Origin of the sequence: Pseudomonas sp. TR47 (assembly GCF_044143025.1) — a bacterium.
GTDB lineage: Bacteria > Pseudomonadota > Gammaproteobacteria > Pseudomonadales > Pseudomonadaceae > Aquipseudomonas > Aquipseudomonas putida_E.
Map to the genome: position 1 here is coordinate 1 of NZ_JBHFCS010000019.1, position 112,911 is coordinate 112,911.

The 112,911-nt window shown below is 62.9% G+C and carries 101 protein-coding genes, 2 tRNA genes and 2 pseudogenes (1 of these 105 only partly in view); 41 read left to right on the forward strand and 64 right to left on the reverse strand.

Going from position 1 to position 112,911, the window contains the following annotated elements:
• Positions 1–121, forward strand: a pseudogene (locus tag ACEWE8_RS18765) (type VI secretion system tube protein Hcp); the annotation flags it as partial.
• 74 nt (positions 122–195) lie between these two features.
• On the forward strand, positions 196–561 hold the full coding sequence (locus ACEWE8_RS18770) for a hypothetical protein (protein WP_125924570.1): 366 nt from the start codon (positions 196–198) through the stop codon (positions 559–561).
• A gap of 50 nt (positions 562–611) precedes the next feature.
• On the opposite strand, the gene ACEWE8_RS18775 is transcribed toward ACEWE8_RS18770, so the two are convergent.
• From ACEWE8_RS18775 to ACEWE8_RS18790, 4 genes are all read right to left on the reverse strand, one after another.
• The gene (locus ACEWE8_RS18775) at positions 612–2,177 is read right to left on the reverse strand and encodes an iron ABC transporter permease (RefSeq protein WP_012316469.1); all 1,566 of its coding nucleotides are present in this window, start codon (positions 2,175–2,177) and stop codon (positions 612–614) included.
• The gene (locus tag ACEWE8_RS18780; protein ID WP_012316468.1) at positions 2,177–3,190 is read right to left on the reverse strand and encodes an extracellular solute-binding protein; all 1,014 of its coding nucleotides are present in this window, start codon (positions 3,188–3,190) and stop codon (positions 2,177–2,179) included. The genes ACEWE8_RS18775 and ACEWE8_RS18780 overlap by 1 nt, the downstream gene beginning before the upstream one ends.
• A 184-nt stretch (positions 3,191–3,374) precedes the next feature.
• Positions 3,375–3,461, reverse strand: a tRNA-Leu gene (locus ACEWE8_RS18785).
• An 87-nt stretch (positions 3,462–3,548) separates the two neighbouring features.
• A tRNA-Leu gene (locus tag ACEWE8_RS18790) sits at positions 3,549–3,635 on the reverse strand.
• A 271-nt stretch (positions 3,636–3,906) separates the two neighbouring features.
• Here ACEWE8_RS18790 and rnr point away from each other — a divergent pair.
• From rnr to azu, 9 genes are all read left to right on the forward strand, one after another.
• Positions 3,907–6,486 carry a ribonuclease R gene (gene rnr, locus ACEWE8_RS18795; protein ID WP_046787806.1) on the forward strand — a complete coding sequence of 860 codons (2,580 nt, stop codon included), beginning with the start codon at positions 3,907–3,909 and terminating at the stop codon, positions 6,484–6,486.
• A complete protein-coding gene (rlmB, locus tag ACEWE8_RS18800) occupies positions 6,483–7,229 on the forward strand; it encodes a 23S rRNA (guanosine(2251)-2'-O)-methyltransferase RlmB (protein WP_012316466.1) in 747 nt (248 codons plus the stop codon). The genes rnr and rlmB overlap by 4 nt, the downstream gene beginning before the upstream one ends.
• Before the next feature lie 308 nt (positions 7,230–7,537).
• Positions 7,538–7,963, forward strand: a complete 426-nt coding sequence (gene rpsF / locus ACEWE8_RS18805; protein WP_003249557.1) for a 30S ribosomal protein S6 — start codon at positions 7,538–7,540, stop codon at positions 7,961–7,963.
• 28 nt (positions 7,964–7,991) lie between these two features.
• On the forward strand, positions 7,992–8,222 hold the full coding sequence (gene rpsR / locus ACEWE8_RS18810; RefSeq protein ID WP_003249563.1) for a 30S ribosomal protein S18: 231 nt from the start codon (positions 7,992–7,994) through the stop codon (positions 8,220–8,222).
• 33 nt (positions 8,223–8,255) lie between these two features.
• A complete protein-coding gene (locus ACEWE8_RS18815) occupies positions 8,256–9,119 on the forward strand; it encodes a hypothetical protein (RefSeq protein ID WP_046787807.1) in 864 nt (287 codons plus the stop codon).
• A 20-nt stretch (positions 9,120–9,139) separates the two neighbouring features.
• A complete protein-coding gene (gene rplI, locus ACEWE8_RS18820) occupies positions 9,140–9,586 on the forward strand; it encodes a 50S ribosomal protein L9 (protein WP_012316464.1) in 447 nt (148 codons plus the stop codon).
• Positions 9,587–9,699: 113 nt separating this feature from the next.
• Positions 9,700–11,097 (forward strand): replicative DNA helicase, encoded by a 1,398-nt coding sequence (gene dnaB, locus ACEWE8_RS18825; protein ID WP_046787808.1) that lies wholly within the window; start codon positions 9,700–9,702, stop codon positions 11,095–11,097.
• A 122-nt stretch (positions 11,098–11,219) separates the two neighbouring features.
• Entirely contained in the window at positions 11,220–13,523 is a 2,304-nt protein-coding gene (locus tag ACEWE8_RS18830) for a YgiQ family radical SAM protein (RefSeq protein ID WP_046787809.1), read from the forward strand.
• A gap of 544 nt (positions 13,524–14,067) precedes the next feature.
• Positions 14,068–14,514 (forward strand): azurin, encoded by a 447-nt coding sequence (gene azu / locus ACEWE8_RS18835; RefSeq protein WP_046787810.1) that lies wholly within the window; start codon positions 14,068–14,070, stop codon positions 14,512–14,514.
• Between the two features lie 114 nt (positions 14,515–14,628).
• Here azu and nadE read toward each other — a convergent pair whose 3' ends face one another.
• Both nadE and pncB read right to left on the reverse strand, forming a co-directional pair.
• Complete coding sequence (gene nadE / locus ACEWE8_RS18840) at positions 14,629–15,456, reverse strand: ammonia-dependent NAD(+) synthetase (protein WP_012316460.1); 828 nt, start codon at positions 15,454–15,456, stop codon at positions 14,629–14,631.
• 3 nt (positions 15,457–15,459) lie between these two features.
• Entirely contained in the window at positions 15,460–16,665 is a 1,206-nt protein-coding gene (gene pncB, locus ACEWE8_RS18845) for a nicotinate phosphoribosyltransferase (protein WP_046787811.1), read from the reverse strand.
• Between the two features lie 468 nt (positions 16,666–17,133).
• Between pncB and ACEWE8_RS18850 the strand changes: the two genes are divergently transcribed.
• The 6 genes from ACEWE8_RS18850 (at position 17,134) to ACEWE8_RS18875 (ending at position 23,602) form a co-directional block, all read left to right on the forward strand.
• Entirely contained in the window at positions 17,134–18,270 is a 1,137-nt protein-coding gene (locus ACEWE8_RS18850; RefSeq protein ID WP_012316458.1) for a branched-chain amino acid ABC transporter substrate-binding protein, read from the forward strand.
• Between the two features lie 154 nt (positions 18,271–18,424).
• Positions 18,425–19,339 (forward strand): branched-chain amino acid ABC transporter permease, encoded by a 915-nt coding sequence (locus ACEWE8_RS18855; RefSeq protein ID WP_012316457.1) that lies wholly within the window; start codon positions 18,425–18,427, stop codon positions 19,337–19,339.
• A gap of 2 nt (positions 19,340–19,341) precedes the next feature.
• Complete coding sequence (gene livM / locus ACEWE8_RS18860; protein WP_046787813.1) at positions 19,342–20,643, forward strand: high-affinity branched-chain amino acid ABC transporter permease LivM; 1,302 nt, start codon at positions 19,342–19,344, stop codon at positions 20,641–20,643.
• The gene (locus tag ACEWE8_RS18865; protein WP_012316455.1) at positions 20,640–21,515 is read left to right on the forward strand and encodes an ATP-binding cassette domain-containing protein; all 876 of its coding nucleotides are present in this window, start codon (positions 20,640–20,642) and stop codon (positions 21,513–21,515) included. The genes livM and ACEWE8_RS18865 overlap by 4 nt, the downstream gene beginning before the upstream one ends.
• Entirely contained in the window at positions 21,512–22,228 is a 717-nt protein-coding gene (locus tag ACEWE8_RS18870) for an ABC transporter ATP-binding protein (RefSeq protein ID WP_012316454.1), read from the forward strand. Before ACEWE8_RS18865 ends, ACEWE8_RS18870 begins: the two co-directional genes overlap by 4 nt.
• 606 nt (positions 22,229–22,834) lie before the next feature.
• Entirely contained in the window at positions 22,835–23,602 is a 768-nt protein-coding gene (locus tag ACEWE8_RS18875) for an SDR family oxidoreductase (RefSeq protein ID WP_046787874.1), read from the forward strand.
• A gap of 99 nt (positions 23,603–23,701) precedes the next feature.
• Here ACEWE8_RS18875 and ACEWE8_RS18880 read toward each other — a convergent pair whose 3' ends face one another.
• From ACEWE8_RS18880 to ACEWE8_RS18895, 4 genes are all read right to left on the reverse strand, one after another.
• Entirely contained in the window at positions 23,702–24,799 is a 1,098-nt protein-coding gene (locus tag ACEWE8_RS18880; RefSeq protein ID WP_046787814.1) for an AGE family epimerase/isomerase, read from the reverse strand.
• 49 nt (positions 24,800–24,848) lie between these two features.
• Entirely contained in the window at positions 24,849–25,481 is a 633-nt protein-coding gene (locus ACEWE8_RS18885; protein ID WP_046787815.1) for a TetR family transcriptional regulator, read from the reverse strand.
• 67 nt (positions 25,482–25,548) lie between these two features.
• Entirely contained in the window at positions 25,549–27,243 is a 1,695-nt protein-coding gene (locus ACEWE8_RS18890; protein WP_052750486.1) for a hypothetical protein, read from the reverse strand.
• Between the two features lie 175 nt (positions 27,244–27,418).
• A complete protein-coding gene (locus ACEWE8_RS18895) occupies positions 27,419–27,871 on the reverse strand; it encodes a phage infection protein (protein WP_119687838.1) in 453 nt (150 codons plus the stop codon).
• Between the two features lie 295 nt (positions 27,872–28,166).
• Here ACEWE8_RS18895 and ACEWE8_RS18900 point away from each other — a divergent pair, with 295 nt between their 5' ends.
• Positions 28,167–30,233, forward strand: a complete 2,067-nt coding sequence (locus ACEWE8_RS18900; protein WP_046787817.1) for an AsmA family protein — start codon at positions 28,167–28,169, stop codon at positions 30,231–30,233.
• Positions 30,234–30,265: 32 nt separating this feature from the next.
• On the opposite strand, the gene ACEWE8_RS18905 is transcribed toward ACEWE8_RS18900, so the two are convergent.
• Both ACEWE8_RS18905 and osmE read right to left on the reverse strand, forming a co-directional pair.
• Positions 30,266–30,796: a bacterioferritin gene (locus ACEWE8_RS18905; protein WP_012316447.1), complete on the reverse strand. Its 531-nt coding sequence runs from the start codon at positions 30,794–30,796 to the stop codon at positions 30,266–30,268.
• Positions 30,797–30,844: 48 nt separating this feature from the next.
• Positions 30,845–31,186, reverse strand: a complete 342-nt coding sequence (gene osmE / locus ACEWE8_RS18910; RefSeq protein ID WP_046787818.1) for an osmotically-inducible lipoprotein OsmE — start codon at positions 31,184–31,186, stop codon at positions 30,845–30,847.
• Positions 31,187–31,312: 126 nt separating this feature from the next.
• On the opposite strand from osmE, the gene ACEWE8_RS18915 reads away from it, so the two are divergent.
• A complete protein-coding gene (locus ACEWE8_RS18915) occupies positions 31,313–32,203 on the forward strand; it encodes a triacylglycerol lipase (protein WP_046787819.1) in 891 nt (296 codons plus the stop codon).
• On the opposite strand, the gene ACEWE8_RS18920 is transcribed toward ACEWE8_RS18915, so the two are convergent.
• Positions 32,184–33,077, reverse strand: a complete 894-nt coding sequence (locus ACEWE8_RS18920) for a DMT family transporter (RefSeq protein WP_046787820.1) — start codon at positions 33,075–33,077, stop codon at positions 32,184–32,186. The genes ACEWE8_RS18915 and ACEWE8_RS18920 overlap by 20 nt on opposite strands.
• Before the next feature lie 145 nt (positions 33,078–33,222).
• Here ACEWE8_RS18920 and ACEWE8_RS18925 point away from each other — a divergent pair, with 145 nt between their 5' ends.
• The 3 genes from ACEWE8_RS18925 to ACEWE8_RS18935 all read left to right on the forward strand — a co-directional run bounded on the left by ACEWE8_RS18925 (position 33,223) and on the right by ACEWE8_RS18935 (position 35,439).
• The gene (locus ACEWE8_RS18925; RefSeq protein ID WP_046787821.1) at positions 33,223–34,011 is read left to right on the forward strand and encodes a helix-turn-helix transcriptional regulator; all 789 of its coding nucleotides are present in this window, start codon (positions 33,223–33,225) and stop codon (positions 34,009–34,011) included.
• Between the two features lie 64 nt (positions 34,012–34,075).
• Complete coding sequence (locus ACEWE8_RS18930; RefSeq protein WP_046787822.1) at positions 34,076–34,360, forward strand: PsiF family protein; 285 nt, start codon at positions 34,076–34,078, stop codon at positions 34,358–34,360.
• Between the two features lie 71 nt (positions 34,361–34,431).
• Positions 34,432–35,439: an AI-2E family transporter gene (locus ACEWE8_RS18935; protein ID WP_046787823.1), complete on the forward strand. Its 1,008-nt coding sequence runs from the start codon at positions 34,432–34,434 to the stop codon at positions 35,437–35,439.
• 90 nt (positions 35,440–35,529) lie between these two features.
• On the opposite strand, the gene ACEWE8_RS18940 is transcribed toward ACEWE8_RS18935, so the two are convergent.
• A complete protein-coding gene (locus tag ACEWE8_RS18940; RefSeq protein WP_046787824.1) occupies positions 35,530–36,795 on the reverse strand; it encodes an Hsp70 family protein in 1,266 nt (421 codons plus the stop codon).
• A gap of 164 nt (positions 36,796–36,959) precedes the next feature.
• Between ACEWE8_RS18940 and cbpA the strand changes: the two genes are divergently transcribed.
• Entirely contained in the window at positions 36,960–37,913 is a 954-nt protein-coding gene (gene cbpA, locus ACEWE8_RS18945) for a curved DNA-binding protein (RefSeq protein WP_046787825.1), read from the forward strand.
• A 2-nt stretch (positions 37,914–37,915) separates the two neighbouring features.
• A complete protein-coding gene (locus tag ACEWE8_RS18950) occupies positions 37,916–38,221 on the forward strand; it encodes a chaperone modulator CbpM (protein WP_012316438.1) in 306 nt (101 codons plus the stop codon).
• Positions 38,222–38,285: 64 nt separating this feature from the next.
• On the opposite strand, the gene ACEWE8_RS18955 is transcribed toward ACEWE8_RS18950, so the two are convergent.
• The 19 genes from ACEWE8_RS18955 to ACEWE8_RS19045 all read right to left on the reverse strand — a co-directional run bounded on the left by ACEWE8_RS18955 (position 38,286) and on the right by ACEWE8_RS19045 (position 56,515).
• Positions 38,286–38,801: a GNAT family N-acetyltransferase gene (locus tag ACEWE8_RS18955; protein WP_046787826.1), complete on the reverse strand. Its 516-nt coding sequence runs from the start codon at positions 38,799–38,801 to the stop codon at positions 38,286–38,288.
• A 31-nt stretch (positions 38,802–38,832) separates the two neighbouring features.
• On the reverse strand, positions 38,833–39,531 hold the full coding sequence (urtE, locus tag ACEWE8_RS18960; protein ID WP_046787876.1) for an urea ABC transporter ATP-binding subunit UrtE: 699 nt from the start codon (positions 39,529–39,531) through the stop codon (positions 38,833–38,835).
• A 102-nt stretch (positions 39,532–39,633) separates the two neighbouring features.
• Positions 39,634–40,491, reverse strand: coding sequence for an urea ABC transporter ATP-binding protein UrtD (gene urtD, locus ACEWE8_RS18965; protein ID WP_069974045.1), 858 nt, complete (start codon positions 40,489–40,491; stop codon positions 39,634–39,636).
• Entirely contained in the window at positions 40,488–41,567 is a 1,080-nt protein-coding gene (urtC, locus tag ACEWE8_RS18970) for an urea ABC transporter permease subunit UrtC (RefSeq protein WP_046787827.1), read from the reverse strand. The genes urtD and urtC overlap by 4 nt, the downstream gene beginning before the upstream one ends.
• Positions 41,567–43,087: an urea ABC transporter permease subunit UrtB gene (urtB, locus tag ACEWE8_RS18975; RefSeq protein WP_395589345.1), complete on the reverse strand. Its 1,521-nt coding sequence runs from the start codon at positions 43,085–43,087 to the stop codon at positions 41,567–41,569. The genes urtC and urtB overlap by 1 nt, the downstream gene beginning before the upstream one ends.
• A gap of 95 nt (positions 43,088–43,182) precedes the next feature.
• Complete coding sequence (urtA, locus tag ACEWE8_RS18980) at positions 43,183–44,448, reverse strand: urea ABC transporter substrate-binding protein (RefSeq protein WP_012316432.1); 1,266 nt, start codon at positions 44,446–44,448, stop codon at positions 43,183–43,185.
• Positions 44,449–44,634: 186 nt separating this feature from the next.
• Positions 44,635–46,041, reverse strand: a complete 1,407-nt coding sequence (cycA, locus tag ACEWE8_RS18985; RefSeq protein ID WP_012316431.1) for a D-serine/D-alanine/glycine transporter — start codon at positions 46,039–46,041, stop codon at positions 44,635–44,637.
• Between the two features lie 198 nt (positions 46,042–46,239).
• Positions 46,240–47,604, reverse strand: a complete 1,365-nt coding sequence (locus ACEWE8_RS18990) for a PepSY domain-containing protein (RefSeq protein WP_046787829.1) — start codon at positions 47,602–47,604, stop codon at positions 46,240–46,242.
• 59 nt (positions 47,605–47,663) lie between these two features.
• Entirely contained in the window at positions 47,664–49,730 is a 2,067-nt protein-coding gene (locus tag ACEWE8_RS18995; protein WP_367903864.1) for a TonB-dependent copper receptor, read from the reverse strand.
• A gap of 65 nt (positions 49,731–49,795) precedes the next feature.
• Complete coding sequence (locus ACEWE8_RS19000) at positions 49,796–50,227, reverse strand: DUF2946 domain-containing protein (protein WP_046787831.1); 432 nt, start codon at positions 50,225–50,227, stop codon at positions 49,796–49,798.
• A gap of 26 nt (positions 50,228–50,253) precedes the next feature.
• Positions 50,254–50,733 (reverse strand): copper chaperone PCu(A)C, encoded by a 480-nt coding sequence (locus tag ACEWE8_RS19005; RefSeq protein WP_046787832.1) that lies wholly within the window; start codon positions 50,731–50,733, stop codon positions 50,254–50,256.
• Positions 50,734–50,781: 48 nt separating this feature from the next.
• Complete coding sequence (locus tag ACEWE8_RS19010) at positions 50,782–51,171, reverse strand: DUF2946 domain-containing protein (RefSeq protein WP_046787833.1); 390 nt, start codon at positions 51,169–51,171, stop codon at positions 50,782–50,784.
• Positions 51,172–51,317: 146 nt separating this feature from the next.
• On the reverse strand, positions 51,318–52,172 hold the full coding sequence (locus ACEWE8_RS19015) for an SPFH domain-containing protein (protein WP_012316425.1): 855 nt from the start codon (positions 52,170–52,172) through the stop codon (positions 51,318–51,320).
• Positions 52,173–52,196: 24 nt separating this feature from the next.
• Entirely contained in the window at positions 52,197–52,634 is a 438-nt protein-coding gene (locus tag ACEWE8_RS19020) for an NfeD family protein (protein ID WP_115273790.1), read from the reverse strand.
• 134 nt (positions 52,635–52,768) lie between these two features.
• The gene (gene vapC, locus ACEWE8_RS19025) at positions 52,769–53,179 is read right to left on the reverse strand and encodes a tRNA(fMet)-specific endonuclease VapC (protein ID WP_046787835.1); all 411 of its coding nucleotides are present in this window, start codon (positions 53,177–53,179) and stop codon (positions 52,769–52,771) included.
• Positions 53,179–53,409 (reverse strand): type II toxin-antitoxin system VapB family antitoxin, encoded by a 231-nt coding sequence (gene vapB / locus ACEWE8_RS19030; protein WP_012316422.1) that lies wholly within the window; start codon positions 53,407–53,409, stop codon positions 53,179–53,181. The genes vapC and vapB overlap by 1 nt, the downstream gene beginning before the upstream one ends.
• A gap of 91 nt (positions 53,410–53,500) precedes the next feature.
• A complete protein-coding gene (locus tag ACEWE8_RS19035; protein WP_046787836.1) occupies positions 53,501–54,220 on the reverse strand; it encodes a cobalt-precorrin-6A reductase in 720 nt (239 codons plus the stop codon).
• Entirely contained in the window at positions 54,217–55,311 is a 1,095-nt protein-coding gene (locus ACEWE8_RS19040) for a cobalt-precorrin-5B (C(1))-methyltransferase (protein WP_046787837.1), read from the reverse strand. Before ACEWE8_RS19040 ends, ACEWE8_RS19035 begins: the two co-directional genes overlap by 4 nt.
• Positions 55,304–56,515: a bifunctional cobalt-precorrin-7 (C(5))-methyltransferase/cobalt-precorrin-6B (C(15))-methyltransferase gene (locus ACEWE8_RS19045; RefSeq protein WP_046787879.1), complete on the reverse strand. Its 1,212-nt coding sequence runs from the start codon at positions 56,513–56,515 to the stop codon at positions 55,304–55,306. The genes ACEWE8_RS19040 and ACEWE8_RS19045 overlap by 8 nt, the downstream gene beginning before the upstream one ends.
• A 174-nt stretch (positions 56,516–56,689) precedes the next feature.
• Between ACEWE8_RS19045 and cobG the strand changes: the two genes are divergently transcribed.
• From cobG to cobJ, 4 genes are read left to right on the forward strand one after another with little or no spacing between them, the layout of a single operon-like run.
• A complete protein-coding gene (gene cobG / locus ACEWE8_RS19050) occupies positions 56,690–58,021 on the forward strand; it encodes a precorrin-3B synthase (protein WP_189339978.1) in 1,332 nt (443 codons plus the stop codon).
• Positions 58,014–58,640, forward strand: coding sequence for a precorrin-8X methylmutase (locus tag ACEWE8_RS19055; RefSeq protein ID WP_039602489.1), 627 nt, complete (start codon positions 58,014–58,016; stop codon positions 58,638–58,640). Before cobG ends, ACEWE8_RS19055 begins: the two co-directional genes overlap by 8 nt.
• The gene (locus tag ACEWE8_RS19060) at positions 58,637–59,371 is read left to right on the forward strand and encodes a precorrin-2 C(20)-methyltransferase (protein WP_177010426.1); all 735 of its coding nucleotides are present in this window, start codon (positions 58,637–58,639) and stop codon (positions 59,369–59,371) included. Before ACEWE8_RS19055 ends, ACEWE8_RS19060 begins: the two co-directional genes overlap by 4 nt.
• A gap of 2 nt (positions 59,372–59,373) precedes the next feature.
• On the forward strand, positions 59,374–61,065 hold the full coding sequence (cobJ, locus tag ACEWE8_RS19065) for a precorrin-3B C(17)-methyltransferase (RefSeq protein ID WP_046787839.1): 1,692 nt from the start codon (positions 59,374–59,376) through the stop codon (positions 61,063–61,065).
• Between the two features lie 9 nt (positions 61,066–61,074).
• Here the strand turns inward: cobJ and ACEWE8_RS19070 are convergent, their stop codons facing one another.
• The 14 genes from ACEWE8_RS19070 to ACEWE8_RS19135 all read right to left on the reverse strand — a co-directional run bounded on the left by ACEWE8_RS19070 (position 61,075) and on the right by ACEWE8_RS19135 (position 79,847).
• Positions 61,075–61,671 (reverse strand): MarC family protein, encoded by a 597-nt coding sequence (locus ACEWE8_RS19070; protein WP_012316414.1) that lies wholly within the window; start codon positions 61,669–61,671, stop codon positions 61,075–61,077.
• 141 nt (positions 61,672–61,812) lie between these two features.
• A complete protein-coding gene (locus tag ACEWE8_RS19075) occupies positions 61,813–64,584 on the reverse strand; it encodes a hybrid sensor histidine kinase/response regulator (RefSeq protein ID WP_046787840.1) in 2,772 nt (923 codons plus the stop codon).
• A gap of 136 nt (positions 64,585–64,720) precedes the next feature.
• Positions 64,721–66,016 carry a phosphoribosylamine--glycine ligase gene (gene purD / locus ACEWE8_RS19080; protein WP_046787841.1) on the reverse strand — a complete coding sequence of 432 codons (1,296 nt, stop codon included), beginning with the start codon at positions 66,014–66,016 and terminating at the stop codon, positions 64,721–64,723.
• Positions 66,017–66,183: 167 nt separating this feature from the next.
• The gene (gene purH, locus ACEWE8_RS19085; protein WP_115273798.1) at positions 66,184–67,791 is read right to left on the reverse strand and encodes a bifunctional phosphoribosylaminoimidazolecarboxamide formyltransferase/IMP cyclohydrolase; all 1,608 of its coding nucleotides are present in this window, start codon (positions 67,789–67,791) and stop codon (positions 66,184–66,186) included.
• A gap of 81 nt (positions 67,792–67,872) precedes the next feature.
• The gene (gene fis, locus ACEWE8_RS19090) at positions 67,873–68,193 is read right to left on the reverse strand and encodes a DNA-binding transcriptional regulator Fis (RefSeq protein WP_008093076.1); all 321 of its coding nucleotides are present in this window, start codon (positions 68,191–68,193) and stop codon (positions 67,873–67,875) included.
• The gene (gene dusB / locus ACEWE8_RS19095) at positions 68,190–69,203 is read right to left on the reverse strand and encodes a tRNA dihydrouridine synthase DusB (RefSeq protein WP_046787842.1); all 1,014 of its coding nucleotides are present in this window, start codon (positions 69,201–69,203) and stop codon (positions 68,190–68,192) included. Before dusB ends, fis begins: the two co-directional genes overlap by 4 nt.
• Before the next feature lie 214 nt (positions 69,204–69,417).
• Positions 69,418–70,746: a DUF3426 domain-containing protein gene (locus ACEWE8_RS19100; RefSeq protein WP_395589346.1), complete on the reverse strand. Its 1,329-nt coding sequence runs from the start codon at positions 70,744–70,746 to the stop codon at positions 69,418–69,420.
• A gap of 42 nt (positions 70,747–70,788) precedes the next feature.
• Complete coding sequence (gene prmA, locus ACEWE8_RS19105) at positions 70,789–71,667, reverse strand: 50S ribosomal protein L11 methyltransferase (RefSeq protein ID WP_046787844.1); 879 nt, start codon at positions 71,665–71,667, stop codon at positions 70,789–70,791.
• Positions 71,668–71,961: 294 nt separating this feature from the next.
• A complete protein-coding gene (gene accC / locus ACEWE8_RS19110) occupies positions 71,962–73,317 on the reverse strand; it encodes an acetyl-CoA carboxylase biotin carboxylase subunit (RefSeq protein WP_012316407.1) in 1,356 nt (451 codons plus the stop codon).
• A gap of 17 nt (positions 73,318–73,334) precedes the next feature.
• Positions 73,335–73,793, reverse strand: coding sequence for an acetyl-CoA carboxylase biotin carboxyl carrier protein (accB, locus tag ACEWE8_RS19115; protein WP_046787845.1), 459 nt, complete (start codon positions 73,791–73,793; stop codon positions 73,335–73,337).
• Between the two features lie 102 nt (positions 73,794–73,895).
• Positions 73,896–74,348 carry a type II 3-dehydroquinate dehydratase gene (gene aroQ, locus ACEWE8_RS19120; protein ID WP_395589347.1) on the reverse strand — a complete coding sequence of 151 codons (453 nt, stop codon included), beginning with the start codon at positions 74,346–74,348 and terminating at the stop codon, positions 73,896–73,898.
• 179 nt (positions 74,349–74,527) lie between these two features.
• A complete protein-coding gene (locus tag ACEWE8_RS19125; protein ID WP_046787846.1) occupies positions 74,528–76,309 on the reverse strand; it encodes a protein-disulfide reductase DsbD in 1,782 nt (593 codons plus the stop codon).
• Between the two features lie 83 nt (positions 76,310–76,392).
• Entirely contained in the window at positions 76,393–78,354 is a 1,962-nt protein-coding gene (locus ACEWE8_RS19130) for a methyl-accepting chemotaxis protein (RefSeq protein WP_046787847.1), read from the reverse strand.
• 113 nt (positions 78,355–78,467) lie between these two features.
• Positions 78,468–79,847, reverse strand: a complete 1,380-nt coding sequence (locus ACEWE8_RS19135) for a diguanylate cyclase (protein WP_046787848.1) — start codon at positions 79,845–79,847, stop codon at positions 78,468–78,470.
• A 246-nt stretch (positions 79,848–80,093) separates the two neighbouring features.
• Between ACEWE8_RS19135 and ACEWE8_RS19140 the strand changes: the two genes are divergently transcribed.
• From ACEWE8_RS19140 to ACEWE8_RS19160, 5 genes are all read left to right on the forward strand, one after another.
• Positions 80,094–81,161: a DUF2333 family protein gene (locus ACEWE8_RS19140; RefSeq protein WP_046787849.1), complete on the forward strand. Its 1,068-nt coding sequence runs from the start codon at positions 80,094–80,096 to the stop codon at positions 81,159–81,161.
• A 2-nt stretch (positions 81,162–81,163) separates the two neighbouring features.
• On the forward strand, positions 81,164–81,700 hold the full coding sequence (locus tag ACEWE8_RS19145) for an NUDIX hydrolase (protein WP_046787850.1): 537 nt from the start codon (positions 81,164–81,166) through the stop codon (positions 81,698–81,700).
• A 216-nt stretch (positions 81,701–81,916) separates the two neighbouring features.
• On the forward strand, positions 81,917–82,288 hold the full coding sequence (locus tag ACEWE8_RS19150; RefSeq protein WP_012316399.1) for a translation initiation factor Sui1: 372 nt from the start codon (positions 81,917–81,919) through the stop codon (positions 82,286–82,288).
• 149 nt (positions 82,289–82,437) lie between these two features.
• Entirely contained in the window at positions 82,438–84,351 is a 1,914-nt protein-coding gene (gene speA, locus ACEWE8_RS19155; protein WP_012316398.1) for an arginine decarboxylase, read from the forward strand.
• 152 nt (positions 84,352–84,503) lie between these two features.
• Positions 84,504–84,959, forward strand: coding sequence for a transposase (locus tag ACEWE8_RS19160; protein ID WP_080952190.1), 456 nt, complete (start codon positions 84,504–84,506; stop codon positions 84,957–84,959).
• 108 nt (positions 84,960–85,067) lie between these two features.
• Here the strand turns inward: ACEWE8_RS19160 and ACEWE8_RS19165 are convergent, their stop codons facing one another.
• Positions 85,068–86,405: an MATE family efflux transporter gene (locus tag ACEWE8_RS19165; protein WP_046787851.1), complete on the reverse strand. Its 1,338-nt coding sequence runs from the start codon at positions 86,403–86,405 to the stop codon at positions 85,068–85,070.
• 133 nt (positions 86,406–86,538) lie between these two features.
• Between ACEWE8_RS19165 and ACEWE8_RS19170 the strand changes: the two genes are divergently transcribed.
• A complete protein-coding gene (locus ACEWE8_RS19170) occupies positions 86,539–91,440 on the forward strand; it encodes an alpha-2-macroglobulin (RefSeq protein WP_046787852.1) in 4,902 nt (1,633 codons plus the stop codon).
• Positions 91,441–91,603: 163 nt separating this feature from the next.
• Here the strand turns inward: ACEWE8_RS19170 and ACEWE8_RS19175 are convergent, their stop codons facing one another.
• Positions 91,604–91,897: a hypothetical protein gene (locus ACEWE8_RS19175; protein ID WP_046787853.1), complete on the reverse strand. Its 294-nt coding sequence runs from the start codon at positions 91,895–91,897 to the stop codon at positions 91,604–91,606.
• A 77-nt stretch (positions 91,898–91,974) separates the two neighbouring features.
• On the opposite strand from ACEWE8_RS19175, the gene pbpC reads away from it, so the two are divergent.
• Both pbpC and ACEWE8_RS19185 read left to right on the forward strand, forming a co-directional pair.
• The gene (gene pbpC, locus ACEWE8_RS19180) at positions 91,975–94,329 is read left to right on the forward strand and encodes a peptidoglycan glycosyltransferase PbpC (RefSeq protein ID WP_046787854.1); all 2,355 of its coding nucleotides are present in this window, start codon (positions 91,975–91,977) and stop codon (positions 94,327–94,329) included.
• A gap of 92 nt (positions 94,330–94,421) precedes the next feature.
• The gene (locus ACEWE8_RS19185) at positions 94,422–96,080 is read left to right on the forward strand and encodes a ShlB/FhaC/HecB family hemolysin secretion/activation protein (protein ID WP_046787855.1); all 1,659 of its coding nucleotides are present in this window, start codon (positions 94,422–94,424) and stop codon (positions 96,078–96,080) included.
• A gap of 62 nt (positions 96,081–96,142) precedes the next feature.
• Here ACEWE8_RS19185 and ACEWE8_RS19190 read toward each other — a convergent pair whose 3' ends face one another.
• The 8 genes from ACEWE8_RS19190 to ACEWE8_RS19225 form a co-directional block, all read right to left on the reverse strand.
• On the reverse strand, positions 96,143–96,925 hold the full coding sequence (locus tag ACEWE8_RS19190; protein ID WP_217433399.1) for a response regulator transcription factor: 783 nt from the start codon (positions 96,923–96,925) through the stop codon (positions 96,143–96,145).
• Positions 96,926–97,038: 113 nt separating this feature from the next.
• A complete protein-coding gene (locus ACEWE8_RS19195; protein ID WP_039602427.1) occupies positions 97,039–97,509 on the reverse strand; it encodes an A24 family peptidase in 471 nt (156 codons plus the stop codon).
• A gap of 93 nt (positions 97,510–97,602) precedes the next feature.
• On the reverse strand, positions 97,603–98,172 hold the full coding sequence (locus tag ACEWE8_RS19200) for a DUF4136 domain-containing protein (protein ID WP_395589348.1): 570 nt from the start codon (positions 98,170–98,172) through the stop codon (positions 97,603–97,605).
• A 19-nt stretch (positions 98,173–98,191) separates the two neighbouring features.
• Positions 98,192–98,827: a DUF4136 domain-containing protein gene (locus ACEWE8_RS19205; protein WP_012316387.1), complete on the reverse strand. Its 636-nt coding sequence runs from the start codon at positions 98,825–98,827 to the stop codon at positions 98,192–98,194.
• 21 nt (positions 98,828–98,848) lie between these two features.
• The gene (locus tag ACEWE8_RS19210; protein ID WP_012316386.1) at positions 98,849–99,598 is read right to left on the reverse strand and encodes a methyltransferase domain-containing protein; all 750 of its coding nucleotides are present in this window, start codon (positions 99,596–99,598) and stop codon (positions 98,849–98,851) included.
• Positions 99,595–99,900, reverse strand: coding sequence for a MazG-like family protein (locus tag ACEWE8_RS19215; RefSeq protein WP_012316385.1), 306 nt, complete (start codon positions 99,898–99,900; stop codon positions 99,595–99,597). Before ACEWE8_RS19215 ends, ACEWE8_RS19210 begins: the two co-directional genes overlap by 4 nt.
• Positions 99,901–99,984: 84 nt before the next feature.
• Positions 99,985–100,836, reverse strand: a complete 852-nt coding sequence (locus ACEWE8_RS19220; RefSeq protein WP_046787857.1) for a MaoC/PaaZ C-terminal domain-containing protein — start codon at positions 100,834–100,836, stop codon at positions 99,985–99,987.
• Between the two features lie 2 nt (positions 100,837–100,838).
• On the reverse strand, positions 100,839–102,191 hold the full coding sequence (locus tag ACEWE8_RS19225) for a 3-oxoacyl-ACP reductase (RefSeq protein WP_046787858.1): 1,353 nt from the start codon (positions 102,189–102,191) through the stop codon (positions 100,839–100,841).
• A gap of 118 nt (positions 102,192–102,309) precedes the next feature.
• On the opposite strand from ACEWE8_RS19225, the gene ACEWE8_RS19230 reads away from it, so the two are divergent.
• Together ACEWE8_RS19230 and ACEWE8_RS19235 are read left to right on the forward strand one after the other, a co-directional pair.
• On the forward strand, positions 102,310–103,587 hold the full coding sequence (locus ACEWE8_RS19230) for an acetyl-CoA C-acetyltransferase (protein ID WP_046787859.1): 1,278 nt from the start codon (positions 102,310–102,312) through the stop codon (positions 103,585–103,587).
• 70 nt (positions 103,588–103,657) lie between these two features.
• Positions 103,658–104,437, forward strand: coding sequence for a helix-turn-helix transcriptional regulator (locus ACEWE8_RS19235; protein ID WP_046787860.1), 780 nt, complete (start codon positions 103,658–103,660; stop codon positions 104,435–104,437).
• A 55-nt stretch (positions 104,438–104,492) separates the two neighbouring features.
• On the opposite strand, the gene ACEWE8_RS19240 is transcribed toward ACEWE8_RS19235, so the two are convergent.
• From ACEWE8_RS19240 to ACEWE8_RS19260, 5 genes and pseudogenes are all read right to left on the reverse strand, one after another.
• Positions 104,493–105,260 carry a methyl-accepting chemotaxis protein gene (locus ACEWE8_RS19240; RefSeq protein ID WP_371928103.1) on the reverse strand — a complete coding sequence of 256 codons (768 nt, stop codon included), beginning with the start codon at positions 105,258–105,260 and terminating at the stop codon, positions 104,493–104,495.
• 90 nt (positions 105,261–105,350) lie between these two features.
• Positions 105,351–106,439: pseudogene (locus ACEWE8_RS19245) on the reverse strand (cache domain-containing protein); the annotation flags it as partial.
• Between the two features lie 180 nt (positions 106,440–106,619).
• The gene (cueR, locus tag ACEWE8_RS19250) at positions 106,620–107,024 is read right to left on the reverse strand and encodes a Cu(I)-responsive transcriptional regulator (RefSeq protein WP_046787862.1); all 405 of its coding nucleotides are present in this window, start codon (positions 107,022–107,024) and stop codon (positions 106,620–106,622) included.
• On the reverse strand, positions 107,021–109,420 hold the full coding sequence (locus ACEWE8_RS19255) for a heavy metal translocating P-type ATPase (protein ID WP_046787863.1): 2,400 nt from the start codon (positions 109,418–109,420) through the stop codon (positions 107,021–107,023). The genes cueR and ACEWE8_RS19255 overlap by 4 nt, the downstream gene beginning before the upstream one ends.
• Before the next feature lie 52 nt (positions 109,421–109,472).
• Entirely contained in the window at positions 109,473–109,859 is a 387-nt protein-coding gene (locus tag ACEWE8_RS19260) for a hypothetical protein (protein WP_046787864.1), read from the reverse strand.
• Positions 109,860–110,004: 145 nt separating this feature from the next.
• Here ACEWE8_RS19260 and ACEWE8_RS19265 point away from each other — a divergent pair, with 145 nt between their 5' ends.
• Together ACEWE8_RS19265 and ACEWE8_RS19270 are read left to right on the forward strand one after the other, a co-directional pair.
• Positions 110,005–110,202 (forward strand): heavy-metal-associated domain-containing protein, encoded by a 198-nt coding sequence (locus ACEWE8_RS19265; protein WP_046787865.1) that lies wholly within the window; start codon positions 110,005–110,007, stop codon positions 110,200–110,202.
• Between the two features lie 108 nt (positions 110,203–110,310).
• Positions 110,311–111,492, forward strand: coding sequence for a multidrug effflux MFS transporter (locus tag ACEWE8_RS19270; RefSeq protein WP_046787866.1), 1,182 nt, complete (start codon positions 110,311–110,313; stop codon positions 111,490–111,492).
• Here ACEWE8_RS19270 and ACEWE8_RS19275 read toward each other — a convergent pair.
• On the reverse strand, positions 111,443–111,640 hold the full coding sequence (locus ACEWE8_RS19275) for a hypothetical protein (protein ID WP_080952191.1): 198 nt from the start codon (positions 111,638–111,640) through the stop codon (positions 111,443–111,445). The genes ACEWE8_RS19270 and ACEWE8_RS19275 overlap by 50 nt on opposite strands.
• 494 nt (positions 111,641–112,134) lie before the next feature.
• On the opposite strand from ACEWE8_RS19275, the gene ACEWE8_RS19280 reads away from it, so the two are divergent.
• Positions 112,135–112,842 carry a helix-turn-helix transcriptional regulator gene (locus tag ACEWE8_RS19280; protein WP_046787867.1) on the forward strand — a complete coding sequence of 236 codons (708 nt, stop codon included), beginning with the start codon at positions 112,135–112,137 and terminating at the stop codon, positions 112,840–112,842.
• A gap of 18 nt (positions 112,843–112,860) precedes the next feature.
• On the opposite strand, the gene ACEWE8_RS19285 is transcribed toward ACEWE8_RS19280, so the two are convergent.
• Positions 112,861–112,911: the final stretch of an adenosine deaminase gene (locus ACEWE8_RS19285; protein ID WP_046787868.1), read on the reverse strand. Its footprint extends 897 nt past the window's final position; the window shows 51 of its 948 coding nt (coding positions 898–948); its start codon lies beyond the right edge, outside the window; the stop codon is at positions 112,861–112,863.

Sequence of the window (112,911 nt, forward strand, 5' to 3'; positions counted from 1 at the left end):
CTCTGCCACCGCAAGTTCTGCGGGTGGCGCATCTTCAGGGCGCACCACCCTCACCAATTTCACCTTCACCAAATACCTGGACAGTGCCAGCTGCAAGCTTCTTGCTGGGGGGGTTACAGGCGGTATGTTAGGTGGTGAAGTAGGTGGCAAAACAGGTGAAGTTATTGGGGAGGTGATTTATGAAGGGGCTCTAAGGTGACTTCTATTCATCCTGGGTTGATTGGGCTGTTGATCATGGGGCCTATGATATTTAGCATGCTGGCTATTGTTTATGTGGCGCATTATTACGTCGAATCGTTCGAGGCAATGATGCCAAATAGTCGTATTGTTCGTGATTATAGAAGGGTTTTTTCCAGTGCCGGTTTAGTTGGAAAGCTCATGCGTACAGGTTCGATTTCCATGATACTGATGATGCCAAAGATGTATGCGCGCAGAGGGCTCGTTGACTTGGATGAAGTAAGAGGCTTTCCTCGTCGACTAAAGCGTGTGCTGGTTGGATTGCACTTATTACTATTTGTGCTATTAAGCGCTCTTGTGGGGTTCCGTTTTTTATTACTTTAGATCGATTCGTGTAACGCTAGCCCAGGCCGCATGGCAGCCTGGGCAAATTCTTAGGCCTTGTTCAAATACATCCGCGTAGTCAGCAGATACACCGGCAACCCCGAAACCACAATCAACAACGCCGCATAAGGTGCCGCCGCCGCGAACTCGACGTTGGCGGTATGCGCCCAGACCTCGGTGGCCAAGGTGGTCATGCCCGTCGGGCTGAGCAGCAGGGTGGCAGTCAGCTCCTTCATGGCATCGAGGAACACCAGTGCGAAGGCGGCCGCCAATGCTGGGAAGATGATCGGCAAGGTCACCCGGCAGAACGCCGCGAAACTGCTGGCACCCAGGGTGCGGGCGGCTTCTTCCAGGGTTGGCGATGCCTTGTTCAGCGCGGTGCGCACAGGGGCCTGCGCCAAAGGCAGGAACAACAGCGCATAGGCCAGCAACAGCAACGCAGTGGTCTGGTACAGCGCCGGCACGTAGTGCAGGGAAAACACTACCAGCGTCAGGGCGATCACCAGGCCGGGAAGGGCATGCAGCAGGTAGGGCAGGCGCTCGGCCCAGAGCGCCAGGCGGCCTTTGTAGCGCACCACCAGGAAGCTCACCGGCAACGCCAGCAGCACGCAGAAACCGGCGCCGCCCAGTGACACCGACAGGGAGGTCAGCAGCGCCTTAGAAATCTCCGCCACCGGGAACGCCGCCGAAGACCCCACGCTCAGCCAGTAACCGAGCATGGCCAGTGGAATACCGCTGCCCAGTATCGCCAGGCCCAGGCAGAACAGTTGCGCCAGCGGCGCCCAGCTACCCAGGCGTACCGGCTGCGCGCGGCGTGCCACGCCCTGGCCGATGCGTACGTGGCGGGCCTTGCCGCGCACCTTCAGTTCCAGCCAGAGCATCACCAGGCACAGTGCCAGCAGTACCGCCGAGAGCATGGCGGCGTTGGCGTTGCTGAACTCCAGCTCGAACTGTTGGTAGATCGCCGTGGTGAAGGTCTGCAGGCCCAGGATCGACAACGCGCCAAACTCCACCAGCATGTGCAGGGCGATCAGCAATGCGCCGCCGAGCATCGACGGCCACAGCAGCGGCAGGGTGACCTTGGTGAAAACGCCCCAGCGGCTGCAGCCCAGGGTGCGCGCCGACTCTTCAAGCGAAGTGTCGAGGTTGCGCAGGGTGGCGGCCACCGGCAGGAATATCAGCGGGTACTTGGACAGGGCCATGACCAGGATAGCTCCGCCCAGCCCCTCGAAGTCCGAGCTCAGCGACACCCAGGTAAAGCTGCTGACGAACGAAGGTACGGCGAATGGCAGGCATAGCACTACGCCCCACAGCCGACGGCCCGGCAGGTTGCTGCGTTCGAGCAGCCACGCCAGCGCCAGGCCAACCACCATGCACGCCACCGTCACCCCGACCATCAGCATCAGGGTGTTGCGCATCAGGCCCCAGACGAACGGGCGCCAGAGCAGGTGCAAGGCTTCTCGCCAGCCGGCTTCCCAGGCTTTCATCGCGACGTACAGCAATGGCAGCAAGCTCATCGCCACCAGAAACAGTACAGGCAGCACCACCCAGATGGAGGGGCGCTTGCGGCGCGGTACGAAGCGTACCGGCACCGGCTCGGACAGGGCGGCGGTCATCAGAGCAGGCCGACCTCGCGTTCAAGCTCCAGCGCTTCCTCGGCATTGCCCAGGTCGGCCGGCGAGATTTTCGGCGGGCGCAGGTCTTCGAACGGCTTCAGGCCACGGTCGGAGACCATGCCTTTGTGCAGCGGGTATTCAGCGGTGGTCTGGGTGATCACACGCTGACCTTCTTCGCTGGCCATCCAGTTGAGCAGGGCCTGCGCTTCTTTCGGGTGCTTGCTGGCCTTGACCGCTGCGGCGCCGGAGATGGTCACCAGGCCACCGGCATCGCCGTCGGCCAGGTAATACAGCTTCGAATCGAGCTTGCCGCGCTCGCGCTCCAGGGCGTACCAGTAGTAGTTGTTCACCAGCACGGCGGCGACTTCGCCTTTTTCCACGGCCTTGAGTGCGACCATGTTGTTGGTGTAGGTCTTGCCGAAGGCTTTCAGGCCGGTCAGCCACTCTTCGGCAGCGTCACGCCCGTGCATCTTGAGGATGGCCACGGCCTGTTCCTGGAATGCACCGCTGGTCGGTACGAAACCGACCTTGCCGTCCCACTCGGGGTTGGCGAAATCCATTACCGATTGCGGCAAGTCTTTCTCGTCGATCTTCTTCGGGTTGAACACCACCACGCGGGTGCGGGCGGTCACGCCCATCCAGGAACCGTTGGCGGCAACGTATTCCTTGGGCAGCATGTTCAGCGTGGCGTCATCGATCTTCGCCAACAAGCCCAGTTCGCCCAGGTTGTTCAGTGGTGGCGATTCTTCGGTGTAGATGATGTCGGCCGGCGAGCGGTCGCCTTCCTCGATGATCTGGCTGGCCAGCTGATTGCTGCTGCCTTTGCGGATATTGATATGGATGCCGGTCTTGGCCTCGTAGGCCTTGGCGATGGCTTCGCCGATTTCCTTGTGTTGACCGTTGTACATGGTCAGAGTGACCGGGTCGTCTGCCATGGCGGCCGGAGCGCCCATCACCAGGCTAAGGACAGCGGCGGCCAGGGTGCGCATCAGCGGTTGCGGACGGATCGTCATGCGGGTACTTCCTCGCTTACGGCTACATATTTGGAAACAATGGTAAACGAAATCGTTTCTCAAGTGGCCGTGTGACGAGAAATTCATGGTTAGCCCATCGTCGGATGGCTGGCCCTGCAGGGGAGGGTGACACAAAAATCGCAGGCAAGAAAAAACCCACTAGCAAGCTAGTGGGTTTTTTGAATGGTGCCCAGGAGAAGACTCGAACTTCCACGACCGTTAAGTCACTGATACCTGAAACCAGCGCGTCTACCAATTCCGCCACCTGGGCAAAGCTTTACATCGTCTGATGAAGGCGACTATCGTTCGCTTTCACACAGTAGTAACAGATCCTTGGTCATCTGTTACTTGAAATACTTGGTGCCCAGGAGAAGACTCGAACTTCCACGACCTTGCGGTCACTGATACCTGAAACCAGCGCGTCTACCAATTCCGCCACCTGGGCACACATTCGAGATAAAAAGATGCTTTACAGCGCCGTTCATCTCTACTACAACTTCGGGGTTGTCCGTCGTTGTGGTGCGCACTATACGGACGCTCCCAGGGGCTGTAAAGCCCTTGATCAAAAAAAATTTCAAAAAATTCAACTTGTTGATTCCACACGCCTATTGCCGCACTGCGGACATGCTGCTGGGGCTGTCCAAGCCCGACATTTCCGGTTTCAATAGGCCTATGCCAGAATTCATATCTATATACCCCAAGGTGAACCCCTTCTGATGGCCGATTGGCAATCCCTCGATCCCGAGGCCGCTCGCGAAGCGGAAAAATACGACAACCCTATCCCCAGCCGTGAGCTGATCCTGCAGCGCCTTGCCGACCGTGGCGAACCGGCCGCGCGCGAGGAGCTGGCGGCCGAGTTCGGTCTTTACGAAGAAGATCAGATCGAAGCCTTGCGCCGTCGTCTGCGCGCCATGGAGCGTGACGGCCAGCTTATCTATACCCGGCGCGGCACATATGCCCCGGTAGACAAACTGGACCTGATCTGCGGCCGGGTCTCCGGCCACCGCGACGGTTTCGGCTTCCTTATCCCTGACGATGGCAGCGACGACCTGTTCCTCAGCCCGTCGCAAATGCGCCTGGTATTCGATGGCGACCGTGCCTTGGCGCGTGTCTCGGGGCTCGACCGCCGTGGCCGCCGTGAAGGTGTGCTGGTAGAAGTCATTTCCCGCGGCCACGAAAGTGTGGTCGGCCGCTACTTCGAAGAAGGCGGCATCGGTTACGTGACGCCGGACAACCCGAAGATCCAGCAGGAAGTGCTGGTGACCGCGGGTCGTAACGGTGGCGCCAAGATCGGCCAGTTCGTCGAGATCAAGATCACCCACTGGCCAACCCCGCGGTTCCAGCCACAAGGCGATGTGGTCGAAGTGATCGGCAACTACATGGCGCCGGGCATGGAAATCGATGTTGCCCTGCGCAGCTATGACATCCCGCACGTCTGGCCCCAGGACGTAATCAAGGAAGCGCGCAAGTTCCGCTCCGATGTCGAAGAGAAGGACAAGGAAAAGCGTATCGACCTGCGCCACTTGCCCTTCGTCACCATCGACGGCGAAGATGCCCGCGACTTCGACGACGCTGTTTATTGTGAGCCGCTTGGCAAGCTGCGGCTGTTCTCTGGTGGCTGGCGCCTCTATGTGGCCATCGCCGACGTGTCCAGCTACGTGCGTCTGGGCTCTGCCCTGGATGTCGAGGCGCAGCAGCGTGGCAACTCGGTGTACTTCCCCGAGCGTGTTGTCCCGATGCTCCCTGAGGAGCTGTCCAACGGCCTGTGCTCGCTGAACCCGCACGTCGATCGCCTGGCCATGGTCTGCGAAATGACCATGAACAAGGCCGGCCAGATGGTCGACTACCAGTTCTACGAAGGGGTGATCCACTCCCATGCCCGCCTGACCTACAACAAGGTCAGCAGCATGCTCGAGCATGCCCGTACCCGCGAGGGCAAGGCGCTGCGCGAGGAGTACCAGGAGGTCCTGCCGGACCTGAAGAACCTGTACAACCTGTACAAGGTGCTGCTCGATGCCCGTCACGCCCGCGGCGCCATCGACTTCGAAACCCAGGAAACCCGCATCATCTTCGGTGAAGAGCGCAAGATCGCGGAAATCCGCCCGACCGTGCGCAACGATGCCCACAAGCTGATCGAGGAATGCATGCTGGCGGCCAACGTCGCCACGGCCGAGTTCCTCAACAAGCATGGCGTGCCGGCGCTGTACCGCGTGCACGATGGCCCGCCACCGGAGCGCCTTGAAAAGCTGCGTGCCTTCCTCGGCGAGCTGGGCCTTAGCCTGCACAAAGGCAAGGACCCTTCGCCCAAGGACTACCAGGCACTGCTTGCAAGCATTGCCGGGCGCCCGGACTTCCACCTGATCCAGACGGTGATGCTGCGTTCGCTGAGCCAGGCGGTGTACAGCACCGACAACAACGGCCACTTCGGTTTGAACTACGAGGCGTACACGCACTTTACCTCGCCGATCCGTCGTTACCCGGACCTGCTGGTGCACCGCGCCATCCGCAGCATCATCCGTTCCAAGGTCGATACTCCGCACGTCAAGCGTGCCGGCGCCATGAGCATTCCCAAGGCGCGTATCTATCCGTACGACGTGAACACCCTCGACCAGCTCGGCGAGCAGTGCTCCATGACCGAGCGCCGCGCCGACGAAGCCACCCGTGACGTTGTCAACTGGCTCAAGTGCGAGTTCATGAAGGACCGTGTGGGCGAGACCTTCCCGGGTGTGATCACTGCGGTCACCGGTTTTGGGCTGTTTGTCGAGCTGACCGATATCTACGTCGAAGGCCTGGTGCACGTCAGTGCGCTGCCGGGTGACTACTACCACTTCGACCCCGTGCATCACCGCTTGTCGGGTGAGCGCACCGGGCGTAGCTTCCGTCTGGGCGACACCATCGAGGTCAAGGTCATGCGCGTTGACCTAGACGAGCGCAAGATCGACTTCGAAGTGTCCGATCAGCAGCTCGCTGCGCCGATAGGGCGCAAGGGCCGTGGCGCCGCACCGGCTGCAGAAAAGGCCGAGCAGCAGCCAGTGGTGGAGGCCAAGGCCACACCGAAACCGCGCAGCCGCAAGAGCGAGACCGCCGAGGCTTACTTCCCGAAAGATGCCGTGCAGCGTAATGCTGAAGTGCGCAAAAGTCGCGAAATGAAGAAGGCGCTGATGACCGACGCGCGCACTGGCGGCAACGCCGGCAGCAAGTCGGACAAAGGCGGCAAGCCCTCCGGCAAGCCCACCAAGCACCGTAAAGGCCCGCCGAAATCCGGCGCGCCACGCAAGAGCAAGAACAAGTCATGAGTCAGCTGGAAAAAATCTACGGTGTGCATGCCGTGCAGGCGCTGCTGCAGCACCATCCGAAGCGGGTCAAGCAGATCTGGCTGTCGGAAGGGCGCAGCGAGCCACGCATCCAGGCGTTGCTGGCGCTGGCCGCAGAAAACCGTGTGCAGGTTGGCCAGGCCGAGCGCCGTGAGCTCGATGCCTGGGTCGAGGGCGTGCACCAGGGCGTTGTTGCCGAGGTCAGCCCAAGCCAGGTGTGGGGCGAATTGATGCTCGAGGAGTTGCTCGAGCGCACCGAAACGCCACCGCTGATCCTGGTGCTGGACGGCGTCACCGACCCGCACAACCTCGGCGCCTGCCTGCGCACCGCCGATGCTGCCGGGGCTACGGCAGTGGTGGTGCCCAAGGATAAATCGGCGACGCTGACACCGGTGGTGCGCAAGGTGGCCTGCGGCGCAGCGGAAGTGATTCCGCTGGTGGCGGTGACCAACCTGGCGCGTACCCTGGAGAAGCTTCAGCAGCGTGGCCTGTGGGTGGTGGGTACGGCCGGTGAGGCCGAGCAGGAGATCTATCAGCAGGACCTGACCGGCCCGTTGGTGATGATCATGGGCGCGGAAGGCAAGGGCATGCGCCGGCTGACCCGTGAACACTGCGATTTCCTGGTCAAGTTGCCAATGTCGGGCAGCGTCAGCAGTCTGAACGTTTCAGTGGCTACGGGCGTCTGCCTGTTCGAGGCAGTGCGCCAGCGCCAGGCCAAGCGCTGATCTGTCGACACTGTAGCGGCCCTATCGCCGGTAAGCCGGCTCCCCAAAGCACCACGCCAGGTTCAATGGCTGTGGTGCTTCGCTGCAAGCCGGCGAGCTGGCGGTAGGGCTCGCCCAAGGTAAAGTGTTTCCGGCTGTTCAAATAATCGCCAATCACCTTGCTTGTGTGCACCGCCTTCTCTACAATTGCGCCCCTTGCCGAGCTGGCAGGCGCACATGTGCCTCCCCTCCATGGCAAGACATACAGTGTCATTCACTCCTTGTCTGACCAGATACGCTGGCAGACTACTAACCCGTAAGGAGCATTCATGCGTCATTACGAAATCATCTTCCTGGTTCACCCGGACCAGAGCGAGCAAGTCGGCGGCATGGTTGAGCGTTACACCAAGCTGATCGAAGAAGATGGTGGCAAGATCCACCGCCTGGAAGACTGGGGCCGTCGTCAACTGGCCTACGCAATCAACAATGTTCACAAGGCTCACTACGTGATGCTGAACGTTGAGTGCACCGGCAAGGCCCTGGCCGAGCTGGAAGACAACTTCCGCTACAACGATGCCGTGATCCGTAACCTCGTCATCCGTCGCGACGAAGCCGTAACCGGTCAGTCCGAGATGCTGAAGGCCGAAGAGAACCGCAGCGAGCGCCGTGAGCGTCGTGAGCGTCCTGAGCATGCTGACTCCGCCGAAGGCGACGACAGCAATGACAGCGACTCCAGCGATAACGCTGACGAGTAATCCACGGACCTTTTGAGGAGCCTATTACATGGCACGTTTCTTCCGTCGTCGTAAATTCTGCCGCTTCACTGCTGAAGACGTGAAAGAGATCGACTTCAAAGATCTCAACACCCTGAAAGCTTACGTATCCGAAACCGGCAAAATCGTTCCAAGCCGTATCACCGGTACCAAAGCTCGTTATCAGCGTCAGCTGGCTACCGCTATCAAGCGCGCCCGCTTCCTGGCCCTGCTGCCCTACACCGACAGCCACGGCCGCTGAGACCGGGTCGTCGACAAGTAGTAAGGGATAAGCATGCGAGCGTTGGCTGATTTCATCATGCGCGGTCGTGTGCAGGCCACCTTGGTGGTGGTCGTGAGTGCGGTATTACCGCTGCTGTTCTGGTTGAGTGCCGCTGCCGGGAGCCTTGTGCTGCTGCGGCGCGGGTTCAAGGACGCTTCAACGGTCATCGCTTTCGGCCTTTTGCCGGCGGTGGCCATTTGGGCCTTCGGTGATCCAAGCACCTTGCTGGTGCTGTTGGGAACACTGGGGCTGGCCGCCTTGTTGCGTGCCGGGCATTCCTGGAGCCGGGTGTTGTTGTCCAGTGTTGTGTTGGGGTTGGTCTACAGCCTCATCCTGGACGCGGTACTGCGCGAAACCTTCGAAGTGTTGGCCAAGGCGCTTTCCGAAGCGTTGCCGCAAATCGAAGGCAAGCCAGTCATTCCCGGTGAGCTGATCGGCCCTGTGCTGGTCGCTTCCACAGCGGTGATGCTGCAGTTGTTCAGCGTGCTGGCTTTGATGCTGGCGCGTTATTGGCAAGCAGCGTTGTACAACCCTGGAGGCTTCGGTCGCGAGTTTCGCGCCCTGAAGTTGCCGCGGGCAGTCATGCTGGCTCTGGTTGCCGCGATGGTGTTGGGTCCGTTCATCGGCCCGCAGTTCATCGTCCTGGCTTCCGCGTCCAGCCTGGTGCTCGTCCTGGCCGGCATCGCCTTGATGCATGGGCTGGTGGCACAGGGCCGGCTGGCCGGTTTCTGGCTGGTCGGCATGTACGTGACACTGCCGCTGATACTGCAGCTGATTTATCCGTTGCTCGTGGTTCTGGCCATTGTCGACAGCCTGATTGATTTTCGCGGTCGCAAGTCCCCTGAGGGGAATGACTCCGCGAACGGTGAAGGTTAAAAGTTAAGAGGTTTTACCAAATGGAACTGATCCTGCTGGAAAAAGTCGCTAACCTGGGCAACCTGGGCGACAAAGTTAAGGTTAAGGCTGGTTACGGCCGTAACTTCCTGCTGCCATTCGGCAAGGCCACCGTTGCCAACGCCGCCAACCTGGCTGCGTTCGAAGAGCGTCGCGCCGAGCTGGAAAAAGCAGCTGCTGACCGTAAATCGTCGGCTGAAAGCCGCGCTGCCCAACTGGCCGAGCTGGAAGTGACCATCACTGCCACCGCTGGCGACGAAGGCAAGCTGTTCGGTTCGATCGGCACCCACGACATCGCTGACGCCCTGACCGCCTCCGGCGTTGAAGTGGCCAAGGCTGAAGTTCGTCTGCCGAACGGCACCATCCGTCAGGTTGGCGAATACGACGTAGCCGTGCACCTGCACAGCGACGTTGAAGCCACCGTACGTGTGGTCGTCGTAGCTGCCTAAGCTGCGCTGACTGGGTAGCTCCTCGCGGGCTGCCCGGTTAACATCGGGCACGTCCTGTCTCTGAACAGGCCGTGCCCTTTGTCTTTTTCATCCTCCAGAATTCTTTCGTGGCCATGAACGAGATCACCAATCCCGAACAGCTAGACCTGCAAACCGCTGCCCTCAAGGTGCCGCCGCATTCCATCGAGGCCGAACAGGCCGTGCTCGGTGGCCTGATGCTGGACAACAACGCCTGGGAGCGGGTGCTGGATCAGGTTTCGGATGGCGATTTCTATCGGCATGACCACCGCCTGATCTTCCGTGCCGTGCATAAGCTGGCCGACGCCAACCAGCCGTTCGACGTCGTCACCCTGCACGAGCAACTGGACAAGGAAGGCTTGTCGACCCAGGTTGGCGGCCTGGCGTACCTGGCAGAGCTTGCCAAGAACACCCCGTCGGTTGCCAACATCAAGGCCTACGCCGCGATCATTCGCGAGCGGGCAACGTTGCGCCAGCTGATCAGCATCAGTACCGACATCGCCGACAACGCCTTCAACCCGCAAGGGCGCAATGCCGCCGAAATCCTCGATGATGCCGAACGGCAGATCTTCCAGATCGCCGAGGCGCGGCCCAAGACCGGCGGCCCGGTGGGCGTCAACGAACTGTTGACCCTGGCTATCGACCGGATCGACACGCTGTTCAACTCCGACAGCGACATCACCGGTGTTTCCACCGGGTTCACCGACCTGGACGCGAAAACCAGCGGCCTGCAGGCTGCCGACTTGGTCATCGTGGCCGGCCGTCCGTCGATGGGTAAGACCACCTTCGCCATGAACCTTGTGGAAAATGCCGTGTTGCGTACCGACAAGGCGGTGTTGGTGTTCTCCCTCGAGATGCCAGGTGAGTCGCTGATCATGCGTATGCTCTCGTCCCTTGGCCGCATCGACCAGACCAAGGTGCGTTCCGGTCAGTTGGACGATGACGACTGGCCGCGCCTGACGTCGGCGGTCAACTTACTCAACGACCGCAAGCTGTTCATCGACGATACCGCCGGCATCAGCCCCTCGGAGATGCGGGCGCGTACCCGCCGCCTGGCGCGTGAGCACGGCGAGATCGCCATGATCATGGTCGACTACCTGCAGCTGATGCAGATCCCGGGCTCGGCCGGTGACAACCGGACCAACGAAATTTCCGAGATTTCCCGCTCGCTAAAGGCCCTGGCCAAGGAATTCAACTGCCCGGTCATCGCCCTTTCGCAGCTCAACCGCTCCCTGGAACAGCGCCCGAACAAACGCCCGGTGAACTCCGACTTGCGTGAATCGGGTGCAATCGAGCAGGACGCCGACGTGATCATGTTCGTGTACCGGGATGAGGTGTACCACCCGGAGACCGAGCACAAAGGCGTTGCCGAAATCATCATCGGCAAGCAGCGTAACGGCCCCATTGGCTTCGTCCGCCTGGCGTTCATCGGTAAGTACACCCGCTTCGAGAACCTCGCACCGGGCATGTACAACTTCGACGACGACGAATAAAAGGCTACGCGGGTATCACAGCCCACTAGCGTATGAATCCGACGGCTATCGTCGGATTTGGTCAAATTTTGTGCTATATTCCGCGCCCGCGATTTCCCTGCACAACAGAACCGGTCACTGACATGCAAGCAGCCAAACCACTCTACGACTATCCCAAGTACTGGGCCGAATGCTTCGGGCCAGCACCTTTCCTGCCGATGAGCAGGGAGGAGATGGATCTGCTCGGCTGGGATTCCTGCGACATCATCATCGTGACCGGTGATGCCTACGTCGATCATCCGTCATTCGGCATGGCCATCATCGGCCGCCTGCTGGAAGCCCAGGGCTTTCGCGTGGGCATCATTGCCCAGCCGAACTGGCAGTCCAAAGACGATTTCATGAAGCTTGGTGAGCCGAACCTGTTCTTCGGCGTCGCGGCGGGCAACATGGACTCGATGATCAACCGCTACACCGCAGACAAGAAAATCCGCTCTGACGATGCCTATACCCCGGGCGGCATGGCCGGCAAGCGCCCTGACCGCGCCAGCCTGGTGTACAGCCAGCGCTGCAAGGAAGCCTACAAGCACGTGCCGATCGTGCTCGGTGGCATCGAGGCATCGCTGCGCCGCATCGCCCACTATGACTACTGGCAGGACAAGGTTCGCCATTCGATCCTGATCGACGCCAGCGCCGATATCCTGCTGTACGGCAACGCCGAGCGGGCGATCGTCGAGGTCGCCCAGCGCCTGTCCAGTGGCCAGAGCATCGAAAGCATCACCGATGTGCGCGGTACCGCATTCGTGCGTCGTGACACGCCCGAGGGCTGGTACGAGATCGACTCGACCCGCATCGACCGCCCTGGCCGCGTCGACAAGATCATCAACCCGTACGTCAATACCCAGGACACCCAGGCCTGCGCCATCGAGCAGGCCAAGGGCGACCAGGAAGACCCGAACGAAGCCAAGGTCGTGCAGATCCTCGACAGCCCGCGCATGACCCGCGACAAGTCGGTGATCCGCCTGCCATCGTTCGAGAAGGTGCGTAACGACCCGGTGCTCTACGCCCACGCCAACCGTGTGTTGCACCTGGAGACCAACCCGGGCAACGCTCGTGCGCTGGTGCAGAAGCACGGCGAAGTGGATGTGTGGTTCAACCCGCCACCCATTCCAATGACCACCGAGGAAATGGACTACGTGTTCGGCATGCCCTATGCCCGTATTCCGCACCCGGCCTACGGCAAGGAGCGCATCCCGGCCTACGAGATGATCCGCTTCTCGGTGAACATCATGCGTGGCTGCTTCGGCGGCTGTACCTTCTGCTCGATCACCGAGCACGAAGGCCGGATCATCCAGAACCGCTCCCATGAGTCGATCCTGCACGAAATCGAGGAGATGCGTGACAAGGTGCCTGGCTTCACCGGCGTGGTCTCCGACCTTGGCGGGCCGACGGCCAACATGTACCGCATCGCCTGCAAGAGCCCGGAGATCGAGAAGCACTGCCGCAAGCCGTCGTGCGTGTTCCCGGGCATCTGCGAAAACCTCAACACCGACCACAGCTCGCTGATCGAGCTGTATCGCAAGGCACGCGCCCTGCCGGGTGTGAAGAAGATCCTGATCGCGTCGGGCCTGCGCTATGACCTGGCAGTGGAATCGCCGGAGTACGTCAAGGAGCTGGTCACCCACCACGTGGGCGGTTACCTGAAGATTGCCCCGGAGCACACCGAGCGTGGCCCGCTGGACAAGATGATGAAGCCGGGCATCGGCTCCTACGACCGCTTCAAGCGCATGTTCGAGAAGTACTCGAAAGAGGCGGGCAAAGAGCAGTACCTGATCCCGTACTTCATCGCTGCGCACCCAGGCACCACCGACGAAGACATGATGAACCTCGCCCTGTGGCTCAAGGGCAACGGCTTCCGCGCCGACCAGGTGCAGGCGTTCTACCCGTCGCCCATGGCCTCGGCTACAGCCATGTACCACTCGGGCAAGAACCCGCTGCGCAAGGTCACTTACAAGAGTGAAGGCGTGGAGATCGTCAAGAGCGACGAGCAGCGCCGCTTGCACAAGGCGTTCCTGCGCTATCACGACCCGAAGGGCTGGCCGATGCTGCGCGAGGCACTGGAGCGTATGGGCCGTGCCGACCTCATCGGCCCGGGCAAGCATCAGTTGATACCGCTGCACCAGCCACAGACCGACACCTACCAGAGTGCACGGCGCAAGAACTCGACGCCGGCCGGCAGCCACAAGGTGGGCAAGGATCAGAAGATCCTCACCCAGCACACCGGTTTGCCGCCGCGTGGCAGTGATGGGAGCAAGCCGTGGGACAAGCGTGAGAAGGCCAAGGCTGAAGCGTTCGCCCGCAACCAGCAGGCGGCCAAGGAACGCAAGGAAGCGGCAAAAGGTGGTGGCAAAGGCAGCAAGAAGCCGCGCCAGCCTGTCATTCCGCGCTGATTGATTCTTGGGGCTGCTTTGCAGCCCATCACGACACAAGGCCGCTCCTGCAATGTCCGCGCAAGCACAATTCATTTGGCAGCGCGGTCGATGTTGGAGTGGCCTTGTGTCGCGAAAGGACCGCAAAGCGGTCCCAAAAGCCTCTGGGTCAATCAGGCTTCTTGTCGACCCACTTCGCCGCCAAGGCCGAGAAAACCACGCGACTTCTCGTTGAGTCCATCCGCATCAAACAAGCCTGGCCTTAATGTTCGAAGGCAGTTGTCACTCCGGGCGGGAGAATTCACAGATCGCACCGCTGGCCCCGTGGGCGTAGGCGGCGAGCAGGCTGTTCATGAAACTTGAGAGGGCCATTGCAGTTGCTCCTGAATGAGAGGTTGTCCCATCGTCCATTAAAAGGGCATGATGTGCCCTTAGATTGGTTGTATACAATCCATTGAACAATTCAACTGGCTGGCCACTTGACACCCTTTGATGCATGTCAGCAAGGGGCTGAACGGTTTCAGGCAGTCTCGCAATTGATAAAACCCTGCCAAGGAGATTCATGATGTTTGCGAAAGCTGTAGCGGTATCCCTGCTGACCCTCGCCAGCGCCTCCGTCTTCGCCGCCGAGTGCTCGGTAACTGTCGACTCGACTGACCAGATGTCCTTCAATACCAAGGAAATCGTCATCGACAAGAGCTGCAAGCAATTCACCGTGAACCTGGAACATTCGGGCAAATTGCCAAAGAATGTCATGGGTCACAACATTGTCATCAGTAAGGCAGCTGACATGCAGCCGATCGCGACCGATGGTCTGAGCGCCGGTATCGAGAAGTCCTATCTGAAAGAAGGTGATGAGCGTGTCATCGCTCACACCAAGATCATTGGGGCGGGCGAAAAAGACGCGGTGACCTTTGATGTGTCCAAGCTGGTTGCTGGTACAGACTACGGCTTCTTCTGCTCATTCCCAGGCCATATCTCGATGATGAAAGGCACGGTAGTCGTCAAGTAATGACACTTTGAAGCAGGGGAGGGCTTTGCCCTCCTTCGCGACACGAGGCCGCGCCTACAGTCCTGTAGGCGCGGCCTTGTGTCGCGAAAGGGCCGCAAAGCGGCCCCAGAGGTCTCACGGTGCGAACGGCAGTTCGCGCTTGTGTTGGGTCTTGCGGTAGGTGGCGACGATGATGTCGAACGCTTCCTGCTCAACCGGCAGCCCATGCAGGAAGGCATCGATCTGTTGGTAGGTCACGCCATGCGACGCCTCGTCAGGCTTGCCTGGCTCCAGGTCTTCCAGGTCCGCAGTAGGCACCTTCTCCACCAGCGACTCCGGCGCCCCGAAGCTGCGCGCAATGGCCCGCACCTGGTTCTTTACCAGGCCGCTCAACGGGGCCAGGTCGCAGGCACCGTCACCAAACTTGGTAAAGAAGCCCATCACTGCCTCGGCGGCGTGGTCGGTGCCGATCACCAGGCCAGCGCGGGCGCCAGCGATGGTGTACTGCGCGACCATGCGCGTACGCGCCTTGACGTTGCCCACGACGAAGTCCACCAGTGACGGCGAGCCGTCTTTCAATGCTTGCACCTCTGCGGCCAGTGCACGCACGGCAGGTGCAATATCAACGGTGTGCACTTCATCGGCGTTGATCACTTCCAGGCACGCCTGGGCGTCGTGCTCGTCATGCTGTACCTGGTACGGCAGGCGCACGGCAATGAAGCGGTAGGCCGGGTCGCTGCTTTCGGCGCGCAACTCGTTGATGGCGCGTTGGGCGAGCAGGGCGGCAGTCAGCGAATCGACGCCCCCGCTGATGCCCAGTACCAGGGTCTTGAGGCGGGCGTTGGCCAGGCAATCCTTGATGAACGCCACGCGCCGGGCGACTTCGGCCTCGAGCGCAGCGGCGTCTGCGAACGGCGGCTGCACGTTGAGCGCCTGGGCAATCTCTTGCTGAACGGCTTGCATGGGTTACTCCTTGCTGGGGATTTTGAACACGTGACGCATGTAGGCGACGAAGTTCTCGTCGCGGCACTGGGTCTTGGCGGCCTCGTCAGAGATCTTCGCCACCGGCGAGCCGTTGCAGTCGGTCATTTTAAGCACGATATTCATCGGCGCCACGCCGGGGATGTCGCAGGTCAGGTTGGTGCCGATGCCGAAACTGACGTTGATGCGCCCGCGCAGGGCACGGAAGATCTGCAGCGCGCGGGTCAGGTTGAGGCCGTCGGAGAACACCAGGGTCTTGGTCATCGGGTCGATCCCCAACCTCTGGTAATGGGCGATGGCCTTTTCCGCCCAGGCCACCGGCTCACCCGAGTCGTGGCGCAGGCCGTCGAACAGCTTGGCGAAGTACAGGTCGAAATCGCTGAGGAAGGCATCCATGGTGATGCAGTCGGTCAGGGCGATGCCGAGCAGGCCGCGGTACTCCCGGACCCAGCAGTCCAGGGCGGCGATCTGGCTGTCGATCAGCCGCGGGCCGAGCTGCTGGTGGGCCATGATCCATTCGTGGGCCATGGTGCCCAGCGGCTTGATATCCAGTTTCCATGCCAAATCGACGTTGCTGGTACCGACGAAGCGGGCCGGGAAGTCATCGCGCAGTACCCGCACCACCTCCTCCTGCACGCGGCTGGAAAAACGCCGGCGGGTGCCGAAGTCGGCCACTTGCAGCTCGGCCAGTTCGTCGGCGCTGGCATGCGCCTGTAGCCAGTCGAACTTGCGGTAAAGCTGGTCACGGGCCTCGGCCAGGCGCATGCGCGGGTGCAGGTGGCGGTTGCGCACTTCGCTGATGATGGCCAGCAGCGGGACTTCGAAGAGGATCACATGCAGCCAGGGCCCTTTGAGGCGCAGGTACAGCTGGTCGCCCTCGATACCAACCTGCACATAGCGCAGGTTGAAACGGAACAGGCGCAGAAAGCGCAGGAAGTCGGGCTTGAGGAAGCTGATGCGTTCGAGGAAGGCCAGCTGGCCATCATCGAGGGTAAGTTCGCTCAGCCGTTCGAGCTGGTTGCGGATCTCGCCCAGATAGGGGCGCAAGTCTTCGCCATTGCGGCAGCGGAATTCCCACTCCACGTCGGCATCCGGGTAGTTGTGCAGCACGCCCTGCATCATGGTGAGCTTGTAAAAGTCGGTGTCGAGCAGGTTGTGCACGATGCGCTCAGCGAATGCGCTCTCGCTCATCAGGGTGGGCTCCAAAGCGGCGAATGGCGGTCATTGTGCCACAGGAAACGCGCCGAACTTGCCGGCAACGCGTTACCGGCGGGAGCGGGTGCGTGTGTGAAGAAGCCGAAACAGACAAATCAGGTGTTTTTCCGTGCACCAGCTAGCCTTGAAACGGTGCCGCCTGTAGCAGTTGCGCACCAGGGGTGTGCAGTTCGGTGACGTCTGCTGTTACAGGGTGGTTGCACGTAAACACTTGTCAGGGTTGCAATGATGGCACTCGGTGGTTGCTCCTTGTTTGCGCGCACGGTGGCGCTTGTCGCGTGGCAGACGGTTGCACACTCAGTAAAGAAAAGGCCGTCGGTCGCCTCGACGCGGCCCCAACAGTGTGATTTCCCGGAAGACAAAACCGATGGCACGGCCCTTGCTCTGAGCACAGGGCTGAGAAGTTGTAGTGCCAACCAAAAAAAACTCTAGGAGCACCACCTCATGTCGCAGACGTTTTACAAGAAAGGTTTCCTGGCACTGGCCGTGGCTACGGCACTGGGTGTTTCTTCGTATGTTCAGGCCGACGTCAAGATCGGTGTCGCGGGCCCGATGACCGGGGCTAACGCAGCGTTTGGCGAGCAATACATGAAAGGTGCCCAGGCGGCAGCTGACAAGATCAACGCTGCCGGTGGCGTCAACGGCGAAAAAATCATCCTGGTCAAAGGCGATGACGCCTGTGAGCCGAAACAGGCTGTATCGGTCGCCAACCGTCTGGTCGATCAGGACAAGGTAATCGGTGTGGTGGGCCACTTCTGCTCCTCCAACACCATTCCAGCTTCCGAGGTGTATGACGAAGCAGGCGTGATCGCCATCACCCCTGGCTCTACCAACCCACAAGTCACCGAGCGCGGGCTGAGCGCCATGTTCCGCATGTGCGGCCGTGACGACCAGCAGGGCATCGTTGCCGGTGACTACATCGTCGATGTGCTCAAGGGCAAGAAGGTGGCGGTGCTGCACGACAAGGACACCTACGGCCAGGGCCTGGCCGATGCAACCAAGGCGCAGCTGGAGAAGCGTGGCGTCAAGCCGGTGCTGTATGAAGGCCTGACCCGTGGCGAGAAAGACTTCAGCGCCGTGGTGACCAAGATCCGTTCCACCGGTGCCGACGTGGTCTACTTTGGCGGCCTTCACCCCGAAGCCGGTCCGCTGGTGCGTCAGCTGCGCGAGCAAGGCCTGAAGGACGTCAAGTTCATGTCCGATGACGGTATCGTCACCGACGAACTGGTCGCAACCGCGGGCGGCGCCCAGTACGTGGACGGCGTGTACATGACCTTCGGTGCCGACCCGCGCATGCTGCCAGACAGCAAGGCGGTGGTGGAAGAATTCCGCAAAGCCGGCACCGAGCCTGAAGGCTACACCCTCTACGCCTACGCTTCGCTGCAAGCCCTGGCCGCTGCCTTCAACGGCGCCAAGTCCAACAAGGGCGAAGACGCTGCCAAGTGGCTCAAGGCCAACCCGGTGCAGACCGTCATGGGCGAGAAGAAGTGGGACAGCAAAGGCGACCTGACTGTCTCTGACTACGTGGTCTACCAGTGGGACAAGGACGGCAAGTACCACCAGCTGGAAAAACAAAAATAACAACGGCAGCCAGCCCGGGCCTGCGCCCGGGCCGATGCCCCTGCGGTACCTGTCTTTATTCGGAGACCTGCACGGTTCTGCGCTGCGAGGGCCGCTTTATCCGTGGCCTGGCGTGCTCGGCGCTTGTGCAGTCTCGCTCAGGTGAGATTGCGTTATGGATGGTATTTTCCTGCAGCAACTGGTCAACGGCCTGACCCTCGGGTCGGTCTATGGCCTGATCGCCATCGGCTACACAATGGTCTATGGCATCATCGGCATGATCAACTTCGCGCACGGCGAGGTGTATATGATTTCCGCGTACCTCGCGGCAATCAGCCTGGCATTGCTGGCTTATTTCGGCATCGAGTCGTTCCCCCTGCTGATGTTGGGCACCTTGTTGTTCACCATCGTCGTCACGGGTGTGTATGGCTTCACCATTGAACGCATCGCCTACAAACCCCTGCGCAACTCCACCCGCCTGGCACCGCTGATCAGTGCCATCGGCATCTCGCTGATCCTGCAAAACTATGCGCAGATCAGCCAGGGCGCCCGCCAGCAAGGCGTGCCGACCCTGCTCGAAGGTGCCTGGCGCGTCGAAGTGGGCACTGGCTTCGTGCAACTGACCTACACCAAGATCTTCATCCTGATTGCCGCATTCGTCGGCATGGGGCTGCTCACCTATGTGATCAAGTACACCAAGCTCGGCCGTATGTGCCGCGCTACCCAGCAAGACCGCAAGATGGCCTCGATCCTTGGCATCAACACCGACCGGGTGATCTCCTACGTGTTCGTCATCGGCGCGGTGATGGCTGCGCTTGCCGGTGTGCTGATCACCATGAACTACGGCACCTTCGACTTCTACGCCGGCTTCATCATCGGCATCAAGGCATTCACCGCTGCGGTGCTCGGCGGCATCGGCTCGCTGCCCGGCGCCATGTTGGGCGGGATTATCCTGGGTATTTCCGAGTCGTTGTTCTCTGGCCTGATCAACTCCGACTACAAGGACGTGTTCAGCTTCTCGCTGCTGGTGCTGATCCTTATCTTCCGCCCACAAGGCCTGTTGGGTCGCCCGCTCGTGGCTAAGGTGTGAACATGTCCACTGCCAAAACTGCCTCCGTTTCCGAAACCCAAGGTTTCGATCTCAAACGCAGCTTGCTCGAGACCATCGTCGCCGGCCTGCTCGCGCTCATTGTCTTTGGTCCGGTCGTCGGCGTGGTGCTCGACGGCTATAGCTTCAATGCCGAACCCCGCCGCGTGGCCTGGCTGGTCGGTGGCGTGATGGCCGGGCGCTTCCTGCTCAGCCTGTACCTGCAGACCGCCGCAGGCAAACGCATGTTGCAAGGCTTCGACAGCGGCGGCTCGGGGGTGCACGTCAATGCACCGAACTACAAGTCGCGTCTGCGTTACATCATTCCGGCGCTGATCGTGATCGCCATCGTCTTCCCCATCTTCGCCAACAAGTACCTGCTGACCGTGGTCATCCTGGGCCTGATCTACGTGCTGCTGGGCCTTGGCCTGAACATCGTGGTAGGCCTGGCGGGCCTGCTCGACCTGGGCTACGTGGCGTTCTACGCCATTGGCGCCTATGGCCTGGCGCTGGGCTATCAGTACCTGGGGCTGGGGTTCTGGAGTGTGCTGCCACTGGCGGCCATCGCCGCGGCTCTGGCGGGGTGCATACTGGGCTTTCCGGTGTTGCGCATGCACGGTGACTACCTGGCGATCGTGACCCTGGGCTTTGGCGAGATCATCCGCCTGGTGCTGAACAACTGGCTGTCGTTCACCGGTGGCCCGAACGGCATGCCGGCCCCGGCGCCGACCTTCTTTGGCCTGGAGTTCGGCCGTCGAGCCAAGGATGGCGGGGTGCCGATCCACGAGTACTTCGGCTTCGATTACAACGCCAATCTGAAGTTCGTGTTCATCTATGCCGTGCTGTTCCTGGTCGTGCTGGCGGTGCTGTACATCAAGCATCGGCTGACCCGCATGCCGGTTGGCCGCGCTTGGGAAGCGCTGCGTGAGGACGAAATCGCCTGCCGCTCGATGGGCCTGAACCATGTGCTGGTCAAGCTTTCGGCCTTCACCCTGGGGGCCTCCACTGCGGGCCTCGCCGGGGTGTTCTTCGCCACCTACCAAGGCTTCGTCAACCCGTCCTCGTTCACCTTCTTCGAGTCGGCGCTCATTCTGGCCATTGTCGTACTGGGCGGCATGGGTTCGACCGTGGGCGTGGTGATCGCTGCGTTCGTACTGACCGTAGCGCCGGAGCTGCTGCGCAGCTTCTCCGAATACCGGGTGCTGCTGTTCGGTGTGCTGATGGTGCTGATGATGATCTGGCGACCGCGTGGGCTGATCCGCATCAGCCGCGCCGGTGTGGTCCCGCGTAAAGGAGTGGCGCCATGAGCGACGAAATCATTCTCTCGGTCGACAACCTGATGATGCAGTTCGGTGGCATCAAGGCGCTCAGCGACGTCAGCCTCAAGGTCAAGCGTAACCAGATCTTCGCCCTGATCGGCCCCAACGGCGCCGGCAAGACCACGGTGTTCAACTGCCTGACCGGTTTTTACAAGGCCAGCGGCGGGCGCATCGAGCTGAACGTGCGCGGCAGCCATACCAACGTCATCCAGTTGCTTGGTGAGCGCTTCCAGGCGGCGGACTTCGTTTCGCCGGCACGTTTTGGTTCACGCCTGTACTACAAGATGTTCGGCGGCACCCACCTGGTCAACCGCGCGGGGCTGGCGCGCACCTTCCAGAACATTCGCCTGTTCAAGGAAATGTCGGTGGTGGAGAACCTGCTGGTCGCCCAGCACATGTGGGTCAACCGCAACCTGCTGGCCGGCGTGCTCAACACCAAGGCCTACCGCAAGGCCGAGAGTGATGCCCTGGACCACGCATTCTACTGGCTGGAGGTAGTCGATCTGGTCGACTGTGCCAACCGCCTGGCCGGGGAGCTGTCGTATGGCCAGCAACGCCGCCTTGAAATCGCCCGGGCCATGTGCACGCGGCCGAAGATCATCTGCCTGGACGAACCGGCGGCCGGCCTCAACCCGCAGGAGACCGAAGCACTTAGCCGTATGATCCGCGTGCTGCGTGACGAGCACGACATCACCGTGGTGCTGATCGAACACGACATGGGCATGGTCATGAGCATTTCCGACCATATCGTCGTGCTCGACCACGGCAACGTGATCGCCGAAGGCGCGCCGCAGGATATCCGCCACAACCCGACGGTGATCGCCGCCTACCTGGGTGCCGACGAAGAGGAGCTGGTATGAGTGCACCCATTCTGGAACTGAAGGACCTGGACGTGTTCTACGGGCCGATCCAGGCGTTGAAAAAGGTCTCGATGCACATCGATGAAGGTGAGACCGTGAGCCTGATCGGCGCCAACGGTGCCGGCAAGTCGACCCTGCTGATGTCCATCTTCGGCCAGCCGCGCGCAGCCTCGGGGCAGATTGTCTACCGTGGCACCGACATTACCCGCAAGTCGTCGCACTACATCGCATCCAATGGCATCGCCCAGTCGCCGGAAGGGCGCCGGGTGTTCCCCGACATGAGCGTCGAGGAAAACCTGATGATGGGTACCATCCCTATCGGTGACAAATATGCCAGTGAGGACATGCAACGCATGTTCGAGCTGTTCCCTCGGTTGAAGGAGCGGCGCAACCAGCGTGCGATGACCATGTCCGGTGGTGAGCAGCAGATGCTGGCCATTGCCCGTGCGCTGATGAGTCGGCCCAAGTTGCTGCTGCTCGACGAGCCGTCGCTGGGGCTGGCGCCGATCGTGGTCAAGCAGATCTTTTCGACCCTGCGCGAACTGGCCAAGACCGGGATGACCATCTTTTTGGTGGAGCAAAACGCCAACCATGCCTTGAAGTTGTCCGACCGCGCCTATGTCATGGTGAACGGCGAGATTCGCATGACCGGCACCGGGCAGGAGTTGTTGGTCAACGAAGAGGTTCGCAGCGCCTATCTTGGCGGGCACTAAGCTGAATCCGGGGCTGCTGTGCGGCCCCGATCGGCATCACCTGGCGAATGTGGACAACTTGTCGCATATCTTTCTTGAGCTTTGCCACAACCCCTACGCAAGCCATTGTTTCCACAGGCTCATTGTTGTCCACGGATAATGTGGAGCCGCCTGTGGAAAACATGGTGGCATCTAGCTGCAACCCAATGAGATCAAGGCCTGCACGGTTCTGTTCATATTTTGATCAGTTGCTGTTATGAGTCATTCAGCGCGGGTTTTCGCAGACGCCTTAGAGCGCTAACGATAGGCTACCAGCCTGTGGATAACTCTGTGCGAAACCCTTGGACAGACTGCTGTAAGCGGCATGTTTGAAAGGGTGCGCCATTACCGCAACGCGTGATCCTGACCGTAGGTGGCTGAAAGGGTTCCGCCTGATGGCGAAGTTGCCCCCAATCCGTGGGGAAAGCCTTGTGGATAACATGCGCATAGCTCGCGCTGGACCCTCTGCCATGCGGCTTTGCGGGTAATGTACAAAAAATGACCAAGTGCCTCGATGGCTTGCTGACTACGCCCGTCGCGGGCATGCTGCAAAGCTTGCCGAAAATAATCCACAGCGAGGAACAGAGCATGACGTCCACCGTATTCATCACTGGCGCGACTTCCGGTTTTGGCGAGGCCACGGCTCGCCGCTTCGCCGACGCCGGCTGGAAGCTGATCCTCACCGGCCGGCGCAAGGATCGCCTGGATGCCCTGTGCGCCGAACTGTCGGCCAAGACCGAAGTGCACGGCCTGGTGCTCGATGTACGTGACCGCAAGGCCATGGAACACGCTATAGCCAACCTGCCAGCGGGCTTTGACAAGCTACGCGGGCTGGTCAATAACGCAGGCCTTGCGCTGGGCGTCGATGCGGCGCAGAACTGCAGCCTGGACGACTGGGAAACCATGGTCGATACCAACATCAAGGGCCTGATGTACACCACCCGCTTGCTGCTGCCACGCCTGATCGCCCACGGCCGGGGGGCGTCGATCCTCAACGTGGGGTCGGTGGCGGGCAACTATCCGTACCCTGGCAGCAACGTCTATGGCGGTACCAAGGCGTTCGTCGGCCAGTTCTCGCTCAGCCTGCGTTGTGACCTGCGTGGCACGGGCGTGCGTGTCAGCAACCTTGAGCCAGGGCTGTGCGAAAGCGAGTTTTCGCTGGTGCGGTTCGGTGGGGACCAGGCCAAGTATGATGCCACCTACGCCGGTGCCGAGCCTATTCAGCCGCAGGATATCGCCGAGACTATCTTCTGGATCCTCAATCAGCCGGCTCACATCAACATCAACAGCCTGGAGGTGATGCCGGTGAGCCAGGATTGGGCTGGGTTATCGATCGATCGTTCGGTGAAAGGCTGATGCAGTAAGGGCGCTTCGCCGCCCAATCGGCGGCAAGCCGGCTGCCACAGGTGTTGCGGCTCTGCTTGCTCTGTGGAAGCCAGCTTGCCGGCAATTGCGTCAGTTCAGCCGGTGCAAGCCTTCCAGGCAAGTCGCCAGGTGATAGGGCGTAGTCGAAGGCATGTCATGGCGGCTGACCGCACCTTCACCATCGCGGCACTCATACCAGCCACCATCGTGCAGGAAGCGCTGTTCCATTGCCTGCAACTGTTCAGCCACCTTCACTTCACTCCCTGACCGCAAGGCCAGCGCCCGCAGGTACTCCGCCTGTGCCCAGATGCGCTGGGTCGCATCGATCACCTGGCCATCCACAGCCAGCATCGCCAGCACGGCAGCATCCTTCACTCCGCACTGCTCGGCGTAAGCGAATGCGCGGTCGATGGACGCATGCAGCGGCGTACCGCGCAGCAGTGCCGAGGTATGCAGCAGGTAGAACCACTCGAACTGGTGCCCCGGCTCGAACCAGTTATCCACAGCACCGCGGGGTTTTTCCAGCATCAGGCCATGTTGCGGTTCGATGAAGTGTGTCTGCAGGGCTTGGCACAGTTGCAACAGCGCCTGTTGCACACCTTGATCTGCACGCACGGCGAGAACCTGCAGGAAAGCTTCGGCCAGGTGCATCTGTGGGTTTTGCAGCGGGCCGCTGCCGAGGTCGGACCAGTCTTCACCGAGGCTCGCTTCGTAAAGGCCGTCATCGCGGGCAAACTGCTCGCTGACGATCTCGAGGGCAGCATTGAGCGCCGATTCCACCAGGCTTTCGCGGACTTTTCCCCAGTAATGAGCGCAGGCAAACACGATGAATGCGTGGGTGTAGAGGTCTTTGCGCCGGTCCAGCGGTTTGCCTTGGGCATCGATGCTGTAGAACCAGCCACCATGTTCGGCGTCGTGGAAATGCCGCTGCAGCGAGCGAAACAGCGCTGCGGCCCGCTCTGCCGCTCCCGGTTGCTCGATACGGCTGCTGAACAGGTACAACTGACGCGCGCAGGCCATCGCCCGGTAGCGCTGCACTGGCAGCGGGCGGTGCGTAGCATCCAGGGCCTCGTAGGGCAGGGCCATTTCGGGATTCCAGCCGGGGCCCAGCCACACTGGCACGATGCGTTCGGCGAAGTGCTGGTTGAAGCGGGCCAGTTCGGCTGGAGTGGGGCGGGGGTCGGACATGAATGCGCTCGTCACAATCGGCAGTGCGCCATGGTAGCAGAAGTGCGCTTCAGCCCGGATTACCCAAACCCTGCCAATGCCGCGCACCGACGAAGATGAAGCGCAACTGCTGGGTGATCTTGTCCCGTGCACTCAGCGCCTGTGGATAACCTTGTTCAGGGTTGTCGATCAGTTCCGGCAGGGTGGCGAACACGGTCTTCACCACCAGGTCGGCAATCACCGCCAGCGCTGCTCCGTTCAGGTGCTGCCAGCGTTTCATTCGCGCAAGGTCGGTAGCCAGGTCGTTGCTGATACCTTGGCGCAGGCGGCCGATAGCCTGGCGCACCGCCTGCGAGCCGCCGTACTGCTCGCGGGCCAGGAACAGGAACTGGGCCCGGTGGGCGGCTACCACGTCGAGGAAGATGCGTACCGAGGCGTCGGTGATACCGCCCAGTTCGAACTCGTTCTGCCGCACCAGGCGGATGGTCTGGCGGAAGGTGTCATCGACCTCGGCCACCAGAGCCAGGCCCAGGGCGTCCATGTCGGTGAAGTGCCGATAGAACCCGGTGGGCACGATGCCGGCGGCCTTGGCCACTTCGCGCAGGCTGATGCTGCCGAAACCACGGCCACTTTCCATGAGCTGGCAGGCCGCGTCGAGCAGGGCCTGGCGAGTCTGTAGCTTCTGTTCGGCGCGCGGCAGCATGTCAGGCCATTGATCGCGAAGGAAACCTGCACTTTATTGGCTCATGGACAAAAGTCAAAAAAAGGTTTCACGCTGCCTGCCCGTCGTGGTGGCGGGAAGCGTAATGCTCGATGTAGCTGTCGCTGCTGATCGGCACCTCCAACATTCTCATGTCCATGCGTTTCAACCGCTCCAGAATCAAGGGTGCATGCTGCACCAGCAGTGCCTGTTTGCGGTTTGCCCAGCTCCTGATCTGCCTGGAGGATGCTGCCTGGGTCCGTACCAGCGCCACAGCGTGTTGCTCTAACTGGCTGAGCAGAAACACATCGAGGATAACGCCATCCAGTGGGCTTTCGTCGATATGGGCCAGGTAGCGCACACTGGCCATGCGTACCCCCAGCAGCTTGGCCAGCAGCATGTCCTCGCTTTGCAAGAACCGGTCACGCTTGTCGGCAATGCCTGAGCGGATGAGGTCGATACAGGTGTCGAGGTGTTCGAGCAGACGCTGGCGCTTTTTGCCCTTCACTGCGTGCGCGCTGGCTGGGGCCGCGTGTTTCATGAAGTAGGCAGCGGCCTTGAGCATGATCACCAGATTTTCGCCTTCGGCGGTGATCGCGCCGTTATTGTTCAACAGGTAACCGATGATCTTGTTCGCCGCGAACATGCCTTGTGCGCCACAACGTTCACGGCAGCGTACCAGAATGTCCTGGCTGGCCCAGGTTGAAACTGCCTTGAGAATTGCCACTTCGTTGAGTACGTCAGGCGCTAAAGGCTTGAGCGCATCCTTGCCGTGCCTGGCGACGATCTGTTCAAGCCACGCGGCATGAACAAGGTTGGTCACGACATCAATGGCCAGTGGGTGGCGATAGGTGGGATGGGCAAGCAAGTTGACCGGACCGGCCGGGCTGAAGGTCTGGCGTTTCTGTGCGTAGGTGTAATTGATATGCAAGCCGGCCATCGCCACCGCCAGGGCGCAACTGGCCATGCACAGCTTGCCGGACTGGACACGTTCGATGGAGCGCATGAAGCGTTGGCTGCGTGTAGTGGCCAGCGTGCGCAGTTGCCCATCGCGGTCCAGTTCGATGGTGCCTCGCTGCAAGAGCGCCTCGTAAGGGAGTTCAACGTTTTCGAACGAGGTCATGGCATTGTCCAGGTGCATCCCTGGTTTGTGGCCCAGTGCAGTAATACGAACACCGGGGAAGGCCGTGTCGCCCGCATGCAGTGGCACAAGAAACGGCAAGATACCGATGAACTTGTCGTTGACCATCAGGCGCGCCATCACCACTGCAATCTTGGGCAAGGGGCTATGCGTGCTGTTTGGCATGAACTTGTAGGATTGGCGGCTGGGCGAATCAAGCACGAATATCTGTCGCTCGGGGCAATAGCGTGCTTCTGTTTCCAGTGAGAAAAGATTGCTGCCATACCCCAGTTCCGTGGCGAGGTATACACCGATTGCCGTGCCTTCGTTCAACTGCTTGTACAGGCTGCGCACATAGTCACTGTCATTGCCCATCGATTTGATCGAGCCCATGCACAAGTTGTAGTGAATCGAGATCATCGATGCCAGAGCACCGTCATGCATGGCACAGGTTGTATGAAACCGAAGCAACTTAGGCAGATCGGCAAGCAATGCATCGCCCTGCAGGCTTGGCTGCGCCAACAGTTCAATGAAGGTTCGTTTGGCCTCTTCGCTGTTCTCGATCGGCCGGGCGATGAGCGCCAGCAGTCTTTCGTCCAGCCAGTCAGGCCTGAGTGCTATCAGATCGGTTGCCGGGTTTCTCATTTGAACGCTCCGTAGCCATACCTTCAGTAACCTAGCAATGGCGATGGGCGATGTGGAACTAGCAGAATTACCAGTTGCGCGGGGCGGTGTTACCTGAAAACAAAGCCCGGTCAATTGACCGGGCTGGGAGGTGGGTAGGCACTTTGATGCAGGTTGTTGTTTTCGGCCATGGAGATCAGCTCACACGGCTGATTTCGATCAGGCGATCCGAACCGCCTTCGGCAACGCGGCCGGTGCGCTCGATCAGACGATCCGAACCACCCTCGGCAACGCGGCCGGTGCGCTCGATCAGACGATCCGAACCACCCTCGGCAACACGGCCGGTGCGCTCGATCAGACGATCCGAACCACCCTCGGCAACACGGCCGGTGCGCTCGATCAGACGATCCGAACCACCCTCGGCAACACGGCCAGTGCGCTCGATCAGGCGATCCGAACCGCCTTCGGCGACACGGCCACTGCGTTCGATCAGACGCTCGGCACCACCTTCGGCAACGGTTTTCAGCGGTTGGGCCATTTCAACAGCGCTGGAGCGCGATTCGGCGGTCAGGTGCTGATCGGCAGCTGGAACGGCGAAGGCGTTGGCAGCAAGGATGGACAGCGTCAGGGTCAGCAATTGGCGTTTCATGATTTCGGTGCTCCTCTCGGGGGCTGGAAAGTGGGTACGAAGCCAATGCTACGCTCGGCAACGCCAGAGAGAAGTTCATACGGGTAATGGTAACAATCGATGGTATTGATAGCGCGGTGTCAAGGCTCTAACGCAGGTGTTTCAAGGCATCCTGTGATAAAAAGCTGAGCAGGTAGGCAAGAAAACTTCACCGTCATGGGCTTCATGGATAAAACCCTGGGGGCTTTCATCAGTCGGAGATATTGAGTGCGATCGTTGCGCCCGTTTTGCCCCAAGCCGTCAGGAGAATAACGCAATGACGCGTCCCGCCAGAATCCTCGTCTGGACCCTTACCAGCCTGCTGACCTTGCTGGCGATACTGGTGGTGGTGATCGCCACCTTCGACTGGAACCGGGTCAAGCCATTGCTTAACGAGAAAGTCTCCGAAGCGTTGCACCGGCCGTTCGCGATCAACGGTAACCTGGCGGTGCACTGGCGCACTGAGCCGGATGAAGGCGGGTGGCGCGCCTGGGTACCGTGGCCGCACTTCATTGCCGAGGACCTGGCCCTAGGCAATCCCGAGTGGCTGAAGGAGCCGAAGATGGTCGGCCTGGAGCGTGTGGAATTTCGACTGGCGCCGCTGCCGCTGGTATTCCAGCAGATCGTCATCCCGCGCATCGACCTGGTCAAACCCACCGCCAGCCTTACTCGCCTGGCCGATGGCCGCGCCAACTGGACCTTCGATTTCGGCCCCAAGGATGAGAATGCACAGCCCTCCAAGTGGCAGCTGGATATCGGTGCCATCGGTTTTGACCAAGGTAATGTCAGCTTCGACGACCAGACCCTGAAAACCAGCATGAAGGTACAGATAGATCCGCTGGGCAAACCCATACCGTTCAGCGAGATCGTGGGTAAGGCAAGTGCCGACAAGGCCGGCGGCGCTCAGGACTATGCCTTCGGGCTCAAGGCCCAGGGCCGTTACAAGGGGCAGCCAGTCTCCGGTACTGGCAAGATTGGTGGCCTGCTGGCGCTGCAGGACGCCAGCCAGCCATTTCCGTTGCAGGCCGACGTGCGCGTTGCCGATACCCACGTAGTGCTCGCAGGCACCCTGACCGACCCTCGCAACCTGGGGGCGCTGGATCTTCGCCTGCGCTTGTCAGGCGCCAGTTTGGGTAACCTTTATCCGCTGACGGGGGTGACCCTGCCAGACACACCAGCCTACGAAACCGATGGTCACCTGAAGGCCAACCTGCAGGCGGCCGAAGGTGCGACGTTCAACTACGAAGGATTCAACGGCAAGATCGGCAACAGTGACATCCACGGCGACCTGGCGTTCGTCGCCAGCCAGCCGCGGCCTAAGCTATCTGGCAAGCTGGTCTCCAACCAGTTGTTGTTCAAAGACTTGGCACCGCTGATCGGTGCCGACTCCAACGCCGAGCAGAAAGCCCGCGGGGGCGCCAGCAAGCAGCCTGCCGGCAAGGTGCTGCCGGTGGAGGAGTTCCGCACTGATCGCTGGCGCACCATGGACGCCGACGTCGAGTTTGCCGGCAAACGAATCGTCCACAGTGAGCAATTGCCGTTCAAAGACCTCTCTGCCCATGTAATCCTCGAGGACGGCCTGCTGCGCCTGGAGCCGCTGCGCTTTGGGGTGGCCGGTGGCAACCTGGCCTCCAGGATACGCCTGGATGGCCGCAGCGTACCGCTGCAGGGGCACGCTCGGCTGACCGCACGTGGCTTCAAGCTCAAGCAGCTGTTCCCCACCTTTGCGCCGATGCAGACCAGCTTCGGTGAGCTCAACGGCGATGCCGATATCAGCGGCCGCGGCAACTCGGTGGCAGCCCTGCTGGGCACGGCCAATGGCGACCTGCGCATGCTGATCAACGATGGTGCGATCAGCCGCAGCCTGATGGAGATTGCCGGGTTGAACGTGGGCAACTACGTGATCGGCAAGCTGTTTGGCGATGAGGATGTGCAGATCAACTGCGCAGCAGCTGATGTTGGTATCAAGGACGGGCTGGCGAGCACGCGCCTGTTCATATTCGATACCGAGAACGCGATCATCTACGTCAACGGCACGGCCAACTTCGCCAGCGAGCAGCTGGACCTTGAGATCACTCCTGAATCGAAAGGCTTGCGGCTGTTCTCGCTGCGTTCGCCGCTGTATGTCCGCGGGCCGTTCGCCAAGCCCGGTGCGGGCGTGCAGGCGGTGCCGCTGGCATTGCGCGGCGTGGGCATGGTGGCACTGGGGGTAGTTGCAGGGCCTGCGGCGGGGCTGCTGGCGCTGGTGGCGCCAAGCAGTGGCGATGAGCCCAACCAGTGCACGCCGTTGCTGCAGCAGATGAAAGCCGGCAAGGCGCCGGCTGAGGTGAAGGGCAAGCAATAAGTGAACCGGGGCCGCGAAGCGGCCCCTGGCGATTACAAGCCTTGCAGCAGATCGGACATGTCGTCTGCGTGTTCTTCTTCCTGAGCCAGGATGTCCTCGAAGATGCGACGCGTAGTCGGGTCTTTGTCGCCAATGTACTGAATGATCTCGCGGTAGCTGTCGATCGCGATGCGTTCGGCCACCAAGTCCTCCAGCACCATCTCCTTCAACGAGTTGCCTGCTACGTACTGGGCATGGGAATTCTTGGTCAGGTTGTCCGGGTTGAAGTCCGGCTCGCCACCCAGTTGCACGATGCGCTCGGCAAGCTTGTCGGCGTGTTCGGCTTCCTGGTTGGCATGCTCGAGAAACTCCTCGGCAGCCACGCTCGCCTTGATCCCGCTGGCCATGAAGTAATGACGCTTGTAGCGCAGTACGCAGACAAGCTCGGTGGCCAGCGACTCATTGAGCAGGCGCAGAATTTCCTGGCGGTCGGCGTGGTAACCCTCGGTCACCGCGCCTTGCTCGACGTGCTCACGGGCACGCTTGCGCAGGGTTTGCACATCGGTCAGTTCAACGTTGCTCATGGTTTTCTCCAGACAAATCAGGACGGGTGGTCAAGGTGTTGCGCAGGCTCACGCGCCGTGTACGGCTTCGCTGTCCTCTTCTCGTTGTTTGCACGTCTTGAAGCCCTTGGCATCGACATGGCCGGTGGCATCGAAGCGCACGTAGTAAGGCTGCTGATGGCCATCGCGGTTGAGGATGTAGTCGTTGCAGGTGCCTCCGTGCGGCAGGTCGATCGCATTCGATGGGCTGCCGCCGATGGCGATGACTTTCTGCATGGTCATGCCGTTTTCGACTTGCTTGACCAGCGGCTCGTCGCGGTAGGTGACGTAGTCCACCGGGTTTTCCGGGCGGCTGCCACAGGCGGCCAGGGTCGCGCTTGCCAGAAGGATTGCCAGGGTCTGTTTGTACATGGTCCCGCTCCTTGCTCAAGGGTCTGTTCTGGTTTGGAACCGCACGGCGCGTCAGGAGTTCGATTGCGATGGTCATTCATGCCGCTGTAGTGTTGGCCGAACGTCCACGCAAAAGGGGCTGGGCCCATGCAGCAGGAATTGGCTACGCGATACCCGTTGGTGCTGGTACCGGGCATGCTCGGCTTTGTCAGGGCATTGCTCTATCCCTATTGGTTCGGCATCGTGCCGGCCTTGCGCAAGGGCGGGGCGCAGGTGTTCCCCGTGCAGGTATCGCCCTTGCACTCCAGCGAAGTGCGTGGTGAGCAGTTGCTGGCAATCATCGAAGACATCTGCCAGCGCACCGCTGCTGACAAGGTCAACCTGATCGGCCATAGCCAAGGCGCCCTGAGCGCGCGTTATGCCGCAGCCAAGCGGCCTGGCCGGGTGGCCTCGGTGACTTCGGTAGCCGGCCCCAACCATGGTTCGGAACTGGCCGACCACCTGGCTCGCACAGCGCCGGGCGATTCACCCCAAGGGCGCATCCTCAGGGCTGTTTTGCATGGCCTGGCGGTGCTGCTGGGGTGGTTGGAAACCGGCTGGCGCCGCGACTCATTGCCTATCGACGTGCATGCCTCGCACCAATCGCTGACCAGCGCTGGCGTAGCGCTGTTCAACCAGGTTTATCCACAGGGCCTGCCCGACACCTGGGGCGGTGAGGGCGCGGGAGAGGTCAACGGCGTGCGTTACTATTCGTGGTCAGGCACCTTGCAGCCGGGTATCACCGACCAGGGGCGTAACCGCTTTGACGGCAGCAACCGCTTCTGCCGCCTGTTCGCCCGCAGCTTCGTCAAGGAAAAGGGCCAGTGTGACGGCATGGTCGGGCGCTTCAGTTCACACTTGGGGCAGGTGATCGGTGATGACTACCCGCTCGATCACCTGGACATCGTCAACCAGTCGCTCGGCGCCGTGGGCAAGGGCGCCGAGCCGGTGCGGCTGTTCACCGAGCACGCCGCCCGCCTCAAGGCTGCGGGGCTGTAGCGCTGCGGCGCACGGGGGTGGTCCAGCGTTCGGCGAGGACCACCCCGGCCAGGGTCAGCAAGCCGCCGATCAGGTGGTAGCTGGCCAGTTGCTCGTCGAGCACTGCGGCTGCGATCAGCGCGGTCACCAGTGGCAGCAGGTTGAAGAACAGCGTGGTGCGGCTTGGCCCCAGGCGGTGCACGGCCTGCATCCACACAAGCGGCGCGACCATCGAGGCCAGCACACAGGCGTACAGCACCAGGCCCACGTTATGCACGTTCAGGCCGGTTTTGTCCGAAAGCAGGAACAGTGGCAGCAAGACAATGATTGCCACCAGCACCTGCAGGTACAGCAGCTGCAAGGGCGGCAGGCGCAGCTGCCATTTCTTCAGCAGGAAGCTGTACAGCGCGTAGGCCAGGGTGGCCACCAGCATCAGCAGGTCACCGCGGTTCAGGCCTTGCTCCAGCAAGATGCCGGGCTGGCCGGCGGAGACGACTTCCAGCACGCCGATGAACGACACCACCGCGCCTGTCAGCGCACCGTAGCTCAGCCGCTGACCGAGCCATGCGATGGACAGGGCCAGCGACATCAAGGGCATCAGCGAGAGAATGATGCCCATGTTGGTAGCGCTTGTGATGCTGGCCGCGAAGTAGGCGAGGCTTTGGTACAGGGCCATGCCGAGCACGCCAAGGACGAAGATTCTGGCCAGGTGCGCACGGATGGCTGCGCGGTTGCGCCATACGGCCGGCAGCAGGAATGGGGTGAACAGCAGCCCCGCGAGCAGCCAGCGGTAGAAGCCGATCTCGGCAGGGTGGATGGCACCTGCTGACAGCTTGGTGACCACGGTGTTGCCGGCCCAGATGAGGATAGCGGTAAGGGGGTACAGATAATTCATGACGCAACGGCTCTCGGATGCTTACTAGCCTCTGTGGGCGCGTTTGCGCTAGCACACAGAGGTTGTAGTGTGGCCCGGTATTATCGGGTGTCTGTCAGCAAGCCTATACTCCTATCCAGACAACCTGCCCCTTGAAGCAGACAGCATGCACCGCAAATACCTCGACATCCCCCAATTCGACCAACTTCCTGCGCCTGTGTACCTGCGCCACGACGAATTTGGCGCCGACACTCACAGCCCGCCCCATCGCCACACCTGGGGCCAGCTCAACTACACCGCCCATGGCGTCATGCACCTGGATGTCGATGGCCAGCGTTTTCTGTCACCCCCGCATTACGCCGTCTGGGTGCCGCCGGATACCCAGCATGGTTGCTACAACCCTCAGGCCATCGTTTACCGCTCGGTCTATCTGGACCGCCGCCTGTGCGCCGGGCTGCCGCAGCAGGCGTGCAGCCTGGTGATCAGCGATATCCTCAAGGCCATCCTCGGCGACTTCGCCCGCCGCGACGTCAAGGTGGCTCAGGACGAACGCGACCAGCGCCTGGTGCAGGTGCTGCTCGATCAGTTGCTGCTGGCACCCACCCAGACCTGCTACTTGCCCTTCGCTCGGAGCGAGGGCCTGCGCCAGGTGCTCGATGCCCTCGGCGCCGAACCTGGTGACAACCGCCCGTTGGCGGACTGGGCGGCGCGGGTGCATGTCAGCGAGCGCACCCTGGCGCGGCAATTTCTGCGCGAGCTGGGCATCAGCTTTGGTGAGTGGCGCCTGCGCTTGAGGTTCTTGCGGGCCATCGAAGCGCTGGAGGCCGGCTTGCCGATACAGGCCATCGCCTTCGACCTGGGCTACAGCAGCGCCTCGGCATTCATCGCCATGTTCCAGCGTCAGGCCCATTGCACGCCGGAGCAGTACCGGCGGCAAGCGCGGACGGGTGTGTAAAATGTGTTGTCTACACTCACATGCGACACCGTGCATCGGGCGCGGGAGACAAGGAGACCACTCCATGAAGATGCTGCACATGCCATTGCTGGCGTTGGCTGTTATGTTCAGTGCGCAGGGATTCGCTGCCACCGCTCAACAGGAAAAGATGACCTCGTGCAATGCCGACGCTTCTGCCAAGGCGCTCAAGGGCGATGAGCGCAAAGCCTTCATGAGCACCTGCCTGAAGAAAAGCGTACCGCCCACCCAGCAGGAAAAGATGAAGATCTGCAACGCTGACGCCAGCGCCCAGGCGCTCAAGGGCGACGAGCGCAAGGCCTACATGAGTGACTGCCTCAAGAAGAAATGACCTGCGCCTATGCCTGTAGGACGAAGGCTGGCAGACTGCGGTTCTTTTCCGTTGTCTGCCGTTGAGGCTGTATGACTTTCACCCCCCGCCAGGTCACCCTGGCAAGCTGGATCATCGTATTTGCCGGCCTGCTGCTGGCGCTCCCCCTGAAATTGTTACCCAGCCTGCTGGCCGGGCTGCTGGTGTTCGAGCTGGTCAACATGCTCACGCCACGCCTGCAGCCGATCATTGCCGGGCAACGCGCACGTTGGCTGGCGGTGGCGCTGCTGGGTACCCTGGTGGTCAGTACTCTGACCTTGCTGATCGCCGGCGCGTTCAGCTTCTTGCTGCACGAGGCAGAGAACCCCGGCGCCTCGCTGGACAAGTTCATGGCCCTGTTCGAGCGTGCCCGTGGCCAGTTGCCGCCGTTCATCGAGGCCTACCTGCCGGCCAGTGCCGCAGAGTTCAAGGTGGCCATCGGGGACTGGGTCAAGAGCCACCTCAGCGACCTGCAACTGGTAGGCAAGGGCATGGCGCACATGTTCGTGACGCTGCTGATCGGCATGATTCTCGGCGCCATCATCGCCCTGCAGCGCATCCCCGACATTTCCCGGCGCAAACCGCTGGCAGCCGCCTTGTTCGAGCGCCTGAGCCTGCTGGTGCAGGCGTTTCGCAACATCGTCTTCGCGCAGATCAAGATCTCGCTGCTCAACACCGTGTTCACCGGTATTTTCCTTGCCGTGGTGCTGCCACTGTTCGGTGTGCACCTGCCGCTGACCAAGACGCTGATCGTGCTGACCTTCCTGCTCGGGCTGTTGCCGGTGATCGGCAACCTGATGTCCAACACCCTGATCACCATCGTTGGCATGTCGCTGTCGATCTGGGTGGCTGCGGCCGCGCTGGGGTATCTGATCGTTATCCACAAGGTCGAGTACTTCCTCAACGCACGGATCGTGGGGGGGCAGATCAGTGCCAAGGCCTGGGAGCTGTTGCTGGCGATGCTGGTGTTCGAGGCGGCGTTCGGGTTGCCTGGGGTGGTAGCGGGGCCGGTGTACTATGCGTACATGAAGAGCGAGCTGAAGCGGGCTGAGTTGGTTTGAGAGCTGCAAGCTTCGAGCTACAAGCTGCAAGATAAAGCCGAACGCGGTGGGCCTCCATCGCCAATCGGCTTATAGCTTGCAGCTTGCAGCTCACCCGTAACGCTTGCGTGCTTCGATCGCCAGCCCGCTGCCGATGCTGCCGAAGATGTTGCCTTCCACATGCCGCGCGTTCGGCAGCATCGCCGCCACACTGTTACGCAGCGCCGGAATGCCGCTGGAACCACCGGTGAAGAACACCGTGTCCACCTGACCTTCGCTTACACCGGCCTTGGTCAGCAGCTCGGTGACGCTGCCACGCACCCGCTCCAGCAGCCCTTCGATCGCGCCTTCGAACACCGCACGGGTAAGGTCCACGCCCAATTCGCGCTCCACGCGGCCGAGGTCGATACGGCGGCTTTCGTGGTCGGTCAGCTCAATCTTGCTGGCCTCGACCTCCATCGCCAGCCAGTGCCCGGCCCGTTGCTCGATCAGCTTGAACAGACGGTCGATGCCCAGGGTGTCCTCGATGTCATAGCGCATGCTGCCCAACGCCAGTTGCGACTTCTGCGAGTACAGGGCGTTGATGGTGTGCCAGGTGGCCAGGTTGAGGTGGTAGCTGGTAGGCATCAGCGCACCGCTCTTCATCCGGCTGCCGTAACCGAACAGCGGCATCACGCCCTGCAGGCTCAACTGCTTGTCGAAGTCGGTACCGCCGATGTGCACGCCGCCAGTGGCGAGGATGTCGCTCTGGCGCTCGGCCACCTGGTGACGCTCGGGTGACAGGCGTATCAGGGTAAAGTCCGAGGTACCCCCGCCGATATCCACGATCAGTACCAGCTCTTCACGGCTGATACCTGACTCGTAGTCGAACGCGGCGGCAATCGGTTCGTACTGGAACGACACGTCCTTGAAGCCGATCTTGCGGGCCACGTCGGCCAGGGTATCTTCGGCCTCCTGGTCGGCGGCCGGGTCTTCGTCGACGAAAAACACCGGGCGGCCCAGTACCACCTGATCGAAGCTGCGGTCGGCGGCGGTTTCGGCACGCTTTTTCAGTTCGCCGATGAACATGCCCAGCAGGTCCTTGAATGGCAAGGCGCTGCCCAGCACGCTGGTGTCGTGCTTGATCAGCTTGGAGCCCAGCAGGCTCTTGAGCGAGCGCATCAGGCGGCCTTCGTAGCCTTCCAGGTACTCGTGCAGTGCCAGCCGGCCATACACAGGGCGGCGCTCTTCGATATTGAAGAAAACCACCGAGGGCAGGGTGATCTTGCCGTCTTCCAGGGCTATCAGCGACTCGACCCCGGGGCGGTGCCAGCCGACCGTGGAGTTGGAGGTGCCGAAGTCGATGCCAAGGGCACGGGCCGGGGATACGTCAGACATGGGAAAAGGGCTTCCGGAGGCAAAACGGCCGCGCAGTTTATGCCACTTGGCCAGAGAATCAAGACCGGTCGTCTGCCTTGAAGCAAAGCCAAGCGCACCTTGAAAGGCTATGCTTGACCCTTATCTTCAGATGCAACACGAAAATTCACATTGGTGATCCATAGATGGACTTCAAAGACTACTACAAGATACTCGGCGTAGAGCCCACGGCGGACGAGAAGGCGATCAAGGCCGCGTACCGCAAGCTGGCGCGCAAGTATCACCCTGACGTCAGCAAGGAGCGCGACGCCGAGGAGAAATTCAAGGAGGCCAATGAGGCCTACGAGGTACTTGGCGACGCCCAGAAACGCGCCGAGTTCGACGAGATCCGCAAGTACGGCGGCCAGCATGGTCGGCCATTCCAGGCCCCACCGGGCTGGGAGAACCGTGGCGGTGCGGGCGGTGGTTTCGAGGGTGGTGATTTCTCCGACTTCTTCAGCTCGATCTTCGGCGCACGGGGCCCCAACCCCTTTGGCGGCGCTCGGCAACAACGCAGTGCCGGCAGGCGAGGGCAGGATGTGGAACTGGAATTGGCGATCTTCCTTGAGGAAACCCTGAGCAAGGAGTCCAAGCAGATCAGCTTCCAGGTGCCGCAGACCAACGCCGCCGGCCAGCGTACCGGGTTCACCACCAAGACCCTGAATGTGAAGATCCCAGCCGGCGTGAGCGACGGTGAGCGCATCCGCCTCAAGGGCCAAGGTGCACCGGGCAGCGCTGGTGGTGCCAACGGCGACCTGTTCCTGACCATCCGCATGGCACCGCACCCGCTGTTCGATGTCGAGGGCCAGGACCTGATCATCACTGTGCCACTGGCACCGTGGGAGGCCGCATTGGGCACCAAGGTGGCGGTGCCGACCCTGGACGGCAAGATCAACCTGACCATCCGCCCCGACAGCCAGAGCGGCCAGCGCCTGCGTGTGCCTGGCAAAGGCCTGGCGAACAAGCAGGGTGAGCGCGGCAACCTCTACGCCCAGCTCAAGGTAGTCATGCCGCCGGCATCCGACGCCTCTACCCGCCAATTGTGGACCCAGCTTTCCGAGAAGGCGGCGTTCAATCCGAGGACACAATGGAGTAAGTGATCATGAGCAGCACCCTGATCGTTCAACTGGACATGCGCACGCTTTGCCAGGAGGCCGATATCACGGCCGACTACGTGGTCGAGATCGTCGAGCACGGCATCGTTGAACCTTCGGGGCGAACGCCGGAGGAATGGTTGTTCGATGATCAGGCGCCGCTGCTGGCCAGGCGTGCGGCAAAGCTGCACCAGGAGCTGGAACTGGAGTGGGAAGGGGTGGCGCTGGCGCTGGAGCTGTTGCAGGAAGTGCAGCAGTTGCGCAGTGAGAACAGCATGCTGAAACAGCGGCTGGGCAGGTTTACCCAGATGTGATGTCGACTGCAGTGGCCCCAGCGTCGGCTTGCTGGCGATGGGGCCACTGCAATCAGCAAAAAACTCAGGCTGGCTCTGCCCCCGGGTCGAGCACCAGCTGCATGAAAGTCAAATCCTGCCAGCGCCCGAACTTCACCCCCACCTGGGGCATCTGCCCGGTCACCACGAAGCCCAGACGCTCATGCAGGCGTACCGACGCGGCATTGCCACTCTCGATGGCCGCGACCATCACATGCTTGCCACACCCCCGCGCGCGCGCGATCAGTGCTGCCATCAATTGCGGCCCCAGGCCCTTGCCGCGCTGATCGCCACGGATATACACCGAATGCTCCACGGTATTGCGAAAACCCTCGAACGGCCGCCAATCGCCAAAAGACGCATAGCCCAGCACACCGCTGTGATCCACTGCCACCAGAATCGGATAGCCCTGTTGTGCCCGTGCCTCGAACCAGGCCTCTCGGTTGCCCAGGTCCACCGGCGTATCGTTCCAGATCGCCGTGGTGTTGCGCACCGCGTCGTTATAGATGTCGAGGATGCCCGGCACGTCGGCGGGCAGGGCATCGCGAATTTCGTGGCTCATTGCTGCGTCTCACAAGGTCTAGGGCTGCAGATTAAATGGTTACCAGCCCACGCACACCTTCGGCCTGCATGTTTTCACCGCGCCCGCGCTGGATGATTTCGCCACGGGCCATGACCAGATACTGGTCGGCCAGCTCCTCGGCAAAGTCATAGAACTGCTCCACCAGCAGGATGGCCATGTCGCCACGCTCTGCCAGGCGGCGGATGACCGCACCGATCTCCTTGATGACCGATGGCTGAATGCCTTCAGTGGGTTCGTCGAGAATCAGCAGGCGTGGCCGGCTGGCCAGGGCGCGGCCGATGGCCAGCTGTTGCTGCTGGCCGCCGGACAGGTCACCGCCGCGGCGTTGCTTCATCTGTTCCAGCACCGGGAACAGTTCGTAGATGAACGCAGGCACCTCACGGGCCTCGCGCGCCGGGAAGCGCGACAGGCCCATCAGCAGGTTTTCCTCGACGCTGAGCCGCGCGAATATCTCACGCCCCTGGGGCACATAGGCGATGCCTGCGTGTACCCGTTGCTGTGGCTTGAGCGTGGTGATCGGCTTGCCTTCCCATTCGACGCGGCCTTCGCGTGGCGGCACCAGGCCCATCAGGCAGCGCAGCAGGGTGGTCTTGCCCACGCCGTTGCGCCCGAGCAGGCAGGTGACTTCACCGACCTTGGCTTCGAAGGACAGGCCGCGCAGGATGTGGCTACCGCCGTAGTACTGGTGCAATTCACTGACTTCAAGCACTTTCAATTCCTCGTTCTTGTCAGCTACAAGCTTCAAGCTTCAAGCGGCAAGAGGGAGCGCACGGCTACTGCTTGCGGCTTGAGGCATGCCACTTGAGGCGCGTCAGCGCCCTAGATAAACCTCGACCACCCGCTCATCCGCTTGCACCTGCTCCAGCGATCCCTCTGCCAGTACGCTGCCCTGGTGCAGCACGGTCACATGGTCGGCAATGCTGCCGACAAACCCCATGTCGTGCTCCACCACCATCAGCGAATGCTTGCCGGCCAGGCCTTTGAACAGCTCAGCGGTGAACTCGGTTTCGGCATCGGTCATGCCGGCCACCGGCTCGTCGAGCAGTAGCAGTTGCGGCTCCTGTACCAGCAACATGCCGATCTCGAGGAACTGTTTCTGCCCATGTGACAGCAGGCCTGCCTGGCGCTGGGCCAGGGGTAGCAGGCGCAAGGTGGTCAGCACTTCTTCGATGCGTTGCTGTTGCTCACCGCTCAAGCGTGCCGTCAGGCAGGCCCAGACTGACTTATCGGTTTTCAGTGCCAGCTCAAGGTTCTCGAACACGGTCAGTGCTTCGAACACCGTGGGCTTCTGGAACTTGCGGCCAATGCCGGCCTGGGCGATCTGGTATTCGCTCATGCGGGTCAGGTCCAGGGTATCGCCGAAGAAGGCACTGCCGGTGTCGGGGCGCGTCTTGCCGGTAATCACGTCCATCATGGTGGTCTTGCCGGCACCGTTGGGGCCGATGATGCAGCGCAACTCCCCCACACCGATGTACAGGTTCAGGGCATTGAGTGCCTTGAAACCATCGAAGCTGACGCTGATGCCTTCCAGGCTCAGCACCGTGCCGTGACGGGTATCCAGCCCCGCTTCACGGCGGCTGCCCAGGCCGATGGCGTCACGGCCGCTGCCAAGGTTGTCGAATACCGGTTCGAGCATGAATTCCGGATGCACTGGGGGCACGCCTTTCATGGCTGGCTCCTTTTCTTCAACAGGCCGACCACGCCCTTGGGCAGGTAGAGGGTGACGAGGATGAACAATGCGCCGAGGAAGAACAGCCAGAACTCGGGGAAGGCCACGGTGAACCAGCTTTTCATGCCGTTGACCAGGCCCGCGCCCAGCAGCGGGCCGATCAGTGTGCCGCGCCCGCCCAAGGCTACCCAGACAGCAGCCTCGATGGAGTTGGTCGGCGACATCTCGCTGGGGTTGATGATGCCCACCTGTGGCACATACAGCGCACCTGCCAGGCCGCACAGCACGGCGCTCAATACCCACACCAGCAGCTTGAAGCCCCGTGGGTCATAGCCACAGAACATCATGCGGTTTTCTGCATCGCGTACGGCGGTGAGCAGGCGGCCGAACTTGCTCTGGGTCAGGCGCCAGCACAGGTACAGGCTTGCCAGCAGCAAACCTACGGTCAGCAGGAACAGCACGGCGCGGGTGCCTTGGGAGGCAATGTCGAAGCCCAGAATCGTGCGGAAACTGGTGAAACCGTTGTTGCCGCCAAACCCTGTCTCGTTGCGGAAGAACAGCAGCATGCCGGCGAAGGTCAGGGCCTGGGTCATGATCGAGAAATACACGCCTTTGATCCGCGAGCGGAAGGCGAAGAAGCCAAACACCAGTGCCAGCAGGCCAGGTGCCAGCACCACCAGGCACAGGGCCCAGGCAAAGTGCTGGGTACCGGCCCAGTACCACGGCAGTTCGCTCCACGACAGGAATGTCATGAACCCCGGCAGGCCGTCACCGGCGGCCTGGCGCATCAGGTACATGCCCATGGCGTAACCACCGAGGGCGAAGAACAGCCCGTGGCCGAGCGACAGCAGCCCTGCGTAGCCCCAGACCAGGTCCAGGGCCAGAGCGACGATGGCGTAGCAGAGGATCTTGCCGACCAGGGTGAGTGTGTAGGCCGAGACCTGCAAGGCATGGTCGGGCGGCAGCAACGACAGCAGCGCCATGGCCACCAGCAGCAGGACGACGACGGTACCGATGGCCAGCGACAGGCGCGGCCCGGCTTTTTGCGAAGCGGTGACAAGCAGTGGCTGGTTCATCAGTCGATTACCCGTCCCTTGAGGGCGAACAGGCCTTGCGGGCGCTTCTGGATGAACAGAATGATCAACGCAAGGATGAGGATCTTGCCAAGCACCGCGCCGATTTGCGGCTCCAGCAGCTTGTTGGCTATCCCTAGGCCGAAGGCGGACCAGAGGCTACCGGCCAGTTGCCCGACACCGCCGAGCACCACTACCAGGAACGAGTCGATGATGTAGCTCTGGCCAAGGTCCGGGCCGACGTTGCCGACCTGGCTCAGCGCTACACCACCAAGCCCGGCGATGCCCGAGCCCAGGCCGAAGGCGAGCATGTCCACCCGCCCGGTGGACACACCACAGCAGGCAGCCATGTTGCGATTCTGGGTGACCGCACGTACGTTCAGGCCCAGCCGCGTGCGGTTGAGCAGCAGCCAGGTCAGCAGTACCACCGCCAGGGCGAAGGCAATGATCACCAGGCGGTTGTAGGGCAGCACCAGGTTGGGCAGCAGTTGGATGCCACCAGACAGCCAGGCCGGGTTGCTGACCTCGACGTTCTGCGCGCCGAACAGCAGGCGGATGGCCTGGATCAGCATCAGGCTGATGCCCCAGGTCGCCAGCAGGGTTTCCAGCGGGCGGCCGTAGAGGTGGCGGATCACCGTGCGCTCCAGGGCCATGCCCACCCCGGCGCTGACGGCGAAGGCCACTGGCAGGGCAATCAGCGGGTAGAACTCGATTGCGCCTGGCGCGTAGCGCTGCAGCAGCACCTGGACCATGTAGGTGCTGTAAGCACCGAGCATGAGCATCTCACCGTGGGCCATGTTGATCACGCCCAGCAGCCCGAAGGTGATCGCCAGGCCAAGGGCCGCCAGCAGCAGGATCGAACCCAGCGACAGGCCGCTGAAAGCCTGGCCGAGCAGCTCACCGAACAGCAGCTTGCGCTTGACCTGCGCCAGGCTTGTTTCAGCGGCAGTGCGCACGCCTGCGTCGGTTTCCACATCGGGTTGCAGCAAGGCCTCCAGGCGGGTGCGGGCCAGCGGGTCGCCGGTTTCGCCGAGCAGGCGTACCGCCGCCAGGCGCACGGCTGGCTCGCTGGCGCCCAGTTGCAGGTTGGCCAGTGCCAGGCCAAGCGCTGCGTGCACGGTAGTGTCGGGTTCGCTGGCAAAGCGCCGGTCGAGGAATGCCATTTGCGCCGGTTGTGCACTTTTTTGCAGTTGCTGGGCGGCGGTCAGGCGAGTGTCGCTGTTGTCGCTGAGCAACTGGTGGCTGGCCAGGGCGTTATCGATCAGGCCGCGCAGGCGGTTGTTAAGGCGCACCTTGCGGGTGTCATCGGCTGCGATGCGGCCCTGGCGCAGGTTTTCCAGCAGCGGCAGGCGCGCGGCTTCGGGTTGCGCCGCCCAGCCTTCGAGCAGGCGAGCCTGCTCGGCGGGCTTGGCGGTGAGGAAGAATTCGCCCTCGCTGGCCTGGGTTGCCAGGGGCAGCAGGAGCAGCAGGGTGAGGAGGAGTCTGAGCATGCGGGCAATCCTGGAAATCGGCGGTGGATTCATCGCCGGCAAGCCGGCTCCCACAGGGTGGTGCTGTTCTCAGGGCCCTGTGGAAGCTGGCTTGCCAACGAAGGGGCTGCAGCGCAGCCCCAGTGCACTCAGTTGCCTTTCACTGCATAGTCAGGGCGCTTGTCGTTGCCCGGAATGAACGGGCTCCACGGCTGCGCGCGCAGCGGCTGTTCGGTTTCCCAGACCACGCTGAACTGCCCGTCATCCTGGATTTCGCCGATCATCACCGGCTTGTGCAGGTGGTGGTTGGTCTTGTCCATGGTCAGGGTGAAGCCGGACGGTGCCTTGAAGGTTTGCCCACCCAGGGCTTCGCGTACCTTGTCGACATCGGTGGACTTGGCTTTTTCCGCCGCTTGCGCCCACATGTGGATGCCCACGTAAGTGGCTTCCATCGGGTCGTTGGTCACGGCCTTGTCGGCACCCGGCAGGTTCTTGGCTTTGGCGTAGGCCTTCCAGTCGGCGACGAACTTCTGGTTGACCGGGTTATCCACCGATTCGAAGTAGTTCCAGGCGGCGAGGTGGCCTACCAGCGGCTTGGTGTCGATGCCGCGCAGTTCCTCTTCACCCACCGAGAACGCCACCACCGGTACGTCGGTGGCTTTCAGGCCCTGGTTGGCCAGCTCCTTGTAGAACGGTACGTTGGAGTCGCCGTTGACGGTGGAGATAACGGCGGTTTTGCCGCCTGCCGAGAACTTCTTGATGTTGGCGACAATGGTCTGGTAATCGGCGTGGCCGAACGGCGTGTAGACCTCTTCGATATCCTTGTCGGCCACGCCTTTGCTGTGCAGGAAGGCGCGCAGGATCTTGTTGGTGGTGCGCGGGTAGACGTAGTCGGTGCCGAGCAGGAAGAAACGCTTGGCGCTGCCGCCGTCTTCGCTCATCAGGTATTCCACGGCCGGGATCGCTTGCTGGTTGGGCGCGGCGCCGGTGTAGAAGACGTTCGGCGACATCTCTTCACCTTCGTACTGCACCGGGTAGAACAGCAAGCCGTTGAGCTCTTCGAACACGGGCAGCACCGACTTGCGTGACACCGAGGTCCAGCAGCCGAACACCACCGCGACCTTGTCCTGGGTCAGCAACTGGCGGCTCTTTTCGGCGAACAGTGGCCAGTTGGATGCAGGGTCGACCACCACCGGTTCGAGCATCTTGCCGTTGACCCCGCCCTTGGCGTTGATCTCGTCGATGGTCATCAGCGCCATGTCCTTGAGCGATGTTTCGGAAATCGCCATGGTCCCGGACAGCGAATGCAGGATGCCGACCTTGATGGTCTCGGCGGCCTGGATGCTCCAGCTAAGGCCCATCGCCGCAATCGATGCGCTGAGGGTAAAGGCCTTGATCAGACTGCGACGCTTCATGTGCTCTCTCCGCTTAGTTTTTTTGTGTTGGCCAAGCGGAGGGGGCTGTTGCAAGGGGTGTGCCGAACGGCAAAAGGTGCGTAATAGAAGGGCTGTGCGAGGTGTTGGGGCGTTTGCAAGGTCCAGGTTGGTGCCTGAGATGTTTGTGTGCACAGGATTGGGGCTGCAAGGCAGCCCCGGAGTGCATCAGCTGTTGCGTACAGCTGTCCGCGGATGGCGCTTGCTACGCACACCCTGGTAGGTGACGGCCAGCAACACGAACCAGATCGGCGTGACGATCAGCGCAGAGCGGGTGTCCGCTTCCAGGCTCAGCAGCACCAGGATAAAGGCGAAGAACGCCAGGCACACGTAGCACATGAAGCGCCCGCCCGGCATCTTGTAGGTCGATGCCTGGTGCAGCGCCGCACGGGTTTTGCGGTACTTCAGGTACGACAGCAGGATCAGCGTCCAGACAAACATGAACAGCACTGCCGAAACCGTGGTGACCAGGGTGAATGCTTCGATCACGTTCGGCACCATGTAGATCAGCACCGCGCCAAGCAGCAGGCAGGTGCACGAGAAGTACAGGCCGTTGGCCGGTACGGCGCGGCTCGACAGTTTTTCGAATGCGCGCGGTGCGTCGCCTTCCTGGGCCAGGCCGAAGAGCATGCGGCTGGTGGAAAACACGCCGCTGTTGGCCGACGAGGCCGCCGAGGTCAGCACCACGAAGTTGATGATGCTCGCCGCCGCTGGCAGGCCGGCCAGCACGAACAGCTCGACGAACGGGCTCTTGCCCGGCACCACATCGCGCCATGGGGTCACAGCCATGATCGCGATCAGTGCCAGCACGTAGAACACGATGATACGGATCGGGATCGAGTTGATCGCCCTTGGCAGGGTGCGTTCAGGGTTCTTGGCTTCGGCGGCGGTGGTGCCGACCAGCTCGATGCCGACGAAGGCGAACACGGCAATCTGGAAGCCGGCGAAAAAGCCCATCAGGCCGTTGGGGAACATGCCGCCGTCGTTCCACAGGTTGGCCAGCTGCGCGGTGCGCCCGCTCGGCGACTCGAAACCGGTGATGACCATGTACAGGCCGGTGGCGACCAGGCCGAGGATGGCGACGATCTTGATCAGGGCGAACCAGAACTCCATCTCGCCGAACATCTTCACGGTAACCAGGTTAAGCGACAGCAGTACTGCAACGCAGGTCAGGGCGGGTATCCACTGTGGCAGGTCCGGGAACCAGAACTGCGTGTAGGCGGCAATGGCGACCACGTCGGCAATGCCGGTGACCACCCAGCAGAACCAGTAGGTCCAGCCGGTGAAGTAGCCGGCCCAGGGGCCGAGCAGGTCGGCCGAGAAATCGATGAACGACTTGTAGTTGAGGTTCGACAGCAGCAGTTCGCCCATGGCGCGCATGACGAAGAACAGCATGAAGCCGATGATCATGTAGACGAAGATGATCGACGGCCCCGCCAGGCTGATGGTCTTGCCCGAGCCCATGAACAGGCCGGTGCCGATGGCACCTCCGATGGCGATCAGCTGGATGTGGCGGTTGGTCAGGTTACGCTGCAGGTGCTGCGCTTGAGCAGGAGGGGAAGAGGTCCGGGTCATTGGCTGCATTCCATTGAGGGTCAGTCTTTTTGTGAAAGCCGCGTAGGCTAACACGCGCGTCCCAAATCGGGGCGCGACAGATCGACTCGACTTTTCAGTAGCAGATGGCTGCTGTGCGGCCCTTTCGCTACACAAGACCAACGCGGTCGTCTGAGCGGCCTTGTTTCGCGAAAGGGCTGCACAGCAGCCCCAATGGCCTCAAGTGCTGGCCAACACCCTGCGCCTTACCACCAGGCTGTCCACCACCCACATCACCACCATCGACACCCCCACCAGCGGGAAGATCACCCCAAGTACCAGCATCACCCCGACAGCTGCCTTCCAGCGCGGCAGGTCATGGCGCAGTGCCGGTACCCCAAGGCCACCGGCCGGCCGGCGTTTCCACCACATCACCAGCCCGCTCACCGAACCCAGCAAAATCATCAGGCACACCAGCAGAATGATGATCTGGTTCAGCACGCCGAACATCTTGCCCTCGTGCAGCATGACGCCCAGCTCGGTCGCCCGGGCCACCGGGCTGTAGTCCTGCCAGCGCACGTCGGCCAGCACCTTGCCGGTGTACTGATCGACATGCAGGGTGGCATCGTTGCGCGGGTCGTCGGCGAACACGGCGATGGTGAATACGCCATCGGCAGTGGTCGGCACGGTGATGCTGTAGCCGGGTTCCACCTCGCGCGCGGTGGCGAGGTCCTGTACCTGCTGCAGGCTCACCTGAGGTGCCGCTGGCCTGTTCGACATCATGTGGTGCCCGGCATGTTCGGCATGCGCACCGGACTGCGGCATCGGCGTGTTTTCCATGGCCCAGGGCACCGTCTGGCGGTGGGCGCTGTTCAGTTCACCGGCCTGTTGATCGGACTTGGGCACGTCATTCCACATGGCCGCCGGGAAGCGGTTCCACAGGTCGGCGTACTGTTTGCCCCACAGGCCGGTCCAGGTCATGCCGCTGAGCAGCATCAGCAGCAGCAGGGCCGAGCCCCAGAAGCCGCTGACCGCGTGCAGGTCGCGCCAGAGCAGCCGGCCACGCGCCGACAGCCGTGGCCACAGCACGCCACTGCCGCTGCGCCCGCGCGGCCACCACAGGTACAGGCCGGACACCACCAGCACGATGCCCCAGCCGGCTGCCAGTTCCACCAGTCGGTCACCGAGCGTACCGACCATCAGCTCGCCATGCAGGGCGCGGGCGACCGCCTGCAGGTTCTGCTTGGCATCCTGTTCGCCCAGGATCTTGCCGCTATACGGGTTGACGAACACATTCAGTTCGCGCCCACCGTCATGCACCACGAACTGCGCGCTGCGCTCGGCATTGATGGGTGGCAGATATTGGCCCACATGGCCTTTGGGGTAGGCCTGGCGCACTTCGGCCAGCATCACGTCGGCGCCCTGGCGGTGATGGCTGGCCTCGACCACCATCAGGTCACGGTACAGCAGTGGGTCCAGCTGCGGTTTGAACAGGTAGATGATCCCGGTAATCGCCAGCAGGATCATGAACGGGGCGACGAACAGCCCCGCATAGAAATGCCAGCGCCAGGCCAGGTTGTAGAATGAAACGCGTGTTCCGCTCATGGGAACCTCCTGTTTGACCAGCTGAGGGGCGCAACCAGCGGCTGCGCCCGTTGTTGTTGTCAGAAGCTGAAATCGACCTTGGTCCAGAACGTCCTGCCCGGTTCGTTGACCGGCTGTGGATCGGAAGCCGGGTAGCCGAACCCGGCGTTCCCGGCCAGGTTCAGGTGCTCGGCGTAAGCCTTGTCGAACAGGTTGTCGACGCCTGCGCTGAGCTTGAGGTTGTTGTTCACCTTGTAGGCCCCATTGAGCGAGAACACGCCGAACCCGGCGCTTTTTTCGTAGTCCTTGCCGACCACATTGCCCTGGTTTTCGGCGATGCGGTTCTGTGCAGCCACCAGCCGCCACAAGGCCCCGGCGCTCCAGGTGTCGCGGCTGTAGGTCAGGCCCATGCGGCTTTCCAGTGGTGGCATCTGCGGCAGTGCCTTGCCGTCACTGCTGTTCTTGCCCCAGGCGTAGGCCAGGGTCGCATCGGCCTTCCAGGTTTCCGTCAGCTTGTAGGCGGCGCCCAGTTCGCCACCCATGATGCGGGCGTCGATGTTCTGCGCCTGGGAGGTGCTCATGCCCATCATGCCGGTACGGTAGTCGAACAGGATGTAGTCGCGGATCTGCCCGACATAACCCGAAGCCCAGGCTTCAAGGCGCTCGTCGCGGTACTGGATGCCGAAGTCGAGCTGGGTGGTCTTTTCTGGCTTGATGCCGTCGAAGGCGTTGGCGGCGCCAGAGGGCGCCAGCTTGGGCGAGAACAGCTCCCAATAGTCGGGGAAACGCTGGGCATGGCCAAGGCCGATGTAAGTGGTGGCCGGCACCGCCGCGAGGTCGTGCTCATAACGTACGAAACCGCTGGGTAGGGTATCGGCGCGGGTATCACCTTCGGTAGCGCTGCCAGCCCGGAAGTCGCGGGCGGAGGCGCGATCGAGACGGGCGCCGGTGATCAGCCGGTCAACCCCTGTGGCGTACCAGGTCAGTTCACCAAAGGCCCCATAGTTATGGAAGTCGGCATCCTTGGTCCAGGGCTGGCCCTTGTGCGCATCAACGCCCATGCCGCCACGCTGGCGATGTTCGTTGGTCTGTGCGTCGATGCCACTGATCAGTTGCACGTCGGCCCAGCGCCAGGTGGCCTTGATGCGTGCGCCCATTGTGCGGCGGTCGACATTGCTGACCATGGGCATGCCCATCATGCCGCTGCCCGATGGGGTGCGCAGGCTGTAGTTGTCCATCACGTGGTCGGCGTAGTTGTAATAGACCTGTGCCTCGACCTTGTCGAGCACCTCGCCCAGGTTGGACTTTTCAAAGCGCAGGCCCAGGCTTTCGCGCTTGAACTGCGAGCCGTCCATGCCACGGCCGGCATAGCGGGCCTCGCCGTCACCCTTACCGGCGGTGAGTTCGAGCAAGGTGTCCTGGTTGGGCGTCCAGCCCAGGGTCACATCGCCGTTCCATTTGTCCCAGCGCGAAGGCACGGTGTCGCCGTTGCCGTCGTGGTAGTCGTCTGAGCGCGACTGGTTGCCGACGAAGCGCGCATAAGCCTGGCTATTGCCTGCGTCGGCGTCGAGCACCTGGTCGAAGCGGCCGTTGGAGCCGGCCAGCAGGCTGGCGTTGATCCGGCTGCCGAGGGTGCCGAATTTTTCCGGTTCACGTTCGAAAAGGATGGTCCCGGCCGAGCCGCCGGGGCCCCAGATCACGCTTTGCGGGCCTTTGATAACGGTGAGGCGGTCATAGGTTTCCGGCGCGATGTAAGAGGTCGGTGCGTCCATGCGGTTGGGGCAGGCACCGAGCATCACACCACCGTTGGTGAGGATGTTCAGGCGCGAACCGAACATGCCGCGCAGCACCGGGTCACCGTTGGTGCCACCGGCGCGGATGGCTGAAAAACCAGGGATGGTCTTGAGGTAATCGGCACCATCGCTGGCCGGCACGGGCTGGCGCGGGTCTTTGGGGTTGGTGACGACCGTCAGGGGCGAGCTGGGCGCGATGGCGGTGATCACCGTCGGGCTCAGCTCGGGCGGCGCTTGCTCGTGCGTTTCATGGCCAGGTTCGGCGGCCAGGGCCATGGGTGCGAGCAGCGACCCGCACAACACGGCGAATGTCCCTCGCAGAGAGGGGGCGAATACAGGGGTGCAGCCGGACATAGTGATTCCAGTCGATCAGTCATGGGTGGGCACGGAGCCTTCAGGCTCCGTGCGGCAGCAGGGATTCAGACGCTGATCGAAGGCGGTGGCGCGCGGCTGCGCGCACCGGGGAATATGGCCTGTCGGGCATGGCCCTGAAGGGTTGCCGCAGGGATGAGGGTGACGGGCAGGGCGTGCCCGGCAACGAGTGGGCTGAAGGTCTGCGGTAATGCAGGGCAGTTGAACAGCAGGCTGCAGTAGCCGCATTTTTCCCACATCACATGCAGTTGGCCATCGTCGCCGTGGCCGTGATGCGAGTCGCTGGCGTGCCCGTGTTCCGAGGACAGAGCCATGCCCATCGGCATGCTCATGCCCGCGTGATGATCCATCGGCATCGACTGGGAAATCAGCGGGCCGATAAAGATCATCCACATGGCGAACAGGCTCAGCCAGCCGCCACCGACGCGCCTGCGTTCAGGGCGGGTGGTACGGCTGCGTCTGTTGCATGGCAGGCTCATGAAGGCGAGCGCCAGTCAGCGAAGGGTCAGTGTGCGTGTTCGTGCGGCTGGTCCGCCGGGGCCTGCCTCTGCACAGCCACGTCGACCGTGATGTCGCCTGCCTTCTCAAAATGCAGGGTCAGCGGGAAGCGCTTGCCGTCGCTGAGCAGGCTACGGTCCTTGGGCTGCATCAGCATCACATGATAGGCGCTGGGGGCGAAGACCACGTCCTTGCCGGCGGGCACTACTACATTGGGCACCTGCTGCATCTTCATGGCGCCGTTGGCACTCATCACGTGTTCGTGCAGTTGTGCGTCAGCAGTGATGGGGCTGTCCACGCTGAGCAGGCGGTCATCGACCTTACCGTTGTTGTGCACGATGAAATAGGCGGCCACATTGGGCGCGTTCGGCGGCAGTTGCAGCGACCAGGGGTGGGCGATATGCAGGTCGCCCACAGTGTATTCATGGGCGTTGGCGAAGGCGCCGGGCAGCAGCAGTGCGGCCACTACGAGAGCTTGCTTGAGCATGGTGTAAGTCTCCGTTCTGTTCAGGTTCAGGCAGACAGCGTGATGAACTCAGACCAGGGGAGAGGCGCGGGGATTGAGCGCGGGCCAGAGCTGGCGCGGCGTCATTTGGTAATCGGCTGGCGGTGGAACATGCGCGGCCAGCAACGTGGGCGGGTTGTGCAGTTGTGGCGGATAACCTGGCAGGGCCAGCAGCGGCGAGGCTCCCGAACAGCACCAGCAGTGCTGCATGTTGGAATGCTCGTCGTTTTGCGTGCCGAGGTCGATCTTGGCCAGTGCCTGGACGTCGACCTTGGCCTTGCCTGCCATGCTGGAACAGAAAGCCCCCCACAGCAGCTGCTCGGCCGGGCCCTTAGGCGCGGCAGAGGACAGCGGCATGGCCAGCAGGTTGAACAGCACTGCGAGGCAGGCTATCCAGGCGATGTGCCGACGTGGGGGCATGGAGAGATCCGGTCAGGAATCGTGGCGGGTATTGTACGGCGCAGTATAGGTAAAAATGATGGGGTGCGGTGAAGTGACGCAGGCGGGTCGATGGAGCTGCTGTGCAGCCCATGGCCGGCAAGCCGGCCATGAAGCTACAGCAGCCATCAAGCCTTGTTACGGCCCATCAAGCCACGCACGGTCTCTTGCAAATCAGCCGGCAGCACCACCACCTTGGCATTGTTGCTGCTGGCCAGGTTCTCCATGGCGCCGACATAGCGCTCACCCAGCAGGTACATGGCTGGCACCGTCTCGTTGCCCACCGCGTCCTTGACCAGCGAAATCGCCTTTGCCGAAGCCTCGGCAAGGTTGATTTGCGCCTCGGCATCGAGCTTGGCCGACTGCAGGCGGGCTTCGGCCTCGAGAATGGCGGCCTGCTTGGCACCTTCGGCACGGGTCACGTCGGCTTTACGTTCACGTTCGGCCGCCGCCTGACGTTCCATGGCCAGCTGCATGTTTTCCGATGGTTTGATGTCCTGGATTTCTACCGAGCGCACGGTCACGCCCCAGTCTTCGGTCTGTTCGGACATCGCCTCTCGCAGGCGTGCCTTGATCTGCTCGCGGCTGGACAACGCTTCGTCCAGGTCCATGGCGCCGACGATGGCGCGCAGCGATGTCATGGTCAGGCTGGTGACGGCAAACGAGAAATTCTGCACGCCATAGGAGGCCTTCTGTGGGTCGACCACCTTGGCGAAACACAGTGCATTGGCGACGATCACCGCATTGTCGCGAGTGATGATTTCCTGCTCCTGCACATCGAGGATGATGTCCTTGGTCGGCAGGCGATAGGCGACCACATCCATGTACGGGATGACGATGTTCAGGCCGGGCTTGAGTGTGCTGTGGTAGCGGCCCAGGCGCTCGACGATCCACTCCTCCCCCTGGGGTACGATGCGTACACCCTTGAAAACAGTGATCAGAACGAAAACGGCGAGGGTGCCGACGACGATAAGGCTGGTCATGATGCGAACTTCCTTTTAATGCGGTCAGGCCCGGATGACCCGGGCAGTATTGCCTTCGATGGCGACGAGACGTACACGCTCGCCTGACGGGATGTCGCTGTCAGCGACGCAGATCCATTCCTCATTGCCCAGGATCGGTTTCTGGAACCGCACACGGCCTTTCTGGAATTGCGAAACGCTGCTGATCAGCAGCCCGACTTCGCCGATCACGCTGTCGGCAGTCCAGCGCACATCCGGCTGCTTGCGCCGGAACAGCTTGAACCAGAGTGCCGTGGTGACCGACGAGAACAGCACCCACGACAGTACCTGCATGTCCAGTTGCAGGCTGGGGGCGGCGAGCGAGATGAGCGACACCAGCACGGCACCGATGCCGAACCAGATGATGAAGAACGTGGGCAGGACCAGTTCGAGCAGGATCAGCGCGATGCCGAAGACCAGCCAGATCCACCATTGCATTTCCATATGGTTGACGCTTTCCGGAGGGGAGGGGGGTTGAGTTTAAGACTGACGACAGGCCAACGGCCATATGAATGTATCTGGTCACAGCGCAGCGATGGTCGATAGCCACTGTCGGAATATGGAAAGGGCTACGTCTTTTACCCTGGCGTGGCCAGCCAATCCTCAACCCGCAACCCCGGAACGCGCATGAACTCTCGCAGGTTGTTGGTTACCAAGGTAAGCCCCCGCGCGCGGGCATGCCCGGCAATCAACTGATCGAAAGGACCGATGGGCGTACCGGCCTTTGCCAGTTCTGAGCGAAGCTGCCCGCTGTGTTCTGCTGCATGGCTGTCATAGTCGAGTACTTCAAGACGCGCTACGAAACCCTCCACAATCGAGAGATTTCGTGCAGGAGCGGCCGATTTCTCTGCACCGTAAACCAGCTCCATCAGTGTGACGGTGCTGATTGCCAGCTGACCATGGTGGCGGTTGAACGCTTCACGAACTACCTGGGGTTTGTTCTTGATCGTGAAGATGCAGATATTCGTATCGAGCATGTACTTGAGCATTAAAACCCTTCACGTTCCTGGTCGGCAGGTTGGTCGCGGCTGGCCATGAAGTCCGGGCTCGCATCTTCGCCGTCAAACCAGCTATCCCATGATTCACCAGCGGGAGTGATGATGCGGGTTCGACCCACTGCAACAATGTCCACGCGGGTCACCTCTTCGGGAAATGCGACAGATTTCGGCAAGCGGATGGCCTGGCTACGATTGCTTTTGAAGACAGCACCTTGCTCCATGATGGGCCTCCCTGGAAGCGGCAAACTGTGACTGAAGTTTAAATTCCGCAAGGTATATGTCAATGGGATATACGTTGCCAAAGGCTGCCAGTCATAGATGCAGGGCGCTGAGCAACAGGCAGTACCGGGTGAACTCAGCATCGACCTGTGGGAGTGTGGGGCGCTTCAGAATGAGTACTGGAACCCCCAGCTCCCGCGCCACCTCAAGCTTGGGCTCGGTCGCCACGCTGCCGCTGTTCTTGCTGACCAGCACATCGATATCGCGCCGTGCGAACAGCACCCGCTCATCGTCAAGGTGAAACGGCCCCCGCGCACCGATCACTTCGCAGCGATCATTACCAGGGCAGGCCTGCAACGCCCTGAGGGTCCAGAACTGCTCTGGCGGAATCTCGTCCAGATGCTGCAGCGGCTCGCGCCCCAAGGTGAACAAAGGCCGACGGAACGGCTTGAGTGCATGGATCAGCCCCGCCCAATCCTCCACTTCGCGCCAGTCGTCACCGGGCTGGGCCTGCCATGCCGGGCGCCGCAAGGCCCAGCACGGGATGCCCACGGCCCGTGCGGCGGCGGCGGCATTGTGGCTGATCTGCGCGGCATAGGGGTGGGTGGCGTCTATCAGCAGGGTGATACCCGCCTCGCGCAGGTAGGCGGCCAGGCCTTCGGCCCCGCCGTAGCCGCCGACCCGCACCTGGCAGGCCAGGCCCTGCGGCACCCGGCCGATGCCAGCCAGGCTGTAGACATGCTCCGGGCCAAGCTGACGGGCGATGGCCAGTGCCTCGGTGACACCGCCCAGCAGCAGGATGCGCCGGTTCATTGCACACCTGCCTTGCCGACGATGCCGCCCTGGCGGTCGATGGCGAACACTTCCACCTGCACCTGTGCGGGCACCACGCTGCGGGCGAACGCCAGGGCGTGGGCGCAGACCGCGTCGCCCAGGGCGATGCCGGCGGCGTGTGCCAGGGCCAGGGCTTGCTGGCTGGTGTTGGCGGCCATGATCGCTGCCTGCAGGTCGGCATCGGCGCCGATGTTCGCGGCCCACCCGGCCAGTTGCGGCAGGTCGATGCTCGAGTGGCGGCTGTGCAGGTCCATATGCCCGGCGGCCAGCTTGCTGATCTTGCCAAAGCCACCGCACAGTGACAGGCGTGGCACCGGCACCTTGCGCAGGTGCTTGAGCACCGCGCCGACAAAGTCGCCCATCTCGATCAGGGCAATTTCCGGCAGGCCATACACGCGGCGCATGGTGTCTTCGCTGGCATTGCCGGTGCAGGCGGCGATATGGGTATAGCCATTGGTGTGGGCCACATCGATGCCCTGGTGGATGGAGGCGATGTAGGCTGCGCAGGAGAAGGGCCGCACGATGCCGCTGGTACCGAGAATCGACAGCCCGCCGAGGATGCCCAGGCGCGGGTTCATGGTCTTGAGCGCCAACTGCTCGCCGCCCTGTACGTTGACCGTGACTTCGAAGCCGCCGCGGTAGGCGCAGTCGTCGGCCAGTTGCTGCAGGTGTTCACTGATCATGCGCCGCGGTACCGGGTTGATCGCCGGCTCGCCCACGGCGAGCACCAGCCCGGGGCGGGTGACGGTACCGACACCCACGCCTGCGACAAAGCGTATGCCCGGTTCTTCCTGCAGGCGCACCTGGCTGTAGAGCAACGCGCCATGGGTGACATCGGGGTCGTCGCCGGCATCCTTGAGTGTGCCGGCTTCGGCGCGCGCGCCCTCGCGGCGGCAGAACTCCAGGCGCATCTGCACCACCTTGCCCTTGGGCAGGGTGATGCTCACGGCGTCAGCGCACACTCCGGTGAGCAGCAGGCGCGCTGCCGCCAGGCTGGTGGCAGTGGCGCAGCTGCCAGTGGTCAGGCCGCTGCGCAGTGGCGCAGGTTGTTCGCGGGTTTCTTCACGCATCGTGGGGCTTCACCACGTCGAGCAAAGTGATCGGCAACGCCTGGCGCCACGTGTCGAAGGCGCCCAATGGCTGGGCCTGGGCGACATGGATGCGCGTCAGTTCACCGCCATGCTGTTGGCGAAAGTGCGCCAGTGCCAGTTCGCTTTGCAGTGTCACGGCATTGGCCACCAGGCGCCCCCCGGGGCGCAGCCGCTCCCAGCACAACGGCAGCACGCCTTCGCGGGTGACGCCGCCGCCGATGAAGATCGCATCCGGGCGCTCCAGCCCGGCCAAGGCCTGCGGTGCCGTGCCGCGCACCAGTTGCAGGCCGGGAACGCCAAGGGCATCACGGTTGTACTCGATGAAGCCCTGACGGCCCTCGTCAGCTTCGATTGCCAGTGTTCGGCAGGCGGGGTGGGCGCGCATCCACTCGATGCCGATCGAGCCACAGCCTGCGCCCACGTCCCACAGCAACTCGCCTGGTTGTGGGGCCAGGCGGGCCAGGGTGATGGCCCGTACGTCACGTTTGGTCAGCTGGCCGTCATGACGGAAAGCATCGTCCGGCAGGCCGGCTGCGCGTGACAGCCGCGGAGCGTCGGCAGCAGCCTGGCACTCGATGGCAACCAGGTTCAGCGCGGCGACCTGGGGTTGGGCCCAGTCATCGGCGATGCCCGCCAAGTGGCGTTCGGCAGGGCCGCCGAGGTGCTCGAACACCTGCAGGCGGCTTGGCCCGAAACCGCGCTCGCGCAGCAGGGCGGCGATGGCTGCCGGGCTATCCCCGTCGTTGCTCAGCACCAGCAGGCGCATGCCGCTGTAAAGGTGGGCGTTGAGAGAGGCCAGGGGGCGCGCGACCAGAGATACCACCTGCACATCCTGCAGCGGCCAGCCAAGGCGGGCAGCGGCCAGGGCGCAAGAGGAGGGCATCGACAGTACCTGCAGCTCTTGGGCCGGCACCTGCCGCGCCAGGCTGGCACCGACGCCGTAGAACATCGGGTCACCGCTTGCCAGCACGCACACCTGCTCACCGCGCCGAGCCAGTACCGGGGCGAGCGAGAACGGGCTCGGCCAATGTTCGCGGTCGGCGCTTACGCAGCGCGGCAGCAGGGCCAGCTGACGTGGGCTGCCGATGATCCGCGAAGCGCCGAGCAGGGCGCGTCGGGCCTGCTTGCCCAGGCCGCTGAAGCCGTCTTCGCCGATGCCTACTACTGTCAGCCAGGGTGTCATGTGTTTCTGATCCGCCATTTTTGGGGGCGCATCGCCCCCCTAAGCCGGCAAAGGGGGCGACGCGGTGATGAATTTCTGTTCAATCGCCAGCGATGCTCGACCACCGGCTTTTCATGCCGCCGGACAAAGCAGGCATAATACCGCGCCTTCTACACTCAAGCGCATTTTCAGCGATTGCCGGACGTCCCTTTGAAGCAGGTCCATACCCCACCCGTATCGCCCCGTCCCTCGGCTTGCCCGGGGTTGTGGCGCATCGTCAGTGCCCTTGATGGCGGGATCTGCCGGATCAAACTGCCCGGTGGGCTGCTGCTGGCCGATCAGGCCGATGCCGTGGCAGCGGCTGCCGAGCGTTTCGCCGGTGGCGTGATCGAGGCGACCAACCGCGGCAACCTGCAGGTCCGTGGCATTGGCGACGATCACGCCGGCCTGATCGAAAGCCTGCTGGCAGCAGGCCTGGGCCCACGCAATGCTGCCAGTGACGATGTGCGCAACCTGATGCTCAGCCCCTTGGCCGGGCATGACCCCTTGATGGTGCTGGATGTTCGTCCCCTGGCCGAACACATCCTCGACATGCTGCAAGGCACACCGCGCTTTCACCAGTTATCGGCCAAGTTCGCGGTGCAACTGGACGGCGGCGAAGGCCTGGCGATGCTCGAGCACCCGCACGATCTATGGCTTTCAGCCGTGCGACTCAAGCAACGCACCTGGCTGGCGTTCGGCCTGGCCGGTTGCCCGGCTGACGGCCAGGTGCTGGGTGCGGTGCCGGTGGAACAGGGGCTGGCGCTGGTGCGCGCAGTGCTTGAGCGCTTCCTCGACCTGGCCAGCCCGGACCAGGCGCGCATGCGCCAGTTGCTTGAAAACTGCTCAGTGGAGCGATTCATCGAGGGGCTAGGGCTGGCGATCCGCCGGGATGATGCCGTGCTCGATTGGCGCCGCAAAGCGGGCAACAGCCCATGGCTGGGTGCCGTTGAGCAACTGCAGGGCATGGCCCTGGGCGTTGCCCCACCGCTTGGCAGGCTCAGCGCCGACATGCTGCGCGGTGCGGCGCGAATCGCGCGTGAACACGGTGATGGCAGCCTGCGCCTGAGCCCCTGGCAGAGCTTGATGCTGACCTCTGTGGCTGGCGCGAGCATCGCCCCGGCGCAACGTGAGTTGTCGGCCCTGGGCCTGCTCTGCCACAGCCATGAACCCTTGGCCCGCCTGGTTGCCTGCACCGGCGCCAGCGGCTGCGCCAAGGCGCACGGCGATACCAAGGCCGATGCCCTGGCCCTGGCGGCCCTGTTGCCCGCTGGCGCCCCTGCCAGTGTGCACCTGTCTGGTTGCCCCCGATCCTGCGCCGTGGCCCATGTCGCCCCGGCCACACTGCTGGCCCGCTCGCCGGGCCGCTATGACCTCTATTTGCGTGACGCGCGCCTGCCGGGCTTCGGTGCCCTGCGCGCCGCCAACCTCACCTTGAACGAAGCAGGCGCCATGCTCGACCTGCCGACGGAGCACCTTGATGATTGATTACATCCGCGATGGTCAGGAGATCTATCGCAATTCCTTCCGGATCATCCGTGAGGAGGCCCGGCTCGAGCGGATCCCCGCAGACCTCGAGAAACTCGCCGTACGTGTGATCCATGCCTGTGGCATGGTCGAGGCCATCGACGGCCTGCAGTTCTCCGAAGGTGCCGGCCGCGCCGGGCGCCAGGCCCTGGCCAACGGCGCGCCGATCCTCTGCGATGCGCACATGGTCGCCGAAGGCATCACCCGTGCACGCCTGCCCGCCGACAACAAGGTGATCTGCACCCTGCGCGACCCGAGTGTCCCGGCCCTGGCCAAAGATGCCGGCAATACCCGCTCGGCGGTGGCTCTGGAGCTGTGGCGGCCTTACCTGGAGGGCAGCGTGGTGGTGATCGGCAACGCGCCGACCGCACTGTTCTACTTGCTGGAAATGATCGATGCAGGTGCACCAAAGCCTGCGCTGATCCTCGGTTTCCCGGTTGGCTTCGTCGGTGCGGCGGAGTCCAAGGCCATGCTCGCCGCCGACAGCCGGGGCGTCCCGTTCGTGATCATGCAGGGCCGCCTGGGCGGTAGCGCGATGGCTGCTGCCGCGGTCAATGCCCTCGCCACGGAGGTGGAATGATGGCGCCGCGTGGACGTCTGCTGGGCCTGGGCGTAGGCCCTGGCGACCCTGAGCTGATCACCCTCAAGGCCCTGCGCTTGCTGCGCGAGGCCCCAGTGGTCGCCTACTTCGTGGCCAAGGGTAAGCGTGGCAATGCCTTCGGCATCATCGAGGCGCACCTGCAGCCAGCGCAAACGCTGCTGCCGCTGGTCTATCCGGTGACCACCGAGGCGTTGCCGGCACCGTTGTCGTACGAGCAGGTCATCAGCGATTTTTATGACGAGGCCAGCGTGCAGGTGGCCGAGCACCTCGATGCCGGCCGCGATGTCGCGGTGATCTGCGAGGGCGACCCGTTCTTTTACGGCTCCTACATGTACCTGCATGACCGTCTGGCGCAGCGCTATGACGCGCAAGTGATCCCTGGTGTCTGCTCGATGCTGGGAGGCGCGTCGGTACTGGGAGCACCCCTGGTTTACCGCAACCAGAGCCTGTCGGTGCTGTCGGGCGTGCTGCCGGCCGAAGAACTCAAGCGGCGCCTGGCCGATGCCGATGCGGCAGTGATCATGAAGTTGGGCCGCAACTTCCCCAAGGTGCGCCAGGTGCTGGGCGAACTGGGCCTGGACGGGCGAGCGCTGTACGTCGAGCGGGCGACCATGGCAAATCAGAAAATCGTCGCGCTGGACCAGGTGGACCCACAGTCATCACCGTACTTCTCGCTGATCATCGTGCCGGGTGAAAAATGGCAGGGATGAGCATGCACAAGGCACCGGCAATCATCGTGCTCGGCGCTGGCAGCGTGGCCACCGCGCGGCGCATTCAGCAGCATTATCCACAGGCGACGATCCATGGCCTGAGCGGCCGGGTCGAGCTGGCCGACCAGTACTACGAAGCATTTGGCGACACGCTGCGCGCCCTGTATCTACAAGACACGCCGATCATAGCCCTGTGTGCGGCGGGTATCGTCATCCGTAGCCTGGCCAGCCTGCTCAGCGAGAAAGGTGCGGAGCCGCCGGTGCTGGCGGTGGCCGAGGACGGCAGTGCGGTAGTGCCGCTGCTTGGCGGGCTGAGCGGCGTCAATGTCATGGCCCGCGAGATCGGTGAGGCGCTGGGCGTAGCGGCGGCGATCACCACCAGTGGCGAGCTGCGTTTCGGCACCTGCCTGTTGAACCCACCCGAGGGCTACGCCCTGGCGGATATCGAACAGGGCAAGCGTTTCGTCTCCGATCTGTTGGCGGGCGAGGCGGTACGTATCGAGGGCGATGCGCCTTGGCTGGCTCACGCCCAATTGCCGGCCAGTGAAGCCGCCCAGCGCACCATTCATGTGGGATGCACTGCGCGCCCGGCCAGCCGTGACGAGTTGCTGATCCACCCCCGTTCGGTGGTGGTTGCAGTGGATGCGGGCGGTCCTGATCTGGTTGAACGCGTCGGCGATGCCCTGCGTGAGGCGGGCATCGCCGAGCAGTCACTGGCGTGCCTGCTGGTTGCCGAACAGGCCATGGCCGAACCGTCCTTGCAGGCAGCGGCCAAGGTGCTGGGTGTCGCACTGCGTTTTGCTGCCAAAGAAAGCACTCTTGTCAGCATGGCCGCCGAAGCACTGCCGGATGCGCGCCTGATCGAACAAGGGGGCCTGGTCATTGCGCTGGCATCGGCGCCTGTCAAGGTCAACCAACTGGGCCGCAGGCGTGGTCGCCTGGCCGTCATCGGCCTTGGCCCTGGCGCCGCCGAGCTGATGGTGCCGGCGGTCAAAGCCGAGCTGGTACGCGCCGAGGATATTCTCGGTTACGAAACCTACGTACGCATGGCCGGGCCGTTCCGCGACGACCAGGTGCAGCATTGCACCGACAATCGCGAAGAAATGCAGCGCGCGCGTCATGCTTTCGAGCTCGCCGCACAAGGGCGCTCGGTGGTGGTGGTGTCGTCGGGTGACCCGGGGGTATTCGCCATGGCCGCCGCCGTGCTGGAAGCGTTGCACGGGTCCACTGACCCCGCCTGGCATCGTGTCGATCTGGAAATCCTGCCAGGGGTTTCGGCCTCGCTGGCCACTGCCGCTCAGGCGGGCGCGCCGCTGGGGCATGACTTCTGCGTGATGTCGCTATCGGACAACCTCAAACCGTGGTCGACCATCGAGCATCGGCTGGCCCTGGCGGCCCAGGCCGACCTGGTGCTGGCCTTCTACAACCCGATCTCGCGTTCGCGCCCTTGGCAGCTTGGGCGCGCGCTGGAAATCGTGCGCCAGCACCGGGATGGCAATACACCCGTGGTGCTGGGGCGTGACATCGGCAGGCCGGGGCAGACGCTCAGGGTGGTCACCCTCGCCGAGCTGACGCCAGAGATGGTCGACATGCGCACCATGGTCCTGGTCGGTTCTTCCACTACCTGTACCTTTGCCCGTGCCGACGGTGGGCAGTGGGTCTATACCCCGCGCTGGTACCCTGTTGCGCCCTGAGTGGCAGGGCTAGCCGACCAGGTAGCCCCTGATGCCGGTGAAGATGATCTGCGCCGCCAAGGCGCAGACGAACAGCCCCATCAGGCGGCTGACGATCTGCAGGCCTTGATCGCCGAGAATGCGCTCGATCCCGTGTGACAGATACAGCACCAGGCCCACGGTGAAGCTGGCCAGCGCGATACTGACGATGGCCAGCAACTTGTCGTCCCAGTGCGGCTGGCTGACGCCCATCACCAGCAGGGCGCCGATGGTGCCCGGGCCTACGGTGAGCGGGATGGTCAGCGGTACGATGGTCACGTCTTGCTGCACGTTGTCGGCCTGCACGGCCGGTTTGCCCTGGGCCATGCCCAAGGCAGAGATGAACAGCACGCTGCCGGCGCCGATGCGGAAGGCATCGGCCGTGATGCCGAAAATGCCGAAGATCGCCCGCCCGAACAGGTACAGCAATACGCTGGCGACCAAGGCGGCGAAGGCAACCTTCCAGGCCAGCTGTTTGCGCTCCTTGCTGGAGTGGCCACGGGTCAGGCTGATGAAGCACGACAGCACGAAGAACGGGCTGTAGAGCACCAGCATCTTCAGGTAGACACTGAACAACTCATGAAGCATGAGGGTGAGTCCTTTGTAGGAGCGGCCTTGTGTCGCGAAAGGGCTGCGCAGCAGCCCCAGTTCCGTGTGGTGCTGCTGAAATTCTGGGGCTGCTGCGCAGCCCTTTCGCGACACAAGGCCGCTCCTACAGCGCTTTATCGGTTACGAAGTATGCAGCGGATCGGTCTTGGCTTCCCGCTGGTTCGCCCAATACTGGATCAACTCGCGCAATTGCGACAGCTCCACCGGCTTGGCCATGTGCCCGTCCATGCCGGCCAGCCGTGCGCGCTCTTTGTGTTCGGCCAGGATGTGCGCGGTCAGTGCCACCACCGGGGTGCGCGGGCGCTGGTTGGCGACTTCCCAGGCGCGCAGTTGCTGGGTGGCAGAGAAACCATCCAGTACCGGCATTTCACAATCCATCAGCACCAGGTCATAACGCTGGGCCTTCATGGCCTGCAGGGCTTCCTCACCATTGCTGGCGGTGTCCGGTTCGAGGTTGAGTTTGCCCAGCATGCCGCGGATCACCTTGGTCGAGATGCTGTTGTCCTCGGCGACCAGCACGCGGAAGTCGCCCGGCAGCTCGTGGGTGGGCGGTGTGCCTGGCAAGGGCGTCGGCACGGTCTGTTCGCGGCCGCGCTGGGCCAGCTCCTCGGCCAGAGTGGTCTTGAGGGTGTAGCCGGCCACCGGTTTGGCCAGGATGCGCTTGACCCCGGCATTACGGGCAATGACTTTGCTCGGTGCATTGCTGATACCGGTGAGCATCACCACGAGGATGTCGTGGTTCAGGCTTGGGTCTTCCTTGATCTTGGCCGCCAGCTGCATGCCGGTCATGCCCGGCATGTTCTGGTCGAGCAAGACCGCGTCGAAGTAGTCACGCAGGTGCGCCTTGGTCCGTAGCAGGGCCAAGGCCTCCTTGCCCGAGGGTACGGCACTCACGTTCATGCCCCAGGCGCTGCACTGCTGCACCAGCACCTTGCGGCAGGTGTCGTTGTCGTCCACCACCAGCACCCGGGCGTCGCGCAATGGGCTGTCGAGGTCGGCCAAGGGTTGCTCCAGGCGAGAGGGGTCGAGCGGCAGGGTCAGCCACAGGGTGTTGCCCATGCTGGTGCTGCTCTTGATGCCGAACTCGCCTTGCATCAGGCCGATCAACTGCTTGGCGATGATCAGCCCAAGGTGGCCGCCAAGCTTGTTGCTGGAAAGGAAGTGATGGCTGTGCAGCTCTGCCTGCAGCAGGGCTTCACGTTCGGCCGCAGGCAGTGGCTCGCCGCTGTCCTGCACGGCGATCCGCAGGCGCGGCACCTCGCCGCGCTGGTCCAGTGCAACGACCAGGAGGATTTCGCCCTGGTCGGTATTTTTCAGGGCGTTTTCCAGCAGGCTGGAGAGGGCCTGGCGCAGGCGCGTCGGGTCACCGCTGATGACCCGTGGTACCTGCGGCTGGGTGAAGCTGATCAGCTCGATGTTCTGTTGTTCGGCCTTGGCGCGGAAGATGTTCAGGCAGTCTTCGATCAGGGCATTGAGGTCGAACTGCACATCGTCCAGTTCGATCTGTCGCGACTCGAGTTTGGAAATGTCGAGAATTTCGTTGATCAGTGTGAGCAGTTCGTTGCCGGCGCTGTGGATGGTCTGCACGTAGTCACGTTGTTTGACCGACAGTGGCGTGCCCAGCAGCAGTTCGGTCATGCCCAGCACGCCGTTCATGGGCGTGCGGATTTCATGGCTGATCTTGGCCAGGAACTCGGCCTTGGCATTGATTTCGGCATCGCTGGCCGCCAGTGCGCGGCTGGCGCTGAAGCGCTCTTCGCTCATCCGCCGCAGGCGCTCGCTGACCGCCAGGTTGAGCAGCAGGCCGCTGGCCACCGTCAACCCGAGCAGAATGCACAGCAGCCAGGGCGTCGAGGTGCGGGTCAGGCCAAGCAGGGCCGGCAGCAGCACCAGCCCGCCCAGGTTGAACACCACCATGGCCAGGCTGAACAGGCGTGCCGGCGCATAACCTTTGTACCAGTGGTAGCTGCTGACCAGCAGCATGCTCACACTGCCCAGGGCCAGCAGGGCGTAGGTCATCAGGTTGAGCGGCAGGGTATCCACGAACAGCAGGATCAGGCCGCTGACCCCGGCCACCAGCATTTCGCCCTGCAGCAAGCGATTGAGCTGCGGTGAGTTGCAGCGCGAGAAGAAGTGCTGGGTGAAATACAGCCCCGCGAGGCCCGCCAGTACCAGGGTCAGGTAGGCGGCCGGGGTTTGCGCGCTGTGCCACAGGTGCCACCAGGGGCCGCTGAGGTTGAGCAGGATCAGGCCGCTGAGCAGCATCAGCCCATGGTACAGCGCAAGGATCAGGGTGGTGCTGGAGCGGGTGTACAGAAAGCGGATCAGGTTGTGCAGTATGAGCATGACCAGGCCGCCGAAGAGCATGCCGAACAGCAACGGCTGGCCATGGTTTGAAGCGGCGACTGCCGCAGGCTCCAGGCTGATGGCCGGGCGCAGCTGATGCTCGGAAACCAGGCGCAGGTAGATGTCCACCGCTTTGCGGCTGTTTGGCAGGGGCAATACGTGATCGCTGCCGCGCAGGGTCGTGCTGGCGTTGCCGGCCTGGCGCCCGTGGTGCAGCTGGCGTAGTAGCCTGTCGCCGTCGAGGGCGTAGAGGTCCAGGCGTGAAAGGTCCGGGGCAAAGACCCGCAGCAGTTGCTCCTGGTCACCCGGTTCGAGGCGATAGTGCAGCCACAGGGCCTGTTGCGCCGGTGCGGCATCGAGGTCGCTCAGCGTAGTAGGGCTGAACTGGTTGCGATAGCGATCCGAGCGGACGTCGCTCAATTGCAGGTTGGCTTGTTCGTCGAGCAAAACGGACCAGCCTCCGCCTTGGTCAGCCGAAGCCGGGAGCAGGCAGAGCAGGGTCAGCAAGCTGACGATCAGAGCTGTGGCAATCCGAAGCCGACGCACTACGAGATCCCTTCCTAGCTGATGTGCCGTGTAGTAACTATGCGCGGCGCGCCAAGTCGAAGGCAAGGCCCGCGATGGGGCCCTGTCGACGAGCCGAAGGCCGCATGCGCAAGACGCTGCGGCTATCCGGTAAAGGTTATTGCTGGTGTTCACCGCGCTCGCGGGCGATAGCCCGGTAGCCGATGTCGGTACGGTAGAAGCTACCGTTCCAGGTGACTTCCTTGGCCAGGCGGTAAGCCTGCTGCTGGGCATCGGCAACCGTGCTGCCCATGGCCGTGGCGCAGAGCACGCGGCCACCGTTGGTCACTACCTGGCCGTCCTTGAGCGAAGTACCGGCATGGAACACCTTGCCTTCGATCTTGGCTGCGGCCTCCAGGCCGCTGATCGCGTCGCCCTTGGCGTAGTCGCCCGGGTAACCGCCGGCAGCCAGCACCACACCCAGGCTTGGGCGGGGGTCCCACTGCGCTTCGACCTTGTCCAGCGCCTTGGCGAAAGCGGCTTCGATCAGCAGCACCAGGCTCGACTCCAGGCGCAGCATGACCGGCTGGGTTTCCGGGTCGCCAAAGCGGCAGTTGAACTCGATGACCTTGGGGTTGCCCGCCTTGTCGATCATCAGGCCGGCATACAGGAAGCCGGTGTACACGTTGCCTTCTTCGGCCATGCCGCGCACGGTCGGCCAGATCACCTGGTCCATCACGCGCTGGTGTACATCGGCGGTAACGACCGGGGCAGGGGAGTAGGCACCCATACCGCCCGTGTTCGGGCCGGTGTCCTGGTCACCGACGCGCTTGTGGTCCTGGCTGGTGGCCATTGGCAGCACGTTGTGGCCGTCGACCATCACGATGAAGCTGGCTTCCTCGCCGTCGAGGAACTCTTCGATCACCACGCGCGAACCGGCGTCGCCAAAGGCGTTGCCCGCGAGCATGTCACGCACGGCGGCTTCGGCTTCTTCCAGGGTCATGGCGACGATCACGCCTTTGCCTGCGGCCAGGCCGTCGGCCTTGATCACGATCGGCGCGCCTTTTTCCTGCAGGTAGGCCAGGGCCGGCTCGATCTCGGTGAAGTTCTGGTAGTCGGCGGTCGGGATCTTGTGGCGAGCCAGGAAGTCCTTGGTGAAGGCCTTGGAACCTTCCAGCTGGGCCGCGCCCTTGGTCGGGCCGAAGCAGTCCAGGCCGCGGCTGCGGAACAGGTCGACCACACCGATGACCAGCGGCGCCTCGGGGCCCACGATGGTCAGGTCGACGTTCTTCTCGGCGAAGTCTGCCAGTTGCTCAAGGGCGGTGACGTCGATGGCAACGTTCTCGCACTTGGCTTCAATGGCGGTACCGGCGTTGCCGGGGGCGACGAATACTTTCTCGACGCGTGGGTCCTGGGCGACTTTCCAGGCCAGGGCGTGCTCACGGCCGCCGCTGCCGATGATCAAAACTTTCATTACAGGCTCCTTCGGAGAAGCTGCAAGCTGCAAGCGTCAAGCAAAAGCGGTTCGCGCTGATCCTTTCAAATGCTCACAACTCAGGGATTCAAGGGGCTGTGGCTGCAAGCAGGAGCGACTGGGCCTGCTCTTGCTTGCAGCTTGCAGCTTAAAGCTTGCCGCTGCTATCAGTGGCGGAAGTGGCGCATACCGGTGAACACCATCGCGATGCCAGCTTCGTCGGCAGCGGCGATGACTTCAGCATCGCGCATCGAACCACCTGGCTGGATCACGGCGCTGATACCCACTTTAGCTGCATTGTCGATGCCATCACGGAACGGGAAGAACGCGTCCGACGCCATGACCGCACCTTGCACCTGCAGGCCGGCATGCTCTGCCTTGATGGCCGCGATGCGCGCGGAGTTGACGCGGCTCATCTGGCCGGCGCCCACGCCGATGGTCTGGCGCTGCTTGGCGTAGACGATGGCGTTGGACTTGACGAACTTGGCCACTTTCCAGGCGAACACCAGGTCGTGGATTTCCTGCTCGGTCGGTGCACGCTTGGTGACGATCTTCAGGTCATCTGCGGTGATCATGCCGTTGTCGCGGCTCTGCACCAGCAGGCCACCGTTGACGCGCTTGAAGTCCCAACCAGCGGCGCGTTCGGCTGGCCACTCGCCGCACTCCAGCAGACGTACGTTTTGCTTGGCAGCCACCACGTCGCGGGCAGCCTGGGAGATTTTCGGGGCGATGATCACTTCGACGAACTGGCGCTCGACGATGGCCTGGGCGGTTTCGCCATCCAGTTCGCGGTTGAAGGCGATGATCCCGCCGAAGGCCGATTCGGTGTCGGTAGCGTAGGCCAGGTCGTAGGCCTTGCGGATACCGCCCTCGTCTTCAGGCACCACGGCGACGCCGCATGGGTTGGCGTGCTTGACGATGACGCAGGCCGGCTTGACGAAGCTCTTCACGCACTCGAGCGCGGCGTCGGTGTCGGCCACGTTGTTGAACGACAGCTCCTTGCCCTGCAGCTGGATGGCGGTAGAAACGCTGGCTTCGCCTTTGTTGGCTTCAACGTAGAACGCCGCGCTCTGGTGCGGGTTCTCGCCGTAGCGCATTTCCTGAGCCTTGACGAACTGGCTGTTGAAGGTGCGCGGGAACTCGCTGCGCGCTTCGGTGGACAGCGTGTCCTTGGCCTGGTCGATGGTGCCCATGTAGTTGGCGATCATGCCGTCGTAAGCGGCAGTGTGCTCGAAGGCCTTGAGCATCAGGTCGAAACGCTGGGCGTAGGTCAGGCCGCCGGCCTTGAGGCCCTCGAGGACGCTGGCGTAGTCGCCGGCGTTGACCACGATAGCGACGTCCTTGTGGTTCTTGGCAGCCGAACGGACCATGGTCGGGCCACCGATGTCGATGTTCTCGATGGCGGTCGGCAGGTCACAGCCAGGTTTTGCGATGGTGGCTTCGAATGGGTACAGGTTGACGGCGACCAGATCGATCGGCTTGATGCCGTGCTCGTTCATGATGGCGTCGTCGACACCGCGACGGCCGAGGATGCCGCCGTGAATCTTCGGGTGCAGGGTCTTGACCCGGCCGTCCATCATTTCGGCGAAGCCGGTGTAGTCGGCCACTTCCACCGCGTTCACGCCGTTGTCCTTGAGCAGCTTGTAGGTGCCGCCGGTGGACAGGATCTCGACACCGAGCTGCTGCAGCTCACGAGCGAATTCGAGGATACCGGTCTTGTCGGAGACGCTGATCAGGGCGCGGCGGACTGGCAGGCGGGTAGTCTGGTCGGTCATTTCGGATTCCAATAACGCGGTGGAGTCAGCAAAAAAGGCGCCTCTGTTCAGGGAGCCGCCTTTTCTGATTGGGATTCTGGCTTACAACAAGTCGTACTGCTTGAGTTTCTTGCGCAGGGTGCCTCGGTTGAGCCCGAGCATCTCGCTGGCCTTGGTCTGGTTGCCCTTGACGTAATTCATCACGCTTTCGAGCAGGGGCGCCTCGACTTCGGAGAGCACCAGGTTGTACACGTCAGTGACGGTAGCGCCTTCCAGGTGTGCGAAGTAGTTGTGCAGCGCCTTCTCGACGCTGTCACGAAGGGTCTGGCCCTCTTCGCTCGGCGTGTTGAGGTGCTGTTTGAGGTTGGCGTTGTCGCTCACGGGCGTTGTTCCACTCACTAATGTCTCGGTCATCATCGTCATGCGGCCACCCCTTGTCCGTCCTCTGTCTCAAGGCTCTGTCGACGTTCGCTGAAATACGCTCGAACGTTGGCGCACTGCGCTTGTGTGTCTTCCAAAGCGTTGAACCGGGAGCGAAACTCCTTGCCGCCGGGTCGTGTTGCCAGGTACCAGCCAACGTGCTTGCGGGCGATACGTACGCCCATCACATCGCCATAGAAGGCGTGCAGCGCGGCAAGGTGCTCCAGCAGGATACGTTCCACTTCGTCCAGCTGCGGGGCCGGCAAATACTGGCCAGTCCCCAGGTAATGCTCGATCTCGCGAAAGATCCAGGGCCGCCCCTGGGCGGCCCTGCCAATCAGCAGACCGTCGACGCCGGTGGCGTCCAGCACCGCCCGGGCCTTTTCTGGCGAAGTGATATCGCCGTTGGCAAAAACCGGGATGGACACCGCCTGCTTGATGGCAGCGATGGTGTCGTATTCGGCTTCGCCGGTGTACAGGTCGGCGCGTGTGCGGCCATGCACCGCCAGCGCCTGGATGCCAGCCTGCTCGGCGATCCTCGCCACGTTCAGGCCGTTCTTGTTCGCCCGGTCCCAACCGGTGCGGATCTTCAGGGTCACCGGGACGTCCACCGCGCCGACGACGGCGTGGAGAATCTCGCTGACCAAAGCTTCATCTCTCAATAAAGCAGAGCCTGCAGCTTTGTTGCAGACTTTTTTCGCCGGGCAACCCATGTTGATGTCGATGATCTGGGCGCCAGCTTCGACGTTGGCCCTGGCCGCCGCCGCCATCATCTGCGCATCGCCACCGGCGATCTGTACCGAGCGCGGCTCGGGATCGCCTTCGTGAATGCGGCGCAGGCTCGACTTGCGGCTGTTCCACAGGCTCATGTCGCTGCTGACCATCTCCGACACCACCATGCCCGCGCCCAGGCGCTTGCAAAGTGTACGGAAAGGCTGGTCCGTGACCCCGGCCATGGGCGCGAGGATCAGGTTGTTGCGTAGTGTGTATGGGCCGATGCGTACCGCCGACATAGGTGTTCCCTGTTGTGGGGCCGAATCATTGGAGTCGAAAAAGGGTTGGCATAATACCCGCTCTCGGTGACCGGATAAAGATGGATTTGGATAAATTCTGAACAGTTGTAGGCTTATGCCTTTGAGCTTCAAGCTTCAAGCTTCACGCTTCACGCGGCAAGAAGAAGCCAGACCGGTTGTCGGCTCGCTTCTCTTGCAGCTTGCCGCTCGGCGTTTATTCGGGCGAGCGGAAGCTTAGGCTGTAGTTCACTGCTTTCGGGCCAGGGTCGAGGATGTCCAGGGCAATGTGGATCGGCGTCTGGCTGGGCATTTCGCCCCGGCCGGCCAATTCACCCGAGAGATACTCGCTCGGCTTGAAGCGCCGGCTGGCGATCAATTGGCCATTGAGGTCGGCAAAACGCAGTTCCAGCAGCGGGAACGGCTGGGCGAAGGGCGCGCGGTTGTAGATGATCGCATCGACGATCAGCGCGCCCTTGAAGTCAGGGTGGCTGCGCACCACCAGGTTGCTGCTCTTGATTCGGCCGATGTCGACACGGGTGGGCACCTCGCAGCCAAGCATCGGGCACAGTTGCTGGAAGAGCGGGCGGTACTGATCCTGGCGTGCCATTTCGTCGAAATGGAACCACACGTACTGGAATGCCAGCAGGCCGGCGGCCAGCAGGGTGAGCAAGCCCCAGAGCACGCGTTTGCCCCAGTGGGGGCGCGGCTTCTCCCAGCCCAGTTGCAAAGGGTCGTCGACCACGTCGATGAGCGGCTCCTTGCGTGACGGGCGCTGGGGCCTGGCAGCGAAGCCAGGTTCAAGGCGCTCGCCAGTCAGCGCCGGGGCAGGGGTGTCATCGTGCGCCGCCAGATGCAGATCCGTATCGTCATCATCGCGGGCGCTCAGGCCTTTTTCGTGAACGGGTTCGTCATCTGGCGACAGCCGCTCGGATAAGTCGTGCGCGTTATCGCGCTCGGCAGCCCGATGCGTGGCAGGTTCATCATCGAAGTCCAGGTCCAGGTTGCCGTCCAGTGTGGGCTCGGTGCGATCGCCTGGGGCGGGCTCCAGGTCCAGTGGCTCCTGCTCCAGCAGTACCGGGGCGGGATCGACGGTTTCCAGCGGCTCATGGTGATCGTCGGTTGCATTACCGAACAGTGCGTCGCCATGGGGCTCGGCGGCGGGCTCGTCACGCCGCGCCTGCAGTGCATCGGCAGGGGCGGCAGGGCGCGGCTCGTCTGGCTTGCCACGGCGTTCGAGGCGGGCCAGTTCCTGGTCCAGGTCGAGTTCGTCGAGGGCTTGCGCTGTGGCTGCCCAGTCTTGCGGCTCGGCGGCTGAGCGCTCGCTGACCGGGAGCTCGGGCGCGGTGACGGGCGCGACCACCGGTATCGGCGGCACTGCCGGGGCGGCGCTGGCGCGGTTCTGCTCCAGCAGTTGCTTCGCCGCGTTGAACACCTGCAGGCAATGGCCGCAGCGCACTACGCCGCGCGCCACGCTCAACTGGTGATGGGTGACGCGAAAGCTGGTCTGGCAATGCGGGCACTGGGTGACGAAACTGTCGGTCATGCGGCGATCCGGGAGCTGTGCAGAGAAGTATTTTAGGCCCGCTTAGCGGCGGCGACCACTGATGCGCACCCAGCCGTCGCGCACGACGATCGGGTCCAGCTCGAAGTCGGCGGCGTAGGCCGCGGCGACCTCCTCACCCTGTTCGGCAAGGATGCCAGACAACGCGAGCAGGCCACCTGGGCGTACCAGGCCGGACAGCTGCGGCGCCAGCGAGACCAAAGGGCCAGCCAGGATATTGGCGACCAGCACGTCGGCCTGCATGGCCGGCATATGCTCGGGCAGGTACAGCGCCAGCTTCTCGTCGGCGACGCCATTGCGCTGGGCGTTGTCACGCGAGGCTTCGATGGCCTGCACGTCGATGTCGGTACCGACCGCTTCGCGTGCGCCCAACAACAATGCAGCGATGGCCAGAATGCCCGAGCCGCAGCCGAAGTCCAGCACCTGGGTGCCTTCGAGCTGTTGGCCGTCGAGCCATTCCAGGCACAGGGCGGTGGTCGGGTGGGTGCCGGTGCCGAAGGCCAGGCCAGGGTCAAGCAGCAGGTTGACTGCGTCCTTTTCCGGCGCTTCGTGCCAGCTTGGCACGATCCACAGGCGGCGGCCGAAGCGCATTGGCTGGAAATTGTCCATCCAGCTGCGTTCCCAATCCTGATCTTCGATCACTTCGGCCTGGTGTTCCGGCAGCTGCGCACCGGTCAGCAGGCGCAGGTGAGCGAATACCTGCTCAGGGTCGGCGTCCGCCTCGAACAGTGCCAGCAGGTGCGTGTGCGACCACAGCGGCGTGGTGTTGAGGTCGGGTTCGAAGATGGGCTGGTCTTCGGCGTCCATGAACGTGACCGATACGGCGCCGACTTCGAGCAGGGCGTCTTCGTAGGTTTCGGCTTGTTCCGGGCTGATGGCCAGGCGTACTTGCAGCCAAGGCATGGCGGGCACCTTTGGTAAATCGAGAGGGGCAGCCCGAGGCTGCGCGAAGGCTGGCAGTTTACGCGAGTGCGGTGTGTTTGTGGATGACTTGAGGGGCTGCCTTGCAGGCCAATCGCCGGCGAGCCGGGTCCCACGGGCCCTTCACTGTTTTTCAGTGCACTGATCTGACTGTAGGCGCAGGTTTGCCAGCGATCGGGCCGGTAACCGTGGTAGCGCATAACCGATGGCCTGAGAACAACCCCACAAAAAAACCCGGCACAAGGCCGGGTTTTTTGCTGCATCACGCTAACGCGATCACTCCTGGTTGGCCAGTTTGTGCTCGAGGTAGTGGATGTTCACGCCGCCTTTGCAGAAACCTTCATCACGCACCAGGTCGCGGTGCAGCGGGATGTTGGTCTTGATGCCGTCGACGACGATCTCGTCCAGGGCATTGCGCATGCGCGCCATGGCTTCGTCGCGGTCTTTGCCGTAGGTGATCAGCTTGCCGATCAGCGAGTCGTAGTTCGGCGGAACCGAATAACCGCTGTACAGGTGCGAATCGACGCGAACGCCGTTGCCACCCGGGGCGTGGAAGTGCTTGACCTTGCCTGGGCTCGGAATGAACTTCTTCGGGTCTTCGGCGTTGATCCGGCACTCCAGCGAGTGGCCGCGGATCACCACGTCTTCCTGACGGATCGACAGCTTGTTGCCAGCGGCGATGCTGAGCATCTCCTTGACGATGTCGATACCGGTGACCATCTCCGAGACCGGGTGCTCAACCTGCACACGGGTGTTCATTTCGATGAAGTAGAAACGGCCGTTTTCGTACAGGAACTCGAAAGTACCGGCGCCACGGTAGCCGATCTCGACGCACGCATCGACGCAACGCTTGAAGACTTCCTGGCGGGCCTTCTCGTCGATGCCCGGGGCAGGCGCTTCTTCAAGTACCTTCTGGTGACGACGCTGCAGCGAGCAGTCGCGGTCGCCCAGGTGGATGGCGTTGCCTTGGCCGTCGGACAGCACCTGAACTTCCACGTGGCGTGGGTTGGTCAGGAACTTCTCCAGGTAGACCATCGGGTTGCCGAAGGCTGCACCGGCTTCGGTACGGGTGAGCTTGGCCGAGGCGATCAGGTCCTCTTCCTTGTGCACCACGCGCATACCGCGACCACCACCACCACCGGCGGCCTTGATGATCACCGGGTAGCCGACATCACGCGCGATCGCCAGGGCGACCTCTTCGTCTTCCGGCAGCGGGCCATCGGAACCCGGTACGGTCGGTACGCCGGTCTTGATCATCGCGTCCTTGGCCGAAACCTTGTCGCCCATCAGGCGAATGGTGTCGGCGCGCGGGCCGATGAAGGCGAAACCGGACTTCTCCACCTGCTCGGCGAAGTCGGCGTTTTCCGCGAGGAAGCCGTAACCCGGGTGGATGGCGGTAGCGCCTGTCACTTCAGCGGCGGCGATGATCGCCGGGATGTGCAGGTACGAATCTTTGGACGAAGCAGGACCAATGCAGACCGACTCGTCTGCCAGGCCCAGGTGCATCAGTTCGCGGTCGGCCGTGGAGTGCACGGCGACGGTCTTGATGCCCAGTTCTTTGCAGGCACGCAGGATCCGCAGGGCAATTTCCCCGCGGTTGGCGATCAGGACTTTTTCCAGCTTCCCAGACATCGTTGGCTCTCCGCGAATCAAACGATGGTGAACAGCGGCTGGTCGAACTCAACCGGCTGACCGTCTTCCACCAGGATGGCGTCGATAACGCCGCCGACATCGGCTTCGATGTGGTTCATCATCTTCATCGCTTCGACGATGCACAGGGTGTCGCCTTTCTTCACGCTCTGGCCAACTTCAGCGAAGTTCGGCGAGGTCGGCGAAGGCTTGCGGTAGAAGGTACCGACCATTGGCGAACGGATCACGGTGCCTTTGAGGGCCGGGGCAGCGGCGGCAGCTTCGGCAACCGGGGCAGCAGCGGCCGGAGCAGCTACAGGCGCGGCAGCCATTGGCGCAGGTGCGTAGAACTGTTGAGCGGCTGGGGTCTTGCTGTGACGGCTGATACGGACCGACTCTTCGCCTTCCTTGATCTCCAGTTCGTCGATGCCAGACTCTTCCAGCAGCTCGATCAGTTTCTTGACTTTACGGATATCCATTAATCATCAACTCCCAAATGTTCGGTCAGGGGGCATTAAGTTAAAAACGTATCTGAAACGTTTTTCTCGAACCCCGGCCCACTCAGGCCAGGGCTTCTATCATCAGGGCTGTGCGTTGGCAGCCAGTTGTTCCAGTGCGGCCTCCAGGGCCAGGCGATACCCGCTGGCGCCCAGGCCGCAGATCACCCCTACGGCTACATCGGAGAAGTAGGAGTGGTGACGGAACGGTTCGCGTTTGTGCACGTTGGACAGGTGCACTTCGATGAATGGGATGCTCACCGAAAGCAATGCGTCACGTAATGCGACGCTTGTGTGGGTGAAAGCAGCCGGATTGATCAGGATGAAGTCCACACCCTCGTTGCGTGCGGCGTGAATACGGTCGATCAGCTCGTACTCGGCATTGCTCTGCAGGTACTGCAGGTGATGGCCTGCGGCGCGGGCGCGCTGTTCCAGGCCCTGGTTGATCTGGGCCAGGGTCACGGCGCCGTAGTGGCCCGGTTCGCGGAGCCCGAGCATGTTCAGGTTGGGGCCGTGAAGCACCAGTAGCGTTGCCATCTGCAGATTCCTTGGATTTGTAGGGCAATTCGACACAGCGCGGCGAGTGTGCCGTAAAGCGACGGCAAGTGTCCAGTTCCCGGCAATAGCCAGCACGATGTCCGAGGTTCGCGCGAAGTATGTGACCAAATATTAAAATCTGGTCACTCGTTCGCAGAAATATGCAGGCACGCGGGAAGTTATAGACCGAGTTTGCCGCGCACGCGCGCCAGAACACCCGCAAATTCGGCGGCGTTTATCTCGCCAATGACCCGATCGGTGGTCATTTCGCTGCCGTTCGCGGCAAAGAACAGCAGTGCAGGCGGGCCGAACAGCTGGTAGCGGTCGAGCAGGGTACGTTGCTCGGCGTTGCTTTCGGTGATGTCGAAACGCAGCAACTTGAATGCGCCCAGTTGCGGTTGGTCCTGCGCTGCGTTGAGTACTTCATGCTCGATGACTTTGCAGCTGATGCACCAGTCGGCGTACCAGTCGAGCAAGACCGGCTGCCCCGCAGCTTTCGCCTCGGCCAGGGCTGCGTCAAGTGCAGCCGGCGTAGTGACGGTTTGCCAAGCATCCACCGAAGCTGACGGGCCACTGCCGACGGTTGTCGGTGCTGGCGCAGGCAATGGGCGCAGCGGGTCTCCCTGGCCATTGAGGGCGCCGTACCAGCAGGCCAGGCCGTAGACCAGCAGGGCCAGGCCCAGCAGTTGCGCCAGGCGTTGGCGTGGCGCCTTGACCACGAACTCCAGCGCACCGAGGAAAACGGCTACGCCCACGCTCAGGAAACCGACCAGCAACAAGGTTGCCGGCCCCGGCAGCACGCGGCTGAGCAGGCCGATGGCGAGGCCCAGCAGCAACACACCAATAGCGTTTTTCACGGTGTTCAGCCAAGGCCCGCTCTTTGGCAGCCAGGCCGCGCCCCCAGTAGCTACCAGCAACAATGGCGCGCCCATGCCCAGGCCGAGGGCAAACAACTTGAGTGCGCCACCCAGGGCGTCACCGCTGGCACTGATATACAGCAAGGCGCCGGCCAATGGTGCCGAGACGCACGGCGAAACCAGCAGGCTGGACAGCACGCCCAGCACTGCTGCACCCAGCAGCGAGCCGCCCTTGGTGCGGTGGGCGAGCGTGTCCAGACGATTGTTCAAGGCCTGTGGCAGTTTGAGTTCGAACAGGCCGAACATGGCCAGTGCGAACAGCACGAAGAACAGCGCGAAAGGCACCAGTACCCAAGCCGATTGCAGCCGCGCCTGCAGGTTCAGGCCTGCACCGAACAGGCCCATCAGCGCCCCCAGCAGGGCGAAACTGGCGGCCATGGCCAGCACATAGGCCAGCGAAAGGGCCAGGCCGCGCAGGCCGGCGACCTGGCCGCGCAGGACCACGCCAGAGAGGATCGGCAGCATTGGCAGCACGCAGGGCGTGAAGGTCAGGCCGACCCCGGCGAGGAAGAACAGCAGCAATGATTTCCAGCTCCAGCCTTGCTCGCTGGCCGTCGCGGGGGCGTCGGCCGTGCTCCCCCCTGCGCCGTCGATGCTCAGGCGTGCCGTCTCTGGTGGGTAGCACAGGCCCTTGTCGGCACAGCCCTGGTAGCCGACCAGCAGGGTGAATGCGCGGGCGTCGGTGCGCGGCAGTTCGATGTCGAGCACCCCGTGGTAGACCTCGACGTCGCCGAAGAACTCATCGTGCTTGGCCTCGCCCTTGGGAATGTTCGGCGAACCCAGGGTGATGTCTGCCGGTTCGCTGCGGAACTGGAAGCGATGGCGGTAGAGGTAATAGCCGTCGGTGGCGACGAAGCGCAGTTTGATGGTGTGCGCATCGGCCTGGACCAGGCTGAGCTTGAAGGCTTCATGTACGGGCAAAAAGTCTGCGCTGTTGCTCAGCGAGGCGGCGCCGAGGGTGGCGCTGGGGCGGTTGTCGAGCAGGCCCGTGGCGAAGGCAGGGCTGGCCAGCAGCAGGAACAGCAGGAAAAACAGGCGGCGCATGGCGGACTCGCGAGGTGGAACGTGCCCGGCATGATAGCGGAGTTGGCCTTGGTTGGGGGTGTGGGGCCGGTGCAGGCAAAAAATCAAAGCCTGAAGGCCCGCACCGCACGGTTCAGCTCGCCGCCAAGGGTCAGCAATTGCTCGCCCTGCTCGCGCCCTTCACCGATGCGCTGCAGGTTGTCTTCACCCAGCTCATGAATCCGCTCGCTGTGCCCTCGAATCTCGCTCACCGCATCACTCTGCTGCGCCGTGACGTCGGCAATGCGCACTGCAGTATCGGCGATGGTGCGGATCGCGTTGACGATCTCGTCCAGCGCGCCGTCGGCAGCCTGAGCCTGGTCAGCTGTGGCTTGCGCATGTTCCAGTTGCGCCCGCATACCTGTCACCGACTCCCGTGCCGCCTGTTGCAGCCGGTCGATCAAGGCCTGGATCTCGCCAGTGGCGCCTGTGGTGCGTTGTGCCAGCGAGCGTACTTCGTCTGCAACCACGGCAAAGCCGCGGCCCATTTCGCCCGCGCGGGCGGCTTCGATGGCGGCGTTCAATGCCAGCAGGTTGGTCTGCTCGGCGATCGATCTGATCACGGTGAGCACACCGCCGATGGTGGCCGACTCCTCGGCCAGCTGTTCGATCATGCGGGCATTGCCCTGCACCTCATCGACCAGCGTGCGCAGCCCGCCAAGGCTCTGGCCGATCACCGTCTGGCCTTGCTCCACGGCGCGGCCGGCATCGCGGCTGGCATCGGCCGCGGAGCTGGCATCACCAGCCACCTGCAAAATGGTGGCTTCCAGTTCGCCCAGCGCATCGCGGATCTGCCCGGTGTCACCGGCCTGGCGCTCTGCGCCGTCATGCAGGGCGGCGCTCATGCCGGCCAGTGCGTGGCTGCTGCCGGCCACCTGCTCGGCGTTGTGGCGGATGGTGCCGACCAGCTCCACCAGGTACTGGCGCAGGCGGTTGAGCGATTCCTGGATGTCGTGCAGCTCGCGGTTTGTCTTGCCCAGGGCGATGGGGGCGGCGAAATCGCCTTCGGCCCATCGCGACAGGGCCGGGGCCAGGCCGGTCAGGGTGCGCGTCAGCCGCCGCTGCAATGTGTCGATGAGCAGGGCGATCAGCAGGATCAGGCCGATCATCAGGCCCTGGATAAGGCGCACTTCGCTGGCGATACGGGCGTGCTGGCCGCGCACTTCAGGCTCAAGGCTGGCAATGGCTTTTTGCACGGCGTCGAGCCGTTCATTGGTGCTGGCGGCCAGGGCTGCGCGCCGCTCGATCTGTTCGCGGGTGCGTTGCAGTTCGCCAGGGTAGCGGTTGAGCAGGCTCTGCAGTTCGCGCTTGAGGCCAACGGCAACGTCTTCCTGTTGCCCGGCGGCCTGCGTTTCCAGGCCCATCATGGCGGCGAAATCATCAGCGTTGGATTCGGCGGCGCGGGTCACGCCCAGCAACGGCAGGTTGTCGATGACCTGAGCCTGGGCGCGGATCAGTTGCAGCTCGCGTTCCACCTCGTCGGCCAGCTCGGCGCGGCCGCTGCTGACCAGTTTGTCACGGGCCAGCGACAGGCGGCCCAGGTGTACGCTGGCGTCGAGCAGCGGCAGCAGGTAAAGGCTCGCCTCGCTGCTGGCGCTGTCGCGGGCATAGCCGGCCAGTTGTTCGAAATTGGCGCCTAGTTCACGTTCGGCCTGCAACAGCAGGGCTTGAGGGTCGCCGGCCAGTTTGCCGGCCGCGAGCAGCTCGTTGGCGGTGAAGGCTTGCAGGGTATCAAGGCTTGGGCGCAATTGGCCGGCCAGCTCTTCAGGCCAGTCGGCCAGTGCCTGCCCAAGCTGTTGGTTGGCCTCCAGCGCCGCCGCATGGCGCAGGGCGTCGCCGCTGCCCAGATAAGCCTGGATGTTGCGCGCGGCCTGGTTCTGGAACTGCTGCGACAGGCCCAGATAGTGTTCCATCAATTGATAGGGGCGCTCCAGGGCGCGCTGCGACCACCAAAGGGTCGCGCCCAGAGCGATACACACGGTCACCAGCAACAGGGTGTTGAAATTGGTCAGCCACTTCAGGCGCATAGCCGCGAACTTCCTGCGGGGGTGGAGGGGTAGGTGCCTGAAGTTATTGCTATTTTGTGACGGGGTGATGACGATGGTGGCTTAACGCTATCTAATGGGTGCGGGCCGGCCGGCTAAGGCTCGACCCGCACCACACAGTTGCGCCCCGCATGCTTGGCCCGATACAGCGCCTCGTCAGCGGTGCTGGCCATGCTCAATGCATCGAGCTCATCGTCCAGCTGCACCACCCCGGCACTGAACGTGCACCGCAGGTCGCAAGGCTGTGCCGGGTAGAGGATTTCGGCGAAGCGCCGGCGAATCTCGTCGAGCACCTTGTGCGCGGCATCCAGTGCGGTGTTGGGCATGACGATGGCGAACTCCTCGCCGCCATAGCGGCCGATGAAGTCGGTCTTGCGCAGCCGTTGCTTGAGAAAAAGCGCCAGGCTTTTGATAACCCGATCACCCATGGGGTGGCCATGGCGGTCGTTGATCTTCTTGAAGTGGTCGATGTCTAGCATGGCAAAGCTGAGCGGCTGGCCCTCGCGACGGGCGCGAAAGCTGCAATCTTCCAGCAATTGCAGGATGTGCGTGTGGTTGTACAGGCCGGTAAGGCTGTCGCGGACCATGCGCGACTTGAGGTGGCGCGCTCGGGCAGCACGGTTGCGCACAGTGGTGATCAGGTGGCGCGAGCGGATCGGTTTGGTCAGAAAGTCGTCGCCGCCCTCGCTCATGGCGTCGAGCTGTTTGTCCAGGTCGTCCTCGGCGGACAGGTAGATGATGGGTACGCTGACGTAGCGGTCGTTGTGGCGGATCACTTTGGCCAGTTCCGGGCCCGAGCAGGCTGGCATGTACAGGTCGAGAATGATCAGGTCGGGCTGGAACTCGGCCAACTCGGCCATGGCGCGGATCGGGTCGGTCAGGCTGCGGGTGATCATGCCGGCGCTGCCCAGCACGCGTTCGGTGTGCAGTGCCTGGGTGCGCGAGTCGTCGATGATCAGCACGCGCAGCGGTTCAAGAGGCGCGGTGCTGGTCATGATCTCGAGCTTCTCAAGCAGGCTGGAGGCTTCCAGTGTGCCGGTGAGAAATGCTTGACCACCTGCGCGTACTGCGGCCAGGCGCGTTGGCGTGTCGGCTTCGTGCAGGCTGAAGAACAGCAGCGGGATCGGCTGCTCCAGACCCGACTGCGCCTGTGCCGCCAGTTGCATGCCGCAACCTGGCCCGCTGAAGTCGACATCCATCACGATGGCGGAGGGTGCCTGCTCGGCCACTGACGCCAGCAACGCGTCGACGCTGAACAGCGCTTGCACGCTCAGGCCGAAGAACTCCAGTTGCTGGGCCAGACGCTCGGCGCGCTCATGGTCGCGCAGCAGCAGATACACCGGCCTGCGAGCAGGTGGCAACGTCAGCTGATCAAGTTGGTCGCCCTGGCGCAAACGAGTGCGCGACAGGCGTTGCAACAGGTGATCGAGCTCCTGCTTGAGGCGCTCTTGGCTCGGCTCCGCGGCTTGGGTCATGTCCTGACTACTTATTAGTGGGATATGCAGGTGCGATGATGGCTCTATGCTAGCAGCTCTTTCCAAGCATGCGAGTGCGCGGGATCAACAAAGCGTTGATGACGAATATTCAGTTGCTGACCGATTGGTCGCTTATGCGTACGGTGGTGTCTGCTTTATAGTGCAGCAACGTGGGCTTGCCGTGGCACCCTGGCACTGGCCTGTGGTCAAAAGCCCTGAACCGTCGTGACTGATAAGGACAAAGCCATGCTGGACTGGAAAAACCGCGAGGCCAAGGCCGAGCCCCGTGAGCGTGTCGATGGCCGCGGTGCTGCCGCCCGTAGCTATGTGGGTGGCCTCTGGAGCCGAGCCCTGGGGACCCTGATCGGGTTGTACCTGCTGGTCTGCATCGGGCTGGGCTGGTACTGGAGCCAGGAACCGGAGCTGTTCCCGGTGCAGCAGAATGCCCAGGCAGCAGCCGAGCGCAACGGCCAGCAGATGGTGATTGGTTACACCACCATCGAAACGCTCAAGACTGTGGCCGAAACCCTGCTGAACAAGCCGGGCGGCTACATTTCCAACGATCGCTTCCCGCCGGGGCTGTGGATGGACAACATGCCGAGCTGGGAATACGGCGTGCTGGTCCAGGTGCGTGACCTGTCCCGCGCTTTGCGCAAAGACTTCGCCCGCTCGCAGTCGCAGTCCACCGAGGACGCCGACCTTGCCAAGGCCGAGCCGCGCTTCAACTTCGACAACAAGAGCTGGATCCTGCCATCGAGCGAATCGGAGTTCGAGGAGGGCATCAAATCGCTTGCCCGCTACCAGACCCGCCTGGCGGCTGGCGACAAGGGTGCGATCTTCTATACCCGTGCCGACAACCTGAACAACTGGCTGGGCGATGTCGCCACGCGCCTGGGTTCGCTGTCGCAGCGCCTGTCGGCAAGTGTTGGCCGGGTCAAGCTCAATACCACCCTGAAGACCGAATCGGTGGTTGCTGGCCAAGCGCCGCAGGTGGACGAGGAGGTGGTGGAAACGCCTTGGCTGCAGATCGACAACGTGTTCTACGAAGCCCGCGGCCAGGCCTGGGCGCTGTCGCACCTGCTGCGTGCCATCGAAGTGGACTTCGCTGACGTGCTGGCGAAGAAGAATGCCACCGTCAGCGTGCGCCAGATCATTCGTGAACTGGAGGCGTCGCAGGAAGCGTTGTGGAGCCCGATGGTGCTCAACGGCAGCGGCTTCGGCATGTGGGCCAACCACTCGCTGGTCATGGCCAACTATATTTCGCGGGCCAACGCGGCGGTCATCGACCTGCGTCAACTGTTGTCGCAGGGTTGAACATGGCTATAAGCCCCAACGAGGCCGCCCACCGGGCGGCTTCCGACCGCGAACTGGTCGCCTGGGTGGACGAAGCCGATCAGGTGCTTGGTGCGCTGCCCAGGGCGGAGCTTCGCGAGCGTGGTCTGATTGGCCGCTGTACCTTCATTCTCCTGTTCAATGGCGCCGGTGAGTTGTGCGTACACCGGCGCACCTTGAGCAAGGCGCTGTATCCGGGCTATTGGGATGTGGCCGCAGGCGGCATGGTGGCGGCGGGGGAGGCGTATGCCGACTCGGCGGCCCGTGAACTGGCCGAGGAGTTGGGCATCGAGGGCGCCGAGTTGCGTTTCCACGAACGGTTCTACTTCGACCAGCCCGACAACCGGTTATGGTGCGCGGTGTATTCGGCAGTGTCGGACGCGCCGCTGCGGTTACAGCCTGAAGAGGTGAGCGAGGCGAGGTTCATCAGCCTCGCCCAGGCTGAGGCAGAAAGCCTCAGCAAGCCCTACTGTCCGGACTCGCTGGCGGCGCTGCAGCGGTACAAGGTCAGTCTGGGCTAAGGCTGGGGCCGCTTTGCGGTCCCAGGTCCCATGAGTCGCAAATCTTTCGCAAAATGGCGCATTCCGGTACTTAGCAATCACCTGATTTATCGTTACACTGCGCGCCCTTTTCGGGCTGTTGCAGGATCTTGCGGCAGTAGCGCCGCCCCTGCCAGAGTGGGGCTTCGCGGTCGGCTCCTGCCGACCAGTTTTTGTCCTCAGCACAGAGGAACAAAAGTGGCCAAGAAAGCTTCTTCCTTTTCCGCCCTTGGCGGTCTCGTGTTTTCCACCGACGCCGGTCGGCACTGCCCCGACTGTAGCCAGCCGGTGGATGCCTGCATCTGCAAGCAGCAAACCATCCCCGAAGGCGACGGCATCGCCCGTGTTCGCCGTGAGAGCAAAGGCCGTGGCGGCAAGACCGTGACCACTGTCACCGGCGTGCCGCTGCCGCCAGACCAGCTCAAGGAGCTGGCCACCACCCTCAAGCGCCGCTGCGGTACCGGCGGTGCCCTGAAGGACGGGGTTATCGAGATCCAGGGCGACCATGTCGAGCTGTTGATCGGCGAGCTGACCAAACAGGGTTTCAAGGCGAAAAAGTCCGGGGGCTGAGGCCATCACGCGATTTTTTGCCCAGCGCTTTCTAAACTCGTTCCCGTGACCAGGGTCTATTGCTAGGCACGGATGAATCGTCATTTCCAGCTTTTACACTGCGCCCGCCACCATGTGGGGCAGTGTTTTCGACTTTATAGGGGACTTGAATGTCCGTACGACGCACACGCAAAGACGATGGTAGCCAATGGACCGTGGCCGACAGCCGCAGTGTTTATGGTATCCGCCATTGGGGCGCTGGTTATTTCGCCATCAATGAAGCCGGGCGCGTCGAAGTGCGCCCCAACGGCCCTCAGAGCGCGCCGATCGACTTGTTCGAGCAGGTCGATGAGCTGCGCCAGAGCGGCTTGTCGCTGCCGCTGCTGGTACGCTTCCCCGACATTCTGCAGGACCGCGTGCGCCAGTTGACTGGTGCCTTCGACGCCAACATCGCGCGCCTTGAGTACCAGAGCCAGTACACCGCGCTGTATCCGATCAAGGTCAACCAGCAGGAAGCGGTGGTAGAGAACATCATCGCCACGCAGAACGTTTCCATCGGCCTGGAGGCAGGTTCCAAACCTGAGCTGCTGGCGGTGCTGGCGCTGGCGCCGAAGGGCGGCACCATCGTCTGCAACGGCTACAAGGACCGCGAGTTCATCCGCCTGGCGCTGATGGGCCAGAAGCTCGGCCACAATGTGTTCATCGTCATCGAGAAAGAGTCCGAAGTGGCGCTGGTGATCGAAGAGGCCGCCGAGCTCAAGGTCAAGCCGCAGGTTGGGCTGCGCGTTCGCCTGTCGTCGCTGGCTTCGAGCAAGTGGGCAGACACCGGTGGCGAGAAGTCCAAGTTCGGCCTGTCGGCTGCCCAGTTGATTTCGGTCGTGCAGCGCTTCCGCGATGCCGGGCTGGACCAGGGCATCCGCCTGCTGCACTTCCACATGGGTTCGCAGATCGCCAACCTGGCCGACTACCAGCATGGCTTCAAGGAAGCCATCCGCTACTACGGCGAGCTGCGTGCCCTGGGCCTGCCCGTCGACCATATCGACGTGGGCGGTGGCCTGGGTGTGGACTACGACGGCACCCACTCGCGCAACGCCAGTTCGATCAACTACGACATGGACGACTATGCCGGCGTGGTGGTGGGCATGCTCAAGGAGTTCTGCGACGCGCAGGGCTTGCCGCATCCGCACATTTTCTCCGAGAGTGGCCGTTCGCTGACTGCGCACCACGCCATGCTGGTGATCCAGGTGACCGACGTCGAGAAACACAACGACGACGTGCCGACCATCGAAAACAAGGAAAGCCTGCCCGAGACCGTGCAGTGGCTGGCCGACCTGCTCGGCCCGACCGACATCGAGATGGTCACCGAGACCTACTGGCGCGCCACGCACTACATGGGAGACGTGGCAGCGCAATATGCCGATGGCAAGATCAGCCTGGCCGAAAAGGCCCTGGCCGAGCAGTGCTACTTCGCCGTGTGCCGTCGCCTGCACAACTCGCTCAAGGCCCGCCAGCGCTCGCACCGCCAGGTGCTGGACGAACTGAACGACAAGCTGGCCGACAAGTACATCTGCAACTTCTCGGTGTTCCAGAGCCTGCCGGACACCTGGGCCATCGGCCAGGTGCTGCCGATCATCCCGTTGCACCGCCTGGACGAAGAGCCGCTGCGCCGTGCAGTGCTGCAGGACCTGACCTGCGACTCCGACGGCAAGATCAACCAGTACGTCGACGAGCAGAGCATCGAGACCAGCATGCCGGTGCACTCGCTCAAGGACGGTGAGGACTACCTGCTGGGCGTGTTCCTGGTCGGTGCCTACCAGGAAATTCTCGGTGACATGCACAACCTGTTCGGTGATACCGACTCGGTGAACATTTACCAGAACGCCGATGGCAGCGTGTTCCACGCCGGTATCGAGACCCACGACACCATCGAAGACATGTTGCGCTATGTGCACCTGTCGCCGGAGGAGTTGATGACCCACTACCGCGACAAAGTGGCCAGCGCCAAGATCAGCGCCCGAGAGCGTACCCAGTTCCTCGATGCACTGCGCCTGGGGCTGACCCGGTCTTCCTACCTGTCGTCGTGATTGTCACGGCCGCTCCTGCTACCCCCGTAGGAGCGGCCTTGCGTCGCGAATGAGGGCGCAGCCCTCACCGGTGTCACATCAGGAAAAGGAACAAACGTACCCGGCTGCATGGGGCTGACTACCGTTGAACGCAATGTTCAAGGGATACCGACATGGACCGTCAAGGCAATCACCGTTTGCGCAAAGGCCGCCACTCGGAGCAGGGGAGGTTGTATCTATTAACAACGGTTACCCGCAATCGCGCTCCAATCTTCAAGAATCTTCCTTTCGCCCGAGCCGCCATTCACCAGTTGCGGCTAAGCGATCAGGAAGCGTGCTGTCGAACGCTGGCGTGGGTCTTGATGCCAGATCATCTGCACTGGCTGATCGAGCTAGGCCACGGAACGCTTGGCGAATTGATGTGCGCATTCAAATCTCGAAGCAGTTGCGCGCTTTATCGAGCCGGAGCTGATAGGCGCCGTATCTGGCAACCTGGCTTCCATGACCGAGCGTTACGGCGTGAGCAGGACATCAGGGCCGTTGCTCGATACATCATCGCCAACCCAATCCGTGCCGGACTGGTACAGCGTGCTGGCGAGTATTCTCACTGGGATTGTGTATGGCTGTGAGTGTGCAGGTGAGGGCTGCGCCCTCATTTCGCGACACAAGGCCGCTCCTACAGCGGTCGCCCGTAGAGCGGCCTTGCGTCGCGAAAGGGCTGCAAGGCAGCCCCAGCATCAGTGAATCCACAGTCCTTTTCGTTGCAGGCGCCAGCCCACCCATCCCAACGTCACCGCCCGCAACGCCATGAACCCGAGAAACGCCAACCACAGCCCGTGGTTGCCAAAGCCACTCATGGCCCACGCCAGCGGCAATGCAACCAGCACCGAAACCAGCATTGCATTGCGCATCTCCCGCGCCCGCGTGGCACCGATGAACAGGCCGTCCAGCAAGTAACTCCACACCGCTACCAATGGCAGTACCGCCAGGTACGGCAGGTACGGATAGGCGGCCGCGCGTACACTCTCGATATCGGTCTGCAGGTCGATGAACAAATGCCCGGCCAGCAGGAACAGCCCGGCAAAACCCAGACTGGTAATCAATGACCATCCACAGGCCACCACCAGCGAGCGGCGCAGGGTGTCGCGATCGCGGGCGCCAATGGCATGGCCGCACAGGGCTTCCACCGCATGCGCCAGGCCGTCGAGGGCGTAGGCGGTGAGCAGCAGGCCGTTGAGCAGCAGTGCATTGGCCGCCACCGTGGCCTCGCCCAGTCGCGCGCCTTGCACGGTGATCAGCAGGAACACCAGCTGCAAGGCCAGGCTGCGCAGGAAGATATCGCGGTTGACCGATAGCAACGGCCGCCAGGCTTGCCAGCGCCTGAGTGCCGCCCAGGCGATATGCCCGGGGTAGGCGCGCAGGGCAGGGCGGGTCAGGGCCAGGCCAAGCAGTGCCGCCGCCCACTCGGCGATCACCGACGCCCGCGCCGACCCCAGCACACCCCAATCCAGGCCAAGAACGAACCATAGGTTGAGGCCGATGTTCAGCAGGTTGGTGGTCAGCAATATGGCAAGCGGTGCTCGGGCGTTCTGGGTGCCGAGGAACCAGCCGACCAGCGCGTAGCTGGCCAGCGCCGCCGGCAGGCCGAGCAGGCGGGTATGGAAGAAGGCCTCGGTCGATTGCTGCAAGGCTTGGCTCGGTTGCATCGCGTGCAGCGCCAGTTGGCTGAAGGGCAGGGCGAGCAGGCCGATGAGCAGGGCAAAGCCCACCGCCAGCAGCAGGCCTTGCACCAGGACCTGGCGCAGCGCAGCACCGTCGGCACGCCCCGCGGCCTGGGCAGCGAAGCCGGTGGAGCCCATGCGCAGGAAGCCCATCAGGCCGACCATGAAGGTGAACAGCGTGGCGCCCACCGCCACTGCGCCAAGCTGATGGGCGTGGGGCAGGTGACCGATGACCGTGCTGTCTACCAGGGCCACCAAGGGCACCGAGATGTTGGACAGAATCATCGGTGCGGCCAGGGCCCAGACTTTGCGGTGGGTGAGGCGGTGCTGCCAGTCGGTGGCAATTTGCGACATTTGAGTTCCTGGGAAAACAGGGCCGCATAGCGGCCCTTCTGGATCGATAGGCCGCATTCTAACGGCCAGCCACCTGCCGTTGCGCTATAGTTGCTGCCTTCACGCATACGCTGCCGATTAGAGTCCCCACTCCATGTTCAACAAAGGATTGTTGCTGGCCTGCGCGCTGGCCCTGCTCAGTGCCTGTGATTCCTCCACGCCAGACACACCTGCCGCCACCGAAAAACCGGCGGCAAGCACCCCGGCCGAATCTGCTGCGCCCAAGCGCCAGGACCCTGCCGAACTCGCCAAACGCTACGAAGGCCGTGAGCTCAGCGTGCTGGATGTTTCGGAAGTGCAGCTCGACGGCGCCAGTGCCCTCTCGGTCAGTTTTTCCGCACCGCTGGACGCCAAGCAGAACTTCGCTGCCAAGCTGCATCTGGTCGATACCGTCAAAGGCAAGGTCGACGGTGCCTGGGAGCTTGCCGACAACCAGATGGAACTGCGCCTGCGTCACCTCGAGCCGCAGCGCAAGCTTGTGCTGACCGTCGACAAGGGCCTGCTGGCTGTCAACGGCAAGCAGCTGGAAAGCGAGTCGGTGACCCGCCTGGAAACCCGCGACATGCAGCCGACCATCGGCTTCGCCAGCCGTGGCTCGCTGCTGCCTACGCGGCTGGCCGAGGGCCTGCCGGTGATTGCCCTGAACGTCGACAAGGTTGATGTCGAGTTTTTCCGGGTCAAGCCGGACATGCTCTCGACCTTCCTGGTCAACTGGGGCCGCAACAGCAGCCTCTACTACTACCAGTCCAAGGAAACCCTGGCCCTGGCCGACCTGGTCTACAGCGGCCGGTTCGACCTCGACCCGGCGCGCAATACCCGTGAGACCGTGCTGCTGCCGATCGCCGGGATCAAGCCGCTGCAGGAGCCGGGCGTATACCTGGCAGTGATGCGCGCGTCAGGAACCTACGATTATTCGCAGCCGGCGACGCTGTTCACCCTCAGCGATATCGGCGTCTCGGCCCACCGCTATCGCGACCGCCTTGACGTGTTTGCCCAGGCCCTGGAGGGCGGCAAGGCGCTCAACCAGGTAAACCTCGAACTGCATGACGACAAGGGCAAGCTGCTGGCCCAGGCCAAGACCGATGGCCAAGGCCATGCCCAGCTGCCGCTCACGGCCAAGGCCGATACCCTGATCGCGACCCAGGGTGTGCATACCACACTGTTACGCCTGAACACTGCAGCGCTGGACCTGGCCGAATTCGACATCACCGGCCCGCAGGCAAACCCGCTGCAGTTTTTCATCTTTGGCCCGCGCGACCTGTATCGCCCGGGTGAGACGGTGCTGCTCAACGGCCTGTTGCGCGACCAGGATGGCAAGCCGGTAAAGGCCCAGCCAGTCGGTGTTGAGGTACGCCGCCCGGATGAGCAGGTCAGCCGCAAGTTTGTCTGGGAGGCCGATGCCAACGGCCTTTATCAGTACCAGTTGCAACTGGCTACAGAAGCGCCGACCGGTCGTTGGCAACTGCTGCTCGACCTTGGCGGGGGGCGTAAGCAGGTCTATGAGTTCCTCGTCGAAGACTTCCTTCCTGAACGCCTGGCGCTTGAACTGAAGGGCAGCAGCACACCGCTCTCGCCCGAAGAAACGGCGCAGGTCCAGGTCAATGGCCGGTACCTCTACGGTGCGCCGGCGGCGGGCAATCGCCTGAGCGGCCAGGCGTACGTGCGCCCCCTGCGCGAAGCGGTACCTGCTTTGCCGGGTTATCAGTTTGGTTCGGTCACCGAAACCGAGCTGAACCAAGACCTGGAGCTGGATGAAGTGACCCTCGATCAGGCTGGCAAGGCCGTGGTCGATATCGAAAGCCGCTGGGCCGAAGCGCGCTCGCCGCTGCAGTTGACCGTGCAGGCCAGCTTGCAGGAGTCCGGTGGCCGACCGATCACCCGTCGTCTCGAACAACCGATCTGGCCCGCCGACCGCCTGCCTGGCCTGCGTGGCGTGTTCGAGGGCGAGGAAACCGACAGCGACGGCCCGGTGGAATTCGAGTTCCTGGTGGCCGACCGAGACGGCAACAAGCTCGCTGCCAGCGACCTCAAGGTACGGCTGATCCGAGAGCGCCGCGATTACTACTGGAACTACTCGCAAAGTGACGGCTGGAGCTACAACTACAACGAAAAATTCCTCACTCAGAACGAGCAAAGCGTCAATGTAAAAGCGGGCTCTACTGCCAAGCTGACCTTCCAGGTCGAGTGGGGACCTTACCGCGTCGAGGTGGAAGACCCACAGACTGGCCTGGTATCCAGCGAACGCTTCTGGGCGGGGTATCGCGCCCAGGACAATGCCGAAGGCGGCGCAGTGCGCCCCGACCAGGTCAAGCTGGCGCTGGACAAGCCGGCTTACGCTGATGGCGCTACTGCCAAGGTCACGGTAACCCCGCCAGCTGCCGGCAATGGCTACCTGATGATCGAATCCAGCGATGGCCCGCTGTGGTGGCAGGAGATCGACGTCCCCGCCGAAGGCAAGACCTTCGAGGTGCAGCTGGACAAGCAGTGGGCTCGCCACGACCTTTACATCAGTGCCCTGGTGATCCGCCCGGGTGAGCGCAAGGCCAATGCCACGCCCAAGCGTGCCGTCGGTGTGCTGCACCTGCCGCTCGGCCGCGCCGAGCGCAAACTGGCGGTGAGCCTGCAGGCACCGGAAAAAATGCGCCCCAAGCAACCCCTGACGGTCAGAATCAAGGCCACCAATACCGATGGCAGTATTCCCAAACAGGCCCATGTGCTGTTGTCTGCTGTGGATGTGGGCATCCTCAACATCACCGACTTCAAGACCCCTGACCCATACGCCAGCCTGTTCGGCCGCAAGGCCTATGGCGCCGACCAGCTGGACATCTATGGCCAACTGATCGAAGCCGGTCAGGGGCGCCTGGCCAGCCTGGCCTTCGGCGGTGACGCAGCCATGGCCAAGGGTGGCAAGCGCCCCAATACCACGGTCACCATCGTTGCCCGGCAGAGTGTGCCGGTGACCCTGAACGAGCAGGGCGAGGGCGAGGCGAGCGTCGATATTCCCGACTTCAATGGCGAACTGCGGTTGATGGCCCAGGCCTGGACCGAGGACCACTTCGGCATGGCCGAGGGCAAGACCGTGGTGGCGGCCCCGCTGATTGCCGAACTCTCGGCGCCGCGCTTCCTTGCCGGTGGCGACCGCACCAGCCTGGCGCTGGACCTGGCCAACCTTTCCGGCCTGGCCCAGCAGCTGACTGTCGATATCAGCACCGAGGGGCAGGTGAGCCTGGCAATGAGCGCCCAGCAGCGTGTTGCCCTGGCCGAGGGCCAGCGCACCACCCTGATGATCCCGGTGCAGGCGCAGGGTGGCTTGGGCCAGGGCAAGGTGCATGTGCGGGTCAATGGCCTGCAGTTGCCGGGCGAGCCGCAGAAAACCTTCGAGCGTGAATGGACGCTGGGCGTACGCCCAGCATACCCGGCCGTGCTCAAGCATTACCGCGTGGCTCTCAAGGACCAGCCCTGGACGCTGCCTGAAGCCGACCTGGCAGCATTCGAACCGGCCGGGCTGGAAGCCAGCCTGGCGCTGTCGAGCCGCCCGCCACTTAACCTGGCCGAGCAGATCCGTGCCCTCGAAGCCTACCCCTACGGTTGCCTGGAACAGACCACCAGCGGCCTGTACCCCTCGCTGTACGCCGATGCGCAGAGCCTCAAGCGCCTGGGGATCAAGGGCGAGCCGGCCGAGGTGCGCAAGCGCAAGATCGAAATGGGCATCGAACATCTGCTGGGAATGCAGCGCTACAACGGCAGCTTCGGCCTGTGGAGTTCTGACAGCGAGGAGGAGTACTGGCTGACCGCCTATGTCACCGACTTCCTGCTCAGGGCCCGTGACCAAGGCTATGGTGTGCCGGCCGAGGCGCTGAAGAAAGCCAATGAACGCCTGCTGCGCTACTTGCAGGAGCGTAACCTGATCGAGGTCGACTACAGCGAGAACGCCGAACACACCCGCTTTGCCGTGCAGGCCTACGCTGCGCTGGTACTTTCGCGCAGCCAGCAGGCTCCGCTGGGTGCCTTGCGCAGCCTGTTCGAACGGCGCGCCGATGCGCGCTCCGGCCTGCCGCTGGTACAACTGGCGGTGGCGCTGGACAAGATGGGCGACAAGCCGCGTTCGCAGGAGGCATTGCAAGCAGGCCTGGGTATCAGCCGCAGCAAAGGCTGGATGGCCGATTACGGCAGCAGCCTGCGTGACCAGGCATTGATCCTGGCGTTGCTGCAGGAGAGTGATCTGGCCAGCAACCAGGTCGATCAGCGGTTGTTCGCGCTGTCTGATGAGCTGGCCGCCAACCGTTGGCTGTCGACGCAGGAGCGTAATGCGCTGTACCTGGCCGGGCGTGGCTTGCTCGATAAGCCTGAGAGCCCGTGGAAGGCGCGCCTGGACAGTGCCGGTGAGGTGCGGGAGTTCAGCAATGGCGACGCTGGCATGAAGCTCGAAGGCCCACTGTTGGCCTCGCCGCTGAGTGTGCAGAACGAAGGTAGTGAAACTGTCTACCAGCAACTGACCCTCTCGGGCTATCCACGTCAGGCGCCTGCCGCAGGCGGCAACGGCATGGAGATCCGCCGTGAATACCTGGGCATGAACGGCCAGGCACTGGACCTGCACAACGTGCGCAGCGGCGACCTGGTGCTGGTGCATCTGGCGCTCAAGGCCACGGAGCGGGTTCCGGATGCGCTGGTGGTCGACCTGTTGCCGGCGGGCCTGGAGCTGGAGAACCAGAACCTGGCGCAGAGCGCTGCCAGCCTGAACAATGCCAGCAGCGCAGTGAAGCAGTGGCGTGAGTCGATGCAAAACGCCAGCGTGGTGCATCAGGAATACCGTGATGACCGGTATGTGGCGGCGCTCAAGCTCGACGGCTATGGCACCACTCACCTGTTGTATCTGGCGCGAGCGGTGACCCCGGGCACCTACCGTATACCGCCGCCGCAAGTGGAGTCGATGTACCGGCCGAACCTGCAGGCGGTGGGCGATGGGCAGGGTGAGATGACGGTCAAATTAAGGTAGGGCATGCTGCTCTTTTGTAGGAGCGGCCTTGCGTCGCGAAAGGGCCTCATAGAGGCCCCAGACCAGCAACTGTGGTGAACAAGAAGTATCGTGTGTGCCGTTTTTGCGGCCGCTGCGCGCCCGATCGCGACGCAAGGCCGCTCCTACAATTGACGGTGCACGCTCAATGAATCACCCAGCTCATCACCCACAACCCCAGCACCAGCCAGATGATCCCGAGGATGATCGAGGCGCGCATGAAGGCGCGGATTGCCGAGTACAGCAGCAGCAGGCCGACGATCAGGGCAAGGATGCTGACCAGTGAGGTGTCCATGCCCAGTGTGCGCGCAAGGCCATCAATGAAGTTGCCCCCGGCGTTGGCCAGCAGGTTGAACAGGCCGCCCAAGGCGTCGACGATGAAGCGGATCAACGAACCCAGTGCCTGGCCAAGCCACTCGAAAAAACCTTCTACATGCATAGTTGCTTCCTGATGTACGAATCGGCGAGGTTGCCGTCCCCAAGCCTTTGGCCATTACCTGGCCCGGTCGGTTCCCGATGCCTAGCTTAGCGCGACCGCGCACCCGAGCGGCAAGGATCCTGCGCGCCAGCGTGATGGCGCTGGTGGGCATCGCCGGCCTGTTGTGGCTGGCTGACCGTATCTGGCCATTGCCCATGCCGGCAGATGATCTGGCGCGGGTCGTGCTGGCCGAAGACGGCACGCCCTTGTGGCGCTTCGCCGATGCCGAGGGCGTGTGGCGCTACCCGGTCAGCCCCAAAGAGGTTTCGCCTTTGTACCTGCAGGCGCTGCTGACCTATGAGGACCGCTGGTTCTACCACCACCCAGGGGTCAACCCGCTGGCGCTGGTGCGCGCGGCATGGCTGAACGTGCGCGGCGGGCGGGTTGTTTCAGGTGGCAGCACGCTGTCGATGCAGGTTGCGCGTTTACTCGACCCGCACGAACGCACGCTGGCAGGCAAGCTGCGGCAACTGTGGCGTACGGCGCAGCTGGAATGGCACCTGTCCAAGCACGAGATTCTGCAGATCTACCTCAATCGCGCACCCTTCGGTGGCACCTTGCAGGGCGTGGCGGCGGCCAGTTGGGCCTACCTCGGCAAATCGCCGATGCACCTCACGCCTGCCGAAGCGGCGCTGCTGGCAGTGCTGCCCCAGGCACCCAGCCGGTTGCGCCCGGACCGTCACCCCGCACGCGCCCAGCGTGCGCGGGACAAGGTGCTGCAGCGCCTGGACGAGTATCAGGTGTGGCCTGCCTGGCAGATCAAGGAAGCTGCCGAAGAGCCGTTATTGCTGGCCCCGCGTAAGGAGCCAGCCTTGGCACCGCTGCTGGCGCGCCGCCTGAACACTCCCGGCAGCCCGCCGTTGATCCGCACCACGCTCGATGCCTCGTTGCAGCGGCGCCTCGAGGACCTGCTGCTGGGCTGGCGTGCCCGCTTGCCGGAACGTACCTCCGCGGCCGTGCTGGTGGTGGATGCGCAGAGCATGGCCGTGCGTGCCTACCTGGGTTCGATCGACCTTGCCGATGAGCGCCGTTTCGGCCATGTCGACATGGTCCACTCGCTGCGTTCACCGGGCTCGACCCTCAAGCCGTTCCTCTATGGCATGGCCCTGGACGACGGCCTGATCCATTCCGAATCGCTGCTGCAGGATGTACCGCGCCGCTATGGCGATTACCGGCCTGGCAACTTCTCGATGGGTTTCAGCGGCCCGGTCTCGGCCAGTTCGGCGCTGGCCTTGTCGCTCAACCTGCCGGCGGTGCAGTTGCTCGAAGCGTATGGGCCCAAGCGCTTTGCTGCGCAACTGCGCATGGCCGGCATGCCGCTGGCGCTGCCGCCATTGGCCGAGCCTAATCTGTCGTTGATCCTCGGTGGCGCAGGCAGCCGCCTGGAGGAGCTGGTGGGTGGTTATGCGGCATTGGCCCGTGGCGGCAACAGTGCACGGGTACGTCTGCAACCGCAGGATCCGCTGCTGGAGCGGCGTCTGCTGTCACCGGGGGCGGCGTGGATCATCCGCCGTATTCTCAGCGGCCAGGCGCGGCCGGACCGTGACCCGCACGCGCAGTTGGTGCAACGCCCGCAGTTGGCCTGGAAAACGGGTACCAGCTATGGCTTTCGTGATGCCTGGTCGATCGGCGTCGGGCCGCGTTATCTGATTGGCGTGTGGATTGGCCGGCCCGACGGCACCCCAGTGCCCGGCCAGTTCGGCCTGGCTTCGGCGGCGCCGCTGATGCTGCAGATTCACGACCTGCTGACCAACCGTGACAGCCAGCGGGGCCTTGGCGTGCCGGTCGAACAGGTGCCCGCCAGCATTGGCGTGGCCGCAATCTGCTGGCCGCTGGGCCAGCCCATGAACCGGCAAGACACCAACTGCAGGCGCCAGCGCTTTGCCTGGACACTCGACGGCACCACCCCGCCGACCCTGCAGGCAGCCGATCAACCGCTTGGGCTGGGTTTGCGTGAGCAGGTCTGGATCAACGCGCGGGGGCTGCGGGTGGATGGCTCGTGCCCAGGTGCCCACGCGCGTGATGTCGCCCTTTGGCCGGCCCCGCTCGAGCCTTGGCTGGCGCGGGTCGAGCGGCGTGCGGCGCGGCTGCCGGCCGTGGACCCAAGCTGCCCGCCGCAGGTACCTGCCACGGCACCGCCCCTGTCTATCGTCGGTGTACGCCCAGGCGACAACCTGCGCCGCCCGGCCACCAGCAGCGAGCCGTTGCAACTGCAGGTTTCGGCCCTGGGTGGCGGTGGGCGGCGCTGGTGGTTCCTCAACGGCCAGCCCCTTGGCCAGACCGAGGGCCAGGGCAGCATGCGGGTGCGCTTTGAGCAGGCCGGGCAGATCGAGCTCAGCGCACTCGATGAGAGCGGTGAAACCGCGCGGGTGGCGTTCCAGGTCAGCGATTAGCCGTTCGACGTTTGCCGGGGCAGCACCTACGCTTGCTGGTGATGGGTGTGGCCGGCCGACGCCCCGGCGCCCAAGGGATCGTGGAGCGTCCTATGCGTCTTGCGGTCGTGCCCCTGTTACTGCTGACCTGGGCCAGCCTGGCCCCCGCCGAGCCGTTGCCGGCTTTTCTCGATACCCATGAATACGAGCGCCGCCTGCCCACCGCCAACCTGCCGGTAGATACCTATCGCCCCGTTACCCCGGCGCTGCATGTCGTGTTACCTGCTGCACCCGAGAGCTTGCCGTCAGATGCCCGATTCGTGCTGCACAAGGTGCGCTTCGAGGGCGGTACGGTTTACCCGCTGAGTGAATTGCGTGAGCACTATCAAGCATTGATTGGGCACGAGATCTCCTTGGGTGATCTGCAGCAATTCACTGAGCGACTGACCCAGCGTTACCAGCATGATGGATACCCCCTGTCGTATGCCTACCTGCCACCTCAGGACTTTGCCGATGGCCGTGTGCATGTGGTGCTGGTGGAAGGGTACATCCAGGACTATGAACTGCTGGGTGATATCGGCCCGCCCGCGCTCTACCTCAAGCAGGTGACAGGACGCCTGCTGGCCGAGCGGCCACTGACCCAGGAAACCCTCGAGCGCTATGTAGGCGCGGTGCAGCGGCTACCGGGTATCAATGTGAAGGCTGAAGTGGCGGTGGGGCCCGCCCCTGAAGACGCGAACCGTCTGAAAATACGTGCGTGGCGCAGGCCAGTTGATGCTGGCGTGACCCTGAGTGACGGCAGCCGCGGGGACCTGCAGGCGCTGTTCAAAATCTCCAGCAATGGCCAGACACGCTTTGCCGAGCAACTGACTGCGAGCTTTCTGCTGCCGGCCGGTGACGAACACGTTGATTACCAGCGCCTGGATTACAGCCAGCCTCTGGACGCTCACGGCAACCAATTGCTGCTAGGCGCTGCAAGGTACCGCAGTGAGCCGCGTACTCGTGTCCGGCTGGATGGCGGTGCCGACATCAATCAGCGCCTTGAGAGCGAGCGTTATTCTATCGGCCTCGGCCAGCCCCTGATGATTGCACCGAACGAATGGGTGAACGTGGCCGGGCGTTTTTATTCGGTCGGCGAGCACATTGAGTATCGGGCGGGCGGCTTACCCGAGTACGACACCTATGTTCGCGCGCTGTCATTCGAAGGCGACTGGCGCAAGGGAGATCCCGGTCGCCTGCGCATCGCCAGCGCTGGGGTCTATCAGGGTATGGACTACCTGGGGGCGCGTAGCGATGCGGACTACGACATGGACTTTCTGCGCTTTCGGATCGCCGGGCTGCAGAGCGACCAACTGTCTGAACAGTGGCAGGGCGTCGTGTCGGCCGCAGTGCACTGGAGTGACTACAGGCTGCCCGACAGTGAGCGAGCGGTATTTGGCGGGCAGCGTTTCGGCCGCGGCTACCCGAGCGACCAGGCCTCAGGTGACAAGGGCTGGGGTGTGGCTTACGAGCTCAACTACAGCATTATGGCTGGCCGTGCCTGGTTGCAACGGGTGCAGCCCTATGCGGTGCTCGATGCGGCGCACGCCTGGTACAACGGCGGGCCTTTCGAGGATGCGCACCTTAGTTCGGTAGCGCTGGGCGTGCGCCTGGCAGGCGGGCGATATGGCAATGTGGCGCTGGAGGTGGCCAAGCCGCTGGCGGATGTGGCACTGGATAGCCTGAACCGCCGGCCTCGGCTGATGCTGAGCGTCAGCTATCAGCTGGATTGAGCGTCGGGTCTTCAGGCCCTATCGGCGGCTGCCGGTGACAGGGCCTGTGAAGACCGTTTCACTCAATGGGTGGTGAACCGCTGGTGCACCGGCGACGAACTGGGTGTCAACGCAAGCGCCAGTTGCGTGCGGTTGTGCATATGGGTCAGTCGCAACACCTGCGAAACGTACAGTTTCACGGTGTTTTCGGTGATCCCGAGCTCGCAGGCAATCTGGTAGTTGGTCTTGCCTTTGCTCACCAGCCGGGCCACTTCCAGCTGGCGTGGTGAGAGCTTCTCGAACGCGGCAGGCAGATCGCTCTCGCCCTCTTCGACATCGCTGGCGCGGCGGTGGACGCCCTGGCCCCGCGCTTTCTCCAGGTCCTGGTAAAGCTCATCGATGCAGCCCGCCAGGTCTTGCAACCGTTTGTTGAGACTGCCCAGGTTCTGGAAGTTGGATTTGCGCTCCAGCAAAACCTGCTCCTGGCGACGCACGCCTTCCAGCAGTTCGTCGAGGTCAACGGGTTTTTGGTAGTAATCAGCGAAGCCTTCGCGCAGCGCACGAATCACGTCCTGCTTGTCGGCCCGGCCAGTGAGCATGATCGCTTCGAACACGCGCTGGCGCCCGGCAATTTCCTTCAACGCCCTCACCAGTTCAATGCCATCGCGCTCGGGCATGTGCAGGTCGCACAGCACCAGGCCAATGGATTCATCTGCCACATAGCGCTCGATGGCTTCGTCTGTTGAATGCGCGGCCACGCAATGGTGGCCCTGATTTTCGAGATACTCACACAACTGTTCGACGATCAGGGGCTGGTCATCGACCACCAGAACCTTCACCTCGCTGAATGACTTGTTCACGATCAACTCCCTGTTCCTAAGCGGCCCTGCTCCCGGGCCAGACGCTCTGGCAGCTTAACCATAGACGCTGCTTGCGAACCTGTACAACGCATGTACAAGTTATCGGACAACGGGACTGATTATTGGATCCATACCGCTGTGAGCAGAAAGCCGGCCAGCACATAAGGCACGAAGGCTTGTTTGTCGCCCATTTGTTCGGTGAGCGCCTGCAGCCGCTTCTTTACCTTGGGGTTGAACAGGGTCCACAGGCGGCGGCGAGTCAGCAGCCACAGCAACACGCTGACGCCGGCACCGATAAAGGTCCCCAGCACATACTGATGACTGGTCGCCAACGCCAGTGCGCCCATCAGCTTGACGTCGTCAGCGCCGAAGTGGCCGAGCATGTAGCCGGGCAAGGTCAATAGCATGACGATGGCCAATGCCCAGCCGGCATCGCTGGCGTCGGCGCCAATCCAGGTGTGGCCGGTGAAGAACAGCCAGATCAGCGCACAGGCTGCTACGCCCAAGGTCAGGACATCGGCGATCTGGCGTTCGCGAATATCCTGTTCAGTGCACAAGGCAAGCCACATCAGCAGAACAATGCTTTGCATTGGCAGGTCGATCCTTATTCGTTGAACACGTCTACCCGTTCAGCAGGTTTATCAACAGGGTAGACGCGATCTGACGAACGGTCTATGCCATGCTCATTTGGCCCTGCCTGGCGGGTAATTGCCCAGTACCTGGCCAACGGTCTTCTGGATGGCGCTGTTGCGTTCCTCAGGGCTGGGCGGGTAGTTGTTCATGATCTGCTCTGCACTGCCGCGCCAGACCAGCTTGCCGTCGCGGCCATCGAACATGTCGACCTGGATGGTCGCTACCTTGTAATCGACGCTACGGGTTTCGTTGTACATCGGCCCGCCCCAATAGCCACCCCAATAACCGCCCCAGCCACCACCGTAGTTGGTGGTGATCTGCTGCTGGCGTTGTTCGACGATCAGGTAGGCACGCATAGTGACATCAGGTTGGGCATTGCCTTGTGCCGGGCGCAGGCCGCGCTGGTCGAGCTGGTCGGCGACGGCCTGGCGGATCCGCTGCTCGGTGAGGTCGCTCTTGATACGCGGGTCATCCGGGCGGTAGTGCAGGGCCGGCTCTTGCCATGCCCAGCTGCGGTACGCGGCAAAGTCTCGGCTGGCGTCGAAATCCTGCTGGACGTTGTTGCTGGAGCAGGCGGCAAGCAACAGCACGAATGACAGTAGAACGAAGCGACGCAACATGATGGTTCTCCGTTAGGCATTAACTGGGAGGATAGCCGCTGAGTGCCTTGTGTACCGATTCGCGCAATGCGCTTTCGCGGTCACGCGGCGAGCTTTTGTCACTGCCGCTTTCAGCGCTCGCGCTCCACACCGGCTGGCCGTTGCGGGCGTCGAACAGGTCGATGCGCACCACCATCACTTCAACTTCGTAAGTGCGTACGATCGGCACGCTGCCATAGGCGCCGTAACCGTTGCGGTAACCGCCGAAACCGACACCGCCGTAGGGGGCGGGGCCGTAGTAGGGGTCGTAGTAATCATAGTCGCGTACCTGGCGCAAACGCCGCTCCAGGCGCATGTCGGCACTGACCAGCAAGTCGCCGGTCGCGCCCCTGGCCGGGCGCAGTCCATGCTGGTCGAGGGCGCCACTGACGGCATCGGCCAGTTGCCCCGGGTCGGCGTCAGCAGTGCCGCTTGGCAACTGGCCGTCGCGCCAGCTCCAGCTGCGGTAACGGCCATAGTCACGCGGTGGGGCCGGGTAGGCACTGGCGTCGAAGGTGCTGGCCGCCTGCGCGGGGGCCGGCGGCAAGGGGCGGCTGCTGGCAACGTACGGGTTGCTGCCCTGACAGGCGCTGAGGGCAAGCGGGAGCAAGGCCAGGCACAGCAGGCGGTACGGCATGAAATCCTCCCGGCGGGTGGTTCAGCGAGGGCGGCACATCCAGTGCAGGTAGCGGCCAAGCCCGGCAAAGCTCGGGTGGCGGCGGTGGGCCAGTTCCATTTCCAGCAGGTCGAGCATCTCGGCCTTGGCCTGGAATTCCCTGGGCATGTAGTCGTGGAAAACTCGCACGCCACTCTCGGTTTCGACCTGCCACAGAGGATCAAGTTGCACCTTGAGCTCACGTGGATCAAGCGGTTTCTGCGGGGTGAGGCTCTGTTTTTCACCTTCCAGGCGGTTGCTGCGCAACTTGCGGAAATGGCCTTTGAGCAGGTTGCGATAAACCAGCGCATCCCGGTTGTAGAAGGCCAGGGACAACCACCCGCCAGGTGCGGTCAGTTGGTGCAGCACTGGCAGGATGCTCTCTGGCTCGGCCAGCCATTCGAGCACGGCGTGGCACAGCACCAGATCGTAGGGCTCGGTGAGCTGACCGAGCAGGTCCTGCCATGGCGCCTGGATGAACGTGGCGGTCTGGCCGGCATCGGCAAAGCGCGTGCGGGCACCTTCGAGCATGGGTGCGGCCGGCTCGGCCAGGGTCAGTTGGTGACCGCGCTCGGCCAGCCATAAAGCCATGTGGCCGAGCCCGGCTCCGATGTCGAGTACCCGCAGCGGGCGGTCGGGGAGGGCATCGGCCAGGTCGGCCTGCAGCACGGCCAGGCGGATCGCGCCTTTGGCGCCGCCGTAGATCTTCTCGGCGAAGCGAGTGGCCAGTTCATCGAAGTGACGGTCGTTCATCGGGCGAAGCGCCTTTCGGTGTCGGCCAGCTTGGCCCGTACCACCTGCTCCATGTCCAGGCCCAGTTCGCTGCACAGCAGCAGCAGGTAGAGAATGACGTCACCTACCTCTTGGCCGGCGTGGGCGAGCTTGTCCGCAGGCAGTTGGCGCGATTCGTCTTCGCTGAGCCATTGGAAGATTTCCACCAGCTCGGCCATTTCCACGCTGGCGGCCATGGCCAGGTTCTTCGGGCTGTGGAAGCCGCGCCAGTCGTTGTTGTCACGGATCTGGTGCAGGCGTTGAGTGAGTTCTTGCAGGTTCATTGCGGTTCTCCTAGTGCCGCATAGCTTCCGTGCAGCCCCAATGCAAAGCAAGAGGATTCAAGGGGCAAAAGCAGCCTGCGGCCTTCAGAGCGAACCCCAGCGCCCGACCATGTGCAGCAGTTCACCATGCCCATCCAGGCGCAGCTCACCGGCAGGGCCGGCGGCGCTGGCACTCAATACCACCTCCGATGGCAACCGCACTGGCTTGCGGAAATCCACTTCAAAGGCATACCCGCTGCCTGGCAGGTGCCCACGCAGCGCTGCCAGCGCCATGGCCTTGCTCCACATGCCATGGGCGATCGCCCTGGGGAAGCCGAACAACCGGGCACTTGTGGCGCTCAGATGAATCGGGTTGTAGTCGCCACAGACTTTGGCGTAGCGCCGGCCAATATCGCTGTCGGCGTACCAGCGGGTCGTTTCAGGCAAAGGCTGCGGTTCGCTTTCCTCGCTTTCTTCGGGCTGCCCTTCAAGTTTCAAGCCGCGCACCAGCATGCGGCTGGTTTCGCGCCACAAAAGGCCAAGGCCATCCTCGGCTTCGGTGATCAGGTCGAATGTGCCGCCTTTGGCATGTGGCTGCAGGTTGTCGGCATGCACCGCAAAGTGCAGCCCGGCGATACCACCCAGGGGGCGCAGCACCTCGATGCGGTTGTGCAGGTGTACCAGGCCCAGCAGCGGGAAAGGGAAGCCGTGGGCGGTCAGCAACTGCAACTGCAGGTTAAACGCCATGATATGGGGGTAGGTGCCCGGCAAGCGGCCGTCATCGGTGAAGTGGCACAGATTGCGGTACGCCGCGAGATTGCCGGGCTGCATAGGGATGAAGCAGCGCAGGCCATCGGCTGGCAGGGCGTGGCCGCTGATCTTGCGTTTGCTGGCCGCGCGCAGATAAAGGCTTGCGCGTGAGTCGGGGCTGTTCAGGTCATGCCAGTGCCGGTTCATGCTCAAGCTCCCATCAATGCCTGGCCACAGACCCGCAGCGCTTGGCCATTCACCGCGCCGGAACCGGGCTGGCTGAGCCAGGCGATGGCCTCGGCGACATCCTGCGGGCGCCCGCCCTGGCCCAGCGAGCTCAGGCGCCGCCCGGCTTCACGCAGGCCCATGGGCATGGCGGCGGTCATGTGCGTTTCGATAAAACCGGGGGCCACGGCATTGATGCTGCCACCTTGGCCGGCGAGCTTGGGTGCCCAGGCCTGGGCAAAACCGATCAGCCCGGCCTTGCTTGCGGCATAGTTGGCCTGGCCGCGGTTGCCGGCGATGCCGCTGACCGAGGCCAGCAGAGTGATGCGTGCATCTGCGCCGAGGGCGCCGCCTTCATACAGCGCCTGGGTCAGTACCTGGGGTGCTTTGAGGTTGACCGCCATGACGGCGTCCCAGTAATCGGGGGTCATGTTGGCGAGGGTCTTGTCCCGGGTGATGCCGGCGTTGTGCACGACGATATCGATGCCATCAGGCAAGGCCTGGAGCAGTTGCGCGGCTGCGTCACTGGCACAGATGTCCAGCCCCAGCGCCTTGCCACCCAGGCGGGCGGCGAGTGCATCGAGGTCTTGCTGGGCCTGCGGCACGTCCAGCAGCATCACCTCGGCACCATCACGTGCCAAGGTTTCGGCAATGGCGGCGCCGATCCCGCGTGCAGCGCCAGTGACCAATGCCCGGCGCCCGGCGAGCGGCCGCGTCCAGTCTTCGACCTGGCTGGCACAGGCCTGCAAGCGCAGCACCTGGCCGGAAATGAATGCACTCTTGGGTGACAGGAAGAAGCGCAAGGCGCCTTCGAGCTGGCCATCGGCAGCTTCATCCACGTACAACAGCTGCGCCGTCGCACCGTTACGCAATTCCTTGGCCAGCGAGCGGCTGAAACCCTCCAGGGCACGCTGGGCGACGCTGGCCAGCGGGTCGTCGATGCCTTCCGGTGCGCGCCCGAGTATGACCACATGGGCGCAGGGTGCCAGGCTGCGCAGCAACGGCTGGAAGAATTCGCGCAACTGCTTCAGCTCATCGCTGTCGGACAGATGACTGGCATCGAACACCACGGCCTTGAGCTTGGGCCCCAGGCCAGCCACCCAGGCGGGAGCCTGCAGGCTTACACCATTGAAGCTGTAGCATTCGTCGGTCAGGCGTGGAGCGATGGCTTCGACCTGATTTGCCAGAGGCCCACCGCCGATGACCAGTGCGCCCTCCACCGGGCGCAGGCGGCCGGCCTGCCAGCGTTCCAGCGGTGCCGGGCGTGGCAGCCCGAGGGCATCGACGAAGCGGCGGCCGAGGTTGGAGTTGGCAAAGCCGAGATAGCGGTCGCTCATGTGCGGGTCTCCCTGAAGGCAAGCATTGAAGTGTGGACCAACTTTGTGAAGAGGTCGTTCGAATGCGGCAAAAACACCTAGGCTGTTCGGATCGAATTGTTTCAGGAGGAATCTACGCATGCGTTCACTTCGCCGGGTCGCGATTCTGGGCGGCAACCGAATCCCTTTCGCCCGCTCCAACGGTGCCTACGCCACTGTCAGCAACCAGGCGATGCTCACGGTCACGCTGGAGGGCCTGACAGAACGCTACCGCCTGCACGGTTTGCGCCTGGGTGAAGTAGTGGCCGGTGCGGTGCTCAAGCATTCGCGCGACATGAGCCTGACCCGCGAATGCGTGCTTGGTTCGCGGCTGTCGCCGCAGACACCGGCCTACGATATTCAGCAGGCGTGCGGTACCGGGCTGGAGGCTGCCCTGCTAGTGGCCAACAAAATTGCCCTCGGGCAGATCGACAGCGGTATCGCCGGTGGCGTCGACACCACATCCGATGCCCCGATCGGGGTCAATGAAGGGCTGCGGCGCATCTTGCTGCAGGCCAACCGCGGCAGGACTCTGGGCGAGCGTTTGAAGCCCTTCGTGCAGTTGCGCCCGGGCCATCTCAAGCCCGAGCTGCCACGCAATGGCGAGCCGCGTACCGGGTTGTCGATGGGCGAACACTGCGAGCGCATGGCCCAGGCCTGGCAGATCGGTCGCGCCGAGCAGGATGAGCTGGCTCTGCTTAGCCATCAGCATCTGGCAGCGGCCTACGCCGAGGGTTGGCAGGATGACCTGCTGACACCGTTTCTGGGCCTTACGCGCGACAACAACCTGCGGCCGGACTTGACCCTTGCGCAGTTGAGCAAGCTCAAGCCCGCGTTCGACCGCAGTGGCTTGGGCACACTCACAGCAGGCAATTCCACACCGCTGACCGATGGTGCGTCGCTGGTGCTGCTGGGCACAGAGGAGTGGGCGCAGGCACAGGGCCTGCCGGTGCTGGCCTATCTGGTCGATGGCGAGACTGCTGCGGTGGACTTCGTCAAGGGCCAGGAAGGGCTGCTGATGGCGCCGGCCTATGCAGTGCCGCGGCTTCTGGCGCGCAATGGCCTTACCCTGCAAGACTTCGATTACTACGAGATCCATGAGGCATTTGCTGCCCAGGTGCTGTGCACGCTCAAGGCCTGGGAGAGTGCCGAGTTCTGCCGCGAGCGGCTGGGGCTGGATGCCCCCCTGGGTGCGATCGATCGGAGCAAGCTCAACGTCAAAGGCAGCTCATTGGCGGTAGGGCACCCGTTTGCCGCGACCGGGGGGCGGATCCTGGCCAACCTGGCCAAACTGCTGGCGACGGCGGGGAAGGGGCGAGGCTTGATTTCGATCTGCGCGGCGGGTGGGCAAGGGGTGACAGTGATCGTCGAGCGGTAACTGCCTGAAGGGCTGCAGGGACGCTCTGGCGGGTGTTAGGCTTGTCTGGTCAGAACTACAAGAACTCACCATGCCGATTATCGGACACCCCCGCGCCATCCCTGCCCTGGTCCATTTACCCAGGCCGCTCTATGCCCGTGCTGAAAGCCTGGGGGCCGGCTCCTGGACCACCCGCCACAGCCACGACTGGGTGCAGTTTTCCTATGCGATCAGCGGCGTGCTGGGTGTCTACACGCGTGATGGCAGCTATTTCGCGCCGCCGCAGTGGGGCGTGTGGATCCCTGCCGACGCCGAACATGAAGTGGTGACGTCCGGGCGGGCGGAAATGCGCAGCCTGTACATTCGCCGCGACGCTTGCCCGTGGGCTTCGGCGCAGTGCCGGGTATTGGAAGTGACCCCGCTGGCGCGTGAGTTGATAAAGCAGTTTTGCGTGTTCCCGCCGCACTATCCCGAAGGCGACAGCGTGGAAGGCCGCTTGGTCTCGGTGCTGCTCGACCAGCTTCGTACGTTGCCTGAAGTGGGGTTTTCCCTGCCACTGCCACGGCATACAGGCTTGCTGGCGCTGTGCAACAGCCTGATAGCCGCGCCGGATCAGGTGCAGACCCTGCAGCAGTGGGCCCGCCAACTGCAGTGCTCGGAGAAGACCCTAATGCGCCTTTTTCAGCGAGAGACGGGCTTGAGTTTTCGCAACTGGCGTCAACGCATGCGGCTATTGTCGTCGCTGGCGCTGCTGGAGACGGGGGCGAGCGTGACCGAAGCGGCGCTGGGCTGTGGCTATGACTCGACGTCGGCCTATATCGCCGCCTTCAAGCAATTGTTTGGCTCGACACCGGGTGAGTTGACGTTGTAGCAGGGGTACCGGCCTCTTCCCGATAACTCGCGAAGAGGCCGGTGCAGACAACCGGTCAGGTACGGAAGCGTCGTACCAGCGAATCCAGCTCATTGGACAACCCGGCCAGGCTTTCCGAGTCCTGCCGCGCCGCCTGAGCCAGGTCGGCCACCAGCTGCGCATCACCGTGAATCTGGCTGATATGGCGGTTGATGTCTTCGGCAACCTGGTGCTGTTCTTCCGCTGCGGTGGCGATCTGCGTGTTCATGTCGCGGATGATGTCCACCGACTCGCGTATCTGGCCAAAGCTGTCGCGGGCAAGGCCAATGCGGCTGACCGACTGCTGCGACACTTCCAGGCTGGCATGCATCTGCTCGGCCACTTCGGCGGTACGGCTGGCCAGGTTGCCAAGCAGCCCGTCGATTTCAGCAGTGGAATCGGCGGTGCGCTTGGCCAGCGCCCGGACCTCGTCGGCAACTACCGCAAACCCACGGCCCTGTTCGCCGGCGCGGGCGGCTTCGATCGCAGCATTGAGCGCCAGCAGGTTGGTCTGTTCGGCAATCGAGCGAATGGTACCGAGGATCGACTGAATGGCATTGCTGTCGCGCTCCAGCTGCTGAATCGACTGCGCCGATTGCTCGATCTCCTGGCTAAGCCGGTCGACACTGCTGACGGCCGCATCGATCTGCTGTTGGCCTTCGCGGGCCTGTTGCTGGCCGCTGTCGGCCGATTGCGCGGCCTGGCTGCAGGAGCGGGCAACCTCGTTTGCGGTGGCGACCATTTCGTGGAATGCGGTGGACACCATGTCCACCGCCTCGCGCTGGCGCCCGGCGGCCTCGGCCATGTCGCTGGAGACCTGAGTAGAGCTGGTGGACGTGCTGAGGATCTTGCTCGCCGCCGCGCCGATGTGCTGGATAAGGCTGCGGATGGCACTGAGGAACTGGTTGAACCAGCCGGCCAGTTGCGCGGTTTCATCACGCCCACGCACTTCCAGGTTGCGGGTCAGGTCGCCTTCGCCCTGGGCGATGTCTTCCAGGCCACTGGAAACACTGTTGATGGGGCGCACGATGAGTTTGGCGAAAGTGGCACCGACCACGGCGAACAGCGCGGCCAGCACCAGCGCGACGCCGCCGATGAGCCAGGTGAGGCGGGTAGTGGTTTGCATCACTTCGCTTTGTTGGATCAGGCCTATGAAGGTCCAGCCGAGTTTTTCGTCGGGGTAGACGTTGGCCATGTAGCGTACGCCGCCAATTTCGACTTCAGCCAAACCCTTGCCGGCCTTGGCCAGCTCGGCATAACCGTCGCCGAAGCTGGCCAGCTGTTTGAAGTTGTGACTGGCATCGCGCGGGTCGACCATCACGTTACCGTTGTTTTCCATGAGGATCAGGTAGCCGCTTTCGCCCAGCTTGATCTGCTGGACGATCTCGGTCAGGCCCTTGAGCGAGACGTCGATGTTGACCACGCCACCGGGGCTGCCCAGCTGGTTGGCAACGGTACGCACGGTGCTGACCAATACGGCATCGTCGCCGGCCCAGTAGTAAGGGGCGGTGCGCAGGGTCTTGCCAGGGTTGGCCATGGCCGCCTGGTACCAGGGGCGGGTGCGCGGGTCGTAGTTGCTCATGTTCGGGTCGCCTGGCCAGAAGGCGTAGCCGCCGTCTTGCAGGCCATAGGACACGTAGGCGTAGTCCGGGTGGCTCTTGGCCAGGCGCGTGAACAGCTCGAACAGTGTCTTGTCCTGTTCGCTCGGGGTGATTTGCGCGGCGTCGGCGCCTATGTGTTTCTTGACGTTGTCGCTGCTACCGGTGACCTGCGGGAGGCTGGCCAGGTAGTCGACGTTCTGGGTGATGCCCTGGAAAAACAGGTTCATCGCGTTACTGACCTGGCGGATTTCCCGGCTGCTGCCGTCAAGAAAATCCTCGCGGGCTTCGCCGCGCAGGTTGATGACCACCAAGGTGGCTACGAGGACGATGGGCAGTGCGGCGATGACCGCGAATGCCCAGGTCAGTTTCTGTTTGATGTTCATCGACGCTCCCGGAATTTATTTTTTTCGACACGCGAGGCAGGTAGAAACTGTATCGGCAGCGTCCGGGTTTTTTTGAATGAAAATGCCCGTATTTATTGGGTCTAGGCGCATTTGGCGACTATTCGGTCGGCTTCAGGCTAATATGGCATACCAAGTGTCTGGGCGTGGTGGTCAAACGTGTCAGTGACAGCACTCGCCCCCTTGTGCGAGATCTTTGAGTATCGGGCAGTCAGGCCGGTCATTGCCTTTGCAGTGGGCTACCAGTTCGCTCAAGGTGTCACGCAGGCTGGCCAACTCCTCAATGCGCCGGTTCAGTTCATCGATGTGTTGCAGAGCCAGAGCCTTCACATCAGCGCTGGCGCGTTGCCGGTCCTGCCACAGGGTCAGCAGCTTGCCCACCTCTTCCAGGGAAAACCCCAGGTCGCGTGAGCGCTTGATGAAGGCCAGGCTGTGCAGGTCCTCTGGCTGGTACAGGCGGTATCCGCTGTCGCTGCGGGTGGCCGGCTTGAGCAGGCCGATGGCTTCGTAGTAGCGGATCATCTTGGTGCTGAGCCCGCTGCGGCGGGCGGCCTGGCCGATATTCATGGGGCCTCCTGCGAGGTGCTGGTGGGTTTCCAGGTCTTGAGCCACAAGGCATTGCTCACCACGCTGACGCTGGACAACGCCATGGCGGCGCCGGCCAGTACCGGGTTCAGGTAACCCAGCGCGGCCAGTGGGATGCCGATGAGGTTATAGATGAATGCCCAGAACAGGTTCTGGCGAATTTTCGCATAGGTCTTGCGGCTGATTTCCAGGGCGGCAGGCACCAGGCGCGGGTCGCCACGCATCAGTGTGATGCCGGCTGCCTGCATGGCCACGTCGGTGCCCCCGCCCATGGCGATGCCGATATCGGCGGCGGCAAGCGCTGGGGCATCGTTGATACCGTCGCCGACCATCGCCACCACACCGTGCTTTTTCAGTTCGGCTACCGTGGCGGCCTTGTCGGCTGGCAGCACTTCGGCGTGCACGTCGTCGATGCCGAGGGTATCGGCTACCACCTTGGCGCTTCCACGATTGTCGCCGGTCAGCAGGTGGCTGCTGATATGGCGCTTGCGCAGGGCTGCGATGGCCTGGTCGGCACCGGGCTTGATGCTGTCGCCGAAGGCGAACAGCCCCAGCACGCGAGGTTGTGCGCCTCGTTCAATCAGCCAGGACAGGGTACGGCCTTCGGCTTCCCAGGCCTGTGCTTCTGTGGCGAGGGCGCCGGGTTGCAGGTTGCACTCGTCGAGCAGGCGCCGGTTGCCCAGCGCCAGTTCGCGGCCTTCCACCCGGCCAGCGATGCCGCGGCCGGTAAGCGACTGGCTGTCGGCTACCGTGGGAACCTTTAGGCCTTGCTCGGTGCAGGCGTCGAGTACCGCCTTGGCCAAGGGGTGTTCGCTGCCACGTTGCAGGGCCCCCGCCAGGCGGTGCAACTCGGCACTATCACCGACCAGGGCCTGGCTGTGGACAACGCGCGGGCTGCCGGAGGTGAGCGTTCCGGTTTTGTCGAACACCACGCGGTTCACCGCATGTGCGCGCTCCAGCGCCTCGGCGTCCTTGATCAGGATGCCGTGGCGCGCGGCAACGCCTGTACCCGCCATGATCGCTGCAGGTGTGGCCAGGCCAAGGGCGCAAGGACAGGCAATCACCAGCACGGCAACGGCATTGATCAGCGCGGTCTCCAGCGGGGCGCCGGCCAGCGACCAACCGATCAGGGTCAGCAGTGCGATTACCAGCACGGCCGGGACGAAGATCTGGCTGACCCGGTCCACCAGTTTCTGGATGGGTGCCTTGGCCGCCTGGGCGTCTTCGACCAGGCGGATGATGCGGGCCAGCACGGTTTCTGTGCCCAATGCCCTGGTGCGCACCAGCAGCCGGCCCTCGCCGTTGATCGCGCCGCCGGTAACGCTATCGCCGGGTTGCTTGGGCACTGGCAGGCTCTCGCCGCTGATCAGGGCTTCGTCAGCGTGGCTGCTGCCTTCTTCCACTTCACCATCGACCGGGAAGCGCTCCCCTGGCTTGACCAGCACCAGGTCACCGAGCCGCAATTGGGCAATTGCAACGTCTTCTTCATGGTCATCGACCACCCTCACTGCACGCTCTGGGCGCAGCGCTTCGAGGGCCCGTATGGCGCTGGCGGTCTGGCGTTTGGCCCGGCTTTCCAGGTACTTGCCCAGCAACACCAGGGCGATCACCACCGCCGATGCCTCGAAGTACAGGTGCGGGGCCATCCCGGTAGAGGCCTTGGCCCATTGGTACAGGCTAAGACCGTAACCGGCACTGGTGCCCAGCGCGACCAGCAGGTCCATGTTGCCGGCGCCGGCGCGCACAGCCTTGTAGGCCGCCACATAAAAGCGTGCGCCAAGAATGAACTGCACGGGGGTGGCCAGCGCGAATTGCGCCCAGGCCGGCAGCATCCAGTGCAGACCAAACGGTTGAACCAGCATCGGCAACACCAGGGGCAGGGCCAGCAAAAGGGCAGCGCCGACGGCCAGACGTTCGTTGCGCAGGCGGCGCTGGACGGCTTCCTGGTCATTGTTGACCGACAGCGGCAGGCTGGCACTGTAGCCGGCCTTTTCGACCGCGCCGAGCAGCAGGTTGTCATCAAGGCCCTGCAGCACCTGAAGGTGGGCACGTTCGTTGGCAAGGTTGACACTGACCTGTTCAACGCCCGGTAGTTTACCGAGCGCGCGCTCGACTCGGCCGACGCAACTGGCGCAGGTCATGCCATCGATCTGTAGCTCTACGGTGCGGGTCGGTACCTCGTATCCGGCGCCGCGCACAGCCTCGACCAGGGCGGGCAGGCTGCCGGCCGGGGCCTGGACCCTGGCCTGTTCGTTGGCGAGGTTGACGCTGACCTGTTCAGCGCCGCTGACCTTGCGCAAAGCGCGCTCGACCCGGCCGGCACAGCTGGCGCAGGTCATGCCGGCGATCGGCAGGTCGAATACAGTGGATGCGGGCATGGCTCTCCTCCTTGGACAGGCCACCAGCATCAACCTTGCCATGTGGGGAAGGTCAATAGTCCAGGTTGGCTCGCCTCAATACCAGCCCATTGTGGCCCATGGCAATGCGGTACTTGTTGATCTGGCCCGCCTGCAGGGTCAGTCGCGTGCTGCGCTGGTCTTCCAGGCCGGGCGCGCAGCCGGGCATCTGCCCCGGCAGCAGGCGCAAGCGTACGTCAACAGGGCCGGGCGGCAGGTTGAAAGAGGTCGACTGTTCCTGGAACACGCGCCCGGAAAGCTGGTCGTTGAGGTAGACGCCGATTTCGCAGCTGGTGGCCACTTCCAGGCGTTCGCGTGAAATGATCAGCACGCTGTAGTCCGAGTTGCCTTCGGCGCTTGCCGGTGGCACCGCGGCCAGCGTGCCCAATAGCCCGACAACGCCCAGTGCTGTCCTGAACATGAAGAATCTCCTGCTTGCCGAATCGTCAAAGGCGCAGCTTGGCCGAGGTTGGTGCGGATTTCCAGCCCGGCCGTTGGATGCAGAACTTGACCTTGCCCCGATGGCAAGCTTGAAACTGAGTTAAACCCTGAAGGAGGCAACACCCATGCAAGTGTTCAACGTACAAGGCATGACTTGTGGCCACTGCGTTAAGGCGGTGACCCGCGCGGTGCAGGAACAGGATGCAAACGCCCAGGTCGAGGTCGACCTGGCCGGCAAGCAGGTGCGTGTGCAGAGCGCTCTGGGTGCTGAGCAGTTGCTGGCTGCGATTCGTGAAGAGGGCTACCAGGCTGAGGTGGCTTGAGTTGGAAGGGGCCGTGTTTGCGGCCCTGTTTTGTTGCAAATGTTTTCATGCTGATACTGTCCACTGCAGGTAGACTTACGCACTTGCTTAGCCTGCTATGGATTCCTGATGAACCTGCGAATGGTGCTTATCCTGGGCGCACTCAGTGCGTTCGGGCCGCTGGCGATCGACTTCTACCTGCCCGCCTTCCCGGCCATGGCGCAGGCGTTCGCCACCGACGAAAAACATGTCCAGACCACTCTGGCTGCCTACTTCCTCGGCTTGTCGCTGGGGCAACTGGCCTATGGGCCGATGGCCGACCGCTTTGGCCGGCGCAAACCGCTGCTGTTCGGCGTAGCGCTGTTTACCCTGGCGTCGCTGGCCTGTGCCTACGCGCCTAACCTCGACACGCTGATCCTGGCACGCTTCGTCCAGGCGTTGGGCGGCTGCGCCGGCATGGTGTTGTCACGGGCCATCGTCAGCGACAAGTGCGACCCGGTGGCGTCGGCCAAAGTGTTCTCACAACTGATGCTGGTGATGGGGTTGGCGCCCATTCTGGCGCCGATGCTCGGCGGCGTACTGGTTAACCTGGCTGGTTGGCAGTCGATTTTCCTGACATTGAGCCTGTTCAGCGCTGCTTGCCTGGTGGCGGTCGGCCTGGGGTTGCCCGAGAGCTTACCCGCGCATATGCCACGCCAGCCTTTATCCGGCGCATTGCGCCAGTACTTGCGGTTGTTGGCTGACCGCACGTTCTTTGGCCATGCCCTGACAGGGGGGATCGCCATCGCGGGTATGTTTGCCTACATCGCGGGTTCACCTTTCGTGTTCATCAAGCTCTATGGTGTGCCGGCCGAACACTACGGCTGGCTGTTCGGTACCAATGCGGCAGGTTTCATCCTGGTGGCGCAGATCAACGCGCGCATGCTGGCTAAGCGTGGTCCGGCCTTCCTGCTGGTGCGTGCCGTCTGGCTGTACCTGGTCGCGGCCCTGGCGTTGCTCGCTGTAGCAGCGCTGCGCCCGGCTGAACTATGGCCATTGCTGGTGCCGCTGTTCATCTGCATCGCCAGCCTGGGCTGCATCATCCCCAATGCTTCGGCGTGCGCCATGAGCGGCCAGGGCGCACGCGCCGGCAGCGCCTCGGCCTTGATGGGGTGCCTGCAATTCAGCGTTGCCGCAGGCGCGGCAGCTTTGGTCAGCCTGCTGCACGACGGCAGTGCAGTGCCCATGGCGTTGGTAATCAGCCTGTGCGGGGCACTGGTGGTCAGTGTTGCGCTGTTGACCCGGCGCTTGCAGGCCACGCGTCCGGCTTGAGCGGGTGAGGCGCGCGCAAACGGGCTTCCAGCGTGACGACGAAGGCACGTGCTTCTGCTTCGCTGCGGAAGCTCACCACATGCTGGTCGAGCCTGACCTCCCAGGGGCAGTTGGGGTTGCGGTTGGACGCACTGACGATAATCTCCATCGCGGCATACCTCCGAATGGTGGGGAGAGCGGGTCAAGTGTAGCGCTGCGGTTACGTGGTGCCAGGGCATGAATGGGTGTCCTGACTGGCGGTCAGGGCATTTTCCGGCAGGGGCGTCAGACGCTTCCAGATGCAATTTCTGCAGGGTGTCGAACCTTCGCTTTTATTTGCGCTATTTATGGAACGGCGCTGTCGGCAGAGTCGCTGCCCGCACGGGGCCATTCTTCCTCGTGCGTTGTTTCTTCCCTTTTATTTCGCGGTCTGATGCCTGTCACCTAAAACTGAGGCGGGGGCCGTTCGCCTTCCTCAATCGATCAAGGGGTGCCCTACCCATCCCCCTTTGACTCACAGGTCTGTCTGCACGGCTGCCAGAGGGGGCTTTCATGCGGCTTATACTGACCCCGGTGCCAGGCCGGTAGCAGCTAGGGGGCAATCGGCGTTGCCAATGTTGGCCATTGGAATTCAGATGTGATCTTGCAGGGAGTTAAAGGGACATGAATACAGTCAGCAGTATCAGTCAGATTGCCGGCCTGATGGCCGACCCCAAGCGGAGCGCCATGTTGTGGGCGCTGATTGATGGCACGCCGCGACCGACCGATGAGCTGGCGATGATGGCTGGGTTGACCTCCTCCTCAGCCTGCGCCCATTTGTCATTGCTGTCTTCGGCAGGCCTGCTCAGGCTTGAGGCGCGCGGTCGCAAGCGTTACTTCCGGCTGGCGACGCCCCAGGTGGGCGCAGCCGTAGAAGCCTTGGCCAGTGTGCAACTGGGTAATGACAGAGGCGCGCAGGCCAAGCCGCTGCCGATGCCAATGTCGATGCGCCGGGCGCGTCGCTGCGCTGATCACCTGGGCGGCGAGCTGGCCGGTGAGCTCTATCACCGATTGGTGGTAGCAGGCTGGCTGGAGGGCAGCGTGCATCAGATGATGGTCAGTGAGAAGGGCCGAGCGCAGTTGGCAAGCATTGGCGTCTATATCGATGCACTGGCACCTCAGCAGCAGCGCGGTTGCGTGATCTGCCACTGTAATGAGTGGAGCGACCAGGGGCCTCATCTTGGCGGTAGCCTGGGGCAGGCCTTGCTCACCTTGTTCCTGCAATCGGGATGGATACGTGAGGCCGAGAATACGCGGGCATTGCAGATCTCGGCCCTGGGGATTCAGCAGATCAATCGCATTGCCCGCGTTCCGACGTTGCAGGTGGGGTAACTGCAACGCCGTGTCCGGTCAGACCAACCGTGCGTCCAGGCTGTTCTGCGCGAGGCGGCGAGCCTGGTC

What these genes read in the sequence shown, in the direction of transcription:
- urtA (WP_012316432.1), bottom strand. Translation starts at nt 44,448, where the DNA reads ATGAAGCGTCGCAGTCTGATCAAGGCCTTTACCCTCAGCGCATCGATT.
- urtC (WP_046787827.1), bottom strand. Translation starts at nt 41,567, where the DNA reads ATGAACCAGCCACTGCTTGTCACCGCTTCGCAAAAAGCCGGGCCGCGC.
- ACEWE8_RS19040 (WP_046787837.1), bottom strand. Translation starts at nt 55,311, where the DNA reads ATGCGTGAAGAAACCCGCGAACAACCTGCGCCACTGCGCAGCGGCCTG.
- ACEWE8_RS18830 (WP_046787809.1), top strand. Translation starts at nt 11,220, where the DNA reads ATGCAAGCAGCCAAACCACTCTACGACTATCCCAAGTACTGGGCCGAA.
- ACEWE8_RS19175 (WP_046787853.1), bottom strand. Translation starts at nt 91,897, where the DNA reads ATGCATGTAGAAGGTTTTTTCGAGTGGCTTGGCCAGGCACTGGGTTCG.
- ACEWE8_RS18930 (WP_046787822.1), top strand. Translation starts at nt 34,076, where the DNA reads ATGAAGATGCTGCACATGCCATTGCTGGCGTTGGCTGTTATGTTCAGT.
- ACEWE8_RS19265 (WP_046787865.1), top strand. Translation starts at nt 110,005, where the DNA reads ATGCAAGTGTTCAACGTACAAGGCATGACTTGTGGCCACTGCGTTAAG.
- ACEWE8_RS19170 (WP_046787852.1), top strand. Translation starts at nt 86,539, where the DNA reads ATGTTCAACAAAGGATTGTTGCTGGCCTGCGCGCTGGCCCTGCTCAGT.
- pncB (WP_046787811.1), bottom strand. Translation starts at nt 16,665, where the DNA reads ATGAGCGAGAGCGCATTCGCTGAGCGCATCGTGCACAACCTGCTCGAC.
- ACEWE8_RS18815 (WP_046787807.1), top strand. Translation starts at nt 8,256, where the DNA reads ATGCGAGCGTTGGCTGATTTCATCATGCGCGGTCGTGTGCAGGCCACC.
- ACEWE8_RS19200 (WP_395589348.1), bottom strand. Translation starts at nt 98,172, where the DNA reads ATGTTGCGTCGCTTCGTTCTACTGTCATTCGTGCTGTTGCTTGCCGCC.
- ACEWE8_RS18880 (WP_046787814.1), bottom strand. Translation starts at nt 24,799, where the DNA reads ATGTCCGACCCCCGCCCCACTCCAGCCGAACTGGCCCGCTTCAACCAG.
- dnaB (WP_046787808.1), top strand. Translation starts at nt 9,700, where the DNA reads ATGAACGAGATCACCAATCCCGAACAGCTAGACCTGCAAACCGCTGCC.
- ACEWE8_RS18950 (WP_012316438.1), top strand. Translation starts at nt 37,916, where the DNA reads ATGAGCAGCACCCTGATCGTTCAACTGGACATGCGCACGCTTTGCCAG.
- ACEWE8_RS19210 (WP_012316386.1), bottom strand. Translation starts at nt 99,598, where the DNA reads ATGAACGACCGTCACTTCGATGAACTGGCCACTCGCTTCGCCGAGAAG.
- ACEWE8_RS19205 (WP_012316387.1), bottom strand. Translation starts at nt 98,827, where the DNA reads ATGCCGTACCGCCTGCTGTGCCTGGCCTTGCTCCCGCTTGCCCTCAGC.
- ACEWE8_RS19135 (WP_046787848.1), bottom strand. Translation starts at nt 79,847, where the DNA reads ATGACCCAAGCCGCGGAGCCGAGCCAAGAGCGCCTCAAGCAGGAGCTC.
- ACEWE8_RS19005 (WP_046787832.1), bottom strand. Translation starts at nt 50,733, where the DNA reads ATGCTCAAGCAAGCTCTCGTAGTGGCCGCACTGCTGCTGCCCGGCGCC.
- ACEWE8_RS19020 (WP_115273790.1), bottom strand. Translation starts at nt 52,634, where the DNA reads ATGGAAATGCAATGGTGGATCTGGCTGGTCTTCGGCATCGCGCTGATC.
- ACEWE8_RS19235 (WP_046787860.1), top strand. Translation starts at nt 103,658, where the DNA reads ATGCCGATTATCGGACACCCCCGCGCCATCCCTGCCCTGGTCCATTTA.
- ACEWE8_RS19055 (WP_039602489.1), top strand. Translation starts at nt 58,014, where the DNA reads ATGATTGATTACATCCGCGATGGTCAGGAGATCTATCGCAATTCCTTC.
- nadE (WP_012316460.1), bottom strand. Translation starts at nt 15,456, where the DNA reads ATGCAAGCCGTTCAGCAAGAGATTGCCCAGGCGCTCAACGTGCAGCCG.
- ACEWE8_RS19230 (WP_046787859.1), top strand. Translation starts at nt 102,310, where the DNA reads ATGCGTTCACTTCGCCGGGTCGCGATTCTGGGCGGCAACCGAATCCCT.
- ACEWE8_RS19015 (WP_012316425.1), bottom strand. Translation starts at nt 52,172, where the DNA reads ATGACCAGCCTTATCGTCGTCGGCACCCTCGCCGTTTTCGTTCTGATC.
- ACEWE8_RS19275 (WP_080952191.1), bottom strand. Translation starts at nt 111,640, where the DNA reads ATGGAGATTATCGTCAGTGCGTCCAACCGCAACCCCAACTGCCCCTGG.
- ACEWE8_RS19215 (WP_012316385.1), bottom strand. Translation starts at nt 99,900, where the DNA reads ATGAACCTGCAAGAACTCACTCAACGCCTGCACCAGATCCGTGACAAC.
- ACEWE8_RS18940 (WP_046787824.1), bottom strand. Translation starts at nt 36,795, where the DNA reads ATGTCTGACGTATCCCCGGCCCGTGCCCTTGGCATCGACTTCGGCACC.
- ACEWE8_RS19255 (WP_046787863.1), bottom strand. Translation starts at nt 109,420, where the DNA reads ATGCCCGCATCCACTGTATTCGACCTGCCGATCGCCGGCATGACCTGC.
- ACEWE8_RS18870 (WP_012316454.1), top strand. Translation starts at nt 21,512, where the DNA reads ATGAGTGCACCCATTCTGGAACTGAAGGACCTGGACGTGTTCTACGGG.
- azu (WP_046787810.1), top strand. Translation starts at nt 14,068, where the DNA reads ATGTTTGCGAAAGCTGTAGCGGTATCCCTGCTGACCCTCGCCAGCGCC.
- purD (WP_046787841.1), bottom strand. Translation starts at nt 66,016, where the DNA reads ATGAAAGTTTTGATCATCGGCAGCGGCGGCCGTGAGCACGCCCTGGCC.
- ACEWE8_RS18990 (WP_046787829.1), bottom strand. Translation starts at nt 47,604, where the DNA reads ATGAGCGGAACACGCGTTTCATTCTACAACCTGGCCTGGCGCTGGCAT.
- osmE (WP_046787818.1), bottom strand. Translation starts at nt 31,186, where the DNA reads ATGTACAAACAGACCCTGGCAATCCTTCTGGCAAGCGCGACCCTGGCC.
- ACEWE8_RS18855 (WP_012316457.1), top strand. Translation starts at nt 18,425, where the DNA reads ATGGATGGTATTTTCCTGCAGCAACTGGTCAACGGCCTGACCCTCGGG.
- speA (WP_012316398.1), top strand. Translation starts at nt 82,438, where the DNA reads ATGTCCGTACGACGCACACGCAAAGACGATGGTAGCCAATGGACCGTG.
- ACEWE8_RS19060 (WP_177010426.1), top strand. Translation starts at nt 58,637, where the DNA reads ATGATGGCGCCGCGTGGACGTCTGCTGGGCCTGGGCGTAGGCCCTGGC.
- cycA (WP_012316431.1), bottom strand. Translation starts at nt 46,041, where the DNA reads ATGACCCGGACCTCTTCCCCTCCTGCTCAAGCGCAGCACCTGCAGCGT.
- ACEWE8_RS18955 (WP_046787826.1), bottom strand. Translation starts at nt 38,801, where the DNA reads ATGAGCCACGAAATTCGCGATGCCCTGCCCGCCGACGTGCCGGGCATC.
- ACEWE8_RS18780 (WP_012316468.1), bottom strand. Translation starts at nt 3,190, where the DNA reads ATGACGATCCGTCCGCAACCGCTGATGCGCACCCTGGCCGCCGCTGTC.
- urtB (WP_395589345.1), bottom strand. Translation starts at nt 43,087, where the DNA reads ATGAATCCACCGCCGATTTCCAGGATTGCCCGCATGCTCAGACTCCTC.
- ACEWE8_RS19220 (WP_046787857.1), bottom strand. Translation starts at nt 100,836, where the DNA reads ATGAACCGGCACTGGCATGACCTGAACAGCCCCGACTCACGCGCAAGC.
- ACEWE8_RS18775 (WP_012316469.1), bottom strand. Translation starts at nt 2,177, where the DNA reads ATGACCGCCGCCCTGTCCGAGCCGGTGCCGGTACGCTTCGTACCGCGC.
- rpsR (WP_003249563.1), top strand. Translation starts at nt 7,992, where the DNA reads ATGGCACGTTTCTTCCGTCGTCGTAAATTCTGCCGCTTCACTGCTGAA.
- cbpA (WP_046787825.1), top strand. Translation starts at nt 36,960, where the DNA reads ATGGACTTCAAAGACTACTACAAGATACTCGGCGTAGAGCCCACGGCG.
- ACEWE8_RS19070 (WP_012316414.1), bottom strand. Translation starts at nt 61,671, where the DNA reads ATGCTTCATGAGTTGTTCAGTGTCTACCTGAAGATGCTGGTGCTCTAC.
- dusB (WP_046787842.1), bottom strand. Translation starts at nt 69,203, where the DNA reads ATGTCGGCGGTACGCATCGGCCCATACACACTACGCAACAACCTGATC.
- vapB (WP_012316422.1), bottom strand. Translation starts at nt 53,409, where the DNA reads ATGGAGCAAGGTGCTGTCTTCAAAAGCAATCGTAGCCAGGCCATCCGC.
- ACEWE8_RS18900 (WP_046787817.1), top strand. Translation starts at nt 28,167, where the DNA reads ATGACGCGTCCCGCCAGAATCCTCGTCTGGACCCTTACCAGCCTGCTG.
- prmA (WP_046787844.1), bottom strand. Translation starts at nt 71,667, where the DNA reads ATGCCTTGGCTGCAAGTACGCCTGGCCATCAGCCCGGAACAAGCCGAA.
- ACEWE8_RS19195 (WP_039602427.1), bottom strand. Translation starts at nt 97,509, where the DNA reads ATGCAAAGCATTGTTCTGCTGATGTGGCTTGCCTTGTGCACTGAACAG.
- accB (WP_046787845.1), bottom strand. Translation starts at nt 73,793, where the DNA reads ATGGATATCCGTAAAGTCAAGAAACTGATCGAGCTGCTGGAAGAGTCT.
- rnr (WP_046787806.1), top strand. Translation starts at nt 3,907, where the DNA reads ATGGCCGATTGGCAATCCCTCGATCCCGAGGCCGCTCGCGAAGCGGAA.
- ACEWE8_RS18885 (WP_046787815.1), bottom strand. Translation starts at nt 25,481, where the DNA reads ATGCTGCCGCGCGCCGAACAGAAGCTACAGACTCGCCAGGCCCTGCTC.
- rlmB (WP_012316466.1), top strand. Translation starts at nt 6,483, where the DNA reads ATGAGTCAGCTGGAAAAAATCTACGGTGTGCATGCCGTGCAGGCGCTG.
- ACEWE8_RS18890 (WP_052750486.1), bottom strand. Translation starts at nt 27,243, where the DNA reads ATGAGAAACCCGGCAACCGATCTGATAGCACTCAGGCCTGACTGGCTG.
- ACEWE8_RS19280 (WP_046787867.1), top strand. Translation starts at nt 112,135, where the DNA reads ATGAATACAGTCAGCAGTATCAGTCAGATTGCCGGCCTGATGGCCGAC.
- ACEWE8_RS18865 (WP_012316455.1), top strand. Translation starts at nt 20,640, where the DNA reads ATGAGCGACGAAATCATTCTCTCGGTCGACAACCTGATGATGCAGTTC.
- rpsF (WP_003249557.1), top strand. Translation starts at nt 7,538, where the DNA reads ATGCGTCATTACGAAATCATCTTCCTGGTTCACCCGGACCAGAGCGAG.
- ACEWE8_RS19185 (WP_046787855.1), top strand. Translation starts at nt 94,422, where the DNA reads ATGCGTCTTGCGGTCGTGCCCCTGTTACTGCTGACCTGGGCCAGCCTG.
- livM (WP_046787813.1), top strand. Translation starts at nt 19,342, where the DNA reads ATGTCCACTGCCAAAACTGCCTCCGTTTCCGAAACCCAAGGTTTCGAT.
- rplI (WP_012316464.1), top strand. Translation starts at nt 9,140, where the DNA reads ATGGAACTGATCCTGCTGGAAAAAGTCGCTAACCTGGGCAACCTGGGC.
- ACEWE8_RS19000 (WP_046787831.1), bottom strand. Translation starts at nt 50,227, where the DNA reads ATGAGCCTGCCATGCAACAGACGCAGCCGTACCACCCGCCCTGAACGC.
- ACEWE8_RS18850 (WP_012316458.1), top strand. Translation starts at nt 17,134, where the DNA reads ATGTCGCAGACGTTTTACAAGAAAGGTTTCCTGGCACTGGCCGTGGCT.
- ACEWE8_RS19145 (WP_046787850.1), top strand. Translation starts at nt 81,164, where the DNA reads ATGGCTATAAGCCCCAACGAGGCCGCCCACCGGGCGGCTTCCGACCGC.
- ACEWE8_RS19045 (WP_046787879.1), bottom strand. Translation starts at nt 56,515, where the DNA reads ATGACACCCTGGCTGACAGTAGTAGGCATCGGCGAAGACGGCTTCAGC.
- ACEWE8_RS19010 (WP_046787833.1), bottom strand. Translation starts at nt 51,171, where the DNA reads ATGCCCCCACGTCGGCACATCGCCTGGATAGCCTGCCTCGCAGTGCTG.
- fis (WP_008093076.1), bottom strand. Translation starts at nt 68,193, where the DNA reads ATGACGATGATGACCGAGACATTAGTGAGTGGAACAACGCCCGTGAGC.
- ACEWE8_RS19270 (WP_046787866.1), top strand. Translation starts at nt 110,311, where the DNA reads ATGAACCTGCGAATGGTGCTTATCCTGGGCGCACTCAGTGCGTTCGGG.
- pbpC (WP_046787854.1), top strand. Translation starts at nt 91,975, where the DNA reads ATGCCTAGCTTAGCGCGACCGCGCACCCGAGCGGCAAGGATCCTGCGC.
- urtD (WP_069974045.1), bottom strand. Translation starts at nt 40,491, where the DNA reads ATGAAAGGCGTGCCCCCAGTGCATCCGGAATTCATGCTCGAACCGGTA.
- ACEWE8_RS19260 (WP_046787864.1), bottom strand. Translation starts at nt 109,859, where the DNA reads ATGTTCAGGACAGCACTGGGCGTTGTCGGGCTATTGGGCACGCTGGCC.
- ACEWE8_RS19140 (WP_046787849.1), top strand. Translation starts at nt 80,094, where the DNA reads ATGCTGGACTGGAAAAACCGCGAGGCCAAGGCCGAGCCCCGTGAGCGT.
- ACEWE8_RS19160 (WP_080952190.1), top strand. Translation starts at nt 84,504, where the DNA reads ATGGACCGTCAAGGCAATCACCGTTTGCGCAAAGGCCGCCACTCGGAG.
- vapC (WP_046787835.1), bottom strand. Translation starts at nt 53,179, where the DNA reads ATGCTCAAGTACATGCTCGATACGAATATCTGCATCTTCACGATCAAG.
- ACEWE8_RS18895 (WP_119687838.1), bottom strand. Translation starts at nt 27,871, where the DNA reads ATGAAACGCCAATTGCTGACCCTGACGCTGTCCATCCTTGCTGCCAAC.
- ACEWE8_RS19125 (WP_046787846.1), bottom strand. Translation starts at nt 76,309, where the DNA reads ATGCGCCGCCTGTTTTTCCTGCTGTTCCTGCTGCTGGCCAGCCCTGCC.
- ACEWE8_RS18935 (WP_046787823.1), top strand. Translation starts at nt 34,432, where the DNA reads ATGACTTTCACCCCCCGCCAGGTCACCCTGGCAAGCTGGATCATCGTA.
- ACEWE8_RS19240 (WP_371928103.1), bottom strand. Translation starts at nt 105,260, where the DNA reads ATGGCCGAGGCCGCCGGGCGCCAGCGCGAGGCGGTGGACATGGTGTCC.
- accC (WP_012316407.1), bottom strand. Translation starts at nt 73,317, where the DNA reads ATGTCTGGGAAGCTGGAAAAAGTCCTGATCGCCAACCGCGGGGAAATT.
- ACEWE8_RS18920 (WP_046787820.1), bottom strand. Translation starts at nt 33,077, where the DNA reads ATGAATTATCTGTACCCCCTTACCGCTATCCTCATCTGGGCCGGCAAC.
- ACEWE8_RS18925 (WP_046787821.1), top strand. Translation starts at nt 33,223, where the DNA reads ATGCACCGCAAATACCTCGACATCCCCCAATTCGACCAACTTCCTGCG.
- ACEWE8_RS18915 (WP_046787819.1), top strand. Translation starts at nt 31,313, where the DNA reads ATGCAGCAGGAATTGGCTACGCGATACCCGTTGGTGCTGGTACCGGGC.
- ACEWE8_RS19225 (WP_046787858.1), bottom strand. Translation starts at nt 102,191, where the DNA reads ATGAGCGACCGCTATCTCGGCTTTGCCAACTCCAACCTCGGCCGCCGC.
- ACEWE8_RS19165 (WP_046787851.1), bottom strand. Translation starts at nt 86,405, where the DNA reads ATGTCGCAAATTGCCACCGACTGGCAGCACCGCCTCACCCACCGCAAA.
- ACEWE8_RS19130 (WP_046787847.1), bottom strand. Translation starts at nt 78,354, where the DNA reads ATGCGCCTGAAGTGGCTGACCAATTTCAACACCCTGTTGCTGGTGACC.
- aroQ (WP_395589347.1), bottom strand. Translation starts at nt 74,348, where the DNA reads ATGGCAACGCTACTGGTGCTTCACGGCCCCAACCTGAACATGCTCGGG.
- ACEWE8_RS18875 (WP_046787874.1), top strand. Translation starts at nt 22,835, where the DNA reads ATGACGTCCACCGTATTCATCACTGGCGCGACTTCCGGTTTTGGCGAG.
- ACEWE8_RS18995 (WP_367903864.1), bottom strand. Translation starts at nt 49,730, where the DNA reads ATGTCCGGCTGCACCCCTGTATTCGCCCCCTCTCTGCGAGGGACATTC.
- cobJ (WP_046787839.1), top strand. Translation starts at nt 59,374, where the DNA reads ATGCACAAGGCACCGGCAATCATCGTGCTCGGCGCTGGCAGCGTGGCC.
- ACEWE8_RS19035 (WP_046787836.1), bottom strand. Translation starts at nt 54,220, where the DNA reads ATGAACCGGCGCATCCTGCTGCTGGGCGGTGTCACCGAGGCACTGGCC.
- ACEWE8_RS19100 (WP_395589346.1), bottom strand. Translation starts at nt 70,746, where the DNA reads ATGACCGACAGTTTCGTCACCCAGTGCCCGCATTGCCAGACCAGCTTT.
- purH (WP_115273798.1), bottom strand. Translation starts at nt 67,791, where the DNA reads ATGACCGACCAGACTACCCGCCTGCCAGTCCGCCGCGCCCTGATCAGC.
- ACEWE8_RS18905 (WP_012316447.1), bottom strand. Translation starts at nt 30,796, where the DNA reads ATGAGCAACGTTGAACTGACCGATGTGCAAACCCTGCGCAAGCGTGCC.
- cueR (WP_046787862.1), bottom strand. Translation starts at nt 107,024, where the DNA reads ATGAATATCGGCCAGGCCGCCCGCCGCAGCGGGCTCAGCACCAAGATG.